The organism is Nostoc sp. (assembly GCF_036917135.1).
In the GTDB taxonomy this organism is placed as follows: Bacteria; Cyanobacteriota; Cyanobacteriia; order Cyanobacteriales; family Nostocaceae; genus Nostoc.
Genome location: NZ_JBALEA010000041.1, coordinates 1 through 108,478, shown reverse-complemented (window position 1 = coordinate 108,478; position 108,478 = coordinate 1). Strand labels below are relative to the sequence as shown.

The following is a 108,478-nucleotide window of genomic DNA, read 5'->3' as shown; positions in this document are numbered from 1 at the left end:
ACTATTTTTTCTCGAAGATCGACAGAGTATGATTTCATTTAAATGTATTTATATTTTAATTTATTGTACCTCATAACAGACGCAAGTGCTGTAATACCGCCTGCTGCATTAACTTCCCATTGGGCTTGTGCTAAACCTCTAATCATTTCTTCAGCTTTATGTAAATCATCAGTAATTGGAGCAACAACGGCAATTGCAATTGACTTCATTAGCCCAATTTTAGTATTTTCTAACACAATTAGAGCTTGGCTATTTCGAGAATTCTTTTGACGATATTGTTCTAACTGTGAAATAGCTAAAGAAAATTGTTGAGAGTTAATTAATTGATTGATTTCTGTTTGCTCTGGTGTCAGATTTTTGTATAAAAAGCCAGTTATCATTTTGGCTTGCGGAGGAAATATGACTGGTATTAATCTAGTAGCTCCAATCAATAATCCCACTAGAAAGAAGGGTGTTAGCCATAAGACATGATTGTTCCATAGCTTATTTTTTGCCGAAGAAAAGAATGTTCTGTGAGCAATAGTCTTTTGTGTTCTTATAGATGGGATGGATGATAATGATTTTAATGCTGCTAATACTTTCCTAGCAGTTTCATAACGTGCATTTGGTTGGAATTGCAGCATTTTTTTTAAAATTATTTCAAGTTTAGGACTAATTGGAATTTTTGACCATTTATATTCAACAGTATTAATATCAAATAATTCCTTTGGCAGTTTACCTGTCAATAATACCAAAGCTGTGACAGCTAAAGAATACAAATCGCTGCTAGATTCAGTATTTCCATTTTGGACTTCAGGAGGTGTGTAGCCTTCCTTTAAAATTATTGTTGGTGATGAACCTGAGTTCAATTGGTTTATTGACTGCTTGATACAGCCAAAGTCAATAAGAACTGGTTTTTTGTCTTGTTTACGGCAGATAATATTATCAGGGGAAATATCTCGATGGGTGATTCCTTGCGAGTGAACATAGATTAAAACCTCAAGAACATCTAATAAAAATTGTCTGACTTGAGATTCGGTAAATTCTTCCTTTCTTTCAAAAACACAGTTATGATAGGTTTCTCCTTCAATATACTCTTGAACCAAGAATGAATCTTGATTATTCAAGGTAAATGCCTCAATTAATTTAGGAATTTGATCATGATTTAACCGACGAAGGCTTTGAACTTCTCGTTGAAACAATTCCTGTGCTTTTTCGACTTGTTTAGGATGTTGAGATTGACAGGCAAATTGTTTAGTAATGACAAATTCTTCTGAATGTTGAACTTTCGCTAAGTAAGTATTAGCTATGTTTCCTTTCCTTATTGGTTTAATTACTTGGTAGTTGTTGATAAAACTCCCATTAATAAATGTGGTAATCATTGCCTTTCTCCTATTAGTAAAAGTGGATTAATTTAATTAATAATCAAAAATCTGGTTTTTTAAAATTGTCTTAATAACATTAATAAATTTAAAATCGCAAGCAAATTCATAACGGGTTAAAGTGCGATATCGCCGAAATGTTTGATCGGGATAACCAGTAAGACAACTATATTTTTCTACTAATTTTTTAAGCCTTGACCCCTCTAATTTATAGGTGATACATCGCGTAATTCAATCAGACTGGTAAATTGAGGGGGGTTGAGGGGGCTACAAGAGGATTAGGTATAAAGGCGATTGGGCAAGGCACAATAATTGAGACTGGCCTTTGAGTAGATTTTTGCTGCATTATTTCCATCTCTGGTTCAAGAACGTTCCTATTCTTCTTATTGATCACTAGATGGAGAAATATGCAGTAAATTAGACATCTCCAGAAATTAAAGGTGCTTTGCCTAGAAACCTTGTAGAGATGTTGCATCTGAGGTTTCTACAACCCTTGGTGGGAGAGGTCTGACAAGCTTTCACATCGCTACCAAATCAAAGCTTGACATAATTTGCATATTTTCTCGCTTCAATCTCAATACTTAAGTAGAGGAGTCTTATTAAACATAAGCCACTGTCCATGCTGAATTTTACTCGCCTTACAAAAAGCTGTTTTTGGGCAATGTCCACTTGACCATTTGTCTCTTGTGTTTAATTAGCTACCTCTACTTAATAAATTGACGGGAGATTGTAATCCCAGAAGTAGGAGGAGTGATGTTGAAAAAAATTCGTCTGTTTTTCCTAGCAATTATAGCTTTGATCTCGCCAAGTCCTGTTTTAGCTCAAGAGACTTTTGTTTTAGATTCTTCTGATTCTCTTAATCAAGTTACCAATGTCAGCCAGCTACAGGATGTGCAACCAGGCGACTGGGCTTATGAAGCATTGCGGAGTTTGGTGGAACGTTATGGTTGTATAGCTGGATATCCTGACGGGACATTTCGGGGTAATCAGGCTTTAACTCGTTACGAATTTGCAGCAGCTTTGGATACTTGTTTACAGCAAGTAGAAAAATTGACTGATTCTGAAACAGCTAACCTAGATAGAAAAGAAAACTTAGAAACCTTAAGTCGTTTAAATCAGGAATTTAAAGCAGAATTAGCCACTATTGGCGCAAGAATTGGCAAACTAGAGAAAAAAACTGATTTTTTGGAAAAGCATCAGTTTTCCACAACTACTGAGTTAAAAGGAGAAGTCATTTTTGCCCCTGTTTTTACGGATAAAGGGGAAGCAACTCTGAGCGATCGCGTCAGAATCAATTTTGAAACCAGTTTCACAGGGACAGATTTGCTTAAAGTTCGTCTCCAAGCCAATAATGTTCCCAATTTATCAGGGGTAACTGGTACTGATATGAGCCGACTGTCTTTTGATGCAGGTAGTAACAATAATATTACGCTTAATGAACTCTACTACAGATGGAATCACGGAGAAAAACTCCAATTCTGGATAGGTACAGTAGGTTTAGATATTGATGATATTTTCAGCACAGGCAATCGCTATTTAAACTCTAGTGGAAAAGGAACACTGACTCGATTTAATCGTTATAATCCTTCCACGCATCGAGGGCCGGAAGGTGCAGGGTTAGGAATTAAGTACCAATTGGGTGAGAAAGCCGATCTAATAGCCCTTTACCTAACCGATCCAAATCAGGCTAGTAATCCCAATCAAGGCTTTTTCAATAGCAACTTTAGTACAGGTTTACAACTAAATTACAAGCGGGAGCAATGCGATTTTGTGAGATCGGCTAAAAAAGGTGCGATCGCTAAAAATTATATTTAGGTACAAGGTGATTTTATTTGCAAATAAAATACTGGTTTACACAAAAATTCATCTTGATGAAATATCTCAAAAAGATTAATAGCAAGTCATTTGACGATTTTTTATAAAAATATCTGCAATCAGTCTTTCATACTTAGTATGAATTATGCCAAAAAGTAAATCAAAGGCCAGATTAAAGTATAAAATTTATCAAGCAGGTTGGGGTTTGATAAAGGAATTAAAGATAGAACCACAAAAATTATCCCAACTTCCAGCTATCCATTGACAACGCAGATGTAACATAATCTCTGCATTTTCTTTCAACCAAAATTTACTGTTACCCTTAATTCTTAAGTTGACAACTTGACGGATTAAACTCTCAATTGCCCCACTACCTATTGGTAGTTTTTGGTCTAGTATCTTAGCGTAATTTAAACGCCTTTCACGATAGGCACGTAAAAGGTAATTTCTCTGTACTACCATCGTTTTACAACGTTCTCCCGTGGCTTCAAAGATAAATTCATCCATCTGCCTAATTATGGTCATGGCATTACTTTTTTTTAAATTTCTCCGTGCTTTTTTAAACCAATTATTCCGCTCCTTATCATCACTAAACGCTACATCAGCAAATTTCTGTAGTCGCTCAGTAACATGGTAAAAATCAAATAATTGATAAGTCGCATCGGGAGATTTCAATTTCTTTAAAAGAGGGGGAATATGCTTCCAAATCCATTCAGCACCGTCAGCAACTAATAAAACTTGTTTTGCTTGACTAATTCCCAAACTAATCAGATGCATTTCTAAAATTGGTAAAAAGCCTTTATAGTCTTCATAAGTGCCATCATTTACAATCTTTATTTCGCCATTTTTAACTTTTTTACCCTGTTCATCAACCACATAAATTGTTAATAATTTTGGCTCAACCCATTCCCCTGTAAAGCCATGCTTGTTTGTTTTGAGATTTTTTCTACCTTTTTTATTAATCCTAATTCTACTCCTGCCACCATCTACAGCAATTACAACTCTCTGGTCTTTAAGTATATTCCCATCAGGTAATTTCCCTTGTTGCAAGTTAGATATTTTAGTTTGACGTAAATCAATGCCGATTTGACCAAATTTATATGTCAATCGTTCAATTCGTTTAAGACTAATATTAATTCCCCAATCGTCCAGGATTGTATGTGCAGCTTCAAAAGAACTAGCTATAGCACCACCTAACAGCAATATCTGACCAAACTAATGGAGTCAAGCCCTCTGACATTCCTAACCATTTTAACAAGGGACAGAATCCAACATTAGTAGATTTATTCTTCGCTTTTTTTTCTCTTTTTTGAACAACGTATGGTAATTTAAGATTTACTACAACATTACCTACTGTTAATATTTCCCTCTTCGTATAACCGTGTCTTCGCGTATCGGTATGCCACCAACCTTTGGTTTGATTTATTGCTGTTTTATGAGCTGACTCTGATTGAGAAAGCTTATGCAATAATATGGCAATACATTGACCCGCTAAAACTAACGCAGCCTGTCTAATTTTTTCTTCTCTTTCTTTAACTATTCTTCCAGACCATTCCTCGATATTTTTAAAATCTAAAAGTTTTGTAACATCCTCTTGGAAATCTGATAATGAATCGGCGAAATTTAGATTCGCAGATATGTTTTTTTCCATAAAGGTAGATACTTCCTATTTCAAAACTATTCCTGAAAGGAAATTTTACCTTTTTTCTAGTCGCAACAATCTACAGAAACCTCGTTTTTGGTACAGGTTGTATCTTCTAGTTAATATTACTACTATTGTTGTATTAAATATTTAGCTAATACGTAACAGATGATTAGCGATCGCACCTTTTTTAGCCGATCTCACAAAATCGCATTGCTCCCTGTCTGATTTCTGAACAAAATTTCAAATGAAACCCTGATACAACAGCCTTTTCAGTCTCAGGATGTTTTCAAAAATCAAATTGGAGTCCTAATCTAACTCTTGTATCTTGTGATTATTGATACAAAAAAATTAAATAAGTCTTTCCAGTAATTCTGCCAAATTGCCAAATAACTTGCCTTTGCTCTGCATTTTTGTCTCATTTTCAGGTAATATGGCATTGGCACAGTTACACAAAAAATCTGAGCTTTAGTATCTATTCAAAATTAGGTCTAATAGCTTTAGCACTAATAATTGTTACTCAGATAAAAAAAATTTATCTTCTCTGAATAAACGGGTTCTCAGATAACAGCTACTATTAAGGAATTTATATATTATGATTGCTACGTTGATTGTAGCTTGGATTGTCTTCATAATATTGTGGAAGTTGGTGAAAGCGACCCTAAGCAGTGCATTGACTATTGCCGCAATCCTAGTTTTATTAAATATCAGTTTTGGCATTACCCCGCAAGATATATGGCACCACGTAATGCAGTTTGCTCAAACTATCTCCCAGATCCAAAGTGGCAAATAGAAAATTAAAAATTGTTATTTAATGCTGAAATCTTAGCCAATGCATCTTTAACACTCGCCGGTAACTGACGCATAATCTTGCCTCTTTCACGATCTAAAGCCACTAAAGTCACCTTGGCAGTGACGTATAATTGTTGTCCATCAGTGGAGACAATGGCATAGTCCCAATTTATTCGGACACCAGTTACTTCAGCCATGCGCGTTTTTACCACCACTGTTACACCCAATTGAATTGAACTGTGATAGCGCACCGACAGTTCTACAACTGGTAAATCGCAACCTATAGCAACTAAATCAGCAAATTCAATCCCTATAGATCGCAAGCATTCAATCCGCGCTTCTTCCATCCAGGCTAGATAAGAACCGTGCCAGACAATACCTGAATAGTCAGTATGGTGTGGTTGCACTCTCACAGAATATTCAAACCAATTCCCAAATTCATCAGTTGATGGATTGTCAAGGGCACTAGTTGGGGGTAGTTTTGGTTGGCTAGGTTTTTCTTCTGACATCTTCAAGTTTCTAAGCACCGATAAATTTTTCAAATAAGTACAGTTAAACAAATAAACCTAACTAAGTGTTATTTGTTTAACTGTACTTATTTTACTAGGTTTTGGGATGGACTACCCAGACAATAACCAGGTAAGCACAAATGCAAGGTTGAGGTACAACTCTAGAGTTGTACCTCAACCTTTACCCAAAAATAATCAGATATCAGAAATTGAAAGACTGAACGAAGAATCTCGGCAAGATGAAGTTTTGGTAGATACAAAAAAATATGCGATGGGCTAGCCAAGAGCCAATCACTTAATGGTAATGGAGAATAGGCAAGAGCGATCGCTAACTAAGCCACCATTACCAATTACCGATAATCAATTTCTAATTTGCCATCGACCTTTGGAACCTTAATACTTCTTGGCAAGAGTTTTAGAGCCTGTATCAGTTTGCATAGATTGCTTGACAAGATCAGCTAGTTCGTCTAATTGACTAATTGCCTCCGCACCTTCTAACTTCATTAATTCGCGGTCATCCCGCATTTCCGTCCAAGTAATCCCATAATCGGACACTAAAAACCGAATCAGATGGTTATCACCCAAGCTAACCATAAATGATGCACTATTCATTTGGTCGCCACAGGTGTAACAGGACGCAAGATACCCGCGCCGCTCTAATACAACCGCCAAGGCTTGGAGGTTCATTACCAAGTCTTGAACGAATTGCCGATGTTGATGTGCTAGTCTCAGAAACACTTTTGTCCTCCAGACACCACAGTTATTTGAGTTTCTTTTATATTTTCTTTAGCTTTTCTCATCCACTGGTATTGTAGACTATTCATTACAATTATCAGACAGATGATATTGAGTCGTTAATTGACTACCTTGTTTAGGGTAGTAGATCAGGGATTTGAGCGCCGTATCAAACTATTCAGTTTGCAAATTCAAAATCTCGGACAGAATTGCTAAATTTAACTATATCTTTATACACTTCTGTCAGGGTAGATTCTTGTAGGAAGATATCCGCTTTAAGATTAACTTAAATCTAGCACTAGTCAACTACAGAAAAGCTACATATTTCGTTTTTATTGGCAACTAGCAGCCAAATTGACTGTTGTTAGACTCCATAGCGTAGTTTTGCATCGTTATAGTGTCTCTTGCATAAGCGTTTGATCTGTTCTGTTTCTCAGGTAGATTTTGGTATAGACAAATGATTAGGTATACCAAGTTTATTATTCCTACATATATAAAGTTGAGCAGATGACATTACAAATTTAAAATTCAGTACTAAAGCTAGGATATCTGTAGTATTTTAGACAGAATTTACTTAAGTATAGACAAAATGGATCAACTCAACACTGACAATATCTAAACTCAGGAGAGCAATGTTGTTATTTAGGCAATATCTTCAGGTATTTTGGGATTATCCTCAAAAAGTTATACAAACTAAACCACGATAATTTGCAAAGACTTCGCTCTTAATTTGGTTTTGCCAAATTTAATTTATATATAATATATTTCGATGATTTATTTCAAATAAGCAATTATTTTTTATTAATCACTCAGTTAAGTAATTCGTAATTGAATTAGTTAAGGATTTACGCCCCAACAGGTAAAGACCACAAATTTGACAATTTGGTGTGATCTTTTGCCAATAATTACGAATTACGAACTTGTACTGAGCGTAGCCGAAGTATTACGAATTAGTAGACTACTTGCCACCAACCGAAAGCTGGGCCGATAAAACGGATAGTTGCCCATCCTACAACCATAAGTCCAATGCCTATCCAAGCACCACGAGTAGTCCAAGTAACAAATTGTTCGCCTTGATTTTTTGTGATGGGAATCCAAGGCAAGATGCGAGTCTCTTGACCGTATGTTTCCCCTTGTGTGGTTTTACGACGCTTGGCTTCACCCATAATCAGCAACTCAAATTCTACTTAGGTTCTAAATTTATTTTGCCAGAAATCATGGCTACAGAGAGGCAATGAATCGCATCACCTTCTATAAGCTGATAATAGTGCTTGCTTTGAGACGATCGCACTTTCGTTGACAAAATTTAAATTGGGAATGGGGCACTTGTACTGCCCTTCTCTACGAGACGCTACGCGTAGCTTGCTTCCACGTTCGCGTAGCGTGCCGTAGGCAAGTGGTACGACTACGCTCAGGAACCGCGACTTGTGCCGAGCATCTCGACTTCGCTCGATGGAGCCGGAGCCGAGGTAAGCCGAAGTATTGGGCATTGATAACTGAATTTTAGGCGGAATTTTCCTCATCGGTATTAGAAAACAGACTGGGATCAAGATAGTTAATGCGTGCCAGGGGACTTAAAGCCGCGAGAATTTGAGCGCCATAGCTACGGTTAACTACACGACTATCAAGTAGAGCTACGATACCTTGACTTTCTCGTACTGGAGCGATCGCACGTTGTAATTCATTCAAAGCTGCTGGCAACAAGTATAAACGGAACCAATCTTGATGCGATCGCTTATAAAGACCTACCCTACCAGCTACTAGGGGATTTTCTAAAGATGGTAGGGGCAAAGTCGCAATGATTAACAGATGAGGTGCTGGCAAGACTCGTTGATGTTCTCGCCAAAATTCCCAACCGCTAATCAAAATACCATTTTCATCCAAACAAGTTTTTTCTACTTGCACCCGCGAACCAAACTCTGAAGCCAGAATTGTGGCAACTTGAGCCTTCAGTGGTACATCCCCCACCAAGACAACCGTCAATCCTGGTGCTGTCGCACTTAAACAAACCAGTGTGCGGACTTTGTGAATAAATGCCGCTTGAAATTCTGGGGTGTTGGGTAGGGGCAACTTATAGGGTACATACAGTTGAATTGCTTCCGCTTGACTCTCCGAAGAGAACTTTAGGCAAGTTAAATCATCCAAACCCAAGCGCTGTCGGAAAAGGGGAGCTTCAGTTTCCGGTTCGATAGCGCTGCCAATTAAAACTACTGGTTGTCGCTGCCAAATCGGTGAGAGTATTTCCCCTAACTCCATTGGGGCGTAGTGCAAAGAAAATAAACCTTGTCGATGGGCAATAGTCGCCCAGAAGAGAGGAGGGGGAGATGAGGGAGCAGGGGAAGCAGGGAGGGAAATATTTTGATCAAGGGTTTGAAATTGTTGCCAGAATTGTTTCCAAGGTTCTGGGAGTGCTTCTACTGACTCGAAAGCAGAATAAAGACGGCTTAAAATTTCTATTTCTGGCTGGGAAATTAGATAGCACTGATATGGATTAACAGGATGCTGAAAAAGTTCTTGTGTTAGTTGTATTCGGGCTTCGTGAATTACCTCGGCTTGGTTTGGACAAGCCAGGATGAGTTGATCCCAATCATGGGGTTGAACATCTTGGGTAAGTTGATCACGCACCCAATCTTCGAGATCATCTATCCCATCAATAATTGTGGGAATACCTTGGGGAAAGCGTGAGCCACCAGCGAATTGTCCTCTTAACCAAGCTTCTGGAGAAGTTAAAAGTAGCCCTTGGAACTGGGCATCAGGCCAAGCATCACCTGTTCTAATGGATTTATTGGTTGGTAGCCACTGCTGTAACCGGGGAATTTCCACCCGCAGCAAAAGTTGCTGCACCGCTTCTTGAGCAACAATAATTACAGGGCCATGCCACATTAGGGCTGATGCTACAAAACTAGTACGATAGCGCCCTTGATAGCCACAAACCGCCCCGACTTGAATTAGGGCGCTACGTCCCAGGCGCAAGGCGCGTGCTACCAACCGGGCCATCGTCAAATGATGGGGCCAGGAAGGGAACCCCGCTTGCGATCGCAAAAAGTTATGTAGTGAAAAATGAACTTCTGCCTCAATCACACGCTTTTAATTCCATACAAAGTGACTTTTACGAACAAAGCCCCATTTCTATTATCTTGTCATTAGTCATTTGTCCTTTGTCATTTGTCTAAAACTAATGACCAATGACCAATCCACCAATACCCTGAATTATGCCAACTTACAGAGGAATTTCCAGCGAAGCCTTCAGGCATCCACTAGATCGCCAAGCCGAGCAAGCTTTAAGAAATTTACCAGGATTTGATTTAATCGCTCGTAAATTTGTGGAATTTATCTACGAACGCCCTCAATTAGTCTATCTAATGGGTAACACCATCCAAGTGGGGCCGCGTCAGTATTCCACTATTTACCAGATGTTCCGCGAATGCGTCCGGGATTTGGATATTTACCCAGAACCAGCACTGTTTGTCTCGCAAAATCCCGAAGCAAATAGCTATGCATTGGGGCAAGAGAATCCTTACATAGTCATAAATACAGGGATATTAGACTTACTAGACGAAGCCGAGATTCGGACGGTGCTAGCCCATGAACTGGGACATATTAAATGTGGTCATACTATTTTAATTCAAATGGCGATGTGGGCGATGAGTGCTGCCTCTGCCTTGGGGGAATTAACCTTCGGTATTGGTAATATTGTCACTCAAGGCTTGATTTACGCCTTTTTTGAGTGGCGGCGCAAAGCCGAGTTATCCTCTGATCGCGCTGCACTACTAGTGATGGATGACTTGAATCCCGTGATGTCAACGATGATGAAGCTCTCTGGCGGTAGTAAAAAATACGCCAATGAATGTAGTTTACAAGAGTTTATCAAGCAGTCTGAAAATTATCAGGCACTAGATGAAGATGGACTGAATCAGATATATAAATTCTTGATCTACAATGGCGCTCAGGGTACAATCTTGAGCCATCCTTTCCCTGTTGAACGCTTGCATTACCTACGGGCGTGGGCAGTATCCGAAGAATACCAGCAAATTCGCCGAGGAAATTATCAGCGATCGCCTGCTTCCGGCTCAGTAGATGTTTCAGCAGAATCTTCCGAAAATCAAACAGAAAATCTGCGCCGTCAAATTGAAGAATTACAACGGGAAATTGACAGAATTAGAAGGAATGATACCAATTCTATGTGAGGCTGCACTTTAATTCATGTAGGGGCAATTCATGAATTGCCCCTATGTATTTATCCAAAATTAAAAATACTTAAGAGTTGAACCAGATAATTACTCCAGTTCCCAATACACAAATAATTCCCGCCAAGCCAGCTAGGGGTTTTTTGTTCTTCCCTGTGAACCAGTCAGAGACTTTAGCGGTGTAAGTAATTAGTTCTGCTGTATCTAGTGTAGCGATCGCCCATATCCATCCCGCATGAAGTCCCCAAGCTAAACCCAAATTGCCACTCGCAGCAAAGCGTGCCAACACCAGCACCATTCCCATCAACCAGAATCCAGGGAGTTGAGGTGCCGTTTCGCGCTGCTCCCAAACCAGGTGTAGCAAGGCAAAAATCAAGCTAGAAATTGCTGCTGCTAACCAAATTGGATAATCCTGCGCTAATTCAGTGAACAGGAAACCACGAAAAACTAACTCTTCTATCCCACCGACTAATAACGCTATCAAGAAAATCGGTAGCAAGATGGGTAGCAGTAACTTGAAGTTCGTCTTTTCAAAAGAACACCAACCTAACGCCAATTGCCCACTAAATACAATAGTTAGACTCAGCACTCCCAAACCGAAACCTAGTGCTAAAGAACCAAGAGTTGAAATATTCCCAACAAAGCCGTAATCTGAAAAAGATTTATTAGTCAGCCAAGCAACTCCCCAGAGAATCAGGGGAGCTAATAGGTAAAGTGACACCAATAAAGGCATCTTTTGCTCTGGCTGCAAAGGTTTAGGGGGTTGCCAATTAAGCAATATTGCTGATACTACTGCTACTGGCAACCAGCAAACTATCCAGCTAATAAAAAATGCCATCACTATAACTAGTGCTGGTGCATTTTCCATAAATGCTAATAAGACGTTGACCGAAGGCTCAAAGAAAGTTATCAAAATAAACAAAAAAACACGATAGACTTCTTGCATTATAGATTTCTTGCTGATTAATCAAGACTCTAGTGAATTTGGTGACTTCTGCAAGGAGTCTAATCGGATTTTTTACCTGAGACAAAATTTTCTCAATAGAGCTATAAGTTTACTGTCGGGGTAAGGACAGGTTATCATCACCTGAAACTTATCCCAACAGTAAATTTACTCTTCGTCTTCCAAATCTTCATCTGATTCGTCAGAATCTATATCTTGTGAGGTGAGTTTTTTATCAGTTTCACCGAGTTGAATCAGGTGAATATGTTTGTATCCCAGTCTAATTTCAAACTCATCTCCAGGTTTTAAGCCCATTGCTTTGGTATATGTAGCACCAATCACAATCTGACCATTTTGATGGACGCTAACCCGATATGTCGGTTCACGACCACGACCATCTTTAGGTGCTTCTGGACTTAGAGGAATTCCTCTAGCCGATAGCAAAGCGTCATAAAAATCGGTGAGATTGACACGAACCTGGTTATTCTTAGTAACAGTGTAATAGCCGCACTGTTTAGCTCTTTCTCGGCGTGGTAATGTGGAAAGTTCTTTTACTTTCGCAAGTAGTGTTTTTCCAGTTAATGGCGCGGTTGCAGTTTCAGTCATTATGCTCAAATTTTCCTTACTCTCTCCAAACTGATAAACGATGTAGTCTTATGCCAGCATTTGACTTTTTAGCATTTGCATAGAGCTACAGAAGACCCTAGTGTAACGGGTGAATTCCTGCCGATAGGAGCCAAAAGCACTTCTATTATGGTTGTCCACAACCAACTAGAGGCCATAGTTGCCATAGACATTTATTTTGGTGATGTTACGGCACTTTTAAGCATTATTCGCCATCAGAAAGAAAACTATTTTCTCCTTTGGCGCTACTGTAGCGGTGTAACTTTCAGCCACCTTTACAAAATGGGTAGGTTCTACTGCAAATAAGTCGTAGACCCAATAAATTGCAGGTTTTTCACTTTCAGTGCTTGCCTTTCTTGCCAATGAGCAAGTAGAGTTTTCTCTACTCGTCCTCTCAAGCTTAGGACAGCATAGTATTTCAATAGAGTCCTACGGGCATACACCCTTTTGTCCTGCCAGTAGAGACGCGAATTCTCTTGTCTCTACATTACAAATCAACAAAGCAGTAGTAGCCGCGCTGATACGGCTCTTGATTCTGGTTTTGTTACTTCGTAATTTTATATTAAATACTAGCATGGACTAATAATAGCAAAATAGTTGTTTAATTTTGAATTAAAGTTGCTGGTAAATTTTTATTTAAATTTCTGGACTTAAAGAAGAAAAAGCAGTGAAGATTTTTCTAACCCTTTATCGCCAGCGTGAGTATTGCCATCTGACTTTTATAAAAATTTATATAATTGAGACGAGCAGTTTTGACCAATGAGTGAAATCCCAGATTTTCTTGATTGAGAGTCAGCCAAAAAGCGAAAAGTCTCGCGCATCCGGGTTTCCCGGTACTCTAAGTTTTCCTTGAAAGTGGTGAGGATTTCTCCTCGGTTTATTATACTCAGGTCAAAAGCGGTCAGACGATTTTGTACGTCTGTCTATGGGAAGAATAAATCTCTTAACATATCCCTAACGCTTGATTGTCAGTACTATATATTAAACATGGGCTTTCACACTTCTATATAATCAAAAAATTCTGTCAAGCCTTAGCGAAGTCAGAATTTTCCAGTCACCACTGCTTGATTCCAGTTGACATCAAGAAGTGTTGCTAACCTGACATGGATTTAATTTGGATATTATCGCTAGTTAAAAGATCAACCTCAGTCCCTCTCTCGGCAAACCCTCTTTCCTTCACATTCCCAAACAGGTAAATTCAATGGAAACCTGCGATTACATTTTTGGCGTTTTATCTCAGAATTTGACACAAATCTTGTCTACAGCGCTACTACAACTGAAATTTTAATGGTTATCCTTAAACTAGAATCAGTAGCCCTTGAATTGTCAGCCTCTTAACACCAGGATTTGAATTAAGGGCAAAAATATAGCTCATTTTTCGCAACTACCTTGCCTTGACTCATGATTTTCGAGGCTGGTAAAACAAGTTTAGAATTTTGGTTAGTAGTTATGGAAGTTATTTTTAAGGTCATTCGACAACAACAAAATTCCTCTCCTGTTGTGCAAACCTACCTTGTAGAGGCAGAACCAGGGAATACAATCTTGGATTGCCTCAATCATATTAAGTGGGAGCAAGATGGAACTTTGGCATTTCGCAAAAATTGCCGTAATACGATTTGTGGTAGCTGTGCTATCCGAATAAATGGGCGTTCGGCTTTAGCTTGTAAGGAAAATGTTGGCAGTGAACTTGCCAGATTACAAAAAATACCATCATCCGAAAGTAAAGTAAATGCTATTCCCGAAATCACGATCGCGCCTCTGGGCAATATGCCCGTGATTAAAGATTTGGTTGTAGATATGAGCAGTTTCTGGAATAATCTAGAAGCAGTTGCTCCTTATGTGAGTACGGCAGCACGACAAATACCAGAAAGAGAGTTTTTGCAAACACCAGAAGAGCGATCGCGTCTCGATCAAACTGGTAACTGTATTATGTGCGGTGCTTGTTACTCGGAATGCAACGCCCGTGAAGTTAATCCCGACTTTGTAGGACCCCATGCCCTTGCTAAAGCTTACCGGATGGTAGCAGATTCCCGCGATGGCGATACCGAAAATCGTTTAGAAAGCTACAACGAAGGCACTAAAGGCGTATGGGGTTGCACTCGTTGTTTGTACTGCGATTCAGTTTGTCCAATGGAAGTTGCACCATTAGAACAAATCACCAAAATTAAACAAGAAATTCTCACCCACAAAGAAGCCAGCGATAGTCGCTCAATTCGTCACCGAAAAGTGTTAGTGGATTTAGTTAAAGAAGGTGGTTGGATTGATGAACGTCAATTTGGTTTACAAGTAGTCGGTAACTATTTTCGGGATTTAAAAGGATTACTCAGTCTTGCACCCCTAGGTTTGCGGATGATCGTTCGGGGTAAGTTTCCCCGATCATTTGAACCTTCAGAGGGGACAGAACAAGTGCGATCGCTCATTGAATCTGTGCAAGAAGTAGAAAACAAACTTTAGGAGTCACGAGTGAGGAATTTTAACTCATAACTCCTCACTCCTAACTCCTCACTCTATTTCAACGCGGCTCTTGAGGTATATTCAACGGCTGTCCATAACGGTCATATACTAAAACATCCCACTGGCCGTTGTTACTAGATTCAAAAGCAATCCTACTACCATCGGCGCTAATTGTAGGATTGCGGACTTCTGCTTGGAGGTTATTAGTCAAATTCCGTGATTGGCGTGTTTCGCGATCGTAGAGAAAAATAGCCGATCGCCCTTGACGGCTAGCGGCAAACACAATATAACGACCATCTTGTGAAACACTAGGATGATTTGCGATCGCATCAAAGGAGTTTAAACCTGGCAAATCAACCAAATCACGAGTTACCGTATCAAACATATAAACATCTTGGCTACCCCGTCGGTCACTAATAAAAACAATGTATCTCCCAGAAATTTCGGGGTCTAACTCCGACGATAAACTATTGAGACTCCGACCCCCCGGATCAAAGGGATAACTCAAAATCCGAGGGTAGCCAAAACACCCAGTCAATAAACTTAAGCAGAAAAATACAGGTATAAAAAAAATACGTTTCATATAATTAGTCATCAGTCTCACTGAAGATTAGCTGTATCTCTTGCTGAGTAAGAACCTTGGCGCGTCCATGCCGATTTATTTTCATTGGCTTCATTGGCAGACTGTAGACCCTGTGATCCACAGCCTATAATGTTTTGACACATGATTTGCATAACTGTTTGACCTTTAGGTGAAACTAGAAGTGGTAGTACAAAAAATAAAAATTCTGAGGAGGTTTGAATCAAACCACTGCATCCTAATGGAAGAATAAAAACTGGGAAGCTCCCTGTGATATATCTACTTATGCTTTCTCTTATCTAAGGAAAAAATCATGGATTTTCGGAAATTTTACATTCCTTTTGTGATTTCTCGTCATCGTGCCTTCACAAAGTTAGCTCTTGGCGCGGCAGCTGCTCTAACCTGTAGCCAAGCCCTTCCTGCAAACGCCACTCCAGGCGGAGCTGGCTGGCAAGGGAAGTACACCCTCTATATCCCATCTGGTCGGACTGACCAGTTTTTCCATTATGGGTGTCCAGCGAATTTCCCAGTTGCGGTCAGCGGCGGGTTCCTTCCAAATTTAGCGGCCAAACCGGGAATGGTCGTCCTTGGTAATGGACCACGCCTGGACTTAGACCCGACCGGTTACAACGAATGGTCTTGGATAATTGATTGGCCAAATGGAGCGCCGGCAGGATCGGCGATCCAGTTCGACGTTTACTGCATGAATCAGTAAACCACAAACTTTTCAAAACCAACGTAAAAACAAGGGTTTCAGCCATTGTGAACCTGGAGTATTCACCATTGGTTTTAGAGGGATCGAGCGATCGCTTGAAGGTAACTAGGGGTATCGTCTGAAATGCTCAAGTTAACGTTGTTTTAGGAACTTCCAGAAAATAGACTATTCCCTCAGTAATAATGATTATCATTCTTTGAAAATCCTGTCTCTTGTTTTTCTTGGAATGATTTATTCTTTGGAAGTCCCTTAGTGGTAAACCAAAAAGTTTTTCCCAATTCTCACCCTGTAGCGCGTCTCTAGGTGTGGGGTTTTGTTCTTGGTGGTTGAGTGCGATCGCTCTACATCGTCTATTTAATTTTTATTCGTGTGCATAAATCAAAAAATACATCGTAATGAGGGTTAGTAACAGACTTTTGTCACAATCATTCGCTGTTATTTATTCTTAATGGAAGAATAAAAACTGGGATGCTCCCTGTGATATACCTACTTATGCTTTCTCTTATCTAAGGAAAAAATCATGGATTTTCGGAAATTTTACATTCCTACTGTTATGGCAGGATTAGCAAGCTTGAGTCCTATCGTGTTTTCTCAAGCAGCTTTTGCAGATGGTTGGCCAACCAGTGTGGTAGGAAACTGGAGTATAAATGCTGATAATTATACTGGGATTCTGAGTATTACAAATCAAGCTACAACAGGCAACTGTAGAACAATATCAGGCAGTATATTTGGCGATTCTTTAACAGGTTTTTACTGTCCCTACAGTGGTCGCATCAACTTTATACGACGGAATAATTTCAATCAAGTTCAAGTTTACAGTGCTAATATTTCCCAGACGAATGCAAGTACAGTTACGATAGGCGGCTTATTTACTGACTATGCCCAGCCCGGAGAATATAGTTTTTTCGGCTCTAAGTAGAAAGAGTTTCATCTTTTCTTAGTGCCATTCCCGTTACACCTAATCAATCGCCCCATTCCCCCATAACCCCAATTCTCACCCCGTAGCGCGTCTCTAGCCGTGGGGTTTTGTTCTTGGTGGTTGAGTGCGATCGCTTTTTGGAGAAAAACTTTTTGGTTTACTGTTATAGCGTTTCCTAATCACATGAGGTACATCTTAGCCCCCTCCTCGCAAGCGGGGAGGGGGTTGGGGGTGGGGTTCTTGTACCTCACTAAACCGATAACCGCTATAATCGCGTCTCTCCAAACTCTTAACTCCTAACTCCTAACTCCTAACTTTTTCCCCTACGGAGGTGAACCCACAGTTGCACCATTAGGAATATCTAACTCAATATTTGGACCCCGGTCTAGAACTTCAATATCCCACTGACCACGGGTAGCGGTTTCAAAGACAATATAACGTCCATCTGGGCTGATATTTGGTTTTCTGACCCAGCCGCGATAGATGGGTGTGACGATTTGCGACTGTTGTGTAGCGCGATCGTAAAGCGCCACCACTGGTCTACCTTGCTCACTAGTAAGATAAGCAATATAACGCCCGGTGTAGCTCAAACTAGGACTTTCGGCAATCGTTTCCTGTCGGTTTATCCCCGGTGTGCTAATAAAAAGTTGCCTCTCCAAATCGTACACCAGTATCTGCTGATTACCATTCCGATTAGATACAAACGCTAAAAAGCGTCCATTTCCACTCAAAGCAGGTTGCTCCTCAGTGTAGCGACTGTTGAGGGAAGTAGACCCTGTGGGAATATTATTAGAATCACAAGATACAAGCAAACTTGTTAAACCAAAAACCAGGCTCCAATGAATTGCTCTTTGGAGCCAAAATATCGGCGTAAATTTTTCCACCTCAACTGTTTTCCGTCGCCTCTAAACCTACTTCCACGCCAACTGTTTTAAACATCGTCATCAAAATCAGTCGAATTATCTGGTCGGTCATTTGGCTTTTCAATCGGGTTGTATGGCACATAATCAGTTGGAATCGCCTCATCATCTTCGCGGGATCTTCGAGGAGTTGAGTCAGTGGAGGGACGACGCCTTCTTGGTCTGGGAGCAACATCATCTTCACGACTTTCGGGACGCCCAGAACCGTTATTAGTGCGGCGAGAAGGTTTTCTAACTTCCCCGCCCGAACTTTCCCAATCATCAACTTGCCTAGATGAAGAACCCCAATTTTCTTCTTCAGGGCTTTCAGAAGGGCGATTCACCGGACGCCCAGAAGTCCGGCGCGTTCTATCCCTTGAACCCTGCCTTTCATTATTGTTATTACGGCGCTCTGAAGGACGCGGGGATTGATCCTCGTAGTAGTCATCACGAGTTGAAATCTCATCTCTGCTACCCCGAATCCGGGGACGCGAGGGGCGTTCTTCCTCATCTTCATAAGGCAGTGGATCTAAGTCTGCCTCCATCTGAGCTCCATACTTCTTGCGATTGCGGTTCATTGAATAATTTCCGCTTACCTCTCGCTCATCATCCACAATGGGAGTGTTACGCTTTGCTTGCTGGGTAGCTATACTCCGCAGGCGAATACTTTCAACTGCAAAAAACACAGTTGTACCGACTAAAAGCAGTTGACCAAATTGTAAAATCGGGTCTAGCCGCCATCCTTGAAAGACGAGAATAAAGCCACATAGTAAGCCGACTGCCGCAAAAAAGATATCTTGATCCCGTGACAATTCTGGACGCACAGTGCGGAGAAAATACAGTGCTGCCCCAGCCACAGCCAGGAAAATTCCTAGAATACTGGCTGAGTTTGCCCCAAAATTTACCTGAGCCAGAAAACTGGCTGAGTTCAGCCCAAAATTTATCATTGCTATTTTCCCAATATCAAATCTATGTTAGCGAGTCACAATTAAAATCACTACTGTAATTAGGGACGATATATTGAAGCTTCAAAGCCTCTAGCAAAGAAGCTCTGAAGCTATTCACCGAAAAGTAAAAAAACATACTTCTGTCATCTACAACCGCCACCAGCCGCAGAAACTGCTGCTTTTGGTGCAATTAAGTAGATAGCTGACAGACAATCGATTATGAGAGTTAATTTAACTCTCATAAGCATTATGAACGCTGGATTTTATCTTTTTGGCTAATGAAAATTAGACCAACTGTAACGGGTATCACAACAATTGCAGTACCCCAAGCCAGACTCCAAAGAAAATTTGCTAAAGAAGGCGTCATACTTCTAAACCTTTTTTTTCACACTTCATCCTAATTTTAATAGTGTATTACTTTCTTGAGAAGCCTCTAACCTCTGAACTACCAAACTTGGTAACTGCTTTCACCAGTTGTTGAGTTAACCGCGTGAGCGAGTTCGCTTTTCTATTTCACAACGAAGTGACAGCATTTGGTTAAAATAATGATGAGAGTGCTTTACAAAGCTTAAAACTTTCTAGCGATGTCTACGACGGGCTATTCGGCGTCGCAAAGTGCAGTGAGCCGGCGCGGTCTTTTCCCAGAGAGGCTAGTACCAAGGGGGTTTACTCCATGAGCGACTGGCGTTAGCGATGTAGGAGCGTCACCTGAAAGGCTTGCCGTTGCCTAAATTTTTCTTTCTTTACAAGACAGATAGTAGCTTAAACCGATGACTGGTGTTAACCTGACTGCTTTGATTCTTGGCCCTGCGTTAGGGGTGATGACATTTTTATTTATATTTCGTATCATTCTCACTTGGTATCCGCAAGTGGATCTGAATCGTTTGCCCTTTAATTTAATAGCTTGGCCTACGGAGCCATTTTTAATACCATTGCGAAAGCTAGTGCAACCTATAGGCGGAGTGGACATTACACCTATTATTTGGGTTGGTATTTTCAGCCTGGTGCGAGAAATCCTGCTAGGTCAACAAGGATTGCTGACTATGCTATCTCGTGTGAATTAGGGATGGGGCATTGGGAATTGGGAATTGGGCATTGGTTACACTACCATCTCCCTCGTCTTCCCCTACTCCCTAGTCCCTACTCCCCACTCCCCATTTGCCACTTCCCTAACCGTTCATTTCCTGCACAAAATTCGTATAGACATTACCCTGCAAAAACTGTGGAGTTTCCATAATTCTTTGATGAAACCCGATGGTCGTGGGTAGTCCAGTAATGGCACATTCCCGCAGGGCGCGTTTCATGCGGTTAATAGCTGTGGGTCGGTCTGGTGCCCAAACAATTAACTTGCCAATCAAGGAATCGTAGTAAGGCGGGATTTGGTAATCTGTGTAAACGTGCGAATCAATCCGAACACCAGGACCTCCAGGGGGAAGATAGCCGCTAATCCTTCCAGGAGAAGGGCGAAAGTCATGATCGGGGTCTTCAGCGTTGATCCGGCATTCAATCGAATGACCCCGTAATACTACTTGGTCTTGGGTAAGCTTAAGTCTTTCTCCTTGGGCAATGCGGATTTGTTCAGCAACTAAGTCTATCCCTGTAATCATCTCTGTTACAGGGTGTTCTACTTGAATCCGGGTGTTCATTTCCATAAAGTAGAATTTACCCGATCTATCCAAGAGAAACTCGATAGTACCCGCCCCACTGTAATTAATGAATTGGGCTGCTTTGACAGCAGCTTGTCCCATTTTCTCACGTAGGTCTTGGTCGAGAGCCGGACTTGGTGCTTCTTCTAGTAGCTTTTGATTCCGGCGCTGAATTGAGCAATCGCGTTCGCCCAAGTGGATAACATTACCGTAGTTATCCGCCAAAATTTGAAATTCGATGTGGCGGGGACGTTCAATAAATTTTTCTATGTAAACGCCAGAATTCCCAAAAGCTGCTCCGGCTTCTCCTTGGGCTGCGAGGAAAAGTTTAACAAATTCATCTTCAGAACGCACTAGGCGCATACCCCGTCCACCGCCACCTGCCGTGGCTTTGATCATCACTGGATAGCCGATGTCTTTGGCGAATCCCAATCCTTCTTGCTCGGATTCTACCAATCCCTCACTACCTGGTACCGTTGGTACTCCAGCTTTTTGCATGGTTTCTTTGGCAGTGGCTTTATCCCCCATTCGCCTGATAGCTTCTGGAGTTGGACCGATAAAAGCAATATGATGGTCGGCACAGATTTCCGCAAACCGAGCATTTTCTGCCAAAAAGCCATAGCCTGGATGAATGGCAGTCGCATTGCGTGTTAGTGCAGCAGCAATAATATTGGGAATATTCAAATAACTTTTACTGCTAGCAGGTTCGCCAATGCAAACAGCTTCATCAGCAAGTTGGACGTGGAGAGCATTACGGTCAACGGTGGAGTGAACCGCAACTGTGGCAATTCCCATTTCTTCACAGGCGCGGAGAATGCGAAGGGCGATTTCTCCCCGATTGGCAATTAATATTTTGTCAAACTTCATTTTTTAGTTTCGATATCATTACCAGTAGATTCACATTTTCTCTGATCCAACTTGAAACAACGCTTCCGCATTATTTCAAATTATCACAGGAGACTCGCCACCCTGATTCTAAGCAAACTTGCATATTGCAGGCTTGCTGGTTCTACGGGTCTTACTAGACTAACAACATTGCTGCTGTAAGTCTTGGCTAGACTACCAAGCTGGTCTTTTGCGTGCATAGCCCGTCGTAGACATCGCTATAAAGCGGGCGGGTGCGCGATGGCTACGCCCGCCGCAGGCATCGCACCCCGCCGAATACAATAGCTCTACCCTTTTTAATATCACTCGTGATCTGCTAGATTTCTGTCAGTCTGATACCGCCTGGAGAAAATTTATATTTTTGAGCAAATTAATTTAGATATCACCTTACTATAATTATTTTCTTATGCTATAGTCTATGTTTAGATAAATCATGCGGATGTGGCGGAATTGGTATACGCGCACGCTTGAGGTGCGTGTGGCTTTGCCTTGGGAGTTCGAGTCTCCCCATCCGCATTTTGGCTTGTCTAAGCATAGGGTCAATAGTCACGGGTCAAAAAACCTTAGACTCTTGACCCTTAAATATGAATCTACCTTTAGTAATCTGTCAAGCGAACAATGCTTGGTTCGTAGTAAGCGCTAAAGCGCTTAAGTCAAGGACTAAACTCCTTACTACAAACTTATTTATCCAGCATAGTTGTCTTCACGGACTACTAGTTTTTTATGCTTTTATAGAGATAGATGAAGTTTTGTAAAAAGCATTGAGTATTATTTTTACGCCGACAAATAACCTAACACTGCCACCAGCTTGGCATCGCCTCACTCCGATTTGGCAAGGAGGGGAGGAAATAATTCAACAAAGTTTACCTCACACTCATCTCGCACCTGCTTGGCAGCTAATGCTTTTGGGTGACGGCTCTCCAACACGTCACTTAGAATTGCTCACAGGTGAACCTGTAGAAGTAGATGTCATTGATATGTCATTAATTGGCATGGATTTGGATGATGCTCCTGAGTTAATCCAAGCTGTCCCAGGTCCGCGACTACGGCGACAAGTATGGCTGCGTACTGCTTCTGGTCAGCGATTAGCCTATGCTACTTCATGGTGGGAAGCCAGTCATGTAGATGAGTATTTGCAAAACCGTTCATTACCAATTTGGGCGAGTTTAGCTCGTCTTCGTACAGAGTTGTATCGGGATGTTCGAGGAATTTACTACGGTGATTCATTGGCGTTACAGTCAGGTTTTGATGTAACTGGGTCTTTTTGGGGTCGCCATTACTTGTTTTGGCATCATGGACAGCCACTGACATTAATTTATGAAGTTTTTTCGCCTTATTTAACCAAATATTTGGGGCCTATGCAGTTAAGTGCTGTTAATGCTGAGGCTCCCGGGCACTCAATTAATCTAGGTTAGATAAAGTTAATACTAGAGATGGAAGCTCTGTAAATATAAGGTAGTGTGGGTTGCTGATGACTTGCAGCAATACCCAAGTTAGTTATATCCTCGAAGTGCTTGAAATGACAGATTTAACTCTCGGAGACTTGCCGATAAAGGCAACCGTTTAAAGGAAGTGTCCGGCGAAATTCAACAAAGCGTGTTAAAAAAGGTAACTAACCACGAAAAAACCACTTTGGAAACATTCGGGAAGGTTGATTACGGAAATACGATCAATGTTTAGGATCGAGAAATTTATGCAGTTAACTGTCCTAGATAACGAGAAACTTTCTGGTTAATTTAACCAATCAAGGAAGTAATGAGTTTGCAAGTATGAGGTATAGGTTTCAATGGCACTGCCTCTTGTGTCTGTCCCAATGAAGAAAAATAAGAAACCGTCTCTGGTGCTGACGCTTTCGGCTGCTGGGTTGTTGATTGGTGCGGGAAGTGCAGCATACTGGTTGTTAACTCAGAGACAACTATCTTCTAGCGATTTGCTAGTAGGTGCAAATATTATTCCCGGTGATGCCCTGTTTGCGGTTTCTCTGACAACAGATCCCCAGCAGTGGCAGCAATTGCGGCAGTTTGGGACAAGAGAAACCCAAGCAGAACTGGACAAAAATTTAGTAGAATTGCGCGATCGCTTTCTGACTAATAATGGTTACGACTTCCAGAAAGATATCGCTCCTTGGGTAGGCAATGACGTGACGATCGCAATTCTTGCCCCAGCGATCGGCAATAAACCTGCACCCAAACCAGTTACCACCAATGAAGATGCTGATAACGATCAGCAGTCGATGGTAATGGTATTGCCAGTGAAAAACCCAGAAATCGCCAAAAGCATTTTGGCACAACCCAAAGCCCTTAAACAAGGCAAATGGATTGACCGTACTTATGAAGGGATCGCCATCAAACAAAGTGAGGGACAAGCAGGGGAAAACTTCTCGGCGGCATTACTAGATGGACGTTTTTTAGTGATCACTGATAGTCCCAAAGCCACAGAACGAGCGATCGATGCATACAAAAATAAAACATCTCTAGCCACAACCGGGGGCTTTGCTGAGAATTTCCTAAAAATTGCCAACTACCAACCCTTTGCCCAGTTTTATGTAAATGTGCCAACAGCAGCCAAAATAGCCGCAACTTCTCCAAACCACCCTTTACCTGCTCAAGTTTTGGCTCAACTGCAAAATAACCAAGGTTTAGCGGGGACAATGACCTTAGAGCCAGAAGGAATCCGCTTCAAGGGCGTTTCTTGGTTAAACCCTAATAGTCAACGTGTCCTGGCGGTGGAAAACAAAGCGGGTCAAATGCAAAGCCGCGTACCTGCGGATACCTTGATGATGCTATCTGGCGGTAACTTACAGAGGTCTTGGGGAGACTATGTTTTAACATCTCAGGGAAATCCTTTGTCGCCGATGGCACCAGAAAAGCTGCGAGGTGGTGTAAAATCTCTGCTCAATCTCGATTTAGATAAGGATTTGCTCAGTTGGATGAAAGGGGAATTTTCCTTATCATTGATTCCTAGTACTCCAAAAGCAGGTTCACCAGATGATTTTCGTGCGGGTTTGGTGTTTATGGTACAGGCAAGCGATCATAACTCAGCTGAAACATCCATAAAACAGCTCGATGATGTGATGAGAAATCAATACCAATTCCAAGTCCAAGCGGGGAAAGTGGCAGATAAACCCGTTGTTAACTGGGTTTCACCTTATGGTACGTTAACTGCTACCCACGGCTGGTTAGATGAAGATGTCGCCTTTCTGGTAGTGGGCGCTCCCATCACTGATAAAATTGTTCCCAAACCCAATAACACACTAGCTAGCACTCTTCCATTCCAACAAACAGTTCCTACAGAACCAAATCCGACAAATGGCCAATTCTTTCTGGATGTTGAACGAACTGTGAAAAATTTCCCTTTACCACCTCTAATTCCCAATCAACAAACTTTGCTAGATGCAACTCGCTCAATTGGGATGACATCTGCTGTCAGCGACAATCGCAGTAACATCTACGACATTTTTATAGCACTGAAAAAAGTTACTAACATGACTACATTGCCTAGTCCAGAAAGCAATAAAAGCACTTCTGCGACACCATCTGCGACTTCTCCATAACACCAATTGGAAAAGTTAAGAGTTTGGAGAGACGGGGAGCACCCAATGAGAGCTTAAATGTTTTCCCTCACCCCCAGCCCCTCTCCCATGTTTGGGAGAAGGGGTTAGGGGATGAGGGACATCAAGGTTTTTGCACATTTGGGATGCTCCCGAGAGATGCGATTAATCGCGTCTGTACGTTAGGAGTTGTACCAATTCTCAAAAATCTTGCTATGTCTAAATCTTCGCGTCTGGTGTGTTTTTATCTCAGAGCAATATCATCTGTAGCAACCGGAAAATGAAATGGGATTAAAAAACTTTAATTCATAACTCTTAACTTCTTACTCTAACTTTAACTTTCTCCTGTGCTATGACCCTGTAAGCAGATAGGATCAGAATAGTCAGAATCGATATTTTAAATCACTCGCGGAGAGAAGACTTTATGAATCTGGTTGTACTCCAGAACTGGCTGGACAATGCCTCCTTTGCCATATTATTCCTGACAATGCTGGTGTATTGGGGAGGAGCGGCTTTTCCGAATGTGCCTTATCTAGCCGCTTTGGGGACAGCTGGAATGGCGATCGCAAATTTGTGTATAGCTACTCTATTAGGGGCACGATGGATCGAAGCTGGTTACTTTCCCTTAAGTAATCTCTATGAATCTCTATTTTTCTTAACTTGGGGAATTACCGCAGTCCATCTGATTGCCGAAAATAGTAGCCGTAGCCGCTTAGTAGGAGTTGCGACGGCTCCAGTGGCGATGGCGATCGCAGCTTTTGCTACTATGACACTACCATCCCAGATGCAAACGTCAGAACCCCTAGTACCTGCCTTGAAGTCAAATTGGCTGATGATGCATGTCAGCGTCATGATGTTGAGTTATTCCGCTTTGATGGTGGGTTCATTATTAGCGATCGCTTTCTTAATTGTGACTCGCGGTCAAAATATCCAACTACAAGGCAGTTCTGTTGGGACTGGTGGCTATCGCAGCAACGGCTACCGCTTGCACAAAGCATCCGAACTAATTTCTCAACTACCAACCCCTGCTGTTGAAAATAACGGCTTTGCCCGTTTTGAAAGTAGTAGCAATGGCAACGGTAACGGTAATACTGCTGTTTTGGATTTAGTAACTACCCCTGAATCTCAAGCTGTAGCATCTGCTGAACCTCTTTCACCCCAGCGCCTTAGCCTCGCCGAAACCCTCGACAACATCAGCTATCGCATCATCGGACTAGGATTTCCCCTACTGACAATTGGCATCATTGCCGGTGGGGTTTGGGCTAACGAAGCCTGGGGTTCCTACTGGAGTTGGGACCCTAAAGAAACTTGGGCATTAATTACCTGGTTAGTCTTCGCCGCGTACCTTCACGCCAGAATTACTCGCGGTTGGCAAGGGCGGAGTCCCGCAATTTTAGCCTCGACGGGCTTGATTGTCGTTTGGGTTTGCTATCTCGGTGTGAATCTTTTGGGTAAAGGTTTGCATTCTTATGGTTGGTTTTTCTAAGAACCTCACGAAGAGAGTACTGAGTATTTTTCTTTTACTTATAACTCAGCACTGAGTAGGGGCAATTCATGAATTGACCCTACCTGAAAATCGACTAATGACTAAATCGGCGGGCAGCTATCCCAGACACTTTGAAGGGATGGGATTTCCGCCGATTTTTCTTGAGTAGCACTAAATCTATAAAATCATTATTTTATTTCGGATGAACTGTTATATCTCTCGAAAATATAGGTTTAGTGACAGGAGATTTTTATGGAAGATGGATTCGAGAGACTAAATCACGATGAAGTTGTGTCTATAGAACCAGACACTTTTAATAAGTTAAATATTGCTAAAACTTTTAAAGTCCGTGATTTGATTACAGCAATTAAGGAATATATTGGAGCGGAAGAGACAGACGAAGTAAATTTGTATACTCAAGGATTAAATTGTGAGGTTTTGCAATTTAGTACTCAGGGATGGAAAAAAGGAAAAGTTAGACTTGCTTTAGAATTTTGTTCTGATGAATCTGAGTCACCACTTGATGAAATTTTTCAGAAACTCAAACAAGTGGAAAATTAATATCCAATGAACAAAAGATCCCCACCTTCTTAAAGAAGGTGGGGATCTGAGCTTCTTGATATTTGCAAATAAAATAGTATTTGCTGAATTGCTATCAACATTCATTAATAAAATAAAGCATAACAATTGCGTAGACGCAAAGCGGCTTGTCGTTAGACATCGCTCGGCATAGATTCTGATTTAATCTAAGAGGATGTTTGAAAAGTTTTTTTTATACGCCTAACCCTTGGAGATCCCCCTAAATCCCCCTTAAAAAGGGGGACTTTGATTGATTCAGGTTCCCCCCTTTTTAAGGGGGGTTAGGGGGGATCTAGAAGTGCCTAAAATTACAGCCGACCACTTTTAACACATCCTCTAAAAACATTCTGCTACATTAACAAAGTTCACAACGAAGCTCCGAAGTTCATCAACAAAGCTCTGAGGTTCACGAATGAAGCTCAAAGGTTCATTAACGAAGCTCAAAGGTTCATTAATGGAGTTCAAAGACTCTCGCGCGAGTATCAAAGACTCGTCCACGAGTATCAAAGACTCATTCACGAGTATCAAAGACTCATTCACGAGTATCAAAGACTCATTCACGAGTATCAAAGACTCGCTCACGAGTATCAAAGACTCGCTCACGAGTATAAAAGACTCTCGCGCGAGTATCAAAGACTCGCTCACGAGTATCAAAGACTCGCTCACGAGTATCAAAGGCTCATTACAGCAATTTTCATTTATTTAAACCACACTCTCGCCTTCTTCTCTGCGCCTCTGCGTGAGACAAAAATCTTTCAGTAATTACGAATTACGCATTACCCTATCAAGACTTGCACTCACACTTTCAGCATCCGGTGACTTCAATCGCTGCAAAATCTCTAAAGCTGGTTGCAAATAGGATATCGCTTTAGTGTATTCACCCTGTTGTTCTGCCAAATCTCCTAGCCACCACAGAGTCATTGCCTTGTCTTGGACATTACCAATGCGTTCTTTTATTTCCAAAGACTGATTGAAAAGTGCGATCGCTTCATCTACATTCCCTTTATTAGCGTAGATATGTCCCAGATTGTGCAACGTCGCGGCTTTACCTGCGACATTTCCAATGCGTTCTGTTATTTCCAAAGACTGATTGAAAAGTGCGATCGCTTCATCCACTTCCCCTTTGTTGGCGTAGATACCCCAGCCATTGCAACGTCGCCGCTTTGGTTTGGACATCCCCAATACGTTCACTTATTTCCAAAGATTGATTGAAAAGTGCGATCGCTTCATCTATTTCCCCTTTGTTGGCGTAGATATTTGCTATGTTATGCAACGTTAGTGCTTTCCAATAAGCATCACCAATACGTTCAAAAACTTTTAGGCACTCATGGTAAAGTGCGATCGCTTCATCCACATCCCCTTTGTTGGCGTAGATATTTCCCAGACATTGCAACGTCCATGCTTTGCCTTGAACATCATCAATTCGTTGAGTTATTTCCAAAGACTGATTGAAAAGTGCGATCGCTTAATCCACTTCCCCTTTGTTGGCGTAGATAATTCCCAGACATTGCAACGTCGCCACTTTACCTTGGACATCTCGAATGCGTTCTTTTATTTCTAAAGACTGATTGAAAAGTGCGATCGCCTCATCCACTTCCCCTTTGTTGGCGTAGATACTCCAGACAGTGCAACGTCGCCGCTTTAGTTTTCACATCTCCAATGCGTTCACTTATTTCCAAAGACTGATTGAAAAGTGCGATCGCTTCATCCACTTCCCCTTTATCGGCGTGGAGAATTGCCAGTTGGTGCAACGTCGCCGCTTTACCTTGGACATTTCCAATGCGTTTTGTTATTTGCAAAGACTGATTGTAGAGTGCGATCGCTTCTTCTACTTCCCCTTTTTTGGCGTAGATACTTGCTATATTATGCAACGTTAGTGCTTTCCAATAAACATCACCAATACGTTCAAAAACTTCCAAGCACTCATGGTAGAGCGCGATCGCTTCATCCACATCCCCTTTGTTGGCGTAGATGTTTCCCAGTTCGTGCAACGTCGCCGCTTTGCCTTGGACATTACCAATGCGTTCATTTCTTTCCAAAGACTGATTGTAGAGTGCGAGCGCTTCATCCACATCCCCTTTATTGGCGTAGATAGCTGCTAGATTGTGCAACGTCGCCGCATTGGTTTGGACATGACCAATGCGTTCTGTTATTTGCAAAGACTGATTATAGAGTGCGATCGCTTCATCCACTTCCCCTTTCTTGGCGTAGAGAATTGCCAGTTCGTGCAACGTCGCCGCTTTGACTCGCACATCACCAATGCGTTCACTTATTTCCAAAGACTGATTGAAAAGTGCGATCGCTTCATCCACTTCCCCTTTATTGGCGTGGATTATTCCCAGTTCGTGCAACGTCGCCGCTTTGCCTTGGACATTACCAATGCGTTCATATATTTCCAAAGACTGATTGAAAAGTGCGATCGCTTAATCCACTTCCCCTTTGTTGGCGTAGATAAATGCCAATTCGTCCAACGTCACCGCTTTGCCTTGGACATTGCCAATGCGTTCAAATATTTCCAAAGACTGATTGAAAAGTGCGATCGCTTCATCCACTTCCCCTTTATTGGCGTACATATATCCCAGACAGTGCAACGTCGCCGCTTTGGTTTGGACATCACCAATGCGTTCTGTTATTTCCAAAGACTGATTGTAGAGTGCGATCGCTTCATCCACTTCCCCTTTGTCGGCGTAGATACTCCAGAAAGTTCAACGTCGCCGCTTCGCCTTGGATATTACCAATGCGTTCATTTATTTCCAAAGACTGATTGAAAAGTGCGATCGCTTCATCCACATCCCCTTTGTTGGCGTAGATAATTCCCAGACAGTGCAACGTCGCCGCTTTGCCTTGGACATTTCCAATGTGTTCAGTTATTTCCAAAGACTGATTGAAAAGTGCGATCGCTTCAGCCACATCCCCTTTGTTGGCGTAGATAATTCCCAGTTCGTGCAACGTCGCCGCTTTGGTTCGGACATTACCAATGCGTTCAGTTATTTCCAAAGACTGATTGAAAAGTGCGATCGCTTCATCCACATCCCCTTTGTTGGCGTAGATAATTCCCAGTTCGTGCATTGTCGCCGCTTTGGTTTGGACATTACCAATGCGTTCAGTTATTTCCAAAGACTGATTGAAAAGTGCGATCGCTTCATCCACATCCCCTTTGTTGGCGTAGATAATTCCCAGTTCGTGCATTGTCGCCGCTTTGGTTCGGACATTACCAATGCGTTCAGTTATTTCCAAAGACTGATTGAAAAGTGCGATCGCTTTATCTACTTCCCCTTTGTTGGCGTAGATAATTCCCAGTTGGTGCAACGTCGCCGCTTTGCCTTGGACATCACCAATGCGTTCAAATATTTCCAAAGACTGATTGAAAAGTGCGATCGCTTCATCCACTTCCCCTTTGTTGGCTTTTAGTATCCCAAAATGATGATAAATTGATGCCAATTCTGTTTTGTCTTCTGTGGGACAAAGATTTAAAGCTTGTTGGTAATAGTTTAATGCTTGCTCAACCTCACCCATTTGGTGTTTACAATAAGCAATTTCTCTAAGAACACTATGGTTTTTAGTAATTTCTAAGGTTGATTTGCACAGATGTATCGCTTCCCGAAATCGACTTTTTTGCTGCAAGTGTCCCGCCAATGAACTAGCTATTTTCGCCGCAATCTCTTCATCCTTCCCCAACAAAGCCAAGCGATGAATTTCTAACTCTTGTGCTTCCGTAGAACTTTCCGCCTCTTCCCACCACAGACGATACAAAATTTGTGCAGCTTGTTTATACAACTCTTCACCCTTGGGGTTTTCTGGAAAATCTAGCAACGGTGACAAAATCCGGGGAACACGATACAACCTCTCTGTGTTGTTGGTGAGGGTAACTTCCAACAAACCCAAAATTTCAGCGCGTTGAATATGACTTTCCCAACTTGAGATATCCTCGCAAATCGGGTCAATAGCGGCTTGAGGAACAGGTAACTCATACACCAACAACTTACCCAGCATTTGACGCAAAGCTGGAATTTGCTGCTTCAGCAATTCCTGTGCCAAAATATCCTCACGAAACTTCTCTTCCGCATCTGCCATCTTTTGCAGAATCATCTCAACTCCCCTCTCGGCTTCCAGCGACTTGGGGGAATTTTGCAAAATCTTATCTAACCATTCCAACAGCCGAGGATTTCCATCTGCTGCTTTTTTGGCACGTTCAGACAATTCTGGCTGAAATTGCCAACTGCCATTAAACGAATCCAGACGTTTATACTTTTTAATTAAATCTGCCTTATCCAAAGCACCCAGATGTTCGCGGTACAGACGATGATTCAGTTCCGACAAAGTGAAATTGTAGCGACAGGTAATAATTACCTTGTGGGGAAGTTGGGAATTTTGCATCGCCTTCAGCAACGCCAGCAGTACATCCACAACTTGTGGTTGCAAGACATAAACCCCATTGCGTAAATCCAAATTAGCCTCAAAGTCATCCAGCATAAAGGCAAAGCGCTGTTCTTTGGTATTCAGTCCTTCCGTGAAAAACTTGGTGAGGCGCTGCATCAAGGGTAACTTGCCATTGAGAATTTCATGCCCCCGTTCCGAGGTACATTGTTCAGCAAGGGTTTTGAGCAGTTTGTCCTCATCCAGTTGCCGAAAGTTCACCAGCCTGTGATAGCCAACCATCCTTTCCAGAAGTCGCGCCGTCACAGTACTCTTACCCACACCCCCTAGTCCGTGAATTAGTACCCCTAATGAAGTGCGAATTGCTTTGAGACAACGTTGCAAAGTCCGCCGTCTCCCAACAAACTCAGAGGGTTTCGCCACCCGCACCTGTTGGGTATCGGGATCTAAAAACTGTTGGTATGCAGGTTCCGGCGCTGAGGGTGGCAAATCTCCCAACACTTCCACCAACGCACCGGGACATTCTCCCTGGACATATAACCGCAACAAATGCCAGTCACGCACATTCTGTTTAAACAACTGCTGGTAAGTGCTAGCGAGTGCTTGTGCTAATTGATATCCGGCTGCCAACTTGCCGTAGAGGTGCGCGGCGGCGGCTGTAGCTGTCCGATCTTCCACAGGCCGCCCCCAACTTAAAACCGCCCTAGCGCCTTGTGCAATTAGCGCCTCAGCCATTGAAGGGACAGCCCCTTTATCTGGTGCTTGTCCAGTCCGACACCCAGATAAAAACACCAACTTGGGAAAGCGAAACCGAAAGACTTCCGCCAGTTCTGCGGCTGTGGTTTCGTAGCGTTCCCCGATTTCTGTCTCAGTAATAAAGTAAGGCGTGTAAGGTGCTGCATCTTTAATTGAGGCGTGTCCTGTGAGGTGAAACACATCAAAGTCATCAAGATAGCGACTCCACACCTTACCCAACTCGCTAACGCAACCGCTTTCTTCCACCCGCAAATCTACAGCAAAATCTCGCGTATCAGCCAGAATTCTCGCTTCTTCCTGTTCAAACTCTAACTTTGGTTGCACATCTTCCGGGTCGGTTGCCATAAACAATACTCGCAATTGTCGTGCTTCCACAGAAAACGCTGACGTTTCTTTTTCAATCCAGCGCAGAGGTAACACCACTGGATTAACCCGCTTGACCAAAAAATCCACACCATCATGCAGCACTTCCCAAGGTAGATGTGCCAATTTTTTATCAGTATCAATGGCAATTACCAACCCTTCACCGCGACAGTTAGCAATTCCCCGACTCAACCACCGTCCATCCCCATCCAACCAAAAAAATAACTGCTTCCCCATTCCTCGTAAATCAGGCAGCAGTTTATAATAATCGCGATCGCCTTGCTTGAGTAAATCAGCGATTTCTGCCAATTTCAGGCGACGTGATTCATAGTGCTTTATTTGAGGTAGCCAATACCTGAGTTCAACTGTTTCCTGCGTACATTCCCGAAGTTGAATGCGGATAGTTTGCACTTATTTGCTGATAGCTTTGAGGATTTCCGTGATTTCCTCTATGGTAGCTTCTTCAAGTAAAATCCTGTTTCCAGTATCAGGGTCAAGAATTATCACATCAAAATGTTTTCCTGGATGAGATTGATGCCATTCTTGATACCATTTGCGAATTTGTTCAGCTAAAGCCGCAACACCACCCACAATGCCGATAATGGTAGCAACAGCTGCTATTGTTCCCTCTCTTTGCGTCGGTACTTCATAGCTTCCCGATATTCCAGGAATTTCTAGCAAAGCCTCGGCTGCTGCTGGTGCGCCTTCACCCTCAATACCGACTTGAATTTCTGCCATTAAATCACCTACGAATTTATATAAGATTCTGTATATTATGCGTTGAATTAGGGATAAGGTTCACACAGAGAGGATTGCAAAATTATTTACTTAGTGTTGGCGACTTCCAATAAATAAATTACCCAATCTTGTGGGGTGGGCATCTTGCCCGCCTTTGTATACGGGCGGGCGAGACGCCCACCCCACAAGAAGTAGTTGAGTATTTTTTTATTTGGAAGTCCCTTGTACCAATTGTCTAAAATAAGGCAACAGATGCAAACCTGGAAACCCAGATTTAATCTGACTTTTACGAATTATATTAATATGTCTCTTGCTCCTTGGCGAGGTGCGATCGCCCATGCACTCCATCGCAACCGCAGTCTTGTTTATGCCCGTTATCTGCAACTAGCAACGCTACAAGCCAATGGTCGCCCCGCTAATCGTACCCTAGTCTTTCGCGGCTTTCTAGAAGATACAAACCAGCTAAAATTTATCACCGATAACCGTAGCGCCAAAGCCGACCAGATACAACAACAACCTTGGGCAGAAGTTTGCTGGTACTTTCCCAATACACGAGAACAATTCCGCATCACAGGTTGTTTGACCCTGATAAGCGGTGATGATTTTCACCAAGTTTTACAGCCAGCCCGAATCGCAATGTGGCAAGAATTAAGTGATGCGGCGCGTTTACAGTTTGCTTGGCCCCATCCTGGTAAACCCAGAGTAAAAACCCCAGAAGCTTTTGCACCACCAGCACCCGAACCCGTGCAGCCAGTACCTAATTTTTGTCTACTGCTACTCGATCCGGTGGAGGTAGATCACTTAGAATTACGCGGCGAACCACAAAATCGATGTCTTTACCACCGTGATGACCAGCAAGAATGGTCTAGCCAAGCAATTAATCCTTAAATATTGTCAATTATGAGTTTGGAGTTGGAAGGTGCAAACCTGACATTTATGATTTTTATTCCTCACTCCTCACTCTTAACTACTCACTTTTTTAAATGCCCGCACCATCTAGAAATTCTTGGATGGTCTTATCCTTGAGGTTGCACCAGCGAGTATCGTGGGTTAGTTCATCCTCTTTGGTGACTAAACAACCCACTAAAACAGGAGTTTTTGCAGAAGAGTTGGTGCGCTGAAGAGTTTGTATTTGTTCTTCCAACGCCTCAATCCGGTCTACTAAAGCACGAATTACTTGAGCTTCTGAATCTGGTAAGTTATTGTGTTCAAGAGGTGAAACCCGAACTCCAGAACGATACATGATGCGCCCAGGCACCCCTACCACAGTACAGTCTGAAGGCACATCCCTGAGAACAACAGACCCAGCGCCAATACGGACATTATTACCAATTTGGATATTGCCTAGTACCTTCGCTCCAGCGCCGACTACCACATTTTCCCCCACAGTTGGATGGCGCTTGCCACATTCTTTACCAGTACCCCCAAGGGTGACACCTTGATAAATTAGGGCATAGTCTCCCACGATCGCAGTTTCACCAATTACTACACCCATGCCGTGGTCAATAAACACACTTTGCCCAATTGTTGCCCCAGGGTGGATTTCAATTCCAGTGAAAAACCGAGCCAAGTGAGAAATCAGGCGCGGAATAAAGGGAAGACCAATAGTATACAGCCAGTGAGCCAGCCTATGGAATAGCAGGGCTTGCAAACCAGGGTAACAAAATAAAACTTCCAACCAGTTACGGGCAGCTGGGTCACGTTCAAATATGATACGAAAGTCAGCACGCAGTATAGATAGCACGAGATAGCACCCTCGGAAAGCACAACAAGCTACTCTCCCATATTATCCTCTCAGGTGTTACACGTAAAAATTGGGAATGGGGCATTGGGCATGGGACATGAATTTTTCCCAATTCCTAACTCCCATCATTGCTGCTCTACTTTCAGAGTATAATCCCGCTTGACTCCAGGATTAAATGTACCTACCCAAATCCGATAGGTGCCACTTTTCCAGTTGCGATCGCTAATGCTAGCATCTTTACTTTTACCAGTGTCATCGCCGCAACGAATTGTAGTTTTATCTGGGCCTTGGATGAGTAAAGTCGTGTCATTGTTATTGCTATCAACTTTTATTGTTAGCTGGGAAAAGTCCTTTTCCAAAACCATAATGTGATCTGGATTGGGATCGGCAAAGCCAATACAGGCTTTTTGATCGCGATCGCGGTTACTAATGGCAGACAATGAATAAGAACCGCCTGTAAACCCTTGCATTGTTCCTTGTGCTGGATTAAAGTTTGTTGATAAATTTAAAGTGCCAAAATTTGCTGTCTCTGCTATTACAGGGGTAGCTGTGATGGCGGTAAGTATAGCCAACAGCCAAGAGCCACAAAACTGAAGTCGGGGGCGACAGTATTTCATAGTAGCCCTCCAACAGGCTTTTATAGTAGTTATATATACATATTCTAATGAAAAAATTCCAGTGAAATTTCAGTTGGTTGTGCCACATTAAAATGTGCCACAAGTCATGGCTTTGAAAGCACCCAGCTAATTGCTGTGCCAGTAGCTAGTACCTATCGAAAGATTACAAATAAAAATAGCAAATACTAGAGAAAATTTAGGTAAATATCATAGGGTAAGAAAGTGTAGAAGGTAGAAAATAATTTTTTACCTTCTACACTTGAGCTTTTATGAAAATCTCATGAACTATGGAGTTTAAAAAAAACACCACCTTTAAGCGATCGCGTGTCAGTTCCATAACTACTAACTGTGAGCGATCGCAGATTATTAAAAAATGGTTTGCCTAAAACTTCCACTAGTTGGAGAATCGGTACTTGGCGCTCTAAAAAATTCTGGCTCTTTGTCCAGTCAAGATATATATAGCCTTGGTTTGGTAAGGGAATTGCAGCGATACTATCTTTGAAATTGGGATTGTCAATTATGGAATTATCCTTGGTTGTAAGAATTTTATCCATCGTCTCTAAGTCAGAGGTGAAAATTTCATAATTTCCTAAAGTTGTATGCAATCCCCGTACTTTTGTTTCAATGCTGAAAGTTGCTCCTTCTTTAACATCACTTTTTTTTGTAGCCGTGGTTAATTCTGTCCATGCAGAGATTTTTTGCTGATCTATAGTTAAGGGATTGATACTGAGTCCATTGGATGAAGCGATCGCATCTAAACGAGCAACGCCTTTTTCTACACCTTCAGATTTTTCCACCACAAAAATCCAATGAGGTGTTGTTTGCTCTTTCTCTGGTAACAATGCAATGGCATATTCTCCTTGTACCCAGCTAAAAATATCCTCTGGTAAGTTTATACCCCAGCCTTTTTGAACATCCGCCAAAGGTTTTGCTAGCCGCGAAATCACATCTTCCCCAGAACCATATAGAGTTGCTGTTGTTTGTCTCCAGAGTTTAGTTAAATCACTGTCAGCCAAATTACTCAAATTTGAGCCGGAAATTGCTAAACCTGCTGATGCTGGAATATATCGCAATGCTCCCACAGGCTTAGATAGCGGTGCAGATGGAGGGACAATTTCTGATGAAGTCAGAAAGGTGGTTTCTGCTAGCAATCCTTTGGGATTTAACGCCAAGGATATGATTTGGCTATTATAAAGTTGTTCTGGTAACTCCAACCCTTGCCATTTTGCCACAATGGGAAGATTCAAGAAAGCTACAGCTAAACCCCCTTTGGGCAATTCTTTGGTAGCTTTTTGGTATTCGGCAGAGCTAGTCAAATTCAGATCGGGCGCTTGGACGTTATTAATCGCATCTCGCAATACTTTAAGATCGTTGGCAAATAACATAAAGCCTTCGCCAACAACAGCACCAGCAAGTAACTCTTGTTCTGGTTGAGAATTGTCAGAAATCAGCTTTATGCCTTTGTATTGTTCAACAGCTAAGTTTGCTCCAGATAACGCCCGTTTGGAAAATAACAACTCAACAAACTCGCGGCTTTTCTCGGGTTGCTTGGTTGCTAGTGCCAACAGATACCCTGGCTGCTGTCCGTTTTCTAAGTCTCGATCAATATCTAAGGTAGTGATTGCTAATGTAATTTCGTTCCCTAACCAGGGTTGAATGTCTTGTTTGTAATCTATGCCACTCTTGGCGAATAAACTGGTTTTGAGTTTAGATAGTTCCTCTTCCCGCTCCAACACCTGTAAACTGTCAGGATTGGCCAGTAATGAAACCATTACAGGGGAAAGTTTCGACACGAATATGGCTGCACCAGGCTGGGAGGTAGAAGCAATAAGGTTAGCCGGACTTTTGGTGAAAAACCAGTAAAAACTTGCGATCGCAATTACTAGCAGTGCGATCGCCCCAGCGACGATAAAACCGATAGATGAACGTTGTCTATTCACATCAAACCTATTAAAAAAGACGATTTACAGCCATTTAAGCAGAAAGCCTAGCAAAATTAATCAACCCTCTTAAGAATGGATGCTGATGTCAAGGCAGAGATTTTCTGTCACCATAAATAGTGTTAGGACTGTTTACGAAAACCTCATGACAGGGAACTGATGAACCAAATTAGTGTAGAAGAACTGGCGCAACGTCTTTCTTCTAGTGATGCAAGTATTCAGCTAGTAGATGTGCGTGAACCAGAAGAATTGGCGATCGCTAGCATTGAGGGCTTTGTCAACTTACCTCTGAGTCAATTTGCCGAATGGGGAGATCAAGTACCTACCCTCTTCAATCCCCAAGCTGAAACCCTTGTCCTATGCCACCACGGTATCCGCTCTGCCCAAATGTGCCAGTGGTTGATTGCTCAAGGTTTTACAAACGTGCAAAATATTTCGGGTGGTATTGATGCCTATTCTTTATTAGTAGACCCTTCAATTCCCAAATATTAGCTTTTGCTCAGATGGAAGTCACTCTTCCATCTGGCTTTTGCTATACTAAAAGAAGTAGTACATCACTTGAGATGCTTGCCGGAAAGCTTGGAATTTTGGCATTAACTACATCTGCACAAAAATTTTCTACTGGTTAAAATCATACTTCAGCATTATCCCGTGCAAAAAAATACGTATCTAATAATACTGTTGCAAGTGAAAATTTGTGCGAAAGTACGGTTATAAAGAAGCATCCTATGGGTACATTATAATTAGCAGTTTTTACCAGAAAAATTTTACCTTATATTTCAAGCGTAATCTGAAAAAATACTGTACGTATATCAAGTTTAAAAATACTTATCATAAGATAGTTATATAATTTGCTATCTTAATCAATTATTAATATTTTCTGTTTTCGATTAAATCTCCGAATTTTGTCAGAGTTTGATTAAAATTTGCCTTCAGCAAAACATACCATAATGGAAGTTCAGTTAACAAATCGACAACAGCATATACTTTGGGCAACGGTACGTCACTACATTGCTACGGCAGAGCCAGTTGGTTCAAAGGCTTTAGTCGAGGAGTACGATCTAGGTGTAAGCTCCGCGACAATTCGCAATGTGATGGGCGTTTTAGAAAAGTCTGGATTGCTCTACCAACCACACGCTTCTGCTGGACGTGTACCCTCAGATTCAGGCTATCGCATTTATGTTGACCAGCTAATGACACCTTCTCTGCATTCGCGCAGCGTGTCGCAGACAGACGCTACGCGTAGCTTGCTTCCGCGAGGTGGTACGGAAACTTTAGGGCGAGAAGTAGAATTAGCACTGCAAAAGCATCTCCAATGGGAAGATCGGAGTTTAGAAACCTTACTGCAAGGAGCCGCACAAATTTTAGCAACCTTGAGTGGTTGTATTAGCTTGATCACTCTACCGCAAACTACTACAGCGCTATTGCGACATCTGCAATTAGTGCAAATTGAAGCAGGGCGGATCATGCTGATTGTGGTGACTGATGGTTATGAAACACATTCCAAGTTGATGGATTTGTCGCCAACACCGGAAGAAACAGAACGAGATTCTGAGGTAATCGATCGCGAGTTGCAGATTGTTTCTAACTTTTTGAATAGCCACTTGCGGGGGCGAAGTCTGTTGGAATTAGCCTATCTCAACTGGAGCGAACTAGATCAAGAGTTCCAACGCTACGGGGAATTTTTGAAAAATTCAGTAGCTGAATTGACTCGTCGAACTCTTGCGCCGACTGCAACCCAAATTATGGTTCGGGGTGTGTCAGAAGTTTTGCGCCAGCCAGAATTTTCCCAGTTACAGCAAGTACAAACCATTATCCACCTGTTGGAAGAAGAACAAGACCAACTATGGCGATTAATATTTGAGGAGACAGAGCACGAGGATGCAGGTAAACCAAAGGTAACGGTTCGCATTGGCGCAGAAAATCCTCTAGAACCGATACGCACCTGCACCTTGATTTCTTCCAACTATCGCCGAGGTTCTATACCCGTAGGAAGTGTGGGAGTTTTAGGGCCAACGCGCCTAGATTATGAAGGTGCGATCGCAGTCGTAGCATCTGCTGCCGATTACCTCTCAGAAGCTTTCAGTTATTTCAATCCTTAAATCCTATCAGATGAGATTAAGGGACAAGCCGCTACGGGTCTAGGTGAATCAACAATATAATAGCAAGCAGATAGCCTAATTTGTAGTGGCAAAAACAATAATTAATACTACCTAAATCTTTCATGGTTAGAAAAATCGCCTTTGGCTTGCTGTGGCTGGGATTCATTATCTATGCTTTTTTCCTCGCGCCTCCTGAGCAACCCGGTACATTCGAGTTAATTAAAAACCTTTCTGTTGGTCAGTGGCAAGACGTTAACCCCTTAGTCATAGCACTATTCAACCTCATGGGCATCTGGCCCCTGATCTACAGTGCAGTAGTCTTGATTGATGGCAGAGGGCAAAAAATACCTGGTTGGCTGTTTGCTACTGCTTCTTTCGCAATTGGTGCTTTTGCCTTGTTGCCCTACTTAACCCTACGAGAACCCAATAATCAGTTTCTTGGTAAAAAGAATACCTTAATCAAGGTGCTAGATTCTCGTGTGACTGGTTTTGTGTTGACAGTAGCCACAGTGATTTTAGTTGCCTACGGTTTAAGAGGAGGAGATTGGGGCAGTTTTGTCCAAGAATGGCAAACTAACCGCTTCATCCATGTGATGAGCATAGACTTCTGTCTACTTTCCCTACTCTTTCCCACATTACTAGGGGATGATATGGCGCGTCGCGGTTGGAAAAATCCGCCGTTTTTCTGGTTAATAGCGTTGATACCACTATTCGGCCCATTGATTTATTTATCTGTGCGTCCACCTTTGCCAGAAGTGGGTTTAGAGTCCATATCCAAAGAGCCAGCATTTTCACAATCCAAAATCTAAAATGGCACCCACAACAAAGTCCCCCAATTCAGTGAATTGGGGGACTTTGTTGTGGGTGCGTAAATCCCAAGAAAAAAATTTTCTGAAAGTACTTTACAAAACGCAATAAATTACTTAAGATGTGTAACAGGTAGTCAAACCTACCTAATTCATTCGCAAATAACAGCACTTATAAAACAATGACAGCAACCATTCAACGTCGCGAAAGCGCCAACGTATGGGAGCGGTTCTGTAGCTGGATCACCAGCACCAATAACCGCATCTACATCGGTTGGTTCGGGGTAGTAATGATCCCCACCCTGTTAGCCGCTACCGCTTGCTTCGTAATCGCCTTCATCGCCGCACCTCCAGTAGACATCGATGGTATCCGTGAACCAGTAGCAGGTTCCTTGATCTACGGAAACAACATCATCTCTGGTGCAGTAGTACCTTCCTCCAACGCTATCGGCTTGCACTTCTACCCAATTTGGGAAGCAGCTTCCTTAGATGAGTGGTTGTACAACGGCGGTCCTTACCAATTGGTAATTTTCCACTTCCTCATCGGCATCTTCTGCTACATGGGTCGTGAGTGGGAACTATCTTACCGCTTAGGTATGCGCCCTTGGATTGCGATCGCCTATTCTGCACCAGTTGCAGCAGCTAGCGCAGTCTTCTTGGTATACCCCATCGGACAAGGTTCCTTCTCAGATGGTATGCCTTTGGGAATAAGCGGAACATTCAACTTCATGATCGTGTTCCAAGCAGAACACAACATCTTGATGCACCCCTTCCACCAACTCGGTGTAGCAGGTGTATTCGGCGGAAGTTTGTTCTCTGCAATGCACGGTTCTTTGGTTACATCTTCCTTAGTTCGTGAAACCACCGAAACCGAGTCCCTTAACTACGGTTACAAATTCGGTCAAGAAGAAGAAACCTACAACATCGTTGCAGCCCACGGCTACTTCGGTCGTCTAATCTTCCAATACGCTTCCTTCAACAACAGCCGCTCACTGCACTTCTTCTTAGCAGCGTGGCCTGTAATCGGTATCTGGTTCACCGCCTTGGGTGTCAGCACAATGGCGTTCAACTTGAACGGTTTCAACTTCAACCAATCAATCATTGACTCTGAAGGTCGTGTAATTGCAACTTGGGCAGATGTAATCAACCGGGCTAACCTGGGTATGGAAGTAATGCACGAGCGCAACGCTCACAACTTCCCTCTAGATTTGGCTGCTGGTGATTTTGCTCCTGTAGCTCTAACCGCTCCTGCTATCAACGGTTAATTCTGAAAGTTTAGCTAAATGAGAAAGCGCCCTCTCGTAAAAGAGGGCGCTTTCTTATTTGTATATGTAAAAGATGGGTTATACGTCATAAAGTCCAAGTGCCAAAACAAGCACAAAAATTAACTTTTGCACGAACTCTAGGTAAAATACATAAGCCTCATCCTTTTTACTTAAGATAATGGGCAACACTTTTGGTCATCTATTTCGCATAACTACTTTTGGTGAATCTCACGGCGGCGGTGTGGGGGTTGTGATTGATGGTTGTCCTCCACAACTGGAAATTTCGGCAGAAGAAATTCAAGTAGAATTAGATAGAAGGCGTCCGGGACAAAGTAAAATTACCACCCCTCGCAAAGAAGCGGATACCTGCGAGATTTTATCAGGGGTATTTGAAGGTAAAACTTTGGGAACGCCTATAGCGATTTTGGTACGGAACAAAGACGCTCGTTCGCAAGACTACGACGAGATGGCCGAGAAGTATCGCCCTTCTCATGCGGATGCAACTTATGATGCAAAATATGGCATTCGCAATTGGCAAGGTGGGGGTAGGTCGTCAGCGCGTGAGACAATTGGCAGAGTAGCAGCAGGTGCGATCGCTAAAAAAATTCTCCGTCAAGTTGCCAATGTCGAAGTTATCGGTTACGTCAAGCGCATCAAAGACTTGGAAGGTGTAGTTGATCCAAATACTGTCACCTTAGAACAAGTGGAAAGCAACATCGTTCGCTGTCCTGATGCTGAATGTAGCGATCGCATGATTGAATTAATTGAGCAAGTTGGTAGACTTGGTGATTCTATCGGTGGTGTCGTAGAATGTGTGGCGCGTAATGTCCCGAAAGGTTTGGGCGAACCAGTATTTGATAAATTGGAAGCTGATATCGCTAAGGGTGTGATGTCTCTCCCTGCTAGCAAAGGCTTTGAAATTGGTTCCGGTTTCGGAGGGACGGTGTTAACGGGAATTGAGCATAACGACGAATATTATATTGATGAAAAGGGTGAAATTCGCACTGTAACTAACCGTTCTGGCGGTATTCAGGGGGGAATTTCCAACGGTGAAAATATCATTTTACGAGTTGCATTTAAGCCGACGGCGACAATTAGAAAAGAGCAAAAAACAGTAACTCGTGAAGGTGAAGAAACGCTATTAGCAGCAAAAGGACGCCATGATCCTTGTGTGTTACCGCGTGCAGTTCCAATGGTTGAGGCGATGGTGGCGCTAGTGTTGTGTGACCATTTGTTACGACATCATGGACAGTGTAAGGTCTTGTAATAACTACACTAAAACGTGCAGAAAATATTTATACTTCGGGGGTGTGTGTGTCTTCCTCGCCCTTTTTTATCGAGGAATGACAGGAGGCAAAGGGCAGTTATTGCAGGAGGAAAACAGCCCGATGTTCGCGGACTCGCTAACGCGGCGCTATCAGCAATAACTGCCGTGACCAAACGGGTGTTAGGTTTAGTACTCCTACCGAACTACCGTTCAGTGGCTCCAACTCAGGAAAGGTGGTCACTAAGTAACGTCGAAGTGTCGAATCCTATAAGTGAATTGCCCCTCCTGCCTACTTCAATTCTTTGCCTTTCTCATTCTCCATTTTTTTTCTATAGTAATCGTCCAAAAAAGCGCTAGCTGTGGCAATCTGAGAAACAGAGATTTATTAAATCTGATATTTTAGCGACAGCAAATTTACCTATTCAGGTTATGCAAACTCTGCCCACAGTAAACACTTCAAGCATCACATCCAGTCAAGCCACCTTTGATACAACTATCAAGCGGCGTAAAACCCGTCCTGTAAAGGTGGGAAATGTCACTATTGGCGGCGGCTACCCCGTTGTGGTGCAGTCAATGATTAACGAAGACACTCTTGATATTGATGGTTCCGTAGCTGGTATTCGTCGTCTGCACGAAATTGGCTGCGAAATTGTCCGCGTCACGGTGCCGAGTATGGCTCATGCTAAAGCTTTAGCAGAAATTAAACAAAAACTAATTAAAACTTACCAAGACGTCCCAATTGTGGCTGATGTCCATCACAATGGGCTAAAAATCGCTGTGGAAGTCGCCAAGCATATAGAGAAAGTGCGGATTAATCCCGGCTTGTATGTGTTTGAAAAACCAAACGTCAATCGAACTGAGTATACTAAAACCGAATTTGACGAAATTGGCGATAAAATCCGCGAAACCTTAGAACCTCTAGTAGTTTCTTTGCGCGACCAAGGTAAATCGATGCGAATTGGGGTAAATCACGGTTCCCTCGCGGAACGGATGTTATTTACTTACGGCGATACCCCCGAAGGAATGGTAGAATCTGCCATAGAATTCATCCGCATCTGTGAATCTTTGGATTTCCGCAACTTAGTAATTTCCATGAAAGCGTCACGAGTACCGGTGATGGTAGCCGCCTATCGCCTCATTGCCAAGCGGATGGATGACCTGGGTATGGATTACCCGTTACATTTAGGCGTCACAGAAGCCGGTGATGGTGAATACGGGCGAATTAAATCCACGGCTGGTATTGCTACCTTACTTGCTGATGGAATTGGTGATACAATTCGTGTCTCACTTACAGAAGCACCAGAAAAAGAAATTCCCGTCTGTTACAGCATTCTCCAAGCTTTGGGATTGCGAAAAACGATGGTGGAATACGTCGCTTGTCCTTCCTGTGGACGCACTTTGTTTAACCTAGAGGAAGTGCTGCACAAAGTCCGGGAAGCCACTAAACACCTAACTGGGTTAGACATTGCAGTTATGGGTTGCATTGTCAATGGCCCTGGAGAAATGGCAGATGCCGACTATGGGTATGTTGGCAAAACACCTGGTTACATTTCTTTGTATCGTGGCCGAGAAGAAATTAAAAAAGTCCCAGAAGATAAAGGTGTAGAGGAATTAATTAACCTCATTAAGGCAGATGAACGCTGGGTAGAACCTTAATCGGAGCAGGGGAAGCAGGGGGAGATGAGGGGGACAAAGGAGACAAGAAAAATAATCAATGCCCCATACAACTCTTGGAGAGGCTGCGCCAACGACTGCGTTCAGTACAAGTGCCCAATCCCTAATCCCCAATTCGCCAGATTGTCAAGTATTTTGTTTAAATTAGAATACATACTCCGTCTGTACAGTGGTAGCCTGTGTTAGATTGAGCATACTGACTATATATTTTCCCTCTGACGCAGCTGTCATTATGGTGATTACAAAAAGTAGGCTTGTTTTGGGTGCTACGGCAGTGACACTCTCCACGATCGCTGTTACTAGCCTTGGCATTCATTCGCGAGGTCAGGCTTTATTTAAAGCAAGTCCTAAAGAATTGGTAGATGAAGTTTGGCAAATTGTTCAGCGCCAATACGTAGATGGTACTTTTAATCAGGTCGATTGGCAGGCTGTTCGTAAGGAATACTTGAGCAAGTCCTACAGTAATCCGCAAGAAGCGTATAAGTCCATTCGGGAAATGCTGAAAAAGCTACAAGACCCCTACACCCGGTTCATGGACCCAGAGGAATTCAAGAGTATGCAAGTGGATACTTCTGGAGAACTCACAGGAATTGGGATCACAATTGGTCAAGATGAAAAAACCAAGCAACTGGTTGTAATTGCGCCAATTGAAGATACACCAGCCTTTAAAGCTGGTGTTTTGGCGAAAGATGTCATCCTCAAAATCAACGGCAAAGATACTAAGGGGATGGATACAAATCAGGCTGTATCCTTGATTAGGGGTGAAGCAGGAACCCAAGTCAGCCTGACTATTCAACGCGATCGTCAGACAAAACAATTTGACATCAAACGGGCACGGATTGAAATCCATCCAGTTAAGTATTCCCAAAAGCAAACTCCAGCAGGGAATCTTGGTTACATTCGCTTGAACCAGTTCAGCGCCAATGCTGGTAAAGAAATGCAAACCGCCATCAAAGATTTAGAAAGCAAAAAGGTAGCTGGATATATCCTCGATCTGCGTGGTAATCCCGGCGGCTTACTCTTCTCTAGTGTGGATATTGCCCGAATGTGGATAGATAAAGGTAAGATTGTCTCCACTGTTGAGCGCCAAGGAGAGGCAGAAAAGGAAGAGGCAAATGGACGAGCCTTGACAAATAAACCGTTGGTGGTACTGGTAGATAAAGGTTCAGCCAGTGCTAGTGAAATCCTTTCAGGGGCTTTGCAAGATAATAAGCGTGCTACTTTGGTCGGCACTCAAACCTTTGGTAAGGGACTGGTGCAATCGGTGCGTCCCCTGGAAGATGGTTCAGGATTGGCGGTGACAATTGCTCATTATTATACCCCCAGTGGTAGAGATATCAATCATAAAGGCATTGAACCAGATGTGAAGGTGGATTTGACCAAACAGCAAATCCAGGAATTGTGGCTTCATGGACGTGACAAAATCGCTACCCTAGCAGACCCTCAATTCGCTAAAGCAGTGGAAGTGATAGGTAAAAAAATTGCTGCTAAGGGCACACCTACAGCAGAAAAATAAAGTTAGGAGTGAATAGTGAGGAGTTAGGAATAAAAACCATCATTGTTAACTCTTAACTTCTACTCCTAACTTAAACTGGTTGGCACTTTCCAGCCCTAATAAGTCCGACACGTCGAGCGATCGCTTCTGCTTGCGAACTAAAAGGCCCCCACTGTTCTATAATCTCTGGATTGTCTTCGCTAACTTGGTCGCTGGCGATAATTTCGCAGTTTCCACCAGAGCGCTTTACAATATACCAAGTTTGTGAATTATTCATATTTTCAATAAAAACCTTGTTTTTTATAGTAAGAATTTTACGGGATACAGAAAATATTTTTGTACTTACTGCTCAATCAGTGTCTTTAAAGAATTTAACTCAGATTCAGCAGGTGCGATCGTAGAACCCTGTCAATACGGTTCAGTTAAGGCTAAAACTCTTTATCAAAGTCAAATTTTCTAACGAACCGCAGAGGCACAGAGGGAACAGAGAGAAGAAATTACGCCAGATGGTAGTATAGAACCATGAATGTAGTATAGAACCATGAATAATGTAGTATAAAACTATGAATATGGTAAACTATGCAGCAATGAGCGACCAAGAGCTAAAGAGTTACCTTCTCACCCACAAGGATGATAAGCAAGCCTTTTATGCTTACATGGATAGACGAAAATCTCGTCATCGTGATGCTGCAATAAAATTAAATGATCCGGCTTGGGAAGAAATAATAGCTGTGATTCAGAAACAATTAGATTCTAATTGATAACTTGATAATTTTATATTCTGAATCGAGGGGGACAAAATTTTTGTTGTCCCCTCGATTTATCACAGAAATTTACCTTTGGCTAATACTTCCGCTCTTTTGGTTCAAACATGGTGATGGCCACCGGTCGATATTGAATATCAATTCCGGCTGGTGAATAGTAAGCCATTGTGTGTTTGAGAAAGTTAGCATCATCTCGCTGGGAATAGTCTTCGCGGAAATGAGCGCCACGACTTTCTTGACGATTCAGGGCTGATGCCAAAATGGTCTGCCCTACTACCATCAAACTTCGCAGTTCCAAGGCTTCCACGAGTTCCGTATTCCAGCAACTACCTTTGTCATCTAAATAAATCTGAGGGTATTGCTGTTGTATTTCTTCTAGTTTCTGCAAACCTTCAGTCATGAATGCCTCAGTGCGAAAAACACCACAGTACTCAGTCATACAATCCTGCAAGGCTTGACGGACTTGGTTAATACGATATTGTCCTGCTTGTTCTAGCAAAGCTTGAATTTGTTGTTGGGCTTCTGTTATGTAATGTTGCTCATTTACAGAGGGTAACTTACGTTTTTGTACGAATTTGGCGATCGCAGCCCCAGTCCTCTTACCATAAACTACACACTCCAGCAGTGAATTACTACCCAGACGATTGGCACCATGTACGGAAACACAAGATGTTTCTCCAGCAGCAAAGAAAGCCTCAACTAAACCATCGCCACTACTACGAACTTGACCATCGGTGTTAACTGGTATACCACCCATACAATAGTGATTTGTCGGGCGGACTGGCATAGGTTGAGTTACCGCGTCCACACCTACCAAACGATGGGCTTCTTCCCAACAGAAGGGAACGCGACTCATAATTTTTTCTTTACCCAGATGGCGCAGATCCAGATAGACAAAAGGACCACCAGCAGTTCCATCGAGATGAATACCACGTCCGGCGCGAATTTCGTAAGTAATTGCTCGTGAGGTAATATCACGAGGAGCTAGTTCCATACGACTAGGGGCATAGTTCGCCATAAAGCGATCGCCTTCACTATTAATCAGATATGCCCCTTCTCCCCGTACCGCTTCCGAAATCAGCACCCCTACCGGATATAAACCAGTGGGATGAAACTGGACAAATTCCATATCTTCGAGGGGCAAACCTGCGATCGCAGTCATTGCCAAACCATCACCAGAAGAGGCGTAATCATTAGAGGTGGTATTATAAACGCGGCCATAGCCCCCTGTGGCAAACATCACCGCTTTAGCCCGTACCACCTCTATCTGTCCATCCAAAAGATGGAACATGACCACACCCTTCGCCTCATTTTCTTCTAAAATGAGACGCATCACGTACCACTCCTCATAAACTTGCACCCCATAACGCCGCAAATTGTTAACCAATTCGTGCAAAATTGCGTGACCGGTCTTGTCAGCAGCGTAGCAAGTACGGTTGTGAGAATGTCCCCCAAAAGCCCGTTGAGCAATGCGCCCATCGGGTAAGCGAGAGAACAAAACGCCGATATGTTCCAAGTCAATCACCACATCTGGCGCTTCCTGGGCGAGAATTGCCACAGCGTCTTGGTCTGCCAAGTAATCAGAACCCTTGACAGTATCAAAAGCGTGTGCTTCCCAACTATCTTCGGAATCAACATTTTTCAACGATGCAGCCATACCACCTTGAGCCGCCACCGAGTGGGAACGAATTGGGTGGGTTTTGGCAACCACAGCAATATTTAAACTAGGGTCAGTGCGGGCAATTTCCAGAGCAGCGCGACATCCCGCCAATCCACCCCCGACAATAATCACATCATGTTCCAGCATAATAAGCCCCCTGATTGCAAACCACTGCTGTTCTATTGTAGAGAGGTGATTAATCAGGTAGTTAGAGGAATTGCGATCGCATCTCTACAAAAAAATTCCCTGCCTATAGACAGGGATGTGATTACAAATTTTGAAATTATGAAGAGTTATGAGACAGATTGAGTAACTCCTAACTCCTAACTCCTAACTCCTAACTCCTTAGCTAGTTGCTTGTACAGGTTGTTGCTGAGACACATTACCTGGCATCGGTTCCATTTTGGTTCCCGGTCCTACAGGAGTAACTTCAATATGATTTAACAAGGTCGTGACAAAGGCAAACAACAAGAAAGGTAGCGATAGCAGAACTACCAGACCTGCTGTTGCTAAAGCGTATACGGGTCGCTTGGCACCCATCAGCGCTAAGGCTGATGCCAAACTCAGGGTAATTGTAATCAACCAAACAATTATTTGACCGTAGATATCACCGAAAGTCAGAGTACAGACAAACCGATACTTTTGAATATTATTTCCGCTCATCACATTTGCCTCCAGTCTCTCCTAATAGGTTCTACGTTAGAACCATGTTTGCCTTGTAGACAATTTCTAAATATTTTTGCAAGCTTCGTAATATCACTTCACAATCAACCCGTCTTTGGTGGCAAGGTCGCAATCCTAATGATCTCCTCAACAAATTGTCTCTTTACTTAATGTCATCTGTCAAATTCAGGATATTTCAGAATATATAGCAATTTTATTTAATTGTGAAAATTGCAACCCGCAGATCCCCGACTTGGTAAAAGTTGTCGGGGATCTTGTTTCTCATAAATGATTCAGATTACTATAGTATTTAATTTTTGGCTCGCAAATATCTAAGTAGAGAAATCCAGCAAAATCAGAATGGAAAAACCGATTCTTTGATGTTAAATTTTGAGTATTGCCCGAATTTGTTGACTTAAATCAACAAAAACCTTTATTTTTCGTGGCAATGTTGTTTTAGGAGTGAACGTGAATACTATTTTTTTTCGTAAAGGTGTTTTTTGGCTGCCAAGTATAGCTGCTCTTGCAGTCCTAAGTAGCGGCTTATCTGCAAGTGCCCAGACAGTAGACAAGGTGAGCAGTCAGCCATTAGCCGACCCTTCCGCAACTGTAGCGTCTCCCAACGAGTTTAGTACAGAACTAGACACTGTAAGCCAAAAGCTCTCTATAGAAACAACTGAAACATTTACAGCAACAAATTTAGCTAAGGTACAGCAGCCCCCAAACGCTGCGATACAGGAAAATACCGACGCAACGGCTACACCCGTTCCAGGGACAGTAGCAACTTCATCTGCGACGCTCACTTCTGAGTTTGTACAGCCGACTTCTGAAACTAGTTCTGAACCATCTGCTACCAAAGTGGCGCAATCGGATATTGATTTAGGTAGAACTACCCGTGGTGGCAGCAGCTATATTGGCGTTGCTGCTAATATTGGTTTGAGTGGTGATGGTGACGCGTCTTTGGGCGACGGTAATTTCGCGGTAGTGAGCAAAATCGGACTGACAAAGGCTATATCTGTGCGACCCTCAGCCGTATTTGGGAACAGTACCACAATTCTAGTTCCCATCACCTACGATTTTACCTTCAAATCAGCAGATGCTTTTAGCGAACCGTTAGCGATCGCACCTTACATTGGAGTGGGTGCAGCTTATAAAACTGGTGATGATTCAAAATTGGCCTTTTTGGCATCTGCTGGTATTGATGTGCCTCTAACTCCTCAATTCACAGCAACGGCTGCTATAAATGCCGGCTTTTTCGATCAAACTGATGTGGGCTTGTTGTTAGGAGTTGGTTACAACTTCACTGGGTTTTAAAAGTTAGAAGTTAGGAGTTAATAGTTAAGAGTTAATGATGTTTCACTCATAAGGGACTGACAAGAAATAAATTATTCATCTTGTGGGGTGGGCAACATGAGCGCCCTAAATCTAGGACGGGTGGGGACACCCATCCCACAAAAAAAATTTGGGATGTTTTTTTATTTGTCAGTCCCTAACTCCTAACTACTAACTTTCTACTTAGGGGTAACTTTATCAATTACCTTGATTTTGCCATCATCTCCTACTGTCCAAACATCATATACACCGACGACATCGCCATTAGCATCAACATCCACGTTGCCACTGGCTCCTTGGTAGTTAATCTTTTTACCATCTTTAAGTAACTTCAGTCCCTCGCAGACATCGGTAACTTCTGTGCCAGGTCCATCAGCAACTTCACGGATTTTGCTGGCTATGCCAACGCCTGTATTTTCCTTAGCAGATTGCGCTGCCAATGTCAATAAAGCCGCCGCATCCCAAGCCTGAGGAGCATATTCCCCTGGTTGACTACCCTTTTTATCCTTCCACAGCTTGTTGAAAGCTTCTAGTGCTTTACCATCGGAACCGGGTACTGTGCCGATCGCTCCAGCTAAAATATATTTATCACCATCTTTGCCAACTTGTTCTGGGAAAGTAGGTGATTTCACCCCATCTGTCAGCAGAATTTGCACTCCCTTAGTCACACCTTGCTGATAGGCGGCTTTCAGGAACAGACTACCAGTTTCGGCGTACAGTACAGCCAGAACTGCATCTGGCTTACCCGCAAAAGCAGCAGCCGCTTCTGTATCAAATGTCTGGGCTTTGGGATCGTAGCGCACAGGCTTATCTTTATTAACGATGGTTCCACCCAATTTTTCAAAAGTTTCCACAAATGCTTTTTCAAAGCCCACGCCATAGTCGTTATTAATGACGACTGTAGAAACTCGTTTGAAACCTTTTTTTCTGGCAAGTTGGGCTAAAGCTAATGCTTGGTAGGTATCGGGAGGAGCAGTACGCGCCCAAAAGCCTTTAAAATCGCCTTTTTTGGCCTTTTCAGTAAATATGGGACTGGTACTACCAGGGGAAACCAGCATGACTTTATTCGGCGTGGCAATGGAGACTGCTGCACTAGAAACGCTACTGGCAAAGGAACCAACTACACCTGCTACTTTATCCAAAGTTGCCAGTTTTGCCATACCAGCAGCACCAGCTTTGGGGTCGGTTTGGTCGTCTACTTGTACCAAGGAAACAGGTTCTCCATTCACCCCACCGCAAGCGTTGACTGTATCAACAAGTAAAGGGACGGAACCAAGCATCTGCTGTCCTACAGAAGCCAAGTCGCCTGTTGACGGTAGCAGTGAACCAATTTTTAGCCCTTTAGCACTGCTTGTAGTAGTTGAGTTTGCTGCTGGTGTCGCAGTACTTCCGTTGTTAGCTGTGCCATTAGGGGTACTGCTATCACCACAAGCTCCAACTAGAAACCCAATTGCTAGGGTAGCTATACTGAAGGTTAAGGCGGCGCTAATTTTTCTCATAAATTACTTTCACTCCTCAGATATTTAGGAGTCTAAAAGTAAGATTCAAACTAGGTTTGTAACTTAGCTGGATCTTAATCAAGACCCCAAAGGATAAATCATATCATCCATCTTTGGGAGTAGAAGTATTTACCCTGATGCGTGTATCAGAGGCTTAAAAACGGAGAGGGAGGGATTCGAACCCTCGGTACGGAGTTGCCTGCCGTACAACAGATTAGCAATCTGCCGCTTTCGACCACTCAGCCACCTCTCCATGACTCACGAATATTAATTGTAGCAGGTTTGTTGGGGGAAGTCAATAGTCATTTTTAATTGGGCATCCCTTCTCTACGAGACGCTACGCGTAGCTTGTTTCCACGAAGTGGTACGGCTCCGCTCAGGGCAAGTGGGCATTAATCATTAGTCATTGGTTATTAGTGAATAACAAAGGACTAATGACTAATTTTTTAAAGGACTTGCGATCGCATCCAAGCTATAGGTAAAGTACGTAACTTTTTCCACTGGGGGACGTAAGCCCTCTGACTGAATACATCGTAATCGTTGCGTTCAATCGCCTCCAAAATCTGCCCGTACAGCATTGATGCTGCCCACACTGGCCAACGGGCATCGGATGCTAAATAAGTAATTCCCTGGTCAGATGTGGTGTAGAATTGGCGAGCGCGGTCAATTTGAAAGCGCATCAACGCCCGCCAACGATCATCTACCACACCTTGGAAGAAGTCTTGCTCGGTATAGTTGAATTTTGCCAAGTCCTCAAGGGGAATGTAGATCCGTCCCCGTTTGGCATCTTCTCCTACATCCCGCAGGATGTTGGTGAGTTGATTGGCAATTCCCAGAGCGATCGCTTCTTCTGTGGGAAGATATGGTTGTTTGTTCTGCCGCCACGGTGCTGTGTATATGGTGCTATCCACACCCATAACTGATGTTGACATTAAGCCAACAGTACCAGCAACGCGGTAACAGTAGAGGTATAAATCCTCAAAGGTTTCATAACGACTGCGATATAAGTCCATGCGCTGACCGGCAATCATATCCCGAAAGGGCTGAATGTCCATTGGAAAGCGCTGGAGGGTATCAACTAAAGCCACATCGTAATTTTCTAATGGGCGTCCCGCAAAAATCGATTCCAGCTGCTGTTCCCATAGGTCTAGGGTTTCTGGCGTGGTAATAGCAGATGCGGGTCCATCCACCAATTCATCTGTACGGCGACACCAAGCGTAAATTGACCAAATAGATTGACGTTTTACCGGACTCATGAGCAAAGTACCCAGGTAAAAAGTCTTGGCATACTTTGCTGTGAGATGCCGACAAAGTTTGTATGACTCGTCTACAGAGACCAGCGTTTTCATGCGCGGCGGGGAATCAGGCAGTTGCAGCATTCGTTGCGGGCGGTCGGGTGAGCGTTTGCAGGTTTGAGGAATTTGCTACCGGGAGGGCCTCAGAAATCGCCTGCGCTGTCAGCTTACCAGAAAGTACGGCACCTTCCATACTGGCTAAGTAGCGTTGCATGGTGTAATCCCCGCTGAGATAGAAGTTACTAATGGGGGTTGTTTGCGAGGGACGGTACTGTTGACGACCAGGGGTCGCTTTGTAAACTGAACGGGGCGTTTTCACCACATGAGATTTCAGCAATGTTGCTGGATTGTCTCCCCCAAAGTGGTCGGGGAAGAGTTTTTCTAACTCGGCAATAGTGGCAGCCACAATCTCCTCATCGGATTTGGCAATCCAATCTTTTGCCGGGGCTAGAACTAATTCCAGCATCGAGCGTTCGGGGTTGGCGTATTCACGGCAGGTATTGCTCATATCAGCATAAACGCTTAGGAGGGGCGATCGCGAGAATAGCAAGTGATCAATTTGCGTAAGTTTACGATCAAACCACAAATGCACGTTGATCACAGGTACGCCTTCTAAGCCTTCTAGCTTTTGGAAAAACTCCATTTGCTTCCAAGGCGCTGGCAAAATCACCTTCAGAGGGTCAACGGGCATGGCAGATACATACAAATCCGCCGTGAAAACTTCATCTTTATCCCCATTCAACCCCCGAATCAAGTATCCTTTGACGCTACCATCGGCGTTTAGCAAAATCTCTTTTAAAGGGGCATTCAAGCGGACTTCTCCACCGCCTTCGGTGATGTAATCTACTATAGGTTGACACAATCGTTCTGTTGGCGAACCATCCAGAAAGGCCATTTTCGAGCCATTTTTTTCCTGGAGGAAGCGATTGAGGGCGGTTAAAAGAATGGTTGCCGAAATTTCATCTGGGTCGATGAAGTTCAGCGACTTGGCCATGGCAATAAAAACTTCTTTATTGACCCGTTCTGGAATTTTGTGTTTACGCAGCCAATCTGTCCAGGAATATTTGTCCATTTCTTCAACGTACTTTTGCCCCTGAATCATGACCGGTAATAATCCGATGCCAAAGCGGATTTTTTCTGGCCATGTCAGCATGTCGTTGTTTCGCAGAATTGCCACTATACCATTAATCGGTGCCGGCAAATCCGGGAAATCAAAGCGGCTGTAAGTACCTGGTGCATCTGGCTGGTTGAAGATCATTGTGTGTTCTTTCCACTGCAATCGATCTTCAATGTCCAGTTCTTTGAATAACTGCAACATATTGGGATATGCCCCAAAAAAGATGTGCAGACCTGTTTCGTACCAATCTCCATCGGCATCTTTCCACGCTGCCACTTTACCGCCCAGAACGTCCCGACGTTCCAAGACAATGGGTGTGTGACCTGCGTCTGTAAGATATTTCGCGCAGGAAAGTCCTGCTAGTCCCGCTCCCGCGATCGCTACTCGCATGTAACCCTACTGCTCTTCAATATTTCTTAACCGTTTTGTCGTTCTCATTATACGTTGCAATCCGTTACATTTGGCAGTTATTGTGCGATCGCTTCCCCAAAAAACTTTTGCCAAAGGGAATTTTACCTACGCACACCCGCTCTAGCAAATTGCCAATACCATTGTTGGCAATAGCTTTGCGGCGTGCATTTCATCTATATTTACACACAAGAGATTTAAGGAAACAAAAGTATTTCCTTTGACTGAAAATAGCTAATCCCAAAGCTTGTCTGAAAGTAGTTGATTTCTTTGCTAATTTGTGTATTTGCTGTGAGGAAATGTCTGGAGCATTGCTAAAAGACTGCTAATTAATTTCCCACATATAGCAATTCCAAATGAGCTACAAACAAAAAGATCCCCGACTTCTTCAAGAAGTCGGGGATCTAAGTCTCTCTTTACTGGGTATCTAAGACAAGAATAAAAAACTTGCCTTTCCGCTCCCTGTAAGGGTGTAGGATAAATGTTTATGTCCTCTAGGTTGAACAACCCACTTGTTTACCTCACAACTTATGGGTAAAAGATTATGAGTGTATCGCAAGAGCTAAAGCGCTTTGGACATCACCTGATTCTAGGTATTTCCGGCACTACATTAAGCGATGACGATAAACGCGCACTCAATGAATTAAAACCGATTGGGGCGATCTTTTTTGCTAAGAATTTTCGGGATGGCACTCCATATCAGGTTTGGCTGGAAAGCTTCAAGGATTTGAACAGCCAGATACGAGAATATACTGAACGTGATTCCATGTTCATCACTCTCGATCATGAAGGAGGTCGTGTAATTCGTACACCACTGCCAATTACCCGCTTTCCTCATGCCTTATTGCTGCGATCGCACGCCTACGAAGTAGCAAAAGCCACAGCATTAGAACTAAAATCACTGGGTATTAACTTATCTTGGGCACCTGTCGCAGATATTTTTTCCCATCCCAATAACCCTGTAATTGGGACTCGCGCCTTTGGTAACTCTCTCGAAACTGCTACTCAAGGTGCGCGTGACTACTACCTTGGACTTCGAGATTCAGGAATTTTGGGATGCGCCAAGCACTTCCCCGGACATGGAGACACTAGCAAGGATTCTCACATTGAGCTACCAATACTCAATTTAAGTTTAGAAGACCTACGACTTCGAGAACTGATACCCTTCAAAGCCTTAATCGAAGTCCAGATTCCTTTGATCATGACTGCTCATATCTTATTTCCCAAGATAGATACCGAAGTTCCAGCAACCCTTTCCCAAGCTATCCTCAAAACGATACTGAGAGAGGAACTTGGATTTAAGGGAGTGGTTGTATCTGACGACTTGGATATGAAAGCGATCTCAGATATGTTTATGAAAGCTGGTACTGTGGCGCGGTCACTTCATGCAGGTTGTGACTTGTTTATTGTCTCACGCAATATTAACTCATCATCTATAGAAAGAACTTATCAGATTGCTGAAGATTTTGCTGATTCCCTCAGTAACGGTAGCTTAGATGAAGCAGTGGTAGAAGCAGCTAGAGGAAGAATTGAGAAACTACTGGCAGTAACACCGCAATATCCCGTACATACTCTGGATAAAAATATATTATTGCAACACGCTCAACTAGCGATCGCTAGTTCCTATTCATAACCCAAGTGCATTCAAATTACATATTAGCTAATTCTTAATTTTGAATTTTGAATTTTGAATTGTTTAGTGGGTGGTATAGGGGTTTAACCTATTTCTGCGGGTTAAGAGCTAGATGCACAGCCGGTATGCCAACCACCCTAGTTAATTTGAAAAAGAAATGAGCAAGTGCGATTTGTAATACCAACATTAGATATAAATCCACCAGGGAGGTACTGCCCCTCCTATTTCTGTGTTATCAGCACAGCGCCTCACTTTTCGGCTTCAGGTGGAAAAGAGGAAGATGGAGGAATCGAACCCCTACAGTTGCCCGTACTCCAAGGTTCAAGCTTGGTTGCCGTCCATTCAGCAGCATCTTCCATTCAAGGGTGCCTGACGGGACTTGAACCCGCTATGACTGGTTCCACAAACCAGCGCCTCGACCACTTTGGCTTCAGATACCATCGGTGGATACTGGTCGGATTTGAACCGACATCTTTCTGCTTGCAAGGCAGACGCTTTCCCAGTTAAGCTACAGACCCATTAAATAAGTTACTACTTAACGATGAGGGCTTGAATTGGTAGTCCTGGCAGGAATTGAACCCGCAACATTCTTCTTGTAAGGAAGACACTCTACCAATTGAGTTACAGGACTACGCAAGCGAGTGGAGGGAGTTGAACCCACGTACTGAGTATGGCGTACTCAGATGCTACCGATTACATCACACCCGCATCAAGCTGGTAACAGGAATTGAACCTGCAACCTACTGATTACAAGTCAGTTGCTCTGCCAATTGAGCTACACCAGCACTAATTTTGGTGACGGGGGCAGGAGTCGAACCTGCCTCAGGTTATGCAGCCCCACGAGCCACTGTTGCTCTATCCCCGTATATTCACCAATACCCCTGACTGGATTTGAACCAGCAACCTCTTCGTTCTAAGCGAAGCGCCTCTTCCGTTGGGCTACAAGGGCAAAGTCTGAGTGGTAGGGATTGAACCTACGACCTGGAGTTCCCAAAACTCCCGCGCTCCCATCTGCGCCACATCCAGATATTTTGGTACTCCCGACAGGATTTGAACCTGCAAAAAACTAGATCCTCGGTCTAGCGCGTCTTCCGTTCCGCCACGAGAGCTTAGTACTCCTGGTGGGAGTTGAACCCACAAACAAACAGATTTTAAGTCTGCCACCTCTTCCAATTGGGCTACAGGAGCAAAGTTTGGTACTCTTGGTGGGAATCGAACCCACAACTTACCGTTTTTGAGACGGCAGCCTCTTCCAGTTGGGCTACAAGAGCAGAGTTTGGCAGCCCCGCCAGGACTCGAACCTGGAATCTTCGCCTTCAAAGGGCGCTATGTTGCCAATTACACCACAGGGCTTTATTGCCAGGGCAGGGTTTGAACCTGCAACCTCATCGTTCAGAGCGATGCGACTTACCAATTCGTCCACCCGGCAATGAATGGCTGCCTCAGTAGGACTCGAACCTACAACCGCGCGGTTAACAGCCGCTTGCTCTACCATTGAGCTATGAGGCAACGAAGCCCCCCAGGTCGGAATCGAACCGACGACCTCCTGTTTTTCAAACAGGCGCTAACTACCAACTGAGCTACCGAGGGATAGAAGAAGAGATCATCTAAAGAGCGAGAGTGGAGGGATTTGAACCCTCACGTCTTCAGTTTCGTAGACTGAGATGTTATCCAGTTACACCACACTCTCAAAACGGAGAGGACAGGATTTGAACCTGCGACGGGTATTAATTACCCGCTTCCTCTTAGCAGGAGGACGCTTTTAGCCACTCAGCCACCTCTCCATAGTGGGTCGAGCAGGATTTGTAGCTTGCTTCCCGTTCGCGGAGCGTCCCGAAGGGAAGGGTACCTGCGCGCAAAAAAGAACAGTTTTACAGACTGTCGCTTTCAGCCAGACTCGGCCACCGACCCATAATCATTCCCTCGACGAGAATTGAACTCGCATCTGTGCTTTGAAAGAACACTGACTTAACCATTCGTCCACGAGGGCATAATTGGAATTTTGGATTTTAAATTTTAGATTTGGGATTAAAAAATTTAATCTAAAATTGGCAATCTAAAATCCCAAATTGTCTGACGCAGGGGCTAGGATTTGAACCTAGAACATCGGATTTGGAGTCACGAGGTGTTACCGTTACACTATCCCTGCATTTGGTGGCAGTGGCGGGATTTGCACCCGCATATACCAGGGTATGAACCTGGGGCTTTGCTAATTAAGCTACGCTGCGATCGCACCAGAGGTCAGGGCGGGATTTGAACCCGCGCTAATCGGTTTTGCAGACCAACGCCTTACCAACTTGGCTACCTGACCATTTGGGAGTCCTGACGAGATTTGCACTCGCAATCTTCAGCTTGAGGGGCTGACGGCTTAAACTATTCGCCTACAGGACTGCAACCAGGGTGACGGGATTTGAACCCGCAACATTTCCGCAGACAACGGAACGCTCTAGCCAATTGAGCTACACCCCGATTTTTTGGAATCTGTGCCTAAACTTTGAGGTTTTTAGGCACAAATTTTGTTGGTGAACTTGCCCATTTCTTATTTAGTTTTCAAGGTTCAGAAAATTTACTTTTAACTGTTATAAACTGTTAGGAAAACAACCGAAACTCTAGGTAGCAAGCCTGTTGTATATTACGGATGTATTCAGTGGTTTTGATGAGTGCAAAATTAGAACTTTTTTCGTTTATTGCCTCTACTGCCGATGGTTTGCAAGTAGGAGCAACTTTCTTGCCTGGGGACTCTGGTTGATTCCAGCGCCTCTGTTTTAGTTGTATGTAGAACATGACTTTGACCCTTGAGAAGCTTTGTCTTTCACTTCACTACATTTATACTACAAAATACTACAGAAGGTGTCAAGGGGTTTTAGAAAGTTTTTTTAAAATTGTCTAGAAAAGCTGCTGCACTGAGATTTCAATTTGCTAAACCCTCTGAAAAGTAAAACTACAGCTTATGATTGGGTGAGTCTTTAAAAGCCTGACGTGACAGATAACTACCTCATGCGACAAAAGATAATTAGTATTGTCGCGATCGCCTCTAGTATTACAGCTTGTAGTATTGCTCCAGGTACCTCCCCACAATCGGGGTTGAACCAGCCAGTAAGCAAAATCCGTACTGCACAAGTTCAAGATCCAGCAAAGGGCCAAATTAATGCCCAGCTACCGCCATCAGCCAAAGTAGAAAACCCTACCTTTACAGTCCCAGCTAAATTTCAGGGAAAAACAGTTTATAAGGTCCAACCCAGCAATAACGAAAAGGTTATTGCTTTAAGCATTGATGATGGACCTTGGCCAAAAACAACCCTAGAAATGCTGGATATCCTCAAGCAAAATAATGTTAAAGTAACATTTTTTTGGGTAGGACAAGCTTTACAAGCAAATCCCGACCTAGCCAAGCGTGAAGTAGCCGAGGGACACGCCATTGGCAACCATACTTGGCATCATTGGTATCGGCGAATGGATGAAGCCACAGCCAAGAATGAAATCGATCGCACATCTGATCTGATATACAAAACTACAGGAGTCAAAACTTTTCTATTTCGTCCTCCTGGAGGCTTTTTAAACAACGGATTAGCTGCTTATGCTAAAAGCCAGAAGGACGCTGTAATTATGTGGTCGCTAACTTCAGCTGATACCGATCCTCACGCCAAACCCCAGGCATTTGTAAATAATGTCCTGAAAGGTGCGAAACCTGGTTTCATTGTTTTAATGCATGATGGTGGTGGCGATCGCCGCAGAACTGTAGAAGCTTTGCCACAAATCATCAGTGGACTCAAACAGCAAGGCTACCGATTTGTGACAATTCCCGAACTACTGCAAATGAAGCACACCTGATTTTAAATTTTGGATTTTGGATTTAATAATCCAAAATCCAAAAAAGTCTGTTCTTACAGCGCCTCCAAGAGTTACCCCTGAATTTCAAAGTGAGAACAAATCTAAAATCCAAAATCCAAAATAGAGTCACCCGACTATTTTGTTTATTCGCTGACTACAGAAGCACTACTTTCTTGAGCTTCTTGCCAAAGTTTGTGCAAAAAGAACTCGGCGCGATCGCTTATAGTGGTGACAAACACACCCACCGCATCCTTAGAACTATCTGATAGCCAAGAACCCCGCAGAGTGACTTCCATATATTCGGTGTCACAGGCACAGAGGGCAATAATTTCTCTGTCATCTCTTTTTACCTCAGCCCTGAGTACTTCTACTCCTGGCAAATCAACGGGAAGCAAAAAGGAAGCGGTACTGGGTTCAATGCATAAACTTTGCCCAACTCGCAGGGCTAAAATCACTCGCTGCGCTACCCATTCTTCTAGCGACAGAGTGACACATTCCAAATCAAAACTGCTTTCAGTGTAAGTTAATTTCAGCATTCCTTATGCTCTCCTGTTATTCCAGGTTTGCTTGCATATCTATCCAAAACTGTTCAGCAAAAGAAATCGCGGGGTGCATTGGCGCTTTTGGTTTGGTACGCAGTTGCATACCAGCTTCAAACAGGGTGCGATCGCCTTTACGGGAGTTACATCTCTCACAAGCTGTGACTACGTTATCCCAACTGTGAGAACCGCCTTTAGAACGCGGCATCACATGATCTAGCGTTAAATGTTTGCCGCTACCGCAATATTGGCAATTGTGATGGTCTCGTCGTAACACTTCCCGCCGATTCACTGGCGGAACTTTCCACATCCGCTCATTAGAAGTGATTGTCAAGCGAATGTGTTTTGGTACATCGATTACCAAATTGGGTGAGTGAACTCGCCACCCGCCTTCTGTGGTCAAACCAAGGGGTTGGGCTTTGTTGGTTACTAACAGCACAATTGCCCGCTTGATATTGACCTGACACAGTGGCAAGTAATTTTGCGAAAACACCACCACAGATTGCTCTAACACTTGCATTGCGATCGCGCCGCGCCTGGAAGATATCGTCACAGACTTAACTCCTTATAAAAAAACCCCCGCTTCAAGTTTTGGCTGAAGCGGGGGTTAGAATTGACCGGAAAATTTTCTGGTCTCATATCGGTACAGTATTCCTTTGTCTGTACCCCCCGCTTTGTCCATCTAGTTCTGGTTTTGCAATCAGCGCACTAATGCCGAGATGTCTAGAATCATAATTGCCCTCTGTGATTTGCCCATGATTTCGGCTACCATCGCCCATAAATAAATACTCCACTCCCATAGCAGCTGATTCCCAACTGGCTCGGCAATTGGTGGTACATAAAATAGAAGTAGATATGGGGTAAATGGGTTTCACAGAAAATTTCACCTATTGAAGATTCCTTTAAACATACTACACTTGTATTACTATCCTGTCTATACCTTTAAGGAGAAAAAGTCATGCATACGATCGCCCGCACCCCAACCACCGATATGGAAGTTACCAGCATTCGCCTAGAGCGGGAACTCAAAGATAAACTCAAAGAAATAGCTGGGAATCAGGGATATCAAGCTCTAATCCGAGATATCCTTTGGAATTATGTCCAGCAAAAATCAGGTGAGTGGAAGCCTCGATTTTCCCGAACTGACATTCGAGCTAGTATCGCTGCCACAGCCCAGCAGGAAGAACGCTGTGTACTCACAGGTCAACTAATTCAAGCCCAACAACCGATGTTGTTAGGACTGACGAGGAATGGCGACATGGTTCCTCTGAGTGTCGAGAGCTTGGCTGGATAGTCTTAATATTCAGACGAATGCAGCCCAGTTATTATCACTAATAACTGGGCTGCATTCCAAATTTAGCTTTATTAATATTTTACTGAGGTTACGGAGATAAAAGAGTAACTTGTTAAACTTACTAGTTTTAATAAAAAATGTAATAAAGATTTATAAAGTAAGTTAAGTAATTTTACGTGTTTTGAAGGGTAATTTTGCTGGAATTCCAGAGAAATTACGGTTTATGTATACTTACAGGCAGGATAAAGTTAGTGAATTATTTCAACATAGAGCAGTTAAAAATAAGCTAACTGAAGCATTTATAGGATATCTTAAATATTCTATTACTTATCTAACACTGTAGCAATTTGCTTGATGCAGTGGAAATTTGGCCATCTGAGATAGAAAAGGGCTATAACAGGTGAGAGAAAGTATTCAGACCAGATTTGTCAATTATCAGGGTGTCGCAACACAACTAACGGTGAAGAATATGCCAAGAAGTTGGGTGCAGAAACAATTGGGTGATTATCCGAGGGCGTGCCAAGAATGAAAAAACCTTTATCATCCTCGCCATATTACGTAGATGACATAGATCGACTACAACCTTATCAAGTCAAGCTGATGCATCATCAGGAAGAACGTGCCCGCCAGTTGGTACAAAAGATTAACCAAATCATTGCCAATAGCTCGGCGACGGCATTGATGCTGCAAGATATTGCCCAATTGCTAGGAGTTGCTTTTGAAGTAGATTGCTGCTGCTTGGTTTCAGTAACGGGTGAGACATCCGACGAAGCGACTACTACTAATTGGTGTGCTGATGAGTATATCGGGTTGCCACACCCAGAAGAGATGTTTTCGATGGAACAGTTGCTTATGCACTCCCCAGTGCTGCAATGTGCTGCCCAACCATTGACTATTGAAGACATTTCCATCATTCAGAACAGTCTGGTAATTGGGTGTCAGTCTTTACCACTACCAATCAAAGCAGTTTTGGCAATTCCCACCCGCTTTGGTGGCAATAATAACGGAGTGATTAATCTGATTAAATTCCAACCTTATGAATGGAGTGAATCAGAAAAACAACTGCTCAAAGAAGTGGAGTCGGCTTGCGCGATCGCTTTTGCGGGAGTGGCACAAGCTCAATTAATTGCTCATCAAGAACAGTACGTGCAAAAGAGCAACCAGCATCAAAGCTTGATCAAGCAGTTAACCTTGTTGAGTCGCAGCAACTTGGAGCTGAATCAAATGCTCCAGTTAGTTGTCGTCTCGACAGTCGAATCTCTCCAGGCAGATCGGGGTTTGCTCATTTTACTAAAATATACAGATCCCCTATTTAGGACTCAAGCTAAAAAACAAATTCCTAAAGCCAGAGCTACTGTGAACGCTGAATGGGCTAAGGAAACACAAAGTTCCCCCACTAATGAACTAGACACCTTAGCTAAGTCTTTCTTGGTTTCAGAGTGTGGTTTATGCCAGCGTGCCTTCATGGATTCTGGAAAGCCAGTCATCTTCGATGACTATACAGACGAAAATGAGACCTTGACAGCTGCTCCATTATTTGCAATACAGGAATTGCCTGCGGTTCTTTTAATGCCATTAGAAAGTCAAGGTAAAATCTTGGGATTCTTAGTGCTACAGCAATCTGTGATTCGCAATTGGCAACCAGCAGAATTAAATCTTGTGGAAATGGTTTGCGCTCAAATGAGTAATGCCATCATTCAGTCACAGACATTGCGCCAAGTGCAAACTTTGGTAGATGAACGGACGGCGAAACTCCAGAGTAGTTTGGAACTGCAAGCGAAGTTGCATGAAAGAACCCGGCAGTATGTTGAGCAACTGCGGAAACTTAATGAACTCAAAGATGAATTTTTGAGTAACATGAGCGATCGCCTACGCTATCCTCTGACAAATATGCTGTTGTCAATTCGGAACTTACGTTTGCCAGGAATAGCACCAGAGCGTCAAGTTAGATATATGGATATCCTAGAGCAGGAATGTACAAAGGAAATTAACTTGATTAATGACTTGTTGACACTCCAAAAACTAGAATCGCCTCACGAAGCTCCGCTATTACAATCTATAGATTTAAATACTAGAATCCAGGATATAGCAGCATCTTTTGAGAAAAAACTCGCAGAAAAGGGATTAAGGTTTTCTGTAGATTTACCAGAGGAATCGCTAAAACTGCAAACTGAACTGGAGAGTTTTGACCGGATTCTACAAGAATTGTTAACTAATGCCTGTAAATACTCAGAGCATGATACAATGGTTCGCTTTGAAGCGGCTCACCGAGTTGATCAACAAATTGATCAAGTTATCATAAAGGTGACGAATACAGGACGCGCCATCTCTGAAGAAGAAGCCACCTACATCTTTGACAAGTTCCGTCGCGGAAAAGGGCGTTGGACTCCAGGGACAGGCTTGGGACTTGCTCTAGTTAAGTCTTTAGTACAGCATTTGAATGGAGCGATCGCGGTTCAAAGTCTCCCAATCCCGGATTCGGAACAAAGCGAAATTTGCTTCACCCTGACTCTGCCCCAATTTTCTGACGAAAGCAAACCATAATTCTGAAAGTGACTAAACAACAGAACGCAACAGAGAACCTTGATTTTCAGTCTCCCACTGATGACACCAACCGAGAAGGGGATGAAACTGCTAAGGTAGAAATTCAAATTGAGAAAATAGCAGAGCGACAGAGGCAAATTACTGCCAAAATCCAAATCCCCCAACCAGTGGAGCAAATCTGGAAGGTTCTGACAGATTATGAAGCCTTACCTGACTTCCTTCCCAACCTTGCCAAGAGTCGTTTAATCGAGCATCCCAATGGTGGGATTCGACTGGAGCAAGTAGGCTCCCAGCGCTTACTGAATTTCAAATTTTGTGCGCGGGTAGTTCTGGATTTGGAAGAATGCTTCCCCAAAGAAATTAATTTCCGTATGGTAGAGGGAGATTTTAAAGGCTTTTCTGGTAGCTGGTGCTTAGAGCCTTATTCCTTCGGTGAGTATATAGGAACAAATCTGTCCTACACAATTCAAGTTTGGCCTAAACTCACTATGCCAGTAGGAATCATTGAAAATCGCCTTGGTAAGGATCTGCGGTTAAACCTCCTGGCTATTCACCAACGCGTAGAAGAGCTAGCCAGCAAAGAACCGTATGTATAACAATTAAACCATCATCCAGGCTTGTTCATGGATGATGGTTTTAATTTTGTAAATTTCAAACAAAAAAGCTTCTGCTTTTATTGTTTTTAAGTACCCCCAGGGGAATTCGAATCCCCGTTACCTCCGTGAAAGGGAGGTGTCCTAGGCCTCTAGACGATGGGGGCATCAGACTCAGACCTTTTATAAGGTAACGAATTTTCTTGCAGTTGTCAACAGCTTTTGCAAAAAAAAGTTTGTGGCAGCTAAACTGGGTGCAGATAAAAGCTTGAAGAGGATACAAAGATATGGAGACACAAAAAGAATTCCGTAGATGCTTCTGCCAGAAGGTGGAGGGTGCGTCACGGTGTGGCGATCGCAATTTCAGGGGATACACAGATATAAAAAACGCTAAAGACAGCAAGGAACAAAGGGTATGATGTTGTACCCTGTAGATTTAATATCTACGGTTTTTTACAAAGGATTTTGAAATAAATCGCTCAAAATCTACAATATGGAAGCATCTTTTGAAATCACCATCCAGATGGCGATCGCTGTCTTTGCAGGCATTAGCGCCCAAGTGCTGGCTGCATACCTTCGCATACCCAGTATCGTCTTGTTATTGCTGTTGGGCATTTTGTTTGGCTCCGATGGCATAGGGCTATTGCATCCCCATTCCTTAGGCACTGGGCTGGAAGTTATTGTCGCCTTAGCAACGGCAATAATTTTGTTTGAAGGCGGACTTAATTTGGATCTGCGAGAGCTAGGCAGAGTTTCAGTCAGCTTGCAATTGCTTGTCACTCAAGGAACACTAATCACATTGCTTGGTGGGAGTATGGCAGCCCACTGGCTGGGGGAATTTCCCTGGAACATAGCTTTTCTCTACGCTTCCATAGTTGTGGTGACAGGGCCAACCGTCGTTGGCCCTTTGCTCAAACAAATCAATGTAGATCGGCAAGTAGCAACACTTTTGGAAGGGGAAGGGGTTTTAATTGACCCTGTAGGGGCTATCCTCGCCTTCGTTGTCCTCGATACCATTTTAAACGGCGATGCTGACCCAATTAATGCGATCGTCGGTTTACTGATGCGCCTGGGTGTTGGCGCGGCAATTGGTGGGGCTGGCGGTTATCTGATGAGTTTGATTTTCAAACGCGCCAGTTTTCTGTCATTCGAGCTAAAAAACTTAGTGGTGTTGGCGATACTTTGGAGCCTGTTTACCTTATCGCAAATGATCCGCAGCGAATCTGGAGTAATGACAACAGTAGTTGCAGGAGCTGTATTTGCTAACTCCTCAGTCCCAGAAGAACGTCTTTTGCGAAGTTTTAAGGGTCAGCTGACAATTCTCAGTGTCTCGGTGCTATTTATCTTATTAGCTGCTGACCTATCCATTGCGAGTGTGTTTGCTTTGGGTTGGGGTAGTTTATTCACTGTTTTGGTATTAATGTTTGTCGTTCGCCCGATTAATATCCTCTTGTGTACCTGGAACAGCGATCTAAACTGGCGACAGAAATTATTTTTAAGCTGGGTTGCTCCGAGAGGAATTGTTGCCGCCTCCGTCGCTTCTTTTTTTGCGATTTCCCTAACACAGCGTGGCATTAACGGTGGTGATTCCATCAAAGCTCTGGTATTCCTGACAATTATCATGACTGTTGTCTGTCAAGGGCTAACAGCTGGCTGGGTGGCTAACTGGCTACAAATCACCTCTAAAGATGCAACTGGGGCAGTGATTGTGGGTTGTAATCCCTTGAGTCTTTTGATTGCCCGGTTCTTTCAAGAACGGGGAGAAAACGTGGTGATGATTGATACTGACCCCGACTGTCTTGTGCAAGCCCAGGCGCAAAATCTACGGGTGATTGCCAGCAGTGCCTTAGATGCTGTTGTTTTGGAAGAGGCAGGACTTGCCTCTATGGGTACTTTTTTGGCGATGACAAGTAATGGCGAGGTGAATTTTGTTTTAGCTCAACGAGCAGCTGAGGAATTTAATCCGCCGCGTGTCTTAGCTGTTTTCCCCCGCGATCCCCAGTCGAGTACTTCGGTTAGTAATAAAGTTAATCAAGCTTTTATCCCAGACTTAGGGATTAAAACTTGGAATGAATATCTGAATGATGGGCGAGTCAAGCTGGGGACAACTACGCTAGATGAGTTGGAGTTTTCTAGTCAATGCGATCGCATCCAAGAGAAGATTCGGACTGGGGTGTTGATACCGCTATTGGTAGAACGAGAAGAACGCTTACAGGTAATGTCAGTTAACCAAGATTGGGAAATTGGCGATCGCATTATCTATCTATTGTATGATCCCAGACCTAGCCTTTTAAAACGCTTATCTGGTGCCACCCAATCCACTCCCCTATCGCTAGAAAAGTTACCAGAGGTTGAAGACCTATCCCTCAGCCCATTTTAGATTTTAGACTTTAGATTTTTCCTTCAATCTAAAATCCAAAATTCAAAATCTAAAATTGAATTGCTCCTAACTCCTAACTTCTAACTCCGCTTGCGATTCCTGCCAGAGTAAAGCAGACAAATGTACTATGGCAAGAATTAGTGTCGCTACGGAAATCAGATAACTGTGGATTGTGTAAAGGTGTTCAACGGTAACTGTGTTAATTGCTCCACCACCGGTTAGGATGTCGCGCAGTTGCCCACCAATGAAAGGAATAGCTTGGATGGTTCCTAGCTCAATGTTAAAACGCCAGTAACCTTCCTGAGTCCAATCTAAAATCATCGCTGTCCAATCTAGCCCGATGGCACTTAGGGTGAGCAAAATCACGCTAATCCAAGCAGCCAGCCAGCTATTGCGAAATTGCCGACCTAAAAACATCACCACAATTTGAATTAGAGCGATCGCAATTACCGCGTTACCAGCAATATTATGCGCTCTCCAAAACAGCCAACCGTATGGCAGTTGTGTATTAATCATCTTTAAGGAGTTATAAGCCCCGCCTGCTGTCGGCTCATAGTAAAAAGCAAGCAAAATTCCGGTAGAGACATAAATTAAACACAGAGTCAGAATCACGACTGATAATATCGTCGCTATTCGTCGGAAAATCTTATCGAACTGGGTGCTTTGCATAGTTCACCCCTCCTGTTCTTAACTAAGTATTTATTACTATTACGATTTTAGCTAAGAAATATTAATAAATTTTGTATTTCTCAAAGAAAAATAAAGTTTTTCAAATCAAATATTTCACCCAAGCTTTTAAGGGTTCTGGTGAACCATACCAAATCCCAGGACTTCTCGGAGAATGCATCACACCTTCAATCACCAGATTTTCTGCACCTTCTAAATGAGCAGCTTCGATGGGCGTGATTCCGTCTCCCCAAGTGTTACCCTGACCACAGGTTAATTGATAACTACTGTAAGCTAACCAACTACCAGGCCGCCTTTGGCCAAAGATAGTTTTGCCAGCCACACAAACATAACGAACGTTTTTGTAAAAAGCTCCTGGGTAATTATTGGTGACAAAATCTAGATTGAAGCGTGTCCAGCGTTCTTGGCTAATATGGGGTGTACCCAAGGTGATGAGAGTAGCAACCAGAGGATGGGCTTCCCAGAGAAATGGTTTGACATCAGGGCGTGTCAAATAAGGCTTTTCCCCCATATAGATGCGGGATATCCAACCCCCGGCTGAGTGACCGATCAAATTAACTTGAGTAGCATCATGTTGTTGCAATGTTTGCTTGATCGTGCGATCAAGTTGTTGCAGAATAGGGGTTACGGGTCTCCCTCCCAGAGTGGGAAACCAGTCACGCCGTCGCAGTGGTACTGTAACCGTGGCAAAATCTAATTCTTGTAGGGATTGTTCTAGTTGGCGATAAGCGATCGCGCCTTCTAGATATCCAGGTAAAATAACTATCGGTAAAGGCATTTTAAATTTTGGATGCGATGATTGAGGGTCTGAACTTTTTTGAGGAACAAGCAATCATGATTCAGAAGCTAGAATTGTCAATAAAACTGTACAAATTGCAACAGTTTGAGAGACTGCCGATGTGGTAGTATTTTTACATAGGGACTAGTATTGGACAAGCAACTGTGCCATCTGTTACAGAAGCGTGGTTAGCTGGAAGACAGTAGAAAAACAAGGCAACTTCAGCAGATGTTTTGATGAAATCAGACTTGTACGTTGACTTAAGCTTTATAAATCTCCCAGATATTAATTTTAATTTGTGTGCGTCATAAAAATAAAAAATCAAAGGTAGTAATTTTTCAAATATCTCTTTAGCAAGCTCAAATTTTGAAGATATGATACAGCGTCATTGATTAAAGAAGAAGTCAGAATCAAAGAGTAGGGAATTTAAACCCCTTGATTCATCCACTAGTGGTAGAGAATACCCAACTGAATTCTGACTCCTGACTCCTGAATTGTGTTTGTTATAAAACTTGAATAAATGGCGATTTTGGCATTTTGATTGCCAACAGAGGAAGTTATTATTTCCTTAGAGGAACCCATCTCTTTCAGGATATTGGAATATAGTCGGAAAGAGAAAATCGGTAGTCAACTGTAACTGAGTCGAGTGAACGATAATAGCTATGTCTTACGTCTCCCTGCTGAAAAATATACCAGATATCTTAAGCCAGCCAATTGGGATAGCAGCTATAGCTTCCCTTGGTATCCACGGTGCGATCGCCATGATTGTGCCATTGATGCCTATGGACTCTAACAAACCCAAAGAAACAGCATCATCTAAACCAGTCGGACTTTTGGAATTGAGCCAAGCCGACCAAAACCGTTTGCCGCAAACCACACCCCAAATTGGCTTACAACAATTCCCCCCAGTCGCGCCACTTTCTGCTCCGAATTTTAGCGCCCAAGGTGGATTATCGCCATTAGCACCCCCACCATCCAGTCAGCTAGTACTGCCTCCGCTACCCGCATCGTCGAATAACTATCAGGTCTCCTCCTTACCTACAAGGCAGTCTTTGCGGATGATTCCTAGTGATAATTTGCGATTTGATGCCTCTAAATTTGACAGTTCTAAATTTAATAACACCCCCAAATTCTCTCCATCAGTTCCTCGTGTGAATAACATTGCCACCAATTATGAGCCACCTAAGCCTCTGACTCTAAATAGGTTGCCAGAATTGCAGCCGCAGAAAATATCTAATGATCTTCTGCAAAATGTCCAATCTCAAAACTTATCTGACACTAGTCCCATTACAACCACTAGCCCCATTACAACAGCACAGGGAAATATAAGTTCACAAATAATGACGCAACCGGCTAATGATGCGTCTAGAATTTCTCAAAACTCACTGATAAACTCTCTAAAACAAGCTCCCAGGAGTGGAAATACTTTAATCGGAACGAGGGGAACCACGCCCCAGACAGGCGATTTATCAGCGAAGAGAACTCAAGTGGCGATCGCCCAACTAGACTCCTACGCAAAGCTGAGAAAAGAAGTTCAGCAAGAATACCCCAACGCTGAACAAAAACCAGTCATCCGGCAAATATTATCTACGGATAAGCCGAATCTTCAAGGTGCTGTTTTGGGTGTATTAGTGGTAGATCCTGATGGTAAAGTCTTAGATATCAAGTTTCAAGACAAGTTACTTTCCCCAGAATTGCAATTAAAAGCAAGGGAATACTTCAATAAGCAATCCCCCAAGGGAGATAAACAGATTAGTTCCTATCCATTTAACCTACATTTCCAAAACAACACTAGCAATACCACTGGGACTAATCAAGAGCAAAATCCCTCTGCATTAGCTACACCAGGAATCAATAACAATCAGCTTATCCCCTCACCAGCAGCTACTTCTAAGCCATTAGCTGCACCGGGAATCAATAACAACCAGCTTATCCCCTCACCAGCAGCTACTTCTAAGCCATTATCTGAACTGCCAATCATAAATAACCAGTTCACACCTTCATCGTCACCCACTACTTCCGAACCGTTATTACTACCGAGAGTCAATAATACTCAGTCTACGCCCTCTGTTGGATCGGAGCAAAAATTAGTAGAACGATTACGCCAAGTGAAGGAAAACAGAAAAAAATCTAATCCAGACAAATAATCACTCGGTGGTGATTTTGGATTAAGAAACAAGCTCAAAGCGATGAATGATAAAAATTGTAAATTTATCATTCATCTTGGAAATATCGTTTTTAGGTGAATTCTAGGAATAAAATTAACATAGCCGTTGGTTTCGACTTCGCTCAACCAACTGAGTGGTCGAGAGTTGAGCGTACCCCTGCGGGGAAGCAAGCTACGCGTGGCGTCTCCAAGAGTTGTCGAAACTCGTCAACATGGGTATTTTTTTCATCAGAAATCGCCTTAGCAGTTGACGAACTGGCGATCGCTAGTTCGTCATATATATACATATAGTTAACTAATTAGGGCGGGCAAGACTTCGGCGTGAGCGCTCAGTCGAACGCTGCCCACCCCACAAGAAGTAGATGGTATCGCTAATTTACCAGCCTTGTTCTGCATTCTGAAAAACGTAAGCAGCTATCTCCAGAATCTCCTCAGCACTTAACTTGGCTTTAAAGGCAGGCATCGCATTTTTACCATTTTGCACTTGGTGGATAATCGCCTCAATTGAATCGCGATCGTAATTTTCTAGGTACTTTGACAATGCTTCCTTTTTCAAAGTTTTCTGGATAATCAGGATGTTACCGCCACCTATATGGCAAGAAGCACAGTTAGCCTCGAAAATTTTAGCACCGTTGGATGTTTCGGCAGCTAGTGCTGGACTAATGAATGTGAATTTGAATAGAGCGATCGCCGACAGTAGAATTAATAAAAGTATTCTCAACAGAATTTCCTCGCAACAAGCCTCCAGCAAGAGTATAAACGCGATTAATCACTGAGTAAGTCAAATTTGATCAAAATTGGCGGTAACGAGTTCACCCCTCCATCGCCACAGGTTATTTAGCGTCTTAGGGGAGGATAGGACTCGTTACCGCCATTATGGATTTTGTGCGTCACTCTAGGAGTGTGGCGTGTTGCGATGAGTTAATTTAACTGAGTAATCATCTTGTATCAAAGGCTGGTGTTTCTAGCCTTGGACAGTGATTGTACCAACCATGCCAGCCCCACGGTGAGGTTCGCAGTAGAAGGTATAGTCACCAGCAGGTGCATCTGCTGGAAAGGTGGTTGTTTCCTTTTTACCAGGACTCATAAGAAGTTGCTTATGAGACAGAGATTTTGCTAAATCCTTGTCCTTGCTGGGGTTTTTGGCAGCATCAAACACAACATTATGGGGAGGAACTTTGTTGTTCACCCATTCAATTGTGTCACCTGGTTTAATGGTCAACTTTTTCGGTTCAAATGCCAGCATTCCTTTATCACTACCCAATTTCACCTGGTAGGTTTCAGCAGAAGCGCTGGGAGTAAAAACAGCAAAGCTGCTAACAACTAAAAGGATTGTCAACACAGCTAAACCAAGGCGTCGCCAGCTTGCCGAAATCAATTTCATGGCTGTCTCCTAACAAATAATTTTTTTCTCTTTCTCATTTTAAATAAAATAAACGCCAAATATGACAGATTGTCATAGATCAATTTTTTTTTTAAGAATGGGGAGCAATTTATTGCAAAAAGCTGTGTAATTAGTGGGGAATAGGGAATGGGGAATAGGGACTGAATTCTTCCCAATGCCCAATACTTCGGCTTCGCTCAGTACAAGTGCCCAATACAACTCTTGGAGAGGCTGCGCCAACGACTTCGCGGTAGTTGAGCGTAGCCGAAGTGTCGAAACTCAGTACAAGTGCCCAATGCCCTATTCCCTATTCCCAATGATTCAGTTCCGGGATTTAGTAATAGATTTTTCCGCCTCCCCACTTAGTGCCAACGATTTTGGGTTGTAAGAGAACATGACCAGCGATCGCTTCCAAGTCATCATCCGTCAGATTTCGCATTACTGTGAAAATATCTGCACTTTTGATACTGGGGTGTATTTCAGAAATCTCTTCTTCCCCGTCGTAAGTAGTCGGATTTTTCAGGTAATCCACCAAGCCTTCAACATTGTTACGGTTGGGTGTTGCCAGTGCCAGATCCTCTGGAGTGAGTCCCACGTTCTGGTTTGTCTTGGTAACTCCACCAGCATGACATTGGGCGCAAGCGTTATTAAATAAGCGTTTGCCTTCTTTGACTTGTTTAAGGCTGAGTACGACGGTATCACCTTGAGTATTTAATGGCACTGTTCGGGTAGCTTTGTCCAGTTCCACTGCTGTCGCGTTACCGACAATCAACTGAAACGAGAGTAAAACAGTAGCCACAACAACGCCAATTAGTTTTCTAAACATGTTTCCCCTTAAAAATTTTGACGCTCAACACAGCTAAGAACGCGATTCTCAATCTCCAAGCTGCTAATTGCTAATGACTCATTGTTTTTTGTCATTAGCTATCAGTGATTAGCCAAAGCCGAGATAACCCTTTAGGTGACTTCGTGATCACCCACCGAGTCGCTAGTACCTTTTGGGCGTATTTCACACGATATTTGGGAAATAATTGCCTTTGCATCTTCTAACGCCAAACGGGTCTTTTGGTGTTTGTAGGCGATTCCCAGTTGGTTGCACAGAGAAAACACTTCTTCTACAGGAATGCTGTAGTCGGCTGCTATCTCTGCGATTGATAGGTCTGCAAAACCCATAATGCTTGTTAACTGATAGATAGAGATTGAGTCGCTGTAATACCAATATCACGTTAGGAGTGCAATTTGTTGCCCAAAATACTGTTTTGGGATCGGGAGGGGGCAGGGAGCAGGGGGCAGGGGGCAGGGGAAGCAGGGGAAGCAGGGGAAGCAGGGGAAGAATTTTTAACTCTTGACTAATGACTAATGACTAATGACTATTAACCTTTTCCTCCGGTGAAGGTAACGCTTTGAATAAAGTAACGATTAAAAAAGGCGTAAATACCTAAAGCTGGCAGGGTGAAGACCATAGAAGCCGCCATAATGTAGTTCCAATAGCTGATGTATTGACCTTTGAAGGTGTTCAGCCCCAAAGGTAGGGTAAACATTTCTGGGTCAAATAGGATAACTATAGGCAGTAAAAAATTATTCCAACTCCCCATGAACACAAAAACTGCCTGTGCTGCTAGTGCTGGTTTTGCTAAAGGTAAAACAATATATCGGAAAATTCCCAAGGTATTTAAGCCATCTAGTTGAGCGGCTTCTTCTAGTTCTTTAGGAAAATTAACAAAAAACTGCCGCATCATAAAGATAAAAGTGGCATTGACCATGCTAGGGACAATCATGCCTTGGTAAGAATTCAGCCAGCCGATGGCTTTCAAAATCAAAAATGTGGGAATTAAGGTGATTTGTGCTGGTATTGCTAATACGGTCAAAATTAGGAAGAACCAAAAGCGTTTACCAACAAAGCGCAGTCTTGCCAAGGCATAACCAGCCATTGAGTTTAACAACAAGTTTAAAAGAGTAACGCTGATGGCGATCGCTACACTGTTAAACAACCAGCGCCAAAATAGGGGTTCTTGGAGAAAGATTTGCTTGTAGTTATCGAGAGTAAAATTCTTGGGAAGAAAGTTGGGTTCACCACTGACAATCTCTGATAGCGGCTTAAATGATGCTGACAGTGCCCAGAGAAAGGGTATTAGGGTAATGATCGCATAGAGTGTCAGCAAGACGTATAACAGGGCTTTGAGCCAGGATAAGCCAGAGATTTTAGTCAAATGCGTTCGCCTCCGAAAAGTCGTCGCTGAATCAAAGTGATGGCAATGATCACTGCTGCTAACAAAAATGCGATCGCAGCTGCATATCCCATTTGTAAATTCCGAAACACAGCTTGGTAAATTAGCAGCACCACAGTTAACGTAGCGTTGTTTGGCCCGCCAGTACCGCCAGAAAAGATGTAAGACTGGTCAAAAAGTTGAAAAGTCCCAATCACCCCTACTGCTACCACAAAGAAGGTTACAGGCTTCAGCAAGGGGAGAGTAATATAAATAAATTGCTGCCATCCGTTTGCCCCATCAAGTTGGGTCGCCTCATAAAGTGTTTGGGGGATATCTTGCAACGCCGCCAGATAAATCACCATAAAAAACGGCGCAGTTGACCAAATGTTCATGATCATAATGCCTTTGAGCGCAACTGCCGGATCGCCCAACCAGTTATAAGTCGGTAGCCCGACAAAAGCGAGAAAATCGTTTAGTAGCCCATCAGTGTTATAAATCCACATAAAGATCAGCGTCAGCACTGCCGAAGAAGTGACTGTGGGCAAAAAATAGAGGATGCGCCACCAGTTTTTACCGCGAATCCCAGAATTCAGAGTTACCGCCAGAATTAAAGCCAAGATAGTTTGAGTTGGCACAACAATGGCTACATATTCGGCTGTGTTTCTCAAAGCAATCCAAACCCTTTCATCTTCAGCCAATCGCGTGAAGTTCCGAAAACCGATGAACTCGTACTCAATACCACCAAGGAGTTGAACTTTTTGCAATGAAAGAAAAACGGCGTAGAGAATGGGTAAGACTACAAAAGTTCCCAAAACTAGAATAGTGGGCATCATGAACATATACCCAGCCAAGTTTTCGCTGATATTCCACCTGGCGTTACTCCGCCGCCTGTTGATTTCAAACACTACTGAACCTCCATCTAATCTCGCACTAGGGCGTGTTTTCAAACTGCTCGTTTAGCCTCCTAACTTTTTAGATCCCCCTAAATCCCCCTTAAAAAGGGGGACTTTAAGAGACTCTTTGCCCCCCTTTTTAAGGGGAGCCACTGCGGTCTTGGGGTTTCCCCAAGTGGAGCAAGTGGCGTGGGTTGGGGGGATCTAAGACTTTGAAAACACGCCCTAACCCGGCTGTAGCGATCGGTAGTGCATGATTATTTATCGTACTCCTCTAAAAAAATATTGAACCTCATTAAATCAGTCTCTATCTTGGGAAAGCATCGAGTCAAAAGACATCGCTTGTGTGAGTTAGCTGGATATCTGATTTAGGGAACTATATATTTAGCTTCCTTGGGGATGCTAATTAAACCAACTCAACCAATAGTACACAAAATGTCATATACAGCCTACTTACGTTCGATTAAAAGTGAACTTCAGAGAACTGGTAAAACTCAAAAAAGCCTACGGGTAAAAACTATCATAGAACAGTTTGGCTACCAGCGTAGAAGTCAATCATTCATAAATGATTTTAATAATGCTCTTGATGAATTGGGGCTTTGTACAAATCCTCAGTTGGATTTACATATTCCATTAGAGACAAAAATAGCTATTTCTATTAAAGGTGTAGAACCAAAAAATCAAGTTGCTGAATCTCAATCAATTTCAGCCAAGCTAAAAGAGGCAATTTCAGTCAAACATGATTTTTTCTACTACTTATTTGATTTTGGCTCTGAACAAGAATATGAACGATTCCAAGCGTGTTTAGATTCTCACCAGCCAGTAGGTATTTTTTTGATTCCACAAGTAGAAGATTTCTTTTGTGATATTGTTGTCAAAATATTTAATTATGAATTAATTAGAAAATATCAGTATGGAGGTTATAATAGTATACCCAAAGCTGCTGCTAGGAAAATTCCGACAAGTATTGCCTCAGACTCAGATCAAGATTGTAAGGATGAACAAGAAAATCCTATCTCTGATGCTGGTATTTTTCAGTTTTATCGCTCAACTATGACTAGCATTATACTTGGCAATACTGGTTTAGAGTTGCTTGATTCTGAAAAATTCGATCAGCAGTTTGAACAGATATCTCTATATGCGAATAAATATAATTCTGAACAGTTCTTTATTTTATTTCATTGTCCATCGGTATTAGAGATCCAAGCTCATCAGCAAGAAGATGCTTTAGGATATTTGGTAGATAGAGTTGCCAGTAAAATTCCTTTTACTTTTACTCTCAGGTGTAAATATCCAAATCAAGCCTCTATTGAACAGAAAGAGGAAATATACGCGCATTTTCGTCTACTGCTGGAACTTCCATATTACGAAATAGAGGAAGATGATGCATCTTTGCAAAATTACTTTCTTGAATTACAAAAAGCTCAAATACAGGCTGAATCTCAGTTATTATTGAAGATGAAAGCTGAACACTTTTATGCTCTAAAGTGGCAGCAGGAAAGTAAAGAATATCTCTATCTCAAATATTTTGCTATTAAAACGTTAGAAAGTCTAGGATATGGATTGTCTAATATCGGCTGTGGAGTTGAGTTGACTTCTAGAGATGAGGAAACAATAGATGAAGATACATCAGATTATGATGGAGAGTACCAAAGTGAAATCATAGAAGTCTATGTAAAAAATCAGGTAGTAGTTGAGATAGAAACTCTCAAATATCAAGAATTTCAGGATAATAATCTCTTTTTAGATTCAATTAAAAGAGTTTTGAGAAAATCAAAAGTATGGCCGAATCAGCTGGAAAGTCTTTGGTTGGTAATTCCCGGTTTTGAAATTGCACGCAACTATTACCAACTGAAAAAAGCTAAGGAAATATTAGAATATAAGTTTTCTGGATATTATGGCGATCGCTTCCAGGTTATAATCATGGCTCCTGATTATGAAAAACACCAATTAGTCCCAGTATCATTTGACTCTATCGACTATCCATCTTTTGAGTATGTGGCTCAAAAACCTAGTTTAGTACAAGCATATCCAATTACTAACCGCATTAAGGAAGTTAAGCTTGACTTTAGCCAAGTCAAAGGGCTAAATGAAGAAAAAGAAAAACTAACTAGACTCCTGAAGTTGCAATCTAAAGGATACAATAGTTCAATTGGTGGAATTCTCTTCTATGGCTTACCGGGATGTGGTAAAACTCTCTTAGCAAATGCCTTTGCTAATGAGTCTGGAAGATATTTCTTTAAGTTCTCTCCTGCTGATATTGTCAGTGTTTGGATAGGGCAAAGTCAAAAAAATATTCGAGATATCTTTGCTCAAGCTAAGAAAAAATCTCCTTCACTTTTATTTATTGATGAGTTAGACAGTATTGGGTTTAATCGGAATGAAGACAATGCACACACAGACCAAAAGGCAACCATCAACCAATTACTCATAGAACTAAATAATCTTCAAAATAGTGATGTAATTGTCATTGCTGCTACTAATTATTTGAGTGGTATTGATAGCGCTTTGAAACGTTCTGGTAGATTGGATTGGAAGATTCCTATTTTCCCACCGTCTCAAGTAGAAAGAACAGATTTATTCAAACACTACCTGTCTAAAATTGATATAAATCAGCTAATTATTTTTGAAGTTTTGGCGGATAAAAGTACGAGATTTACTTCATCAGATATTGAGTTGGTTTGTCGGGAAGTTAGAAATGCTATTCTTCTAGAAGAAATTAGTTCGGATTTAACAACTTCAGATGTGATGACTTACATCAATAATCTGCAAGATGGCGGGTTAAGTCTTAACGAAGAACAAGTCAAGGAATTTTTGGAAGAGTGTAAGAGAATGAGTGTGAAGAATCCTAAGTTAGAAACTCTGAAATTAGAATGGGGATTGTATTAGCAATAGGCTAAGGGACTTCCAAAAAATAAATTATTTAAATAAACGAACCACAGAGGCACAGAGAACACAGAGGAATAAGGAGGAGAGAGTTTTTGAGTATTTTTTTATTTGGAAGTCCCTAAGAAAAATGGCGACGGCACTTTTTGGCAGTGTTGTATAACTTTAGGAATATACAATATTTTAATCTTCGTAAACTGCTACTAAGAAGTATAGGATTAGTAGCGATCGCCTAAATTTAAACTTGTTAGGACTTATGCAAAATATCTCTCAAACTCCTATTTCTCCGTGTCCTCTGCGCCTCTGTGGTTCGTTATCCCATTACTCTTGCATAAGTCCTACTTGTCTATTTTCGTTTTTTCCACAGCGTTATTTTATCTTTCCTCCCACTCCGCAAATTTTATCGCTAGCTAAAAATCAATTAGCATGACCTTCGACACGATTTAAAAATTCACCCAAGACTTGCAAGAATCTTTCTGTCTCTTCCAGATGAGGCATGTGTGAACTGTTTTCAAATAGTACCCACTCTGAGCGAGAAATACCCTTGTGAACTGTTTCAACACAAGTGGGCGTAACCTCATCGTAGCGACCTGAAAGCAACAGTGTAGGCACAACAATTTCACTGAGGTGGTCTTCAATATTCCAGTCGATGATTTTGCCAGCACCCCGAAATTCTGTACCAACTTTACTGTAGGCTGTAGTTAAGCTGCTAGGCCAAGGGTCTATTCGGCAAAGAAAAGAATGATTGAATACCTCCATTGCCTGTTTGTATTCGGGATCTTGAGTAGTACCATCTGCTTCGTGCTTACGAATGACCTCTTGTACTTCGATTGGTAGTTCATTCATTAGGCGATAAGCTTCAGTTACAAATTGTCGAATGCTAGAAGGCGTGCTAGCTAGAGCGAGACTAACTAACCCAGTAGGTTGAGAAAGGGCGTGTTCTAGCGCTAAACAACCACCCCATGATTGCCCAAAAAGATGAATTTGATCTAAATTTAAGGCGCTGCGGACGGCGAAGAGTTCTTCTTTGAACAAATCTATGGAATATAAAGCGGGGTCTGTGGGGCGATCGCTATTTCCACACCCTAATTGATCGTAAAATATAACTCGCCTTCCCGTTGTAGCCATTGCTGACAAAGGTTCTAAGTAGTCGTGGGGTACTCCTGGTCCCCCGTGAAGACACAGCAACGGTAGCTTGTCAGAATCTTCTTGGTCTGGTTTGACAATGCGATACCATACCTGATGACCACGGAATGAGATAAAACCTTCAATGACAGAGGTTGTAGTCATGGAGTGTGTGTTTTACTGCTGTAACAAATATACTTAATTACGCGATCGCCTTATTAACTAGCGATCGCTTTTTATCGTGGATGATTTTATTAAACTTTCGGCTTAATTAACCTCAAATAAAGCACGAGCTAATCCTGATTGGCGAATAATAGAGCGCAACGTACCAACGCGTAATTCTTCGTAGTTAGGGATAGGAACAGTAATTGTTGAATCTTCAGTTTGCATCTGCATAATAATATGACTACCACGCTGACGCACTTGTACAAAACCATTCTGTTCTAAAATGCGACACACTTCCCCGGCAGAAAGAACACGTAGTTTACCCAATACTCACCTCTAGGTGTGTCACAAAAACTTCAGTGTGCATCCGTTCCTCGATTTCCGAAGGATCTGCTACTTCAAAAAAGAGTTGCAATGCTTCAATCAGATTATTCCGTGCTTCTTCAATCGTGTCTCCTTGGCTAGCGATATCGAATTCGGGACACAGCGATACATAGCCGTCTCCTTCCCGTTCAATAATCCCAGTAAGTTGTTTTGTTTGCTTCATTATGTATCTTTTTCTAGATTTTTTAGAGCGAAGATTGCGAACATTTATTTTACCCACTGCTTGAAAAGCTTTGTGGTAATGCCAGATATTCACCCAGCTTTTGTGTGATGTTCTAACTAAAAAAGGTAGTTTTGGAGCGATCGGCAGACTTTCAAATATTTCTATCCTGCCATTGTTTCTGACTTTTCACGCTATGTGGAAAAACAAACGCGAAACCTAACCCCCCAGCCCCCTTCCCTACCAGGGAATGGGGAGAATTCAAAGCCTCTCTCCTGCAAGGAGAGAGGAATGGAAGTGGGGTCTTCTGGGCTAATAATTAACTGATAAATCATTGAGAAAAACCCAGTCTTTGCTTAACCTCTTTCCAGGTTGAACCCTGGTTTAGGTTTTGACGATGTGTTTCTAAACGTCTATCTAATTCTTGTTTTTGCTCTTCGCTCAGAGTTACTGCATTAGTGTCAGTCAGAATGCTATCCCATAAATCCTCTGCAAGTTGTATTCGTTCGGATACGCTTAATTGGGAAATATCAACGTTTAATAGGGGATGCATAGTTATTTGCTATTGTTGACTAACATCTACAATTTTAAGTTAATTTTTTGCTACCTCTAGGTGTGTCACAAAAACTTCAGATTGTACCCATTGATGAAAATATTTGGATAGAAAGTGTCAATTTAGAATGGGATCATCGAGATCCGGTAGATCGAATTGCGGTTACACTAGCCAGAAGTAATCAAGCTGCAATAATTACAGCCGATAAAGAGATCGCAAATTTCTACTAAAAAGTGATTTGGTAGAGGTAAGAAAGATTGCTTACTCCATCGCCTTAATCTGCTGATTTGCATCATTCTGCCCTCGCGCGATCGCCTGCTTTAATGATTGTTGTCCCAATAAAGCGCTGACAAACTGGTTATCAAAGTTATTGACGATCGCACTTGCATACTGACCTACCTGCCACGGTGTAGCATAATCCACTCCTGCCACTAATGGCGATCGCAACGGATCTTGGTCATAGCCCAAATTCTTGGCCACTGATTTCCGTGTTGGCAAAGCAAACCCTGTTCCTGTCCACTTCTGCATCCCTTCTTTACCCGTGAGATAAGAAATCAACTCCCAAGCTTCGGCTTTGTGTTGTGCTTGTTTATTCATCACGTAGGCAACGGTAAAGACCATCGTACCTTTTTTGTCATTAATAGTAGGCACTTGTGCGGTAGCAAACTCTACTTGAGGAAAGGTTTCAGTTAGATAGGGAATTGCCCAGTTACCCTCAATCACCATTGCCACTTTACTCTGACCAAACATTTCACTACCTGAGTTTGTCCCCACATCCGACTTTTGGGCAGAGGAGCGGTCTTTTTGATACTGGTCTACTACCAACTCTAAACCCTGTAAACCTGCTGCACTCGCAAAGCTAGCATAACCATTTTGATCAACAACTTGTCCACCAAAGGCTTTAATTTTATAAGCCTGACGCGCCAATTCGGGAATTTCCCCAAAGCCGTATTTGTTAAGTTTGCTTGTCAATTGTTTCGAGTAGTTACGTAATTCCTCCCAAGTCGCTGGCGGATTACTCAAGCCGGCGGCGGCGAAGGCTTTTTTGTTATAAAACAGAGCCAGGGTGGAATAGTCTTTGGGAAGACCATAAATCTGGTTGTGATATTTAAAGCTGTCGAGTAGGTTATCCTCAAAGTCTGCTAGGTCAAATTTGGGGGTGATGTAAGCATTTAATGGTTCTAGAAGATTTTGACTCATCAAAAAAGGAGCTTCCAGCGCATCCAGATAAAAGACATCAGGCGCGGCTTCTCCAACCAAACGGGTTTTAATTACATCCATATATTGGTCGGAGATTACTTCATATTTGACCTTAATAGTTGGATGTTGTGCCTCAAAGTCTTGAAGAACTTGTCTCAAGAGTTTTTGCTCAATCGGGGAGCCTCCCCAACCACTGAGTTTAATGGTGACTGCCGTAGATGCTAAGGGTTTGCTTGGTAATTGTAGACTTTGACAAGCAATAATAGCGATCGCGATCGCCATCACCAATCCCAAAAAATTAAATAATCCTTTATTGTTCACAAACAAATAATATTCTCTTTCCTCGCTTATACCTTGTGTTCTGAAGGAGTGATCTTTTACTTATTTAAAATTTTTGTTGAAAATTGCAAGCTAAAATAACGAAAAAATTATCAGCAACGCTTATGAAAGCATACTGAGTTCCTTTGCAACTGGATTTATCCCAGGATACTTTACCCATAAACATAGATTATGGATTCTGTTCAGGTTGAAACAACTGCGCCACTGACTGTAGAAATTGCCCAGATTGCCTCACCATCAACAGCAATCTCTCCCAACTCTCGAATTCCCAAGGATAGTATTCGTACTAGTTTAAAAGCTTCCACTGCGGATTCTGTCTTAGCATCGGTTTATTCTCTTGGAACTGGCGGGATTTTACTCAGCAATTTATTGGTGGAATTGGGTGCTAGTCCAGTGGTATTTGGGATGCTGTCTTCTATCCCCATGTTAGTCAATCTCATTCAGCCGTTGGGTGCTTACTTGTCTGAACGTAGTACCAGCCGTTTTCAATATTCGCTTCGGACACACGGAATTGGTCGGCTGCTATGGCTGGTTTTAGTAATCGGTATTGTAGGGGTAAGCCTGGGAGCGATTAATACTCAGCAGTTAGTGATCTTGACACTCTTGATTGTTCTATTCAGCAATCTTTTGGGAGGACTAGGAACAGCATCGTGGCTAAGTTGGGTGGCAATGATAGTTCCCCGGCGATTACGAGGCAGGTATTTTGGCATACGTAATAGTGCCGCTAACCTCACCAATTTGGTTTGCGTACCAATTGCGGGTCTAGCTGTATCACATTGGTATGGTGGAACTCTGCAAGGCTATGGGGTGGTTCTCTTGGTAAGCATTGTGTTTGGGATTGTGGGATTGGGGTGTCAATATTTCCAGGTGGATATGAATCCGCAATCGCAAAATACTTATGATGGCAAGCTACCACAAACAAGTGAGATTCAGCCAGAGGTTGCAAAAGATGAATCTGAAGTACTTCAAGCAATTCATCCGCCACAAGACCAGTTAACTAACAGCATCTGGAAAAACTCTAACTTTTTGATATTTCTGCTGTATTTCAGCTTCTGGAATCTTGCTGTTAACCTCAGCAGTCCTTTTTTTAACCTCTATATGCTGGACACGCTGGATTTGGATGTGAGTTATGTGACTATCTACAATAGCCTTCAGGCAGGGGCAACTTTGCTAATGCTTATTCTGTGGGGAAAATTAGCAGACAAGATAGGCAATCGTCCCATCCTCATCTGTGTTGGGGTTTTAGTTGCAGTTACACCATTACTGTGGGTGGGGATTGGTGCTAATCGCCTTGACATCTGGTTGTGGCTACCTCTATTACACATCTTGGCTGGAGGTACTTGGGCGGCCATTGACTTGTGCAGCAACAATATACAATTGGCGATCGCACCAATTAAAAATCAGTCTATCTATTTTGCGATCGCAGCTGCCGTTGCTGGAGCAAGTGGTGCCTTGGGCACAACTATAGGCAGCTTTCTCCTCCAATTTGCTCAGTTTGGAGGCTTACTGGGTTTGTTCGCCCTCTCTAGTCTATTCAGATTAGTAGCCCTTGTTCCACTCATGTTTCTCCAAGAGCCAGGGAGAGGATGAGGGGGAGAAATAAATAGTAGTTGACTACCTCATCTCTCCCTGCTCCCCCTACTCCCTCATCTCCCCCTGCTCTATTCTGCGGCGGTAGAAGTCAAGGACATTGTTTCCCATAACACCATGTGAGGTGTTGTTAATACAGGCTGGTGTAGGGCAATCAGTTGGGCTAGGGTGTTCTTTAATTGGGTACGGGGTACTATATCATCAACAAAACCGTGCAGGAGCAAATCTTCAGCAGTCTGAAAATTTTCGGGCAGTTTTTCCCGTAGGGTTTGTTCGATCACTCGCCGACCGGCAAAACCAATGGTTGCTTTGGGTTCTGCCAAAATGATATCGCCCAACATGGCAAAACTAGCGGTAACGCCGCCCGTTGTGGGGTTTGTCAAAATGGGAATATATAATAGTCGCGCGTCTTTATGGCGCTGGAGGGCTGCGGAGATTTTCGCCATCTGCATCAGCGAGAGCATTCCTTCTTGCATTCTCGCGCCACCGGATGTGCAGACGATAATTACAGGATACCGCCGTTGAGTGGCTTGCTCAATCATGCGGGTGAGTTTTTCTCCCACAACGGAACCCATGCTACCACCCATGAAGCGGAAGTCCATAACTCCAAGGGCAACAGGCAAACCATTGAGTTGACCCAAACCAGTGTTAACGGCGTCTATTAAGCCAATTTTCTCTTGTGTTTCTCGTAGGCGATCGCTGTAGAGTTTGCGATCGCGAAATTCTAGGGGATCGGTTGGACGCAAATGCTCGTCCATCGGTTTCCAGGTATTATGATCTATCAATTGACGGATGCGCTCATCACTGTCTACCCGATTGTGATGACCACATTCGACACAAACCATCTGATTGGCTTTCAAGTCTTTTGTATATGCCAATACGCCACACTTAGAACATTTGTGCCAAAGACCATCAGCAATTTCACGCTCTTGGCGATCAAGGCTAGTAGATCCTGATTTCCGTCGATTTGCAAACCAATCAAATAGAGACTTTAAACCGCGTGATTCTTCGTTGTTAGCCATTTTTTATTTTATTTTAAGTGGGCATGAGGTCGAAAACATATCAAACCGTATTGGGTTGTCATTAGTCATTTGTCTTTATTAATGACCCTTCGGGTGATGGCTAACGCCAGTTACTCATGGGGACACCCCCTTGGCGGTAGCCTCTCCCTTTGGGAGAAGACCGTACTAGCTCACTAATGACAACATCGTTAAACTACGTTTTTAAGCAATTCAGACCTTAATTTTCATCTGTGGTTGCCAGCTTAACGAAAATACTTATGCCAATACAAGTCTCTTGCTCTTTTTTTCAGCAGACTTAATTATATGGACGTACTGACAAAGCCATGAGAATACCAACCTCCAAATAAGATGCTCTCGCCCTCCCACCCAAATCAATTATTCGTATTGCTAGATTCTGAGCAATCAGCATCTTTTGCACTAGTTGTACTTGCCAACGGTTAATCGTCGTTAAGAGGGTAATACAAGTCACAAGCTGAATATTATCAAAATGTGAAGGGCAGATGGGGTAATGCTGGTTACAGTCACGAATTATAAATATTTCTTATGTAAGGGTATGGGCATTGGAAAGAGGCGGAGGGAAAAACTCTGCTCCATTGCTCCCTGCTCTCTGCTCCCTTGCTTCTTCTCCCTCACTCCCCACTCTAATTCAAGATGCTGGAAAAAATATCCGCAGGTAGCTAGATAAAATGGCTTCGCCACTAAACAGGGTAATAAGAGATCCTAAAGCCAGAAAAGGGCCAAAAGGCATCTTTTGTCCTAAAGTTTGTCGTGATGTCTCTTGACTCGCGGCTTCTCTACGAGACGCTTTGCGAATGCGTGTGTGCATAAGAACACCACTGCCAATTAACGCTCCCAGCGCACAGGCGATAAAACTAGCTAAGAGCAAATATTTCCAGCTTAACCAGGCTCCCATCATAGCTGCTAACTTCGCGTCACCCGCACCCATTGCAGCTTTACCAAAGGCAATTGAACCCAATAGAGCGATCGCATCAAACAGCCATAAACCCAATACTGCGCCAACTATCGCCATCATGAGATGATTTACCAATGCTACAGAGCTAGCGTCTGGTAAAAAACCAACCACCATTTGAAACAAAATCCCCACCACTAAACCCGATTGAGTAAGTGCATTGGGTAGGGTCATTGTATCTAAGTCGATGAGCGATAGTGCCAATAACCAACTACAAAAAGCCCAATAGCCTATTGTTAAAATCGAAACTTGAAATACCAAAAAAATTAGTAAAAAAATTATGCCCGTTAACCCTTCTACCACAGGATAACGGACAGAAATTTTGCTTTTACAATATCGACACCGCCCTCTTAAGGAAATCCAGCCGAACACTGGTACATTGTCGTAAGCTTTTAGCTGGTTTAAGCATTTAGGACAACGAGAAGGCGGCCAAAGAATTGACAACCCAGCAGGTAGCCGATAAACAATAACATTGAGAAAACTACCAATAGATGCACCCAAAGCAAAGACCATTACACTCGCCGGGACGGCGAACAAAATGTCCATACAGTCATTTGTCCTTTGTGATTAGTCCTGTGTCATTTGTCGTTCATCTTTTGTCCTTTGTCGAGAACTAATACTTCTCTTCCAGACGCTCCGCGAACGGCTCCGCTCAGTACAAGTGACCAATGACTAATGACCAATGACTAATGACCAATGACTAATATATATGGGATTCAATTTGACTCAAGGGCACAAAACACTCTTGAGGTAATAGAACTGGTTGGTTAGTAAAAATAACCTTACCTCGATGATTCATTCGATTAATTGCTACACCGGAGGGTTGCCCAGCTATTTCGGGATGTACTTCACAGTGAGTGTAGTAAATCTGCCCAGCAGCTCTGATTACGGCGGGATCAATCAGAGGTGACTGGTTTTTTGGGGCGGTAAAATTTGCTTGTGCTTGTCGTAATGCGTACACTATCGACTGTTATTTGATTGCTAGATTTCACTCTAGTCTACCCGAAACTTCTAGCAAAGGTTGCCAAATTGCCCAGTTTGCTCTGGAAAATTATTTTTGTTCAATAGCCTTAATGAGTGAGTCTCCCATAGCGCGGCAACCAAGGAGATTTTTGCCTGGAGAAATTATATCTCCCGTGCGATCGCCTTGCTCTAAAACTTGCAATACGGCTTCTTCGATCCGATCTGCCGCTTTTGGTTGGTTTAAACCGTAGCGTAACATCATCGCCGCACTCAAAACCTGTGCTAAAGGATTTGCTTTATCAAGTGCGGCGATATCTGGGGCGGAACCGTGGACTGGTTCAAACACACCAGGTCCAGAAGCGCCCAAACTAGCCGACGGTAACATCCCAATACTACCTGTGAGCATGGCAGCAGCATCAGAGAGAATATCGCCAAACAAATTGCCTGTGACGATGGTATCGAATTGCTTGGGAGCGCGTACCAACTGCATAGCAGCATTGTCTACATATAGATGAGAGAGTTCAATATCTGGATATTCCGTACTAAGTTGGGTGATGCGATCGCGCCACAACTGAGATACTTCTAATACGTTCGCCTTATCCACCGAACAAAGTTTCCCACCGCGTTTTCTAGCCGCCTCAAAAGCCACCCGCCCAATACGTTCAATTTCCGATTCGGTGTAAACCATTGTATTTACACCGCGTTTTTCACCAGTTTCTGTAGCAAAAATCCCTTTAGGTTTCCCGAAATAAATTCCACCAGTGAGTTCACGCACCACCATAATATCCACACCTTCGACGATTTCGCGTTTTAAAGTCGAGGCATCGATTAGCTGGGGCAAAATTTTCGCTGGGCGCAAATTGGCAAATAATCCCAAACCCGCACGTAGCCCTAACAAACCTGCTTCTGGGCGTAAATTAGATGGTAGGGAATCCCACTTATAACCACCAATTGCGGCGAGTAATACAGCATCACTATTACGGCAAGTCTCTAGAGTCGCAGATGGTAGGGGTTCACCTGTAGCGTCAATTGCTGCACCACCGATGAGGGCTTCTTGGAATTCAAACTTTAGATCAAATTGCTTCCCTACGACTTTCAGCACATCTACCGCCACTGCCATAATTTCAGGGCCAATGCCATCGCCGGGAAGTAGAGTAATGCGGTAGTTCTGTGTCATAGCTGGTTATTACTGAGTAAATGCTTGCAGTTAAACATCATACCGAGCAAGATGTACCGATGGAGTTTTTAATTTATTTAGATGTTTGTTGCCTCTCTTGAGGAAATCTTCGTAAGTATTGAGGAGGGACGACAACAGCCTTAAATAAAGGTTAAATTCTACTCAGCACTTATTAGTTAGCGCATCTATGTAACTTTGGACACCCAATCAACCCCTCAAAAACGGCAGATTCATTGTTCAAAAAGTCCTTGGTGGTGGTGGCTTTGGTGTCACCTATAGCGCAGACAGTTAGCAAAATACTAATTAAAAAGTAGATACGGTATATGCCTTACCTACTTTTTTATGTCGCCAATTTTATGAAAGCCAGTTTCAACTCCTGAAAATTGGTATCAGTAAGTAAATTTGTATCAAATAAAGCAATCACACTTTGCCAGCCAAGTTCATCAACTGTTTTAAGTTCACAAGATAAATGATGTTGTTGGCAGTGTCAATTTTGATCCACCCTTTTTCATGGAGCTTTTCTATGATTTTGGTGGTTTCTTCAACGCCGATTTCTGTCACCTCGGCTAAATCTTTGAAGGGGATGTTAAAAATTTCTCTTCCTAGGTTCGATTCTTGACCATAGTTTTCGCCTAAAGTCACTAGGGTATGGGCGAGTTTGACTGCCGGTGGTGAAGACCGCATTTGTAAGCGCTGGTTAATTTGCCGCAATCGCCGCACCATCAGTTGCAACATCCGGTGATGTAACTGCGGGTCTTTAAACAATATTTGAATAAAACGCTCTCTGGAAATACTAAGCAACTTTACAGGTGAAAGGGCAATGACATCGGTTGAACGTGGAGATTCATCCAAAATTGCCATTTCTCCAAAAAAATCGCCACGGCCAAAAATTGCCAGAGCCACTGAATCTTCCCCGACGGTACGCCGGACTTTGACCCAACCAGAAACCACGAAGTAAACTGCGTTACCCCAGGCATCTTCCATCACAACAGCTCGCCCAGATGGGTATTCATGTTCAATTGCAACGTTGAGTAGCCATTCCAAAGTTTGTGGATTGGCTGTACTCATTAAGGGAAAAAGCTCACTAAAAACCTCAGTTAGCATGAAATATTTGCAAAAAATGGATTCAAGAGCGGGAAACTAACTTTGCTACTATAAGTTTATTTAAACCGTAATCTTACTCAGAATACGATCGCAAAATTTGTATTTATTTGAGATGAACCTCTAAGCTTGATCGGTCTAGGGTTCCATTACAACATAACAATTATGTATGCGATCGAAATCAGCGTTTTTACTGACAGATGGATGATTTGTTGTTTGTTGGTGGATTCCTATTCAGTGCTAGTATTTTGATCTGTTGGTCTAAATTTTTTACTAGTTGATTCAGGGCAACCAAAGCTTCTAATTGCTGAGAGTCAAGGCTGGGATTTAGTGAAAGCCGTTCTTGTAGTTCATGTAATTTTAAGCTTAGTTGCTGAGAAATTCCTAAAGCATCGCGCCCCAGACGTGTCAACTGTTGTTGTTGATAGAACTTTAATGCTGCTCCCCGCAAAACTTGCAGTGTTGCTTCTTCGCCGTAGGTTCCCGGCATGACTCGCAAGCGTAATAATAAGCGGTTTTTTTGATACACATATTCTTTCTCTACCTGTTTTGGTTCTGCAACTGTGGTGACAGGCACCGAAGCAAACCGCTTTAACTCATTCAGTACTCCTTGGAAAACAGAGAGCGGCAGTTTGTCTAATACAGACTGTAAGATTCCGTTGTCACTCCAGAGTATCCTGCCTTGGTAAGCTTGTCTTTCTAAGTACAGCCGACCAATTCCCCCAGCCAGGATTCGCCCTAGTAATTCTCCTAGTAATTTCTTGGGTGGTAGTGTTGGCAGCATCTCAATCGGACTAAATAGTTCGGGAACTTGCGTAGCCAAAGTAGGTAAATTGTTTGGTGCTGGGGCTTTGGAATTCTCGCCCTGTTGACTTCTAGAAATAGGGGTCAAGAACGTCGTAGTTGGAGATGATCGGTCTAGCTCTGGGATAGGAGGCAAGTCTACCCTCTGCCCAGAATGTTGACGCTTTTGTGTCTGAAACACTATCAATATTGGTTGCTGATTTGATTCCGAGTCGGGATCTAGGAAGGGAACAAATGTATCAGCAATAGTAGTTGGGCTATTTGTTGGCTGATACACTTGTTTGGTATCTAGCTGGGATGTATTTTTATGGTTGAGGTAGGCTGACAGTATTCTGCGGTGGGCGTCAGCTGCGATCGCCTCAATCGCCATTGTGCAATTGATATAAGACAAAACGTGACCAACATAATCTAATGCCTCGCTCTCTTGTGGATGAACCATACCTAGCAAGAGGTTTTTGTCTTGTAATCTAAAGGGCAAAATTTGGTGGTAGAGGCAAGCTTCAAAGGACAAAAGACTATCAATCAGTTGGAATATTTGCTCGCCTTCGCCTCGTTCCTCCCACTTAATTTGAGTGGCAGTGAGCACTTGCTGTCTATTCGCTGCGGTATCATTTGGTTCACCCTCTGAAGACAACATAGATTTGATTCGTTGGTGTTTACCTATATTTTGCCTCTAATTTAGTAGGTAGTTAATAAAGATACTTTGTTTGATTGTTAATATTTCAAATATATCTACCTAAGTAGACGTAAGTAGAAGATGAATTTCAGGTTATAGATTATAAATTGGGCATTAGGCATTGGGCACTTGTACTGAGCGAACGCGAACAGCGTCTCGTAGAGAAGCCGTTGGCGCAGCCTCTCCAAGAGTTGTATTGGGCATTGATTATTTCTATAATCTCCCTCATCTCCTCCTGTTCCCTACTCCCAACTCCAGCCTAATCCTGAGTTCTTAAAGCTTGGGCGGCAAGATAGATTTTTGTCCATTCGCCTAGCACTTGATGGGTTTTGAGTTTTAAGTGTTCGGCTATTGCTTCTATTGAGTTACCCGCTCTCCGCAAATCTAGGATCTGCCGCCCCAGGGGAGCCAATTTTTCATCAAGTTGCTGCCATTGGTTTTGTGTTAATCCCAAGTTATGTTCTTGCAAGGAAATTGAGAGCCAACTGTCTACAAGTTCTGGTTTACCTTTGAGGGCAAAAACACGCACGGCGTGGTAACTAATTTTTTCTCGCAGACGATATACTTCCCTAGCCTGCTTATTTAATCTGTGGGCAATATCTTCCTGGGACTTACCTTGGAGATACAGTCGTAGCCATTCCACTGCGTCTGTTCCCACATTTTCTTGTAAATAATTTTCAAATTCTTTTTGTACTGACTGGCGCAGCACCTGTTGTTCCTCTAGTTGTTGTGCTTCTTGATATTCTGCGATCGCCTGACTATCGACTAAGTTAACTCGATTGTCAGTGTCGTCTGTTAGAACTTCTTCTGACACTAGTCTAATCAAGTCACGGCCTGGAACTTGGGTTAAGCCGCCGCGCTGAGTGCGACGTAAGTAATTTACAAATCGGTAAGCTAATAGGGGTTGATTGCGTACTGGCCGCAGACAATATTCTTCTAGACTGGCAAATAGCAGAGCATCCCTCAATCGTCGATCGGTTGTATATTTGGCAATATCAGCCATTTGCTGTTGTATGTAGTTATCACTTTGCAGTAATTCTTGGAGTACTTCTTGCAACACATCCATCACACTGCGCTGGCGATCGCGGCTCAGGGAAACCCAAGTTTGAATCTGATTCCGTAATGTTGCTAAACTTCCCAGTCGCGTTATCAAGTTGCGATAAGCACGTTCTCGCCCCAGCCCCAAGTAGCGTTGACGTAAAATCCTCCAACGATATTCCATCGCTTGCTTGGCGATGTTGAGTTCCTTAGGGTTAAACAGATCAAACCGTTTTGAGTCAGATCCCAATAACCAGAGAATAATACTTTGTTTAGCAGCTTCATTTTGGTCTGGACATTCCACAGCCAAGCGCTTTTGCCAATCTAGAGCCAGTTTTTCTACATCTCTTGTCATAGTGAGATTGCATTCCTCGAAACTCAATTTTGAAGTTTGCATCACAACCTCCATTCGTCCCACCTAATTTTTTAACTGGCAGCTGCCTCAGATTTCATGAATTTCATGAAAATAACTCAGTGATTCCACTTTTATTACGTCTTAATTCCCTAGAATTATGCAGAAATTTCTACATTGATGTTTTGCTGGCGATTTCAAAACACCCGAAAACTATGCATAGCAAGAGTTTGGGTCAATTCTGTTAATTTAAACTTTTTGTAAAGTTATGTTTTTTAACTGAGAACAGAAATCTGCCTAGAGTGGAGAGGATACACCTTTGCACGAGATACATCAGGGAAATCTGACATTTTGTAACAGATACTAGGAACGAATTTAATTTAACTCTATATCAGACGTTATTTCACCAGTATAAGTTTCAACCTTCTAAAATTCCTTATGTAGGAGAATACTTAGTTAAATCTCAATACGCTTAGTATTAATGAGATTTTGCTCCCGAAGATCCCCCCAACCCTTCTTAAAAATGGGCTTAATTCCCTCCTTAAAAAGGAGGGTTAGGAAGGATCAAGCCTTAAGTGAATCGTCTTGAGTTAAATTTCGTCATATATTTTGACTTTATTAAGTATATATACGTGAATTAGTGTTTAAAAAGATGTTTAATTAAATTCCTGGATAAATAGTATCGGTAGAGCTTGGAATCAGCCTCACTATGCCATCAGGCGATGTCTACGACGGGCTACGCCTACCCTCTTCTAGAGAGTAGGAATTGATAGGCAAATTTATCCTTTTTAAACTAGCTTCACCTACAATTACCCCTCTAGGATTGACAACTTAATTTTTAAAACTTTTACATTCCTAAGAATGAATAGTCAACAGTCAATATTGATTTTGACTATTGACTCTGACTATTATTTTACCTCTGCTTCAAAATTTAACTTACGCAAAATCTAGGATACAGAAAGAATGAAACCCTCAAAAGCTTTAATGAGCAGAAACCTTACAAAAGACCTCTCTTTAAATTCATTTATGGAGATTCTTCGTTTGAAATTTTGAATTCCCCCACAGGGGGTTGACTCTATCTACTATTCGATGATCTAACAATGGGATTTTCTACAGATTCTCGATACTGTTGGACTTGTTCTGTGTAACCAATTGGCAGAACAGCTTCAACGTTTTCATGGGGACGAGCAATAATCACCCAAGATTCAAGGGTACCGCCATAAACATTCTCTGCGGCTTCAATACCAGCAGCCATAGCAGCTTTTACTTCCGAAACATCGCCACGAATATTAACTGTAAAGCGAGCGCTACCTACTCTGATATAACCAACAAGGGTGACTCTACCAGCTTTTAGCATAGCATCTGCTGCTGCTAGCACCGCCGGAAAACCTTTCGTTTCAAGTGCTCCAACTGCCTGTAATGACATTATTAATCTCCTGTATGAATAAACGATATGGGGGCTACAAGTGAATTTTACGAAGCTTCGCTACAGTTTTTGATAGCAAAATTTCTTAGAAAATGCGGAAAGGTTCTGATTCTTCAGTGAAATGGATTGGTAATATGGTTTCCACATTTTCCGGGGGATTAGGAACGATGTAGTAGGTGATTACTGTACCAACCTTGACTTCTTCTCCAGCCGCGATTCCGGCTTCAACTGCTCTTTTTACCTCAGCAACGTGTCCCCGAACAGCGACTAACAAGCGAGCGCTTTCCGCTTGACCATAATAGACAATTGTGACTCCAGCAGCTTTGACCATTGCATCTGCTGCTGCTAACACACTAGGAAAACCTAAAGTTTCAATTACGCCAACGGCCATTGGCATGGCATTAGCTCCTGGATTAAAGGATAAGCGATATTAATTGTACGTGGCTTTAGTCCAAATTTTGACATTTTGGGAAAACTTTCTTTGATGTAGAAATTCTGGGGGAGTGTGGAGTTAGGAGTTAGGAGTTGGGAGTTAAAATTTTTTGATCGCGGCTGGGTTATGTTTTATATATTAAAAATAATCCTTCAGCAGATTAGTTTCTCTAATTTTGTTGTTTAACAAAATCAGCGATATGTGAAAGTAAGCTAATATGATAAACTGGAATTTATGTTTCCGAATTTTCTTCCTACAGCAGTTAGGCGACTGACAGAACCTACTTCCATCGCCTTAGCCCAGAGTATTCAAAGAACTGCGATCGCTACTCCTTTAACTAATCAACCAGTTATCACAACTTATGTCAAGCAAGGGTGTGGTAGAACTCCGATTTTATTAATTCATGGCTTTGACAGTTCTGTATTAGAATTTCGGCGGCTTTTGCCACTGCTTTCTGGAGATAATGAAACGTGGGCAGTGGATTTGTTGGGTTTTGGGTTTACAGATAGACTATCAGGAATTGCCTATAGCCCAACTGCAATTAAAACCCATCTTTATTATTTCTGGAAAAGTCTGATTAACCAACCTGTAATTTTAGTGGGCGCTTCGATGGGGGGTGCGACGGCAATTGATTTGACGCTGACTTACCCGGAAGTGGTAAAAAAGCTGGTGTTAATTGACAGTGCGGGGTTGGCGGGTGGTTCGCCGTTAAGCAAATTCATGTTTCCCCCGTTGGATTATTTAGCAACTCAATTTTTGAGTAATCTTAAAGTGCGCGATCGCGTTTCCCGCATTGGATACAAAAATCAAACTCTTGCCTCTATCGATGCGCTGAGTTGTGGCGCATTACACCTACAAATGCCGAGTTGGAATCAAGCTTTGATTGCTTTCACTAAAAGTGGTGGTTATAGTGCTTTTAAATTAGAAGCTATATCAGAAATTGTCCAACAAACGCTAATTTTGTGGGGCGATTCCGATAAGATTTTAGGTACTGAGGATGCCAAAAAGTTTCAAAAGGCAATTTCACATAGTATTCTGGTCTGGATTCAAGATTGTGGTCATCTCCCTCACTTGGAACAACCTCAAATCACCGCACAGCATATTTTAAACTTTTGTGGTGAACCACATTAATTAGACATCTCCGAAAAAGAATTGTAGAGACGTAGCACTGCTACGTCTCTACAAGGGTTCTGGGTAACGCATATTTAATTTCTGGAGATGTCTATTAGCTAGGCGAAAGAAATTAAAGCTTGTAGTAAGGACTTTAGTCCTAATAATCTCTGTTTTCAGCGATGAATCACTCACTACGAACGTAGATACAACCTAAGTCTTCACTACTGCTATTAATCTAATAGTTAAGGCATTCAAAGGAAGATATTCTAAGTCAGAAATGGCACTGTGGGAAGGAAGGATTAATTAAGTAGTGCCATAGATTATCTGACTAATTAACTGACTCTAGTCAAGTAACCACATCTCGTTAGAACTATCAGGATACTCATTTGGTTGATTTTGAGGTTGATTTTGAGCTAGTGTTTCTGATGACCGATGTGATTTTTTGTAATTAAGTGGATTGTAGTGTTCTTTAACTGGTTTGATCGCACTACTTTCTTTTACAGCTACAGCAAGTTTAGATTTATCTTCTGCTGTTTGTTTTAAAGCATTAATCTCTTCTATAAGCTGAGAGTTTGCTTCTGCAAGTTGTAGTGCTGTCTTTTTAGTTTCGTCAAGTTCTTTTGTCAGCTCTTCTAGTAATGATTTTTGTTCCGATGCAAATGTTTTTTGTTTAGATAGTTTGGATTGCAAATCAGCAACTTCTTGTCCAAGAGATGCTGATTTTTTGTGGCTTGCTTCTAGATTAATTGTCAACTCTTTGACGGTTGTTTCTAAATCAGCCTTAGTGTGACTTGTACGCCTAGCAGAAGTTGGATCAGGTATCTGTGTCGAAGATTCCTCATCTGATGAAGCCTGTTCTTCTACAACTTTTTCGGCTGTAACTTCAATCGCAGATTCTCCTTCTGGTGGTGTAAATTTTTGTGCCTCTTCTTGTAGTAAGTCAGAGAGACTTTGTTTCCTAGCCATTATTATTTTCTCCAATCACGCTGTAATTCATCAGATGCACGGCGGTAGTCTAATTCCGCCTCCCGTGCATTACTTCCTCGCCATTGAGTGATCGCCACACCCTCAAGTGCCGCTCGTTCATGAGCTTTATAGGCACGAATAAAGGTATTGCAAGTGGGAATACCTAATCGAGTCAGAGTACTTTTTGCTTCTTGTGCTTCTCCCATACTCCGCGTATCAACTTTGGTAAACAGTACCCGATGGGGAGTTCCCGAAGGGATGACGGCTTCCCTGACTGTTTCGACGAGGATTGCTAAATCCATTGCGGCTGGGGGTGTAGGCAAAACTAGATAATCTGCGATCGCAACTACCGCCACTAATGCTTCAGAGCGCAGGGCGGGAGGTGTATCCACCACTACTAAATCGTAACCTGTTATCTTACCTAAATCACCTAAAAGTGTGGGATCGGTTTCTTGAGATAAATCAAATCCCATTCCCTGCTGATTGCGCCCAAACCACCAACTGGCAGAACCTTGAATATCTGCATCAATTAGTAGCACCTTTTTTTTCTTCGCAAAGTTTGCAGCCAGATTGACTGCGGTAGTCGTTTTACCGACTCCTCCTTTACCGTTGAGAATAGCGATGATTTTTGGCACTGCTTTAGCAAGGATTAGGGAGTAAGGAGTGGGGAGTAGGGTAAGAAATCTTTTTCATGTTTGGTTGTGGGATTTTTTGATATGGGCTGACTTGGAAGAGTTTTGAGTACTGAGTTAGTCATTACTTATTATTTTTTTTGCACTCCCTACTACCTGCTTCTTACTCCCCCATTCATGAATATACCGCTTTCTGTAACCCTAAATAACATGAAAACTCGTAACAATAAAATTCAGAAGCAATCAACTCTACAAAATTTTATGATAGCAACTTACAATCTGTCTGATGGGTCTCAAATGCTGCGCTGGTTGCGGATGCTCAAGTTTATTGGTCAGCCTGTGAAATATGTCGATGATTTTGCGAAAATTGATGGTGACACTTTCACCATCAGGAGTAGTGGAGGGGATAATCATCTTGTGTACTTTAGTCAACCCGAAGTACTTGAGCAGATTTTTACTGCTGATTTCAGCTATTTTGAGGTTGCTAGGGCGAATATAGGACTAAGATTTTTACTTGGCGATCGCTCCTTTATGTGATCAGATGGCGATCGCAGGCAATAAAATATGATAATTAGCCTCAGAAGAGCCTCTAGATGGCTGTTAATTTTCTTTCTAAGTCAAATAAAAAGCCGTGGATATATTCTTCAGTCCATTCGGCCCCATAGAAGCGTTTAAACATCCCTCGTGCTGGGTCTTTTTCCGCCCGATATCGGAGGTATCGCAGTTGGGCTTGCTCAATGGCTACTAATTTTTGGGAATCTGTTACAACTTCTGCTTGCTCCACAAAATCCAGATAAGCTTTCAAATAGTCTTTGAAAGCGGCAAACACCTGAGTTTCTACTACAGCCGTTTCTTGGGGACGAGTCCACAGAAAAGCCGGAGAGAAAAAGGGCTGTGCTTCTTCTGGGAAATCTCCTCCCCAAGACAGATGTTGTTGATGGGCGTGGAAAATGGGCAGAATTGGTTCAGTATATTTTGCCAGATATGCTGGATCATCCCGAAATAGAGGCTGCATATCCAAAGCAATTAGATGTCCTCCTGGTAATGTCACCAGATCCGCCCCAAAAAAGGGTAAATCGTAGTTGAGGCGGGGGAAAATCACAAAATTCAGCACTTGCAGCGAATTGCCACCCTGTACGTGAGCTGCACGAATTTGCCGCAATTTTGCAGTTTGAAAAGCATAACTGGTGGTGACAACCTCTTCTTGGTTCTTTCCCTTGCCCACAACCGCACTTTTAGACTCAAACCCAGTGGGGATTACATAGGGTTGTAAATCCAAGCGCGATCGCATATAAGCGATCGCATAATCGAGAAATGGCTGATAGAGTGTCACGTCGCTTTGCTCCAATTCAAAATTAATAATCCCCAATGCCCCATGCCCAATTCCCAATGCCAGTCATCTTTTGCCGGCACTAACTGCTAAGGGAACTGAATCTTCAAATAAGAATTCATGGAGAAAGCGCTCTGCCCATTCATGACCAAAGTAACTGCTAAACAAACCAGATGCGGGATCGCGGTCTGCACTATATTGGTCATAGTCTTTTTGGGCTTTGACAATCCGTTGGATATCTTCAGGATCTTGGAGCGGTTGGGCATCTGCTAACATTTGCCAATACAAGTTTAAATAATCCTGAAAAGCTTCAAAAACTCGAGTTGACACTGTTTCTGGGTCTGTTTTGGCAAATAATAGGTACTTAGAAAAATACTGATTGGCATCGTAAAACTTCATTTCTAAGTTTTGCGCCAAATCCGGGTATTTCTGATGGAGAGATTTTAGCGGCACTATATATTTGTTCTGATAATCTTCATCCTGAAACAAAGGCTGAAAATCAAGTACAATTAGGTTTTTGACCTTACCAAAGGATAAAAAATCAATCCCTAACAGAGGTAGATCGTAGTGATGACTGGGATAAACCACGCTGTTAAAAATTTGGGCACTTTCCCCGGCATCAATGTAGGTATAGCGAATTTTCCGCAACTCTTGAGATTGGTAACACCAACTGCGAATAGTTGCGGGGTTTCTGCCGCGATCGCTAACTTTGAATTCCAAACCAGGAGCAATAGCCCTACTTTGTAAATCAAACCGATGAAATAGCTCTTTTTCTAAAAATTCCAGGAAAGGCTTATACATAGAGCGTGATTTGTGAACCCTTGCATGAAAATAAGTGATGACAATCATGCACGTCTCATTTATGAGAAACAAAGCAACATTCCTTAATGGGGATTGGGGATTGGGCATTGGGTAAAGTCGCTGACTGCAATTACTTTAACCTGTCATAGATCCTACTTAACAATATTCTGTGCTTTCAGGCACAAAATTTAGATGCCCTTACTGTGGAGCGATCGCACTTTGGGGAGAAGGGGCGATCGCAACCATCAAAAAAGTTTACAGACCAAGAGCATTTCGTAAGCTATTTAACCGCAGAGGACACGGAGAGAGAAGAAGGATGAGGAAAAATTGCTTAACTGAACTGTATTGGCATATAGCCCTCCTAATTTCCTTCTTGGAGGGTATTTTATTGCTTAACACACTCATTGCGATCGCCCATCAGAGTAACTAGCAACTAATTTTTCCGTTATTCTTGGGTTGACAATTTTTTTAACCGATGCATAAAGAAAGAAAAAATTGTCCATCCCAAACCAAAACTCCCCAAAGCGTTGTAAATCCTATACTTCGGGTCTTTTGTGCCTTTTTTATCAGTACTGATATTTTGATTGTCCAGGTGTCAAATCGTTGTAGGCTGTGGATTACTTGGCATCATTGGTGAGTATACCTAGAAGTGGAACACCCATTATTAAACACTTCGCCCTACGCCTCATTCTCTACTACAACGACTACATTCCCTGGAACTACGCCCGTTTCCTCGACTACTGCACAGATCGCCTATTCCTTCGGCGTGTTGGTGGTCGTTACCGCTTCATCCACAAACTGCTGCAAGATCACTTCAGCCAAATGTAGTTTAAGCGAAATGTTGACTGAGAAAGAAACTACATTTGGCGATCGCACCCCTTCATCTCAACTCCCCTCACGAATCCACTCCCGCCCTGCTATCTCTGCCGCTTGCGCTGAATAATAAATCTTGCGCTCACCAAACACTGCACCACCAACACTAATCACCCGGAACTGCCAGCAATGCGTTTCGGTAGAAAACCAGTAGGGTAGCATCAAAGTAGAAACAAGTACTGACATTAATCAACTTTTTCTTCACTACACCCCACACCCAAAAGCCTTATAGATAATGGATTTGCCCTTATCAAGCGTGCCATTCGGGTAAAGTACTTCTCTTGTCTCCCCACTCCCCACTAACCCCTAGCATGATTCCGAGCGATCATTTGCTCCAGCATCTCTTGAGAAACACAGCGACGCTCAGAACAATAAGTCATCAAATTGACACCGTTCATCATTCGTACCGTACTGACCCGAACGCGAAAATCATCCGTAACAAACCAACAACGTTCCTGACCTTGATTATTGTCATAATCAGTATCAATCGTCAGCACACCATCATCAGCAAACCGATACCGACTCACAACCGGAATGCTCTCAACATAGCCTTGGTTGCGGATCAGTTTTCCAGAACGCCTCGTTTCATCGGGAACATCAACCAAAATGGCAGCATTATCGGTATTCGGTAGCCTGGTATCTAGGTTAGCCTGCCATGAAAAGCTAGCACCGCCAGTGGCTTTAGTCGGGTCTATCCCTTGGGCTGTACAAACTTCTTGGACTTTTGGATCATCCTTTTCCATAACTTTAATGATCAAATTCGACTCCCCCGACTCATCCGCCGCCGAGTCAAAATGATGAACAGAACGTTCTGTAAACCATTTGCCCTCACTTTTACGGAAGAAGTCGATCATTGTCAAGGGTGGTATTAGATACATCTGTTTTGAAACCTCGTTTTATCAAATTTTTGGCGTTATTAAATACTGATCAATCAGATGAAGTCCCGATTTAGCTAAAGTGTAGAATAACTCCAAAAGTTATATTTTAATCAGCTGATGACAAATACTGAAATTCAACTTATTACTAGCCATCGCCCCAGTCCAACTCCAGAAATCTTAACAGCCCTCAAAAAAGGAATCCCTCTGGATTGGGTAGATTTGTACCAATTCAATCTGAGGGAAGTTGATTTACGACAAGCTAACTTGAGTAAAGCCAAGCTATTGGGAGCCGATTTAGGCGAGATGGTCTTGAGTAATGCCGATTTGAGTGGGGCTGATTTGCGAGGCGCTAATCTGCGAGGAGCCGATTTGAGTGGGGCTGATTTGCAGGGAGCCTATTTAAACCGTGCTGATCTCCAACAAGCAAATCTCAGTGGCGCAAACTTGGAGGGAGCCAAACTGCAAGTAGCGCGTTATGATTCACAAACGAAATGGCCCCAAGAATATAACTACAAAGCTTCTGGAGCAGTAGGTCCGGGTGCTAATCTCAACGGTGCTTTTCTCAATACAGCTTCTTTACGAAACGCAGATTTACAAGGCGCTAATCTGCGTGGAGCCTACCTGAGTGGCGCTGACTTGACAGGAGCCAATTTGCAAGGTGCGGCATTGAGCGGCGCGGACCTAACAAAAGCTTATTTAACAGGGGCTTGCTTACGGAATGCTCGATTGACAGGAGCCGATTTGCGGGATACAGACCTGCGAGCAGCTGATCTCAGTGATGCAGAGATGGAGCATCTTCAAAGTATCGCTGGGGCAGATTTTACTCTTGCCCAAGGACTCACAGAAACAACTAAAGCTATGCTATCGAGCCGTCCACATTCAGAACTTGACGTTTGGAATGCCTACACCCGCACAACGACTCGTGAGAGTTTGAGTACTTAACCAAACTAATTAGAGATAACGCGATGTGCAACTTATCCTTAGAACCCTCCTTTCACTCCAATACGGTTCGGTTAAGCTCAAAAAATAAAAATGTGTAGGTTGAGTTGAGGAACGAAACCCAACAGGTTGCAGGGTTTGTTGGGTTTCACGACCTTCAACCCAACCTACAAATATTCTTAACCGAATTGTATTGGCTTCCATTCCTCTCGCCCACAGTCCGAGAGGCTTTGATTCTTGCTCCCCTTCCCTTGTAGGGGAGGGGTTGGGGGTTAGGTTTGAGAGAAAGTGGGGAGGGGTGGGGTGCTTTTACTGTTAGCAGATAGCTAGACTTAAACTCGACCTCGGAGAAACTGCGCCATTTCGTTAGGAGTTGGCGACATTTCCAAAGCAGTTTCTTCAGTGATGCGCCCCTCTTGATAGAGATTGAGCAACGACTGATTCATCGTAATCATGCCGTCAAAGCTAGCTTGTTTCATCAACTCGCCAATTTCATCATACTTACCGTCTTTGATCCATTCTTTAATCGCCTCAGTATTAATCAGCACATCGTGGAAAGCAGCCCGCTTACCATCAGTTGTGCGACACAAACCTTGGGCAATTACTGACACTAAAGATTCAGAAATTGCCACCCGCATTGCATCTTGTTCGTCACCAGAATATAGATTGAGAATCCGCTCAATGGTTTTGACAGCGCTATTAGTGTGTAGGGTTCCCATGACTAAGTGACCAGTTTGAGCGGCTTTTAGCGCGGTGTTAACTGTTTCCTTATCTCGCATTTCCCCCACCAGAATCAAATCTGGATCTTCCCGCAAAGCTGCTTTTAAGGCGTTGTCAAATTTCCGGGTATGCATTCCCACTTCCCTCTGTTTGACTAAAGACTTGCGGCTTTGATGGATAAATTCTATCGGGTCTTCAATGGTGATAATATGCTTGGCCATTTCCTTATTGATATAGTCAACCATCGCTGCCATTGTGGTGGACTTACCAGAACCAGTCGGCCCAGTCACCAAAATTAAACCTTTGTGGTGATGACAAATATCCCGAAAAATTGGCGGTAAATTCAACTGTTCCATAGTTAAGATTTTCAGTGGAATCAACCGCAAGACCATTGCAGGTCCTCTAAGAGTGCCAAAAACATTAATCCGCACACGAGCAAAGTCATATTGAGTTGCTCCGTCAAATTCTAAGTGTTCTTCAAAGCGCTGAATTTCAGTCTCACTCATCACCTCCCGCAACCAACTCATGAAACCTTCTTTATCTGTTTCTGGATAATCGGTTGATTGAATTTCTCCTCGGCTGCGGAAGCGGGGTACTTCACCTACTCCCAAGTGCAAGTCAGAATATCCCTGATCGTAAGCTAGCCTGATTAACTTCTCTAAAGTCGGCCCCGCACTGCTGTTTTTAGGGGGAACTGAACTAGGTATTGGTGGTGGACTAGCTGGACGATGACCTGCAACAGGTGTTTTGCTGCTTCTATCTATTGACATATCCAATGTTTGTGTCATCTGCCTCTGCGTACTAGCAGTTGACGGTGGTGGTGGTGGCGGCATTGGTGGCATTGGTGGCAGGTTACGTCCGGCAGCAGAGTTAGAATTTAATGGAGACTGTGATTCTGTCATATATCTTCACATTTGGCAGTTAAAAAGTTGAATTAACGAGAACTCAAGTCACTTGTTTCGATGACTTTTGGAGAATGCTTGCCTGCGAGCTTTAGCGGTGATACTAAGCGATTGAAACTCTAGAACCACGATCAACCTATTTCATCCACCTCAATTGGGATCTTTTTTTCTTGAGATTCTACTAATCAGAAGATTTAGAGAAATTATTTAACTTACATAACCTGGTTTAACACACGCAAGGACTCAAGCTGCCTCAGTAATTACACAGGGTTTGATCAGTACTTTATATTACTTAATTTCAAAAAGTAAATATTCTAAGTTCTTAGATGAGAAATTTATCCGAGTCATGGATATGAATTGCCAGCAATTAACAGCACAAATACTAGCAGTTCATTTATTCAGACCATATTAGGAATTATGAGAACCACTACTAGTTTTTATAAGAAATGTTAAGTTGAATAGTAGCAATATGCTGGGGATCAAGGTTAAAAGCTCATAAACTTAGGTTATATATCTGAAGATAGATGCAGAAAACAAGTTTTTTTAATAGATATAAACTTGACTTTATATCCATAATTACAAAAGATTAACTGTAAACTTTAGTAAACTAATGCTCATTTTTCCGATTAGTTTTTATATACTGGATTTCAATGAAACAATTCAGTTTACTCGCAAAAAGCGAGATATGACTGAAGTTAAAATATGTCCTGTATTTTAGGAGGAAAAGTCATGGTTTCTGCTCAAAGCTCTAATCTAGGAAAGACCTACTCCTTGTTGATGATTAAAAGCTTTTTAATATGGACTTTTACATTAGCAGTATGCTTGTTGGTTGTGGGTTTTCCACTAGTTGTCTTGATGGCTACAGTCGGATGTCTGTTGTCGATTGTATTGCAATCTGTGATGCCTGTTAGTGCTGTTTTGCTTGTAGCAGGCGGTTTAATAATGTTTAATGTCATGGCAGTTGTATTAGCTGCGGGTGTGCTAACTCTTAAAGGAGTTCATCCTAGTGAAGTTAAATGGTTAAGCTGGTTGCATGGAGAGGCAGACAAAATGCAGACTACTGTTTATGCTGCTTGTCCTTTAACTTGTGAGATTAAGTAATCGTTACAGGTGAATTAGACAAACAGTGCGTCTGCCCGGTTAAGCCGGGTTTTTTCATGCTCTTTTATATTTGAACTTGTGAGATCAAGATGTAGTTATTACAGTTGAATTCGAGAAACAGTGCATTTGCCCGGTTAAGCCGGGTTTTTTTATATTTTGTGTGATTTGTCGATTTATATTTATGGTTTGTGTGATGATTGACCGCCAACTATTGACCATTGACTAATGACTAATCAAAAACGCGTTTGCATTATCTTAGGTACTCGCCCGGAAGCGATTAAACTAGCTCCAGTGATTCAGGTTTTCCAGAAGTCTTCAGGTTTTCAGTTGCAAGTAATTCTCACTGGACAGCATCGGGAGATGGTTGAGCAAGTTATGCAGCTGTTCAACATCAAGGCAGATTATAACTTGGAAATTATGCAGGTTCAGCAATCTCTCAATGATATTACCTGCCGCAGTTTACAAGGGTTAGAAGCATTATTCCAGGTGGAAAAGCCAGATTTGGTGATGGTGCAGGGAGACACTACCACTGCTTTTGCCGCAGCTTTGGCAGCTTTTTATCAAAAAATTCCTGTTGGTCATGTAGAAGCAGGATTAAGAACTGATGATATATTCAATCCTTACCCAGAGGAAGGTAATCGGCGGTTGATTTCTCAAATTACTCAGTTGCACTTTGCGCCGACTCCTTGGGCTGTGGAAAACTTGCATCGTTCTGGTGTTTTGGGTGAAATTCACATGACGGGTAACACGGTAATTGATGCGCTGTTAAGTGTTGCTGCAACTCAAGTAGTTTGTAATGTACCAGGTTTAGATTGGGATTCATATCGGGTTTTGTTAGCAACAGTTCATCGGCGGGAGAATTGGGGAGAACCTCTCTTAGCGATCGCTCAGGGCTTTTTACAAATTTTAGACAAGTTTCCTGATACAGCAATGCTCTTACCATTACACCGCAATCCGACAGTACGAGTCCCGTTGCAAGAGCTTTTAGGGAATCATCCCCGAATTTTCTTGACAGAACCTCTAGATTATGGCGAATTGGTGGGGGCTATTGGGCGATCGCATCTTTTGCTCACTGACTCTGGTGGCTTGCAAGAAGAAGCCCCCAGTTTGGGAAAACCAGTATTGGTTTTGAGAGATACCACCGAAAGACCAGAGGCTGTTGCAGCCGGTACAGCAAAACTTGTAGGAACTACAAGTGAGAATATTTTTGCAGCCGCTAGTGAGTTACTCCGTGACTCAAATGCTTATGAAGCAATGGCAAATGCAATTAATCCCTTTGGGGATGGTCATGCAGCAGAGCGAATTTTGCAGATTGTCAAAAATTACATTGATGGTTAAGCAAGTTCGTAGTAAGGACTTTAGTCCTTACTACAAACCCTGAAAATTAACTGAACTAGGAGATTTTCAAAGGGTGGTTTCTGGCTAAATACCCAGAGCCGATCGAGTTTCGGGGCCAATAACGCCATCTACAAGTAGACCTTTACTTTCCTGAAAACTTCGGACTCGGCTAACAGTTTCTTGACCGTAAATTCCATCAACTGTGAGATTACCTAAAGCTGTTTGAACATCTTTCACAAGCTGACCTTTAGAACCAGGGGTAAGAATCACCGAACCGCCAACACCTCCAGGTTTAGTCACAGGAGGATTGTTAGGTTTATCACCAATCCATCGGGCAAAAGCGTATCTACCCTGAGAAAGCCGAGCAAAACCGTTTTCATACTTTTCAATCGCTGGAAGTGTTGCACCATTTTGTACACAGTCCACAGAAGGGTAGTTGGTGCTTGGGCCTGTGCGGATACGTAAACAACTGCCATTAGTTTTTATATATGCAGCTGAACTAATTTGAATTTGGCTAGCAGCAACAAGTAATACACCAACGCCAGCTAAAGCTAACCAAGCCGAAGATTTAAGCAGTTTTTTCCAATTGAATTGAGGTTTAGGGAGATTATATTTAGTCTTTCCAGAAGCCTCTTCTTGAGCAATAAACATGTGGGAATAAGCAAGATATTCCATAATCCGCTCCTTATATATCAAAAAATGAGTACTAGCAGAGAAATACTGGGATTTTCTCTGTATTTATTCTTAGTATATTTTATATCACTGGGCTGGAAAAAAGTTTTTATTGGTAGCGAAATTAAGAAAAAATGAAAAACTCCATGCCCTTGTGGGTGGAGTTTTTGGGCATGGGGCATGGGGAAGAAGCTACCAATGCCCTGTCCCTATGCCCCAAGCGATGGGGCGACTATCCCTCTACAGACACCTGGGGATAGAGTTTCCCGTCGCTTTCAATAAAATTTAGTTAAAGCTTAAAGTTTACTGGCTTTTGCCTTGTTGCATCCAAATATGTCAAGCATATTGTTCGAGTCTAGCTAACCTAGAAACCAGAAAACTTAACTCGTCTAAATCTATCGGCTTGCATCGGCATACATCATAGCCTACTAATAATGCACGTTTATGGTCTTCGTCTAAATCAGATGCGGTAACAGCAATAGCTGGAATTTTTCTGCCTCGCTTTGCTTCTAGATTTTTGACCTTTAAGAGGAGTGAGTAGCCATCTTCATGTGGCAAGTAAATATCACTAATTAGGATGTCTGGTTTAAAAAATGACATTATTTTTAAAGCCTCCTCTGCTGAAGCTGCTGTAATAATCTCTGCTCCGTCTAATTCAAATAGGAAGGTAAGTAATGTTCTCGTATCAGGGTCGTCATCAACAACGAGCAATCGCAAAGCTCTAGAAGAAATCGATTGATTAAACATTATTCTCACCGCCGTATATGCTCAAACTAGTGCAGTAGCCATTACATCAAACGACACTTATTTTTCAAGGCGATTTGATATATACTTTACTAAATTTTAAAAGAATAATTAGCAAGCGTCTGTCCGGTTTCGGACATAGTAACTTCAAATGATTCATTGGCTATCGCGCCTTGGCTGATTCCCCAGCAATCGAGCAAATTCCTTTTGTATAACCTGATAACACTCGCAGGAAGTTACTTCCAAATCCTCTCGGTTCAGAATGCTAATTTGACCACGCTGATAGCGAATCATTCCGGCTCGGCTCAGGGTGCTAGCCGCTACTGTCACACCGGAACGACGTACACCCAGCATCTGGGCGATAAATTCTTGCGTGAGCGGAAAATCTTCTGATTCTAAACGGTCAGATACTGTAAGAAGCCAACGAGCCAGCCGTTCTTCCAGTGTATGGAGACGGTTACAGGCACATCCTTGTGTCAGCTCGGTATATATAGCTCGTACATAGCGCAGCAGCAGCTTTTTAATAGCTCCGCCGCGATTGAACTCTGTTCTAAGTATATCTGCATCCATCTGCATAGCAGTGCCCGCAACTTGCACAAACGCTTTTGTGGTTGTTGTGTTCCCTCCTAAAATTACTGGGATACCCACCATGCCTTCATTGCTCACTATCCCAACTTCCACCGTCGAACCATCTTCCATAATAGTTACTATAGAAACCACTGCGTTTTGGGGAAAATAGACGTGTGTGATCGGTTCTCCTGGTTCGTAAATAACTTGCCGGGTGGGAAGGGAAACTAACTTCAGATGCGGAACAAGACGCTCATAATCTTGGCTTGGGAAAGCCGCTAGTAACCTATTTACTTGCGGTTTAAGGGGACTTTCGCTCACTGAACATTAAAAGAGAACTTTGCTCAAAATACTTTAAATGTATCCCCTCAATAATTCGGGGGAGAAGGTGATTCAAGCATCCATGAGTAACCAAAGGAATTGAGGTCAGATTGTTCACGAATAATAGTCGCCAA

100 protein-coding genes, 28 tRNA genes and 2 pseudogenes are annotated in these 108,478 nt (G+C 42.7%); 40 read left to right on the top strand and 90 right to left on the bottom strand.

Features of this window, described 5'->3' with window-relative positions; translation table 11 throughout:
• Window positions 1-38: 38 nt before the first annotated feature.
• Window positions 39-1,361, bottom strand: coding sequence for a bifunctional serine/threonine-protein kinase/ABC transporter substrate-binding protein (locus tag V7K50_RS12815; protein WP_334960463.1), 1,323 nt, complete (start codon window positions 1,359-1,361; stop codon window positions 39-41).
• 753 nt (window positions 1,362-2,114) lie between these two features.
• Between V7K50_RS12815 and V7K50_RS12810 the strand changes: the two genes are divergently transcribed.
• Window positions 2,115-3,176 (top strand): iron uptake porin, encoded by a 1,062-nt coding sequence (locus V7K50_RS12810; RefSeq protein WP_334960461.1) that lies wholly within the window; start codon window positions 2,115-2,117, stop codon window positions 3,174-3,176.
• A gap of 189 nt (window positions 3,177-3,365) precedes the next feature.
• Here V7K50_RS12810 and V7K50_RS12805 read toward each other — a convergent pair.
• Window positions 3,366-4,827, bottom strand: a pseudogene (locus V7K50_RS12805) (ISLre2-like element ISCst1 family transposase).
• A 586-nt stretch (window positions 4,828-5,413) separates the two neighbouring features.
• Here V7K50_RS12805 and V7K50_RS12800 point away from each other — a divergent pair.
• A complete protein-coding gene (locus tag V7K50_RS12800; RefSeq protein ID WP_334960458.1) occupies window positions 5,414-5,611 on the top strand; it encodes a hypothetical protein in 198 nt (65 codons plus the stop codon).
• Window positions 5,612-5,615: 4 nt separating this feature from the next.
• Here the strand turns inward: V7K50_RS12800 and V7K50_RS12795 are convergent, their stop codons facing one another.
• Window positions 5,616-6,119, bottom strand: a complete 504-nt coding sequence (locus V7K50_RS12795; protein ID WP_334960456.1) for an acyl-CoA thioesterase — start codon at window positions 6,117-6,119, stop codon at window positions 5,616-5,618.
• 106 nt (window positions 6,120-6,225) lie between these two features.
• Between V7K50_RS12795 and V7K50_RS12790 the strand changes: the two genes are divergently transcribed.
• Complete coding sequence (locus tag V7K50_RS12790; protein WP_334960454.1) at window positions 6,226-6,399, top strand: hypothetical protein; 174 nt, start codon at window positions 6,226-6,228, stop codon at window positions 6,397-6,399.
• A gap of 113 nt (window positions 6,400-6,512) precedes the next feature.
• Here the strand turns inward: V7K50_RS12790 and V7K50_RS12785 are convergent, their stop codons facing one another.
• The 4 genes from V7K50_RS12785 to V7K50_RS12770 form a co-directional block, all read right to left on the bottom strand.
• Window positions 6,513-6,857, bottom strand: a complete 345-nt coding sequence (locus V7K50_RS12785; protein ID WP_196527888.1) for a DUF1815 family protein — start codon at window positions 6,855-6,857, stop codon at window positions 6,513-6,515.
• A 947-nt stretch (window positions 6,858-7,804) separates the two neighbouring features.
• Window positions 7,805-8,020 carry a DUF2839 domain-containing protein gene (locus V7K50_RS12780; protein ID WP_334960452.1) on the bottom strand — a complete coding sequence of 72 codons (216 nt, stop codon included), beginning with the start codon at window positions 8,018-8,020 and terminating at the stop codon, window positions 7,805-7,807.
• A 78-nt stretch (window positions 8,021-8,098) separates the two neighbouring features.
• Window positions 8,099-8,344 carry a hypothetical protein gene (locus V7K50_RS12775; RefSeq protein ID WP_334960450.1) on the bottom strand — a complete coding sequence of 82 codons (246 nt, stop codon included), beginning with the start codon at window positions 8,342-8,344 and terminating at the stop codon, window positions 8,099-8,101.
• A 13-nt stretch (window positions 8,345-8,357) separates the two neighbouring features.
• Entirely contained in the window at window positions 8,358-9,935 is a 1,578-nt protein-coding gene (locus V7K50_RS12770; protein WP_334960448.1) for an ATP-dependent DNA helicase, read from the bottom strand.
• 131 nt (window positions 9,936-10,066) lie between these two features.
• Here V7K50_RS12770 and V7K50_RS12765 point away from each other — a divergent pair, with 131 nt between their 5' ends.
• Window positions 10,067-11,041, top strand: a complete 975-nt coding sequence (locus tag V7K50_RS12765; RefSeq protein ID WP_334960446.1) for a M48 family metallopeptidase — start codon at window positions 10,067-10,069, stop codon at window positions 11,039-11,041.
• A 70-nt stretch (window positions 11,042-11,111) separates the two neighbouring features.
• On the opposite strand, the gene V7K50_RS12760 is transcribed toward V7K50_RS12765, so the two are convergent.
• Window positions 11,112-11,987, bottom strand: a complete 876-nt coding sequence (locus tag V7K50_RS12760; RefSeq protein ID WP_334960444.1) for a CPBP family intramembrane glutamic endopeptidase — start codon at window positions 11,985-11,987, stop codon at window positions 11,112-11,114.
• Between the two features lie 165 nt (window positions 11,988-12,152).
• A complete protein-coding gene (locus V7K50_RS12755) occupies window positions 12,153-12,590 on the bottom strand; it encodes an AbrB family transcriptional regulator (RefSeq protein WP_292719127.1) in 438 nt (145 codons plus the stop codon).
• A 1,467-nt stretch (window positions 12,591-14,057) separates the two neighbouring features.
• Here V7K50_RS12755 and V7K50_RS12750 point away from each other — a divergent pair.
• Complete coding sequence (locus tag V7K50_RS12750) at window positions 14,058-15,062, top strand: succinate dehydrogenase/fumarate reductase iron-sulfur subunit (RefSeq protein ID WP_334960472.1); 1,005 nt, start codon at window positions 14,058-14,060, stop codon at window positions 15,060-15,062.
• A gap of 58 nt (window positions 15,063-15,120) precedes the next feature.
• Here V7K50_RS12750 and V7K50_RS12745 read toward each other — a convergent pair whose 3' ends face one another.
• Window positions 15,121-15,645, bottom strand: coding sequence for a TolB family protein (locus V7K50_RS12745; RefSeq protein ID WP_334960443.1), 525 nt, complete (start codon window positions 15,643-15,645; stop codon window positions 15,121-15,123).
• Window positions 15,646-15,955: 310 nt separating this feature from the next.
• Here V7K50_RS12745 and V7K50_RS12740 point away from each other — a divergent pair, with 310 nt between their 5' ends.
• Both V7K50_RS12740 and V7K50_RS12735 read left to right on the top strand, forming a co-directional pair.
• Window positions 15,956-16,357: a hypothetical protein gene (locus V7K50_RS12740; RefSeq protein WP_334960441.1), complete on the top strand. Its 402-nt coding sequence runs from the start codon at window positions 15,956-15,958 to the stop codon at window positions 16,355-16,357.
• Between the two features lie 520 nt (window positions 16,358-16,877).
• On the top strand, window positions 16,878-17,276 hold the full coding sequence (locus V7K50_RS12735) for a hypothetical protein (RefSeq protein ID WP_334960439.1): 399 nt from the start codon (window positions 16,878-16,880) through the stop codon (window positions 17,274-17,276).
• 323 nt (window positions 17,277-17,599) lie between these two features.
• Here V7K50_RS12735 and V7K50_RS12730 read toward each other — a convergent pair whose 3' ends face one another.
• From V7K50_RS12730 to psbX, 3 genes are all read right to left on the bottom strand, one after another.
• Entirely contained in the window at window positions 17,600-18,160 is a 561-nt protein-coding gene (locus V7K50_RS12730) for a TolB family protein (protein WP_334960437.1), read from the bottom strand.
• A 47-nt stretch (window positions 18,161-18,207) separates the two neighbouring features.
• Window positions 18,208-19,122, bottom strand: a complete 915-nt coding sequence (locus V7K50_RS12725; RefSeq protein ID WP_334960435.1) for a Ycf66 family protein — start codon at window positions 19,120-19,122, stop codon at window positions 18,208-18,210.
• A gap of 247 nt (window positions 19,123-19,369) precedes the next feature.
• The gene (gene psbX, locus V7K50_RS12720; RefSeq protein WP_094330563.1) at window positions 19,370-19,489 is read right to left on the bottom strand and encodes a photosystem II reaction center X protein; all 120 of its coding nucleotides are present in this window, start codon (window positions 19,487-19,489) and stop codon (window positions 19,370-19,372) included.
• 403 nt (window positions 19,490-19,892) lie between these two features.
• Here psbX and V7K50_RS12715 point away from each other — a divergent pair, with 403 nt between their 5' ends.
• Window positions 19,893-20,186, top strand: a complete 294-nt coding sequence (locus V7K50_RS12715) for a YggT family protein (protein ID WP_334960433.1) — start codon at window positions 19,893-19,895, stop codon at window positions 20,184-20,186.
• A 105-nt stretch (window positions 20,187-20,291) separates the two neighbouring features.
• Here V7K50_RS12715 and accC read toward each other — a convergent pair whose 3' ends face one another.
• Entirely contained in the window at window positions 20,292-21,635 is a 1,344-nt protein-coding gene (gene accC / locus V7K50_RS12710; protein ID WP_334960431.1) for an acetyl-CoA carboxylase biotin carboxylase subunit, read from the bottom strand.
• Window positions 21,636-22,088: 453 nt separating this feature from the next.
• On the opposite strand from accC, the gene V7K50_RS12705 reads away from it, so the two are divergent.
• The 5 genes from V7K50_RS12705 (at window position 22,089) to V7K50_RS12685 (ending at window position 27,250) form a co-directional block, all read left to right on the top strand.
• Window positions 22,089-22,169 (top strand) — tRNA-Leu (locus V7K50_RS12705).
• 245 nt (window positions 22,170-22,414) lie between these two features.
• Window positions 22,415-23,068 (top strand): chorismate lyase, encoded by a 654-nt coding sequence (locus tag V7K50_RS12700; protein WP_334960429.1) that lies wholly within the window; start codon window positions 22,415-22,417, stop codon window positions 23,066-23,068.
• Between the two features lie 371 nt (window positions 23,069-23,439).
• Window positions 23,440-25,206 carry a DUF3352 domain-containing protein gene (locus V7K50_RS12695; RefSeq protein ID WP_334960428.1) on the top strand — a complete coding sequence of 589 codons (1,767 nt, stop codon included), beginning with the start codon at window positions 23,440-23,442 and terminating at the stop codon, window positions 25,204-25,206.
• Window positions 25,207-25,627: 421 nt separating this feature from the next.
• Window positions 25,628-26,689: a c-type cytochrome biogenesis protein CcsB gene (gene ccsB, locus V7K50_RS12690; RefSeq protein WP_334960426.1), complete on the top strand. Its 1,062-nt coding sequence runs from the start codon at window positions 25,628-25,630 to the stop codon at window positions 26,687-26,689.
• Between the two features lie 252 nt (window positions 26,690-26,941).
• Entirely contained in the window at window positions 26,942-27,250 is a 309-nt protein-coding gene (locus V7K50_RS12685) for a KGK domain-containing protein (protein WP_179066929.1), read from the top strand.
• Window positions 27,251-28,030: 780 nt separating this feature from the next.
• Here V7K50_RS12685 and V7K50_RS12680 read toward each other — a convergent pair.
• Together V7K50_RS12680 and V7K50_RS12675 are read right to left on the bottom strand one after the other, a co-directional pair.
• Window positions 28,031-33,175 (bottom strand): annotated as a pseudogene (locus V7K50_RS12680) (tetratricopeptide repeat protein); the annotation flags it as partial.
• On the bottom strand, window positions 33,176-33,502 hold the full coding sequence (locus V7K50_RS12675; RefSeq protein ID WP_334960424.1) for a hypothetical protein: 327 nt from the start codon (window positions 33,500-33,502) through the stop codon (window positions 33,176-33,178).
• A gap of 303 nt (window positions 33,503-33,805) precedes the next feature.
• Between V7K50_RS12675 and V7K50_RS12670 the strand changes: the two genes are divergently transcribed.
• Window positions 33,806-34,390, top strand: coding sequence for an Npun_F5749 family FMN-dependent PPOX-type flavoprotein (locus V7K50_RS12670; RefSeq protein ID WP_334960470.1), 585 nt, complete (start codon window positions 33,806-33,808; stop codon window positions 34,388-34,390).
• Between the two features lie 91 nt (window positions 34,391-34,481).
• Here the strand turns inward: V7K50_RS12670 and cysE are convergent, their stop codons facing one another.
• The 3 genes from cysE to V7K50_RS12655 form a co-directional block, all read right to left on the bottom strand.
• Complete coding sequence (cysE, locus tag V7K50_RS12665) at window positions 34,482-35,246, bottom strand: serine O-acetyltransferase (RefSeq protein ID WP_334960422.1); 765 nt, start codon at window positions 35,244-35,246, stop codon at window positions 34,482-34,484.
• Window positions 35,247-35,371: 125 nt separating this feature from the next.
• Window positions 35,372-35,863 carry a hypothetical protein gene (locus V7K50_RS12660; RefSeq protein WP_334960420.1) on the bottom strand — a complete coding sequence of 164 codons (492 nt, stop codon included), beginning with the start codon at window positions 35,861-35,863 and terminating at the stop codon, window positions 35,372-35,374.
• A 278-nt stretch (window positions 35,864-36,141) separates the two neighbouring features.
• Complete coding sequence (locus tag V7K50_RS12655) at window positions 36,142-37,803, bottom strand: DUF3352 domain-containing protein (protein ID WP_334960418.1); 1,662 nt, start codon at window positions 37,801-37,803, stop codon at window positions 36,142-36,144.
• A 159-nt stretch (window positions 37,804-37,962) separates the two neighbouring features.
• On the opposite strand from V7K50_RS12655, the gene V7K50_RS12650 reads away from it, so the two are divergent.
• The 7 genes from V7K50_RS12650 (at window position 37,963) to ctpC (ending at window position 46,433) form a co-directional block, all read left to right on the top strand.
• Window positions 37,963-38,295 carry a rhodanese-like domain-containing protein gene (locus tag V7K50_RS12650; RefSeq protein ID WP_334804386.1) on the top strand — a complete coding sequence of 111 codons (333 nt, stop codon included), beginning with the start codon at window positions 37,963-37,965 and terminating at the stop codon, window positions 38,293-38,295.
• A gap of 458 nt (window positions 38,296-38,753) precedes the next feature.
• A complete protein-coding gene (locus tag V7K50_RS12645; protein ID WP_334960416.1) occupies window positions 38,754-39,905 on the top strand; it encodes an HrcA family transcriptional regulator in 1,152 nt (383 codons plus the stop codon).
• 122 nt (window positions 39,906-40,027) lie between these two features.
• Entirely contained in the window at window positions 40,028-40,714 is a 687-nt protein-coding gene (locus V7K50_RS12640; RefSeq protein ID WP_334960414.1) for a DUF2834 domain-containing protein, read from the top strand.
• Between the two features lie 179 nt (window positions 40,715-40,893).
• On the top strand, window positions 40,894-41,976 hold the full coding sequence (gene psbA, locus V7K50_RS12635; protein WP_334960412.1) for a photosystem II q(b) protein: 1,083 nt from the start codon (window positions 40,894-40,896) through the stop codon (window positions 41,974-41,976).
• A 178-nt stretch (window positions 41,977-42,154) separates the two neighbouring features.
• A complete protein-coding gene (gene aroC / locus V7K50_RS12630; protein ID WP_334960410.1) occupies window positions 42,155-43,243 on the top strand; it encodes a chorismate synthase in 1,089 nt (362 codons plus the stop codon).
• Between the two features lie 429 nt (window positions 43,244-43,672).
• Entirely contained in the window at window positions 43,673-44,899 is a 1,227-nt protein-coding gene (gene ispG / locus V7K50_RS12625; protein WP_334960408.1) for a (E)-4-hydroxy-3-methylbut-2-enyl-diphosphate synthase, read from the top strand.
• A gap of 250 nt (window positions 44,900-45,149) precedes the next feature.
• Complete coding sequence (gene ctpC, locus V7K50_RS12620) at window positions 45,150-46,433, top strand: carboxyl-terminal processing protease CtpC (protein WP_334960406.1); 1,284 nt, start codon at window positions 45,150-45,152, stop codon at window positions 46,431-46,433.
• A gap of 70 nt (window positions 46,434-46,503) precedes the next feature.
• Here ctpC and V7K50_RS12615 read toward each other — a convergent pair whose 3' ends face one another.
• Complete coding sequence (locus V7K50_RS12615) at window positions 46,504-46,689, bottom strand: DDE transposase family protein (RefSeq protein ID WP_334960405.1); 186 nt, start codon at window positions 46,687-46,689, stop codon at window positions 46,504-46,506.
• Window positions 46,690-46,975: 286 nt separating this feature from the next.
• On the opposite strand from V7K50_RS12615, the gene V7K50_RS12610 reads away from it, so the two are divergent.
• Window positions 46,976-47,173, top strand: coding sequence for a DUF6887 family protein (locus V7K50_RS12610; RefSeq protein ID WP_334960403.1), 198 nt, complete (start codon window positions 46,976-46,978; stop codon window positions 47,171-47,173).
• 82 nt (window positions 47,174-47,255) lie between these two features.
• On the opposite strand, the gene V7K50_RS12605 is transcribed toward V7K50_RS12610, so the two are convergent.
• Window positions 47,256-48,983: a succinate dehydrogenase/fumarate reductase flavoprotein subunit gene (locus V7K50_RS12605; RefSeq protein ID WP_334960401.1), complete on the bottom strand. Its 1,728-nt coding sequence runs from the start codon at window positions 48,981-48,983 to the stop codon at window positions 47,256-47,258.
• A gap of 198 nt (window positions 48,984-49,181) precedes the next feature.
• Window positions 49,182-49,499, bottom strand: a complete 318-nt coding sequence (locus V7K50_RS12600) for a hypothetical protein (RefSeq protein ID WP_190732038.1) — start codon at window positions 49,497-49,499, stop codon at window positions 49,182-49,184.
• A gap of 468 nt (window positions 49,500-49,967) precedes the next feature.
• On the opposite strand from V7K50_RS12600, the gene V7K50_RS12595 reads away from it, so the two are divergent.
• Window positions 49,968-50,813 (top strand): hypothetical protein, encoded by an 846-nt coding sequence (locus V7K50_RS12595; protein ID WP_334960399.1) that lies wholly within the window; start codon window positions 49,968-49,970, stop codon window positions 50,811-50,813.
• Between the two features lie 197 nt (window positions 50,814-51,010).
• On the opposite strand, the gene V7K50_RS12590 is transcribed toward V7K50_RS12595, so the two are convergent.
• The 4 genes from V7K50_RS12590 to pds all read right to left on the bottom strand — a co-directional run bounded on the left by V7K50_RS12590 (window position 51,011) and on the right by pds (window position 55,132).
• Window positions 51,011-52,330 carry an ABC transporter substrate-binding protein gene (locus V7K50_RS12590; protein ID WP_334960397.1) on the bottom strand — a complete coding sequence of 440 codons (1,320 nt, stop codon included), beginning with the start codon at window positions 52,328-52,330 and terminating at the stop codon, window positions 51,011-51,013.
• A 161-nt stretch (window positions 52,331-52,491) separates the two neighbouring features.
• A tRNA-Ser gene (locus V7K50_RS12585) sits at window positions 52,492-52,583 on the bottom strand.
• Window positions 52,584-52,776: 193 nt separating this feature from the next.
• Window positions 52,777-53,709: a 15-cis-phytoene synthase CrtB gene (crtB, locus tag V7K50_RS12580; RefSeq protein WP_334960395.1), complete on the bottom strand. Its 933-nt coding sequence runs from the start codon at window positions 53,707-53,709 to the stop codon at window positions 52,777-52,779.
• Window positions 53,693-55,132, bottom strand: coding sequence for a 15-cis-phytoene desaturase (pds, locus tag V7K50_RS12575; protein WP_334960393.1), 1,440 nt, complete (start codon window positions 55,130-55,132; stop codon window positions 53,693-53,695). Before pds ends, crtB begins: the two co-directional genes overlap by 17 nt.
• Before the next feature lie 562 nt (window positions 55,133-55,694).
• Here pds and nagZ point away from each other — a divergent pair.
• Window positions 55,695-56,783, top strand: coding sequence for a beta-N-acetylhexosaminidase (gene nagZ / locus V7K50_RS12570; RefSeq protein WP_334960391.1), 1,089 nt, complete (start codon window positions 55,695-55,697; stop codon window positions 56,781-56,783).
• 274 nt (window positions 56,784-57,057) lie between these two features.
• Here nagZ and V7K50_RS12565 read toward each other — a convergent pair.
• The 26 genes from V7K50_RS12565 to V7K50_RS12440 form a co-directional block, all read right to left on the bottom strand.
• A tRNA-Ser gene (locus V7K50_RS12565) sits at window positions 57,058-57,140 on the bottom strand.
• 6 nt (window positions 57,141-57,146) lie between these two features.
• Window positions 57,147-57,222, bottom strand: a tRNA-His gene (locus V7K50_RS12560).
• 5 nt (window positions 57,223-57,227) lie between these two features.
• Window positions 57,228-57,301, bottom strand: a tRNA-Ala gene (locus tag V7K50_RS12555).
• Between the two features lie 37 nt (window positions 57,302-57,338).
• A tRNA-Val gene (locus V7K50_RS12550) sits at window positions 57,339-57,414 on the bottom strand.
• A 5-nt stretch (window positions 57,415-57,419) separates the two neighbouring features.
• Window positions 57,420-57,491, bottom strand: a tRNA-Gly gene (locus tag V7K50_RS12545).
• Between the two features lie 4 nt (window positions 57,492-57,495).
• Window positions 57,496-57,568: transfer RNA gene (locus V7K50_RS12540), tRNA-Thr, on the bottom strand.
• 8 nt (window positions 57,569-57,576) lie between these two features.
• Window positions 57,577-57,648, bottom strand: a tRNA-Cys gene (locus V7K50_RS12535).
• Between the two features lie 11 nt (window positions 57,649-57,659).
• Window positions 57,660-57,732 (bottom strand) — tRNA-Leu (locus V7K50_RS12530).
• 4 nt (window positions 57,733-57,736) lie between these two features.
• A tRNA-Pro gene (locus tag V7K50_RS12525) sits at window positions 57,737-57,809 on the bottom strand.
• Between the two features lie 6 nt (window positions 57,810-57,815).
• Window positions 57,816-57,892 (bottom strand) — tRNA-Leu (locus V7K50_RS12520).
• Between the two features lie 4 nt (window positions 57,893-57,896).
• A tRNA-Leu gene (locus V7K50_RS12515) sits at window positions 57,897-57,971 on the bottom strand.
• Between the two features lie 6 nt (window positions 57,972-57,977).
• Window positions 57,978-58,054, bottom strand: a tRNA-Leu gene (locus V7K50_RS12510).
• Between the two features lie 6 nt (window positions 58,055-58,060).
• A tRNA-Gln gene (locus tag V7K50_RS12505) sits at window positions 58,061-58,136 on the bottom strand.
• A 3-nt stretch (window positions 58,137-58,139) separates the two neighbouring features.
• Window positions 58,140-58,212, bottom strand: a tRNA-Gln gene (locus V7K50_RS12500).
• 5 nt (window positions 58,213-58,217) lie between these two features.
• Window positions 58,218-58,292: transfer RNA gene (locus V7K50_RS12495), tRNA-Asn, on the bottom strand.
• A gap of 6 nt (window positions 58,293-58,298) precedes the next feature.
• Window positions 58,299-58,373: transfer RNA gene (locus tag V7K50_RS12490), tRNA-Phe, on the bottom strand.
• A 25-nt stretch (window positions 58,374-58,398) separates the two neighbouring features.
• Window positions 58,399-58,473 (bottom strand) — tRNA-Arg (locus tag V7K50_RS12485).
• Window positions 58,474-58,477: 4 nt separating this feature from the next.
• Window positions 58,478-58,567, bottom strand: a tRNA-Ser gene (locus V7K50_RS12480).
• A 4-nt stretch (window positions 58,568-58,571) separates the two neighbouring features.
• Window positions 58,572-58,694 (bottom strand) — tRNA-Tyr (locus V7K50_RS12475).
• A gap of 7 nt (window positions 58,695-58,701) precedes the next feature.
• Window positions 58,702-58,772 (bottom strand) — tRNA-Glu (locus V7K50_RS12470).
• Window positions 58,773-58,860: 88 nt separating this feature from the next.
• Window positions 58,861-58,932, bottom strand: a tRNA-Trp gene (locus V7K50_RS12465).
• 3 nt (window positions 58,933-58,935) lie between these two features.
• A tRNA-Met gene (locus V7K50_RS12460) sits at window positions 58,936-59,011 on the bottom strand.
• Window positions 59,012-59,021: 10 nt separating this feature from the next.
• Window positions 59,022-59,094: transfer RNA gene (locus tag V7K50_RS12455), tRNA-Cys, on the bottom strand.
• Between the two features lie 3 nt (window positions 59,095-59,097).
• Window positions 59,098-59,174, bottom strand: a tRNA-Glu gene (locus V7K50_RS12450).
• Between the two features lie 4 nt (window positions 59,175-59,178).
• Window positions 59,179-59,252, bottom strand: a tRNA-Asp gene (locus tag V7K50_RS12445).
• A 120-nt stretch (window positions 59,253-59,372) separates the two neighbouring features.
• Complete coding sequence (locus tag V7K50_RS12440; RefSeq protein ID WP_334960389.1) at window positions 59,373-59,567, bottom strand: hypothetical protein; 195 nt, start codon at window positions 59,565-59,567, stop codon at window positions 59,373-59,375.
• Between the two features lie 195 nt (window positions 59,568-59,762).
• Between V7K50_RS12440 and V7K50_RS12435 the strand changes: the two genes are divergently transcribed.
• The gene (locus tag V7K50_RS12435) at window positions 59,763-60,614 is read left to right on the top strand and encodes a polysaccharide deacetylase family protein (RefSeq protein WP_442944585.1); all 852 of its coding nucleotides are present in this window, start codon (window positions 59,763-59,765) and stop codon (window positions 60,612-60,614) included.
• A 143-nt stretch (window positions 60,615-60,757) separates the two neighbouring features.
• Here V7K50_RS12435 and V7K50_RS12430 read toward each other — a convergent pair whose 3' ends face one another.
• The 3 genes from V7K50_RS12430 to V7K50_RS12420 all read right to left on the bottom strand — a co-directional run bounded on the left by V7K50_RS12430 (window position 60,758) and on the right by V7K50_RS12420 (window position 62,040).
• Window positions 60,758-61,150, bottom strand: coding sequence for an alr0857 family protein (locus V7K50_RS12430; RefSeq protein WP_334960387.1), 393 nt, complete (start codon window positions 61,148-61,150; stop codon window positions 60,758-60,760).
• A gap of 16 nt (window positions 61,151-61,166) precedes the next feature.
• Window positions 61,167-61,673: an HNH endonuclease gene (locus tag V7K50_RS12425; RefSeq protein WP_334960467.1), complete on the bottom strand. Its 507-nt coding sequence runs from the start codon at window positions 61,671-61,673 to the stop codon at window positions 61,167-61,169.
• Between the two features lie 115 nt (window positions 61,674-61,788).
• A complete protein-coding gene (locus tag V7K50_RS12420) occupies window positions 61,789-62,040 on the bottom strand; it encodes a hypothetical protein (RefSeq protein WP_334960386.1) in 252 nt (83 codons plus the stop codon).
• A 71-nt stretch (window positions 62,041-62,111) separates the two neighbouring features.
• On the opposite strand from V7K50_RS12420, the gene V7K50_RS12415 reads away from it, so the two are divergent.
• From V7K50_RS12415 to V7K50_RS12405, 3 genes are all read left to right on the top strand, one after another.
• On the top strand, window positions 62,112-62,447 hold the full coding sequence (locus V7K50_RS12415) for a hypothetical protein (RefSeq protein WP_334804360.1): 336 nt from the start codon (window positions 62,112-62,114) through the stop codon (window positions 62,445-62,447).
• A gap of 525 nt (window positions 62,448-62,972) precedes the next feature.
• The gene (locus V7K50_RS12410; protein ID WP_334960384.1) at window positions 62,973-64,991 is read left to right on the top strand and encodes a sensor histidine kinase; all 2,019 of its coding nucleotides are present in this window, start codon (window positions 62,973-62,975) and stop codon (window positions 64,989-64,991) included.
• Window positions 64,992-64,999: 8 nt separating this feature from the next.
• On the top strand, window positions 65,000-65,587 hold the full coding sequence (locus V7K50_RS12405; RefSeq protein ID WP_334960382.1) for an SRPBCC family protein: 588 nt from the start codon (window positions 65,000-65,002) through the stop codon (window positions 65,585-65,587).
• 91 nt (window positions 65,588-65,678) lie between these two features.
• On the opposite strand, the gene V7K50_RS12400 is transcribed toward V7K50_RS12405, so the two are convergent.
• Window positions 65,679-65,751: transfer RNA gene (locus V7K50_RS12400), tRNA-Glu, on the bottom strand.
• A gap of 326 nt (window positions 65,752-66,077) precedes the next feature.
• On the opposite strand from V7K50_RS12400, the gene V7K50_RS12395 reads away from it, so the two are divergent.
• Window positions 66,078-67,964 carry a cation:proton antiporter gene (locus V7K50_RS12395; RefSeq protein WP_334960380.1) on the top strand — a complete coding sequence of 629 codons (1,887 nt, stop codon included), beginning with the start codon at window positions 66,078-66,080 and terminating at the stop codon, window positions 67,962-67,964.
• Between the two features lie 66 nt (window positions 67,965-68,030).
• Here the strand turns inward: V7K50_RS12395 and V7K50_RS12390 are convergent, their stop codons facing one another.
• Together V7K50_RS12390 and V7K50_RS12385 are read right to left on the bottom strand one after the other, a co-directional pair.
• Window positions 68,031-68,633, bottom strand: coding sequence for a cytochrome b N-terminal domain-containing protein (locus V7K50_RS12390; RefSeq protein ID WP_334960378.1), 603 nt, complete (start codon window positions 68,631-68,633; stop codon window positions 68,031-68,033).
• Window positions 68,634-68,733: 100 nt separating this feature from the next.
• Complete coding sequence (locus V7K50_RS12385) at window positions 68,734-69,429, bottom strand: esterase/lipase family protein (protein WP_334960377.1); 696 nt, start codon at window positions 69,427-69,429, stop codon at window positions 68,734-68,736.
• Between the two features lie 662 nt (window positions 69,430-70,091).
• On the opposite strand from V7K50_RS12385, the gene V7K50_RS12380 reads away from it, so the two are divergent.
• Complete coding sequence (locus tag V7K50_RS12380; protein ID WP_334960375.1) at window positions 70,092-71,576, top strand: hypothetical protein; 1,485 nt, start codon at window positions 70,092-70,094, stop codon at window positions 71,574-71,576.
• A gap of 142 nt (window positions 71,577-71,718) precedes the next feature.
• Here V7K50_RS12380 and V7K50_RS12375 read toward each other — a convergent pair whose 3' ends face one another.
• The 7 genes from V7K50_RS12375 to V7K50_RS12345 form a co-directional block, all read right to left on the bottom strand.
• Complete coding sequence (locus V7K50_RS12375) at window positions 71,719-71,883, bottom strand: hypothetical protein (RefSeq protein WP_334960372.1); 165 nt, start codon at window positions 71,881-71,883, stop codon at window positions 71,719-71,721.
• An 89-nt stretch (window positions 71,884-71,972) separates the two neighbouring features.
• On the bottom strand, window positions 71,973-72,317 hold the full coding sequence (gene petJ / locus V7K50_RS12370) for a cytochrome c6 PetJ (RefSeq protein ID WP_334960371.1): 345 nt from the start codon (window positions 72,315-72,317) through the stop codon (window positions 71,973-71,975).
• A 243-nt stretch (window positions 72,318-72,560) separates the two neighbouring features.
• Window positions 72,561-72,980: a plastocyanin gene (gene petE, locus V7K50_RS12365; RefSeq protein ID WP_334960369.1), complete on the bottom strand. Its 420-nt coding sequence runs from the start codon at window positions 72,978-72,980 to the stop codon at window positions 72,561-72,563.
• A gap of 334 nt (window positions 72,981-73,314) precedes the next feature.
• The gene (psbV, locus tag V7K50_RS12360; RefSeq protein WP_334960367.1) at window positions 73,315-73,806 is read right to left on the bottom strand and encodes a photosystem II cytochrome c-550; all 492 of its coding nucleotides are present in this window, start codon (window positions 73,804-73,806) and stop codon (window positions 73,315-73,317) included.
• A 131-nt stretch (window positions 73,807-73,937) separates the two neighbouring features.
• On the bottom strand, window positions 73,938-74,153 hold the full coding sequence (locus V7K50_RS12355; RefSeq protein WP_334960365.1) for a hypothetical protein: 216 nt from the start codon (window positions 74,151-74,153) through the stop codon (window positions 73,938-73,940).
• Window positions 74,154-74,353: 200 nt separating this feature from the next.
• Window positions 74,354-75,190, bottom strand: a complete 837-nt coding sequence (locus V7K50_RS12350) for a carbohydrate ABC transporter permease (RefSeq protein WP_334960364.1) — start codon at window positions 75,188-75,190, stop codon at window positions 74,354-74,356.
• Complete coding sequence (locus V7K50_RS12345; RefSeq protein ID WP_334960362.1) at window positions 75,187-76,095, bottom strand: carbohydrate ABC transporter permease; 909 nt, start codon at window positions 76,093-76,095, stop codon at window positions 75,187-75,189. Before V7K50_RS12345 ends, V7K50_RS12350 begins: the two co-directional genes overlap by 4 nt.
• Window positions 76,096-76,518: 423 nt before the next feature.
• Between V7K50_RS12345 and V7K50_RS12340 the strand changes: the two genes are divergently transcribed.
• The gene (locus tag V7K50_RS12340) at window positions 76,519-78,972 is read left to right on the top strand and encodes an ATP-binding protein (RefSeq protein WP_334960361.1); all 2,454 of its coding nucleotides are present in this window, start codon (window positions 76,519-76,521) and stop codon (window positions 78,970-78,972) included.
• 414 nt (window positions 78,973-79,386) lie between these two features.
• Here V7K50_RS12340 and V7K50_RS12335 read toward each other — a convergent pair whose 3' ends face one another.
• The 4 genes from V7K50_RS12335 to V7K50_RS12320 all read right to left on the bottom strand — a co-directional run bounded on the left by V7K50_RS12335 (window position 79,387) and on the right by V7K50_RS12320 (window position 81,356).
• Window positions 79,387-80,259, bottom strand: a complete 873-nt coding sequence (locus V7K50_RS12335; RefSeq protein ID WP_334960359.1) for a proline iminopeptidase-family hydrolase — start codon at window positions 80,257-80,259, stop codon at window positions 79,387-79,389.
• Between the two features lie 102 nt (window positions 80,260-80,361).
• Window positions 80,362-80,586: a type II toxin-antitoxin system HicA family toxin gene (locus tag V7K50_RS12330; protein WP_334960357.1), complete on the bottom strand. Its 225-nt coding sequence runs from the start codon at window positions 80,584-80,586 to the stop codon at window positions 80,362-80,364.
• Window positions 80,579-80,806 carry a type II toxin-antitoxin system HicB family antitoxin gene (locus tag V7K50_RS12325; protein WP_190884349.1) on the bottom strand — a complete coding sequence of 76 codons (228 nt, stop codon included), beginning with the start codon at window positions 80,804-80,806 and terminating at the stop codon, window positions 80,579-80,581. Before V7K50_RS12325 ends, V7K50_RS12330 begins: the two co-directional genes overlap by 8 nt.
• A 328-nt stretch (window positions 80,807-81,134) precedes the next feature.
• Complete coding sequence (locus tag V7K50_RS12320) at window positions 81,135-81,356, bottom strand: addiction module protein (RefSeq protein ID WP_334960354.1); 222 nt, start codon at window positions 81,354-81,356, stop codon at window positions 81,135-81,137.
• A 47-nt stretch (window positions 81,357-81,403) separates the two neighbouring features.
• Between V7K50_RS12320 and V7K50_RS12315 the strand changes: the two genes are divergently transcribed.
• On the top strand, window positions 81,404-81,586 hold the full coding sequence (locus tag V7K50_RS12315) for a PIN domain-containing protein (RefSeq protein WP_334960352.1): 183 nt from the start codon (window positions 81,404-81,406) through the stop codon (window positions 81,584-81,586).
• Window positions 81,587-81,617: 31 nt separating this feature from the next.
• On the opposite strand, the gene V7K50_RS12310 is transcribed toward V7K50_RS12315, so the two are convergent.
• Complete coding sequence (locus V7K50_RS12310) at window positions 81,618-82,838, bottom strand: ABC transporter substrate-binding protein (protein ID WP_334960465.1); 1,221 nt, start codon at window positions 82,836-82,838, stop codon at window positions 81,618-81,620.
• A gap of 228 nt (window positions 82,839-83,066) precedes the next feature.
• Between V7K50_RS12310 and V7K50_RS12305 the strand changes: the two genes are divergently transcribed.
• The gene (locus V7K50_RS12305) at window positions 83,067-84,485 is read left to right on the top strand and encodes an MFS transporter (protein ID WP_334960350.1); all 1,419 of its coding nucleotides are present in this window, start codon (window positions 83,067-83,069) and stop codon (window positions 84,483-84,485) included.
• A 71-nt stretch (window positions 84,486-84,556) separates the two neighbouring features.
• On the opposite strand, the gene accD is transcribed toward V7K50_RS12305, so the two are convergent.
• The 10 genes from accD to V7K50_RS12255 all read right to left on the bottom strand — a co-directional run bounded on the left by accD (window position 84,557) and on the right by V7K50_RS12255 (window position 94,411).
• A complete protein-coding gene (gene accD / locus V7K50_RS12300) occupies window positions 84,557-85,507 on the bottom strand; it encodes an acetyl-CoA carboxylase, carboxyltransferase subunit beta (protein ID WP_334960348.1) in 951 nt (316 codons plus the stop codon).
• A gap of 295 nt (window positions 85,508-85,802) precedes the next feature.
• Window positions 85,803-85,976 carry a hypothetical protein gene (locus V7K50_RS12295; protein WP_334960347.1) on the bottom strand — a complete coding sequence of 58 codons (174 nt, stop codon included), beginning with the start codon at window positions 85,974-85,976 and terminating at the stop codon, window positions 85,803-85,805.
• Between the two features lie 177 nt (window positions 85,977-86,153).
• Complete coding sequence (locus V7K50_RS12290) at window positions 86,154-87,023, bottom strand: prepilin peptidase (protein WP_334960345.1); 870 nt, start codon at window positions 87,021-87,023, stop codon at window positions 86,154-86,156.
• A 154-nt stretch (window positions 87,024-87,177) separates the two neighbouring features.
• Entirely contained in the window at window positions 87,178-87,438 is a 261-nt protein-coding gene (locus tag V7K50_RS12285) for a hypothetical protein (protein ID WP_334803327.1), read from the bottom strand.
• A gap of 90 nt (window positions 87,439-87,528) precedes the next feature.
• A complete protein-coding gene (gene leuB, locus V7K50_RS12280; RefSeq protein WP_334960343.1) occupies window positions 87,529-88,617 on the bottom strand; it encodes a 3-isopropylmalate dehydrogenase in 1,089 nt (362 codons plus the stop codon).
• A 420-nt stretch (window positions 88,618-89,037) separates the two neighbouring features.
• Window positions 89,038-89,721 carry a Crp/Fnr family transcriptional regulator gene (locus V7K50_RS12275; RefSeq protein ID WP_334803323.1) on the bottom strand — a complete coding sequence of 228 codons (684 nt, stop codon included), beginning with the start codon at window positions 89,719-89,721 and terminating at the stop codon, window positions 89,038-89,040.
• Between the two features lie 187 nt (window positions 89,722-89,908).
• The gene (locus V7K50_RS12270) at window positions 89,909-91,159 is read right to left on the bottom strand and encodes a pilus assembly protein PilB (protein WP_334960341.1); all 1,251 of its coding nucleotides are present in this window, start codon (window positions 91,157-91,159) and stop codon (window positions 89,909-89,911) included.
• Window positions 91,160-91,457: 298 nt separating this feature from the next.
• Window positions 91,458-92,645 carry a HetZ-related protein 2 gene (locus tag V7K50_RS12265; protein WP_334960340.1) on the bottom strand — a complete coding sequence of 396 codons (1,188 nt, stop codon included), beginning with the start codon at window positions 92,643-92,645 and terminating at the stop codon, window positions 91,458-91,460.
• A 1,018-nt stretch (window positions 92,646-93,663) separates the two neighbouring features.
• Complete coding sequence (locus V7K50_RS12260) at window positions 93,664-94,014, bottom strand: carbon dioxide-concentrating mechanism protein CcmK (RefSeq protein WP_334947382.1); 351 nt, start codon at window positions 94,012-94,014, stop codon at window positions 93,664-93,666.
• Window positions 94,015-94,099: 85 nt separating this feature from the next.
• Window positions 94,100-94,411 (bottom strand): BMC domain-containing protein, encoded by a 312-nt coding sequence (locus V7K50_RS12255; RefSeq protein WP_292801208.1) that lies wholly within the window; start codon window positions 94,409-94,411, stop codon window positions 94,100-94,102.
• 270 nt (window positions 94,412-94,681) lie between these two features.
• Here V7K50_RS12255 and V7K50_RS12250 point away from each other — a divergent pair, with 270 nt between their 5' ends.
• Complete coding sequence (locus V7K50_RS12250) at window positions 94,682-95,578, top strand: alpha/beta fold hydrolase (protein ID WP_334960338.1); 897 nt, start codon at window positions 94,682-94,684, stop codon at window positions 95,576-95,578.
• A gap of 324 nt (window positions 95,579-95,902) precedes the next feature.
• Here the strand turns inward: V7K50_RS12250 and V7K50_RS12245 are convergent, their stop codons facing one another.
• Both V7K50_RS12245 and V7K50_RS12240 read right to left on the bottom strand, forming a co-directional pair.
• Window positions 95,903-96,526, bottom strand: a complete 624-nt coding sequence (locus V7K50_RS12245) for a hypothetical protein (protein ID WP_334960336.1) — start codon at window positions 96,524-96,526, stop codon at window positions 95,903-95,905.
• A gap of 2 nt (window positions 96,527-96,528) precedes the next feature.
• Entirely contained in the window at window positions 96,529-97,161 is a 633-nt protein-coding gene (locus V7K50_RS12240; protein ID WP_334803316.1) for a ParA family protein, read from the bottom strand.
• A gap of 258 nt (window positions 97,162-97,419) precedes the next feature.
• Between V7K50_RS12240 and V7K50_RS12235 the strand changes: the two genes are divergently transcribed.
• Window positions 97,420-97,695: a hypothetical protein gene (locus V7K50_RS12235; protein WP_334960334.1), complete on the top strand. Its 276-nt coding sequence runs from the start codon at window positions 97,420-97,422 to the stop codon at window positions 97,693-97,695.
• Window positions 97,696-97,747: 52 nt separating this feature from the next.
• Here V7K50_RS12235 and V7K50_RS12230 read toward each other — a convergent pair whose 3' ends face one another.
• Entirely contained in the window at window positions 97,748-98,491 is a 744-nt protein-coding gene (locus tag V7K50_RS12230; protein ID WP_334960332.1) for a phycoerythrobilin:ferredoxin oxidoreductase, read from the bottom strand.
• Between the two features lie 63 nt (window positions 98,492-98,554).
• Window positions 98,555-99,289, bottom strand: coding sequence for a 15,16-dihydrobiliverdin:ferredoxin oxidoreductase (locus V7K50_RS12225; protein ID WP_334960330.1), 735 nt, complete (start codon window positions 99,287-99,289; stop codon window positions 98,555-98,557).
• 169 nt (window positions 99,290-99,458) lie between these two features.
• Between V7K50_RS12225 and V7K50_RS12220 the strand changes: the two genes are divergently transcribed.
• Together V7K50_RS12220 and V7K50_RS12215 are read left to right on the top strand one after the other, a co-directional pair.
• The gene (locus V7K50_RS12220; protein WP_334960328.1) at window positions 99,459-99,719 is read left to right on the top strand and encodes a hypothetical protein; all 261 of its coding nucleotides are present in this window, start codon (window positions 99,459-99,461) and stop codon (window positions 99,717-99,719) included.
• Between the two features lie 203 nt (window positions 99,720-99,922).
• Window positions 99,923-100,117 carry a hypothetical protein gene (locus V7K50_RS12215; protein WP_334960326.1) on the top strand — a complete coding sequence of 65 codons (195 nt, stop codon included), beginning with the start codon at window positions 99,923-99,925 and terminating at the stop codon, window positions 100,115-100,117.
• 57 nt (window positions 100,118-100,174) lie between these two features.
• Here V7K50_RS12215 and V7K50_RS12210 read toward each other — a convergent pair whose 3' ends face one another.
• On the bottom strand, window positions 100,175-100,348 hold the full coding sequence (locus tag V7K50_RS12210) for a hypothetical protein (protein WP_334960324.1): 174 nt from the start codon (window positions 100,346-100,348) through the stop codon (window positions 100,175-100,177).
• 113 nt (window positions 100,349-100,461) lie between these two features.
• Window positions 100,462-101,040 (bottom strand): phycobiliprotein lyase, encoded by a 579-nt coding sequence (locus V7K50_RS12205; protein WP_334960323.1) that lies wholly within the window; start codon window positions 101,038-101,040, stop codon window positions 100,462-100,464.
• Between the two features lie 117 nt (window positions 101,041-101,157).
• Here V7K50_RS12205 and V7K50_RS12200 point away from each other — a divergent pair, with 117 nt between their 5' ends.
• Window positions 101,158-101,982 carry a pentapeptide repeat-containing protein gene (locus tag V7K50_RS12200; RefSeq protein WP_334960321.1) on the top strand — a complete coding sequence of 275 codons (825 nt, stop codon included), beginning with the start codon at window positions 101,158-101,160 and terminating at the stop codon, window positions 101,980-101,982.
• Between the two features lie 329 nt (window positions 101,983-102,311).
• Here the strand turns inward: V7K50_RS12200 and V7K50_RS12195 are convergent, their stop codons facing one another.
• Window positions 102,312-103,601 carry a type IV pilus twitching motility protein PilT gene (locus V7K50_RS12195; protein WP_334960319.1) on the bottom strand — a complete coding sequence of 430 codons (1,290 nt, stop codon included), beginning with the start codon at window positions 103,599-103,601 and terminating at the stop codon, window positions 102,312-102,314.
• Between the two features lie 729 nt (window positions 103,602-104,330).
• Here V7K50_RS12195 and V7K50_RS12190 point away from each other — a divergent pair.
• Window positions 104,331-104,702 carry a hypothetical protein gene (locus V7K50_RS12190; RefSeq protein WP_334803304.1) on the top strand — a complete coding sequence of 124 codons (372 nt, stop codon included), beginning with the start codon at window positions 104,331-104,333 and terminating at the stop codon, window positions 104,700-104,702.
• A gap of 225 nt (window positions 104,703-104,927) precedes the next feature.
• Window positions 104,928-106,040 carry a non-hydrolyzing UDP-N-acetylglucosamine 2-epimerase gene (gene wecB, locus V7K50_RS12185; RefSeq protein WP_334960317.1) on the top strand — a complete coding sequence of 371 codons (1,113 nt, stop codon included), beginning with the start codon at window positions 104,928-104,930 and terminating at the stop codon, window positions 106,038-106,040.
• Window positions 106,041-106,124: 84 nt separating this feature from the next.
• On the opposite strand, the gene V7K50_RS12180 is transcribed toward wecB, so the two are convergent.
• The 3 genes from V7K50_RS12180 to V7K50_RS12170 all read right to left on the bottom strand — a co-directional run bounded on the left by V7K50_RS12180 (window position 106,125) and on the right by V7K50_RS12170 (window position 108,344).
• Window positions 106,125-106,715: a peptidoglycan-binding protein gene (locus V7K50_RS12180; protein WP_334960315.1), complete on the bottom strand. Its 591-nt coding sequence runs from the start codon at window positions 106,713-106,715 to the stop codon at window positions 106,125-106,127.
• 333 nt (window positions 106,716-107,048) lie between these two features.
• On the bottom strand, window positions 107,049-107,459 hold the full coding sequence (locus tag V7K50_RS12175) for a response regulator (RefSeq protein WP_334960313.1): 411 nt from the start codon (window positions 107,457-107,459) through the stop codon (window positions 107,049-107,051).
• A 153-nt stretch (window positions 107,460-107,612) separates the two neighbouring features.
• A complete protein-coding gene (locus V7K50_RS12170) occupies window positions 107,613-108,344 on the bottom strand; it encodes a Crp/Fnr family transcriptional regulator (RefSeq protein ID WP_334960311.1) in 732 nt (243 codons plus the stop codon).
• Window positions 108,345-108,478: the final 134 nt, after the last annotated feature.

What these genes read in the sequence shown, in the direction of transcription:
- V7K50_RS12815 (WP_334960463.1), bottom strand. Translation starts at nt 1,361, where the DNA reads ATGATTACCACATTTATTAATGGGAGTTTTATCAACAACTACCAAGTA.
- V7K50_RS12810 (WP_334960461.1), top strand. Translation starts at nt 2,115, where the DNA reads ATGTTGAAAAAAATTCGTCTGTTTTTCCTAGCAATTATAGCTTTGATC.
- V7K50_RS12800 (WP_334960458.1), top strand. Translation starts at nt 5,414, where the DNA reads ATGATTGCTACGTTGATTGTAGCTTGGATTGTCTTCATAATATTGTGG.
- V7K50_RS12795 (WP_334960456.1), bottom strand. Translation starts at nt 6,119, where the DNA reads ATGTCAGAAGAAAAACCTAGCCAACCAAAACTACCCCCAACTAGTGCC.
- V7K50_RS12790 (WP_334960454.1), top strand. Translation starts at nt 6,226, where the DNA reads ATGGACTACCCAGACAATAACCAGGTAAGCACAAATGCAAGGTTGAGG.
- V7K50_RS12780 (WP_334960452.1), bottom strand. Translation starts at nt 8,020, where the DNA reads ATGGGTGAAGCCAAGCGTCGTAAAACCACACAAGGGGAAACATACGGT.
- V7K50_RS12775 (WP_334960450.1), bottom strand. Translation starts at nt 8,344, where the DNA reads ATGCCCAATACTTCGGCTTACCTCGGCTCCGGCTCCATCGAGCGAAGT.
- V7K50_RS12765 (WP_334960446.1), top strand. Translation starts at nt 10,067, where the DNA reads ATGCCAACTTACAGAGGAATTTCCAGCGAAGCCTTCAGGCATCCACTA.
- V7K50_RS12760 (WP_334960444.1), bottom strand. Translation starts at nt 11,987, where the DNA reads ATGCAAGAAGTCTATCGTGTTTTTTTGTTTATTTTGATAACTTTCTTT.
- V7K50_RS12755 (WP_292719127.1), bottom strand. Translation starts at nt 12,590, where the DNA reads ATGACTGAAACTGCAACCGCGCCATTAACTGGAAAAACACTACTTGCG.
- V7K50_RS12750 (WP_334960472.1), top strand. Translation starts at nt 14,058, where the DNA reads ATGGAAGTTATTTTTAAGGTCATTCGACAACAACAAAATTCCTCTCCT.
- V7K50_RS12745 (WP_334960443.1), bottom strand. Translation starts at nt 15,645, where the DNA reads ATGAAACGTATTTTTTTTATACCTGTATTTTTCTGCTTAAGTTTATTG.
- V7K50_RS12740 (WP_334960441.1), top strand. Translation starts at nt 15,956, where the DNA reads ATGGATTTTCGGAAATTTTACATTCCTTTTGTGATTTCTCGTCATCGT.
- V7K50_RS12735 (WP_334960439.1), top strand. Translation starts at nt 16,878, where the DNA reads ATGGATTTTCGGAAATTTTACATTCCTACTGTTATGGCAGGATTAGCA.
- V7K50_RS12725 (WP_334960435.1), bottom strand. Translation starts at nt 19,122, where the DNA reads ATGATAAATTTTGGGCTGAACTCAGCCAGTTTTCTGGCTCAGGTAAAT.
- psbX (WP_094330563.1), bottom strand. Translation starts at nt 19,489, where the DNA reads ATGACGCCTTCTTTAGCAAATTTTCTTTGGAGTCTGGCTTGGGGTACT.
- V7K50_RS12715 (WP_334960433.1), top strand. Translation starts at nt 19,893, where the DNA reads ATGACTGGTGTTAACCTGACTGCTTTGATTCTTGGCCCTGCGTTAGGG.
- accC (WP_334960431.1), bottom strand. Translation starts at nt 21,635, where the DNA reads ATGAAGTTTGACAAAATATTAATTGCCAATCGGGGAGAAATCGCCCTT.
- V7K50_RS12695 (WP_334960428.1), top strand. Translation starts at nt 23,440, where the DNA reads ATGGCACTGCCTCTTGTGTCTGTCCCAATGAAGAAAAATAAGAAACCG.
- ccsB (WP_334960426.1), top strand. Translation starts at nt 25,628, where the DNA reads ATGAATCTGGTTGTACTCCAGAACTGGCTGGACAATGCCTCCTTTGCC.
- V7K50_RS12685 (WP_179066929.1), top strand. Translation starts at nt 26,942, where the DNA reads ATGGAAGATGGATTCGAGAGACTAAATCACGATGAAGTTGTGTCTATA.
- V7K50_RS12675 (WP_334960424.1), bottom strand. Translation starts at nt 33,502, where the DNA reads ATGGCAGAAATTCAAGTCGGTATTGAGGGTGAAGGCGCACCAGCAGCA.
- V7K50_RS12670 (WP_334960470.1), top strand. Translation starts at nt 33,806, where the DNA reads ATGTCTCTTGCTCCTTGGCGAGGTGCGATCGCCCATGCACTCCATCGC.
- V7K50_RS12660 (WP_334960420.1), bottom strand. Translation starts at nt 35,863, where the DNA reads ATGAAATACTGTCGCCCCCGACTTCAGTTTTGTGGCTCTTGGCTGTTG.
- V7K50_RS12650 (WP_334804386.1), top strand. Translation starts at nt 37,963, where the DNA reads ATGAACCAAATTAGTGTAGAAGAACTGGCGCAACGTCTTTCTTCTAGT.
- V7K50_RS12645 (WP_334960416.1), top strand. Translation starts at nt 38,754, where the DNA reads ATGGAAGTTCAGTTAACAAATCGACAACAGCATATACTTTGGGCAACG.
- V7K50_RS12640 (WP_334960414.1), top strand. Translation starts at nt 40,028, where the DNA reads ATGGTTAGAAAAATCGCCTTTGGCTTGCTGTGGCTGGGATTCATTATC.
- psbA (WP_334960412.1), top strand. Translation starts at nt 40,894, where the DNA reads ATGACAGCAACCATTCAACGTCGCGAAAGCGCCAACGTATGGGAGCGG.
- aroC (WP_334960410.1), top strand. Translation starts at nt 42,155, where the DNA reads ATGGGCAACACTTTTGGTCATCTATTTCGCATAACTACTTTTGGTGAA.
- ispG (WP_334960408.1), top strand. Translation starts at nt 43,673, where the DNA reads ATGCAAACTCTGCCCACAGTAAACACTTCAAGCATCACATCCAGTCAA.
- ctpC (WP_334960406.1), top strand. Translation starts at nt 45,150, where the DNA reads ATGGTGATTACAAAAAGTAGGCTTGTTTTGGGTGCTACGGCAGTGACA.
- V7K50_RS12615 (WP_334960405.1), bottom strand. Translation starts at nt 46,689, where the DNA reads ATGAATAATTCACAAACTTGGTATATTGTAAAGCGCTCTGGTGGAAAC.
- V7K50_RS12610 (WP_334960403.1), top strand. Translation starts at nt 46,976, where the DNA reads ATGAATATGGTAAACTATGCAGCAATGAGCGACCAAGAGCTAAAGAGT.
- V7K50_RS12605 (WP_334960401.1), bottom strand. Translation starts at nt 48,983, where the DNA reads ATGCTGGAACATGATGTGATTATTGTCGGGGGTGGATTGGCGGGATGT.
- V7K50_RS12600 (WP_190732038.1), bottom strand. Translation starts at nt 49,499, where the DNA reads ATGAGCGGAAATAATATTCAAAAGTATCGGTTTGTCTGTACTCTGACT.
- V7K50_RS12590 (WP_334960397.1), bottom strand. Translation starts at nt 52,330, where the DNA reads ATGAGAAAAATTAGCGCCGCCTTAACCTTCAGTATAGCTACCCTAGCA.
- crtB (WP_334960395.1), bottom strand. Translation starts at nt 53,709, where the DNA reads ATGCTGCAACTGCCTGATTCCCCGCCGCGCATGAAAACGCTGGTCTCT.
- pds (WP_334960393.1), bottom strand. Translation starts at nt 55,132, where the DNA reads ATGCGAGTAGCGATCGCGGGAGCGGGACTAGCAGGACTTTCCTGCGCG.
- nagZ (WP_334960391.1), top strand. Translation starts at nt 55,695, where the DNA reads ATGAGTGTATCGCAAGAGCTAAAGCGCTTTGGACATCACCTGATTCTA.
- V7K50_RS12440 (WP_334960389.1), bottom strand. Translation starts at nt 59,567, where the DNA reads ATGTTCTACATACAACTAAAACAGAGGCGCTGGAATCAACCAGAGTCC.
- V7K50_RS12430 (WP_334960387.1), bottom strand. Translation starts at nt 61,150, where the DNA reads ATGCTGAAATTAACTTACACTGAAAGCAGTTTTGATTTGGAATGTGTC.
- V7K50_RS12425 (WP_334960467.1), bottom strand. Translation starts at nt 61,673, where the DNA reads ATGCAAGTGTTAGAGCAATCTGTGGTGGTGTTTTCGCAAAATTACTTG.
- V7K50_RS12415 (WP_334804360.1), top strand. Translation starts at nt 62,112, where the DNA reads ATGCATACGATCGCCCGCACCCCAACCACCGATATGGAAGTTACCAGC.
- V7K50_RS12410 (WP_334960384.1), top strand. Translation starts at nt 62,973, where the DNA reads ATGAAAAAACCTTTATCATCCTCGCCATATTACGTAGATGACATAGAT.
- V7K50_RS12395 (WP_334960380.1), top strand. Translation starts at nt 66,078, where the DNA reads ATGGAAGCATCTTTTGAAATCACCATCCAGATGGCGATCGCTGTCTTT.
- V7K50_RS12390 (WP_334960378.1), bottom strand. Translation starts at nt 68,633, where the DNA reads ATGCAAAGCACCCAGTTCGATAAGATTTTCCGACGAATAGCGACGATA.
- V7K50_RS12385 (WP_334960377.1), bottom strand. Translation starts at nt 69,429, where the DNA reads ATGCCTTTACCGATAGTTATTTTACCTGGATATCTAGAAGGCGCGATC.
- V7K50_RS12380 (WP_334960375.1), top strand. Translation starts at nt 70,092, where the DNA reads ATGTCTTACGTCTCCCTGCTGAAAAATATACCAGATATCTTAAGCCAG.
- V7K50_RS12375 (WP_334960372.1), bottom strand. Translation starts at nt 71,883, where the DNA reads ATGTATATATATGACGAACTAGCGATCGCCAGTTCGTCAACTGCTAAG.
- petE (WP_334960369.1), bottom strand. Translation starts at nt 72,980, where the DNA reads ATGAAATTGATTTCGGCAAGCTGGCGACGCCTTGGTTTAGCTGTGTTG.
- psbV (WP_334960367.1), bottom strand. Translation starts at nt 73,806, where the DNA reads ATGTTTAGAAAACTAATTGGCGTTGTTGTGGCTACTGTTTTACTCTCG.
- V7K50_RS12355 (WP_334960365.1), bottom strand. Translation starts at nt 74,153, where the DNA reads ATGGGTTTTGCAGACCTATCAATCGCAGAGATAGCAGCCGACTACAGC.
- V7K50_RS12340 (WP_334960361.1), top strand. Translation starts at nt 76,519, where the DNA reads ATGTCATATACAGCCTACTTACGTTCGATTAAAAGTGAACTTCAGAGA.
- V7K50_RS12335 (WP_334960359.1), bottom strand. Translation starts at nt 80,259, where the DNA reads ATGACTACAACCTCTGTCATTGAAGGTTTTATCTCATTCCGTGGTCAT.
- V7K50_RS12325 (WP_190884349.1), bottom strand. Translation starts at nt 80,806, where the DNA reads ATGAAGCAAACAAAACAACTTACTGGGATTATTGAACGGGAAGGAGAC.
- V7K50_RS12320 (WP_334960354.1), bottom strand. Translation starts at nt 81,356, where the DNA reads ATGCATCCCCTATTAAACGTTGATATTTCCCAATTAAGCGTATCCGAA.
- V7K50_RS12310 (WP_334960465.1), bottom strand. Translation starts at nt 82,838, where the DNA reads ATGGCGATCGCGATCGCTATTATTGCTTGTCAAAGTCTACAATTACCA.
- V7K50_RS12305 (WP_334960350.1), top strand. Translation starts at nt 83,067, where the DNA reads ATGGATTCTGTTCAGGTTGAAACAACTGCGCCACTGACTGTAGAAATT.
- accD (WP_334960348.1), bottom strand. Translation starts at nt 85,507, where the DNA reads ATGGCTAACAACGAAGAATCACGCGGTTTAAAGTCTCTATTTGATTGG.
- V7K50_RS12290 (WP_334960345.1), bottom strand. Translation starts at nt 87,023, where the DNA reads ATGGACATTTTGTTCGCCGTCCCGGCGAGTGTAATGGTCTTTGCTTTG.
- leuB (WP_334960343.1), bottom strand. Translation starts at nt 88,617, where the DNA reads ATGACACAGAACTACCGCATTACTCTACTTCCCGGCGATGGCATTGGC.
- V7K50_RS12275 (WP_334803323.1), bottom strand. Translation starts at nt 89,721, where the DNA reads ATGCTAACTGAGGTTTTTAGTGAGCTTTTTCCCTTAATGAGTACAGCC.
- V7K50_RS12270 (WP_334960341.1), bottom strand. Translation starts at nt 91,159, where the DNA reads ATGTTGTCTTCAGAGGGTGAACCAAATGATACCGCAGCGAATAGACAG.
- V7K50_RS12265 (WP_334960340.1), bottom strand. Translation starts at nt 92,645, where the DNA reads ATGGAGGTTGTGATGCAAACTTCAAAATTGAGTTTCGAGGAATGCAAT.
- V7K50_RS12260 (WP_334947382.1), bottom strand. Translation starts at nt 94,014, where the DNA reads ATGTCATTACAGGCAGTTGGAGCACTTGAAACGAAAGGTTTTCCGGCG.
- V7K50_RS12255 (WP_292801208.1), bottom strand. Translation starts at nt 94,411, where the DNA reads ATGCCAATGGCCGTTGGCGTAATTGAAACTTTAGGTTTTCCTAGTGTG.
- V7K50_RS12250 (WP_334960338.1), top strand. Translation starts at nt 94,682, where the DNA reads ATGTTTCCGAATTTTCTTCCTACAGCAGTTAGGCGACTGACAGAACCT.
- V7K50_RS12245 (WP_334960336.1), bottom strand. Translation starts at nt 96,526, where the DNA reads ATGGCTAGGAAACAAAGTCTCTCTGACTTACTACAAGAAGAGGCACAA.
- V7K50_RS12235 (WP_334960334.1), top strand. Translation starts at nt 97,420, where the DNA reads ATGATAGCAACTTACAATCTGTCTGATGGGTCTCAAATGCTGCGCTGG.
- V7K50_RS12225 (WP_334960330.1), bottom strand. Translation starts at nt 99,289, where the DNA reads ATGTATAAGCCTTTCCTGGAATTTTTAGAAAAAGAGCTATTTCATCGG.
- V7K50_RS12210 (WP_334960324.1), bottom strand. Translation starts at nt 100,348, where the DNA reads ATGTCAGTACTTGTTTCTACTTTGATGCTACCCTACTGGTTTTCTACC.
- V7K50_RS12205 (WP_334960323.1), bottom strand. Translation starts at nt 101,040, where the DNA reads ATGTATCTAATACCACCCTTGACAATGATCGACTTCTTCCGTAAAAGT.
- V7K50_RS12200 (WP_334960321.1), top strand. Translation starts at nt 101,158, where the DNA reads ATGACAAATACTGAAATTCAACTTATTACTAGCCATCGCCCCAGTCCA.
- V7K50_RS12195 (WP_334960319.1), bottom strand. Translation starts at nt 103,601, where the DNA reads ATGACAGAATCACAGTCTCCATTAAATTCTAACTCTGCTGCCGGACGT.
- V7K50_RS12190 (WP_334803304.1), top strand. Translation starts at nt 104,331, where the DNA reads ATGGTTTCTGCTCAAAGCTCTAATCTAGGAAAGACCTACTCCTTGTTG.
- wecB (WP_334960317.1), top strand. Translation starts at nt 104,928, where the DNA reads ATGACTAATCAAAAACGCGTTTGCATTATCTTAGGTACTCGCCCGGAA.
- V7K50_RS12180 (WP_334960315.1), bottom strand. Translation starts at nt 106,715, where the DNA reads ATGGAATATCTTGCTTATTCCCACATGTTTATTGCTCAAGAAGAGGCT.
- V7K50_RS12175 (WP_334960313.1), bottom strand. Translation starts at nt 107,459, where the DNA reads ATGTTTAATCAATCGATTTCTTCTAGAGCTTTGCGATTGCTCGTTGTT.